This window comes from Rosenbergiella collisarenosi (genome assembly GCF_018494085.1).
In the GTDB taxonomy this organism is placed as follows: domain Bacteria; phylum Pseudomonadota; class Gammaproteobacteria; order Enterobacterales; family Enterobacteriaceae; genus Rosenbergiella; species Rosenbergiella collisarenosi.
In genome coordinates, this window is record NZ_JABBFP010000001.1 from 1 (window position 1) to 115,343 (window position 115,343).

Consider the following 115,343-nt stretch of genomic DNA (forward strand, 5'->3'; position numbering starts at 1 on the left):
GTAGGTGAAAGGACTTGCTCCTGGAGCTGAAACCAGTCGAAGATACCAGCTGGCTGCAACTGTTTATTAAAAACACAGCACTGTGCAAACACGAAAGTGGACGTATACGGTGTGACGCCTGCCCGGTGCTGGAAGGTTAATTGATGGGGTTATCCGTAAGGAGAAGCTCTTGATCGAAGCCCCAGTAAACGGCGGCCGTAACTATAACGGTCCTAAGGTAGCGAAATTCCTTGTCGGGTAAGTTCCGACCTGCACGAATGGCGTAATGATGGCCAGGCTGTCTCCACCCGAGACTCAGTGAAATTGAAATCGCTGTGAAGATGCAGTGTACCCGCGGCAAGACGGAAAGACCCCGTGAACCTTTACTATAGCTTGACACTGAACATTGAGCCTTGATGTGTAGGATAGGTGGGAGGCTTTGAAGCGTGGACGCTAGTCTGCGTGGAGCCAACCTTGAAATACCACCCTTTAATGTTTGATGTTCTAACGTAGACCCGTAATCCGGGTTGCGGACAGTGTCTGGTGGGTAGTTTGACTGGGGCGGTCTCCTCCCAAAGAGTAACGGAGGAGCACGAAGGTTAGCTAATCACGGTCGGACATCGTGAGGTTAGTGCAAAGGCATAAGCTAGCTTGACTGCGAGAGTGACAGTTCGAGCAGGTGCGAAAGCAGGTCTTAGTGATCCGGTGGTTCTGAATGGAAGGGCCATCGCTCAACGGATAAAAGGTACTCCGGGGATAACAGGCTGATACCGCCCAAGAGTTCATATCGACGGCGGTGTTTGGCACCTCGATGTCGGCTCATCACATCCTGGGGCTGAAGTAGGTCCCAAGGGTACGGCTGTTCGCCGTTTAAAGTGGTACGCGAGCTGGGTTTAGAACGTCGTGAGACAGTTCGGTCCCTATCTGCCGTGGGCGTTGGAGAATTGAGGGGGGTTGCTCCTAGTACGAGAGGACCGGAGTGAACGCACCACTGGTGTTCGGGTTGTCATGCCAATGGCATTGCCCGGTAGCTAAGTGCGGAAAAGATAAGTGCTGAAAGCATCTAAGCACGAAACTTGCCCCGAGATGAGTTCTCCCTGACCCCTTGAGGGTCCTGAAGGGACGTTGAAGACTACGACGTTGATAGGCTGGGTGTGTAAGTGCAGCGATGCATTGAGCTAACCAGTACTAATGACCCGTGAGGCTTAACCTTACAACGCCAGAGGCGTTTTGGATTGAGAGATTTATCAGCGCGTTGACAGATTATTAATACAGAATTTGCAGAAACGATGTGTTTTTATCGTAATCAAGGCGACGCCCAAGCGATGAGAAGGAGCATACAGAGGTATGTGACTGAACAGCGAGCGGGACGTTAACGCCGAGTACGTTAAAAAGACGCGTTTTAGCACAAAGAATTTGCCTGGCGGCACTAGCGCGGTGGTCCCACCTGACCCCATGCCGAACTCAGAAGTGAAACGCCGTAGCGCCGATGGTAGTGTGGGGTCTCCCCATGCGAGAGTAGGGAACTGCCAGGCATCCAAATAGACAAAAAGGCCATCCGTAAGGATGGCCTTTTTGCATTGGGAATTTTAGACAGATAATTAAAGAGAGACATTGGTCCACGTGCAGCCAATAGCCTTACCTGCATTGGCACATTTACCAGTATGTAATACGGGCTGATCTGGCGTCTTCTCTTTCTTCGCAGCGCAGCCAGCTAAAAGAAGCGCGCTCAATAAAAAAATTATTTTCTTCATCATCTCTTTCCTCATCGATATAGCGACTATTTTAGCATGTAAAATCCTTTATCTCTGCGAAACATCCCCGAATGGCTATACTGAATTTTTACGTTCATTTATAGCGAATCATTATGTCGAAACAAGCTAGGTTAACAGCCCTTACCACACCGCAACGCTACCCTTATAAGTCACCACAAATCCCTAGTTCGGCACGCTGGCCAAATGGAAAGGGGTTAGCTGTGTATATCGCGATGAACCTTGAGCATTTCGCGTTTGATTCCCAGGAGGGCGCTAAATTATCAGCTAATGCCAATTTCCCAGACGTCTTGAACTATAGCTGGCGAGACTATGGCAATCGGGTCGGAGGATGGCATCTAGCTGACTTATTCGAAACTCTGGCAATCCCCCCTGCGGTTATCGCGAATACTTCAATCTTAGATTATTGCCCCGAATTACTTGATCGGTGGTTGGCATTACCCGGTAGCGAACTCATCGGCCACGGCCATACAAATTCTCAACGTCAGGGAGAGTTGGCATTCGATGAGGAGGATAGATTAATAGGCACTTGCCAACAGCGCCTACAACAGTATCAGAATAAGACGGTGAGTGGCTGGCTATCACCTTGGATTTCTGAGAGCTTCTCTACCCCAGAGTTACTCGCTAAAAATAGGTTTCGTTACACCTTAAATTGGGCGCACGATGATATGCCAACCGCCTTCTTCACCGAAAATGGACCCTTAGTTTCGATCCCTTATCCGCAAGAAATTAACGATATACCAAGTATTATCCCCAATGGTGCAACGATCGATACCTTTTGCCAGATGATCGAATACCAATTCGAAGAGTTGCTGGCAAGAAGTGAACAGTCTCCGCAGGTTATGGGGATCGCGCTACATCCCTATATTGTTGGCCAACCCTTTCGCTTCTATCGATTGAAGAAGACACTCAAGGCGATACTCGATCGTAAGGATGAGTACTGGTTGACGACTCCAGGTGAGATAGCAAAACTCTATGGAGAGTAGAGTCTTTGTTTAAACAGGCAGGATAAATGGATTTCTCAGTAGAGTTTACTAAAAGGTAATGAGTTTTTGGAGCAAGCTAGAATTAATCCGTCACGTAACGGTGTTCTAGTTTGCTCACTGGACGTTAAATGATGACGTAGGCTAAGTCTTTATCTTATCGATCGGCGATTTTTTTGGCGCAGCTGAGGAATGAAAGTGGCGCCAATGTGGATCTTGAGCTGCACAGAGTAATTCGTAGTCGCCACGCGTATCTCCCCAGGCGCGTAAATGGTAATTTTCTAATGGGCCGTAGACTTTCTCCAAACGTGCCACTTTCTGTCCACATCTGCAGTTATTACCAGAAATTTTTCCCGTTAGTTTTCCATCAAGGACTTCCAATTGCGTACTGATCAGATTGATCCCCAGTTGATCGGCGAAGGGACGTAGTACGATTTCAGGAGAGGCTGAACAAAGGGTAACCGTTGCCCCAGCATTTAACTCGGCCGCCACGGCCAGTAGTCCTTTAGGACGCATCAGCTTCGTAAAATATTTTCGGCAGTAAGCCGCTGCTTTATCTTTCACCCATTGCTCATCAATATCTTTCATAAAGGTATGGATCAGGACTTCTTTTAACTCATCGCGTGTCAGTTTGCGACGCAAACAACGCAGAGTAGGAAAGACTAAATGTAACATTTTACGTGTGAAACGTCGGCGGCCGAAGGCAAAGCGTAGGAAGGGAATAAAACTATCGTGTCGCGTTAATGTCCCATCAAAATCGAAAACAGAGAGCGTCGGCGCGTCCCCAAGTAGCTTACCAGCCATAATTCCCATCCCACTAAAAGTCCATTGATATGGAGATAATAGCAGAACCCCGCTCAAGGTTGAATTAACTCACCTATCAAACGGTAATCAATGATGTGAAACGATTCAGCATTTTCTCTTCAATGCCACTAAACATTATGACTCAGATCACAATTTCCGCGGTGTTATTGGAGTGTTTTGTAAATGTTATTTAAGTTATAGCACTCTATTGATGGCACTCTTCCTTCCGGACGTTCTTCTATGATTGACGACATCGCTTTACAGCAGCTACATGAATGGTGCGAGGGCGACAAGCGCCGTCTTCTTGGTATTGTTGGATTACCAGGGGCAGGCAAGTCCACACTCACGGATTGGTTAATCCGTCACTTTGACGGCAAAGTCGCGGTGATCCCAATGGATGGGTTCCACCTTGCGAACAATCAATTGAAAGCGTTAAACCGATTACAGCGTAAAGGAGCTCCCGACACGTTTGATGTTCACGGTTACCAAGCATTATTAAGGCGTATTAGACATGCAGGGGCTAATGAAATCATCTACGCACCCTGTTTTCATCGTGACATCGAGGAATCGATCGCAGGAGAAATCGCTATCCACCCTGAAACACGGTTGGTTATTACCGAAGGGAATTATTTATTATCTCAGGATGCGGGCTGGGCTGATACCCCTGCCTTGCTAGATGAAACATGGTTTATTCATGTAGATGAAACACAACGGTTGGTACAACTTAAGCGTCGGCATGAAGAATTCGGTCGTTCTGAAAAAGAGGCCGAGCAGTGGATACTTTCTACAGATCAGCCCAATGCGGAGCTGATTAAGCTTACCGCTCATCGCGCAGATAAACAAATTACACTCAAACAAAAATGATAATGACAATATTAGGGAAACGCTATGGACAATACATTAGAACGGCCGCTTGATAAGCCAAACCCGGCTCTTGTCGTGTGGATTGCCGTAATTGCCGCACTGGGGGGACTACTGTTCGGCTACGATACCGGTGTAATAGGAGTGGCACTACTTGGCTTAGGTAAAGCTTTTGCCTTGGATGATACCGTTAAACAGTTAGTCACCGGCGCCATTATTTTTGGTGCGATCTTTGGCTGCTTGGGTACTGGTCCTTTTTCAGACCGACTTGGTCGCCGCAAGATGGTGATTTTCGTGGCGCTACTCTTCGCGGTAGGCTCGATAGCCTCTGCGATGTCGCCGAATGTCACCATGTTAATTCTCTCACGCTTCATACTCGGCCTATCAGCGGGGAGCTCAACGCAAATTATCCCGGTGTATATCGCTGAAGTTGCACCACCAAAGCATCGCGGTAAGATGGTCGTATTATTCCAATTCATGGTGGTATTCGGGATTACCGTCGCTTATGCCAGCGGATTCGTACTCGGTGATCACTGGCGCTGGATGTTTGGTTTAGGGGTTATTCCTGCACTGATATTATTAGCCGGAATGGTCTTCTTACCGGAAAGTCCACGTTGGTTGGTTATGCGTAAACGCGATAACGAAGCCCTTAAGATTTTAACTCGCGTGCGGGGTTCTCAGGCACTGGCGCAGCAAGAGATCGAAGAAATACACACTGTAGCTAATCAACCAGAAGGTAGCTGGCGTGATCTTGCGCAGCCGTGGATACGTCCCGCGGTAGTGGTTGGCGCTGCCATCGCTATGTTCTCGCAGATCACAGGTAACAATGCATTAATTTATTATGCTCCGACAATACTGACGCACGCAGGCTTTTCAAACCAAGCCGCCATTCTTGGTACCGGGCTTAGTACTCTATTAGTCGTCGTTATGACGGTCGTGGGGAGCATTTTGGTCGATAAGATTGGCCGTCGCCGTTATCTGTTATGGACAATTCCTGGGTCTATCGTCGCACTAGTGGTGATGGGGTACCTTTTCTTGGGAAATGGCCCGCAAAACCAATTCAGTCAAATAATGGTGGTTGTCTGCTTGGCGGCATACTTGATGCTAAACTGCGGCGGATTCGGAGTCTGTATCTGGCTGATTAACGCCGAAGTCTACCCTTTATTCGTTCGAGGCAAAGGGGCGAGTTTAGGTGCATTCAGTCATTGGATTTTCGATTTATTAGTCACTCTCACAACATTAAGCCTAGTGACGTGGTTAGGCGCCTCTTATACCTTCTGGCTCTATGCGGCGATCTCGGTCGGAGCGCTGGTGTTTATTATCTATCTTGTGCCTGAAACGAAAGGGAAAAGCTTGGAACAGATCGAGCAGGACCTGAAGAACAAAAAGTTTTACGCGTTTCAGAATAAGTGATTAAACAACTCACCTTCCTGGAGGGTGAGTTTTCCCGCCTCTCTTAAAATATAAAGGGGACACCTACCGCTTATTACCTAAGTTGTTTCCTCTATCCCAACACCCATCCTTTTTTCTTGGTATTTTATATATCGTCTGAAAATTTTCTCGTTCTATAACCCCGTTGGTAAGGTTCAATACGGCAATTTAGGGAACTCTATAAGGGAAGGACGATTATCACATCTGTTCTTACTTCCTGATTCCAGAAGCCTAATCGAGAGTGAGTGCGAATTTTAGGTAAGATATTTCGACACTAGATGTGTTGGTAGATAGTCTGGTTAGGGATTTAATCGAGATACTCTATGAAGTTTCATTTAAGAGAGAAAAAAATGATCCTCTAAATTAATTTACTTTTTTACCGATAAGCCCCGATAAACCCTATTATCAGTATTTAGGATTTTAAAAAAAAACGCCGCGTATGCGGCGTTTTTCTATAATCTTATTTAAACGTTACATTTACTGTAGCGGTGCTGCTAAAACTACCGATTGACGGGGAGGATGTTAGCCACTGTAAGTTGGCATTGTATGTCTTAGACACTATAGTCGTATCTTTGGTAATCGCTGAGGTAGTGAAGTCTGTAATTTGTCCGAACTTGATTTTTGAACTGGTGTTATCTTTAGGCGTGAGGTAGATACCAAGTCCAGGTTTTGTAGCGGGTATAATCATTGTATTGTCCGAACTGCTCACATCTGGACTACTAAAACTGATCACTAGGCTTTCCCCGGAGCAACCACCGCCAGCAATATTGGCGTTGACCGTAAAAGGTATTATGCGTTCTACCTTACCCGCAGAGGCATTAGTTGCAGGAATATTACCGAAGGCAACCGTGTTATTCCCCGTTCCAGCGATACTCACTGTTGGAGTACATTGAACAACTCGTATATTGCTGAAATTAGTAAGGTTAGCGACATAGTTACTATTTTGTGTCGAGGTATTGATCCCCAAAACCCCATCGACCTGGAAAACGCGTGCTGATGCAAGATTTGCGTAATTCGTAGGTGGCGTCCTTCCTGTTGCTTTTATATAAATAGAAAATGAGAAAGATGTTGTATTAGGCAACGCAACAAACTTACTAGAAACACATAGTCCTAAGATTGAATTAGTACAAGTCGTATACGTTCCTGGGCCTGTGCCAGCACCGAGATCAATGGATTGTGCTCTGTATTGTGTATTAACTGCATCGTAATCTTTTCCGTTGATCGTTACACCGATCGAAAGTGATGAGTCAATATTGCTCAGATCACCCCATGGATTCCAGTAGATATACGCATCTTCACCCATCGGGTGATTATCTGTATCCCAGCAAGTAAATGTTGAGGTGAAAGTTTCCGAACGCCAGAGTACTCTTCCCGCCACAAAGTCAGATTTAGCAAAGGCAACTGAGTTAATTGGAAAAGGTGCGAGTGTCGTACCGACGGGTGTTCTACTGGAAGCATTGCTTCCTTCACGACAGGATAGTGCGAAACTTTGTTGGCAGAAAATGATACTAGTCAACGAAAACAGAATTAACCAGCATAGTCTGCGTGTCCAGGAATTTGTATTCATTGTTATCAGCCTTTGTCTGGGTGGCATAGTAAAGTGAGCTCTTGATAACCCTCACCATCTTTCATCGGTGGTAGGTTGTCAGGAATTGATATTTGACATTGTTGATCAGCATTATCACCCCATTTCAGACGCAGCGTATCATCGCTTGAGATCCCTGACACGAACACAACCCCATCAGTCCCAACGGTACCACTGTTCACGCCCTTCTGATTTAAAACACTCGCGCCTAACTGAGGTTTGCTACCATCGGTCAGAGAGGCATGGATTAATAAGCTGTGTCCATAGTAGGTCTGGAAATTAGCTTGTACGATCGCACCATGAGTTGGCACTACCTGGAGGGTAGATTCTGGAATATCTAATCCAGGTCCAAGGTGCTCGGTACTCAGGCTAATTCCATTATAACGGTAAGGTGAAACGCTACTTACTACCGCGTACCCAGAATCGTTTATCTTGACGCCCGGTGAGTTTATGACGTTTGTACCGGCTGCATCTTTAGCTTTAACGAGCGCAAAAGTGTCTGACAAGGGTTGAGAAAGTAATACTCCACCAGAGTGTAATACAATGCCGCCACTTGCTGACAAAGAACCTTGTTGATAGTTATTACTATAACTATAGGATGCACTACCGTTACCAATGTTGCTGCGATAGGCGATATTAGCTGCAGAGTTTTGGTCACTCCCTTGGCTTTTACCGGTACTCACACCATAACTTAGGCGACTATCTTCTAACGATGTACCCGATACACCAGTATTATAGCTGTCGCCATTTAGTCTGGAATGAGCCAATTGTGTATTGATCATCGTTGTATTAGTATTGGTCGAATCTAGATTTAACGGAATAGATACTACAACATTGACTGAATTATCCGAATAGCCATATTGAGTTTTTGTTGTTTGCCAATAAATACCATAATTTATACGTCGCGACTGGCCATTATAACCTAGCTGAGCAGTACGGCTCGAACCAGAAGTATTCCAATAACGTTGCTGGCTACCATTAATATAGATGGAGCCATAGTCACCTAATGATTGATTAAGTGATACCTCCATTCTTTGCCGTTTATTGGAATATGTGGATGAAGTATAAGTAGAGTTGGTTTTTTGAGCCCAACTAGGTGTGCCATCATTAACTTTATTAGGGTCGGTATAATCGGCTTCATAATGTCCTTGCTTCCAATCACGCTGTTCATTGACCGCATCATTTAGGTCATAATATCCAGAAGTTGAATAGCGATATCCGGCAAGACGGAAATCAGTTCCATAGTTATTTAATGATTTTGAGTAAAGTAATCGATAACTTTGTCCTTGCTGTTTACTACCCGATGCTAGGTCAGTTACTGCATAAGTAGCATCGATGGATAAGGCACCTAAATTACCAAGACTCGTACCAACCCCCGCCACTGCAGAACGATAGTTATCCGCAACAATAGCCCCACCGTAGGGTGTCAGGTTATAACTTGTTCCACGGGATACGGTACCCTGAATAAAGTTAGGTGAGTATCCACTCAAGCCGTCATTATAACGACCAGCGGTGACTTGATAACTCCAAATTCCTTCCCGCAGCATATTTGCCACGGAAGCATAAGGGACTTCGAAGTGCGTCTCAGAACCGTCAGCTTCCGTAACGGTGACATAAAGTGTGCCACTGCTGTTAGGATAAACATCATGGATTGCAAAGGGCCCGGCCGAGACGTTAGTGGAATAGACCAGATAACCGTTTTGTTGAATAGAAACTCGGGCGTTTGAATGTGCGACACCACGTACCACAGGGGCATAGTTACGCATACTGTCAGGTAACATGTCTTCGACACTACTGATCTGGGCTCCCCTGAACTGAAAGCTGTCAAAAACGTTACTATTCGTTGAGCTTTGTCCGACCAGTAAGCGGCTTCTTAAAGAAATGATATCTGTTTCAGCCCAGCTAGCAATGTTAGTCCAGTGCGTACCAGTATAAGAGTTATGTGTCAGACTACCATTTTGACGCAGTCTGATAGAACCAATATTAATTCCATTGTTCAATGCCAGGTAACTATAGTTCTCTGTGGATGAATCACTATTAAATCGATACTTATTATGGCTGAAGTTATAGTTATAATTAATAAAGCCAGCATTAATGCCGTTATCCCATAAACGTTTCGGAACGGTTCCTTTGGGTGTGTTAATTAATTGAGTCTGTGGAATGGTTAACTCTATTTTTTGATTATTTACGTCAACGTCTAGTTGGCTATCAGGTATCGTAGTGTCAACACTGATACAATGGTTGCCAACTGCTGACTCGGGTAGCTTAATACCATACTGTGCTAACTGTTCAGCATCAAAACAAGGGACGATACTTTGTTTATTTGCTTTAATAAACGTAACTTGTAGATTATCTATTTTATGTTGATTCAAATAGATATCAAAAGGATAAGTACCAGGTTGAATAGTGTTACCGGATGCAACAGAGGAAACGGAACTAACGTTGCTAGCACCGTGAACAAAGCTCATATTAAAATCATCTGCATAAGAAATCTTGCAGCTTAGAATGGCCGATGTAGCGGCGACTAAAGATATTTTTTTTATATTGTTGGAATCCATAGTCGCAACTCTCCAGAATTAATTTAGCGGGTGATCTTTTATTTCTGTGACTCCGCCAAAGTCATTGATATAACCGTATGAAACTGTATTTGCGATATTACTAGAACCTAAATTAACAGTTTTTTCTCCATAAGGAGCGACCATATCGAGGTTAATATTTTTATTGCCAGCGTGTAATGTATTAAGTGAGATATACATTGGCCCATTGTTTTTGATATTTACTTGATTGCCAGACTTAACCCACTGCAGCTTCTCTGCCTGTTCGGCTAATGTGGTTTTCAATGAGTTCGGTCTATAAAAAAGTTTTAGTCTACTGTGTACCGCAACCTGCAGTACGTTTTCGTCTTTACTTGCTGGTGGTATTTCCTGAATGTTAATCCAAAACAGGCTTTCCTGATTATCTGGAAGAGATTTGCCAGAATAAATAAAACGTAACGAAGCCGATTTACCTGCACTTAACTTTAAAATGGGGGGGACAACTTGCATCGGTATGTTAGTTGTGCCCCCATTTTGATCTTCTAACCATGTTTGAACTAAATAGTCTGAATTACTTTGGTTCTGAATGGGTAAAGCAGCAGAACTATTGTTTGAATTATACACCACGCGAGTGGCCATCAGTTGAATCGCAGCTGAAGCATTATGTGAACAAACCGCTAATGCAATCAGTAAACTCATTTTTTTCATGTATACGATTTCCCAACAGCCACTCGGGCTGAGTATTATTTGTATTCTAAGTTAAAAGCAGTAGTGGCATTTGCTGTGCCAGCTGGAACACCAGTTTTAACAGCATAATAACGTGCTGCCAATGGGATGCTTATGTTACCAGAAACTGGAGTCTGGAAAGCTACAGCATCGGTTTGACCGGAAATATTATAATTAACATTACTATTTAAGTCAGTAATTTGAATGCCAAGAAAACCAGTAGTTGGTTGACCGGTGGTTAATGCTAACAAGGTCGGTTGACCAGTAACGGCGGTTCCATCAAAGCGAACTTTCACGGCGTTTGACGGGCAGCTTGTCAATTTTATGTTGAAGTTTTGAGGAGTGGTTACTGCTCCTGCAGTTGCCAGTGAAGATGATGCATAAGTACCCATCGGTACGTTAATAGTTGTGCCGCTATCGCCATTCACGGTACAGCCAGAAGCGATGATGTTACCTGTAAAATTCACGTTACCATCAGCAGCAAATACCTGTGAAGCCATACCTAAAGTCAGAACGCAAAGAGGTAGAATTATTTTTTTCATTTTGGCACCTATAATAGTCGGTTAGTAGAAATTGTCTTAAAACCCAGGGGGTGATCCCCGAGAAGAAGAACTGACTAACCAACCTAGGGTTGCTATCAGTCTTGACTTCCTGATACACATAATATGTCTAAGAATATTCCTAGTTAATTGGCTTTGGCTATTGATTAATGAATATTGATAGATAAATATTTTTGATATTTTGTAGGATATTTGATTAGGGGTTAAACCCAAGTTGATAAGAGTGAAAAGTCATTCTTGCTGAATAGTGGTTTGTAGAAAATATTTTGCTGGGCGTTGGTAGATAAAGGATATTAGCTATAAATCCTGGGGAGATAACAGCGCTTTCGCGGAAGTTTATTGGGTTCGGGGCCTTAGTCAGATTACATATCCATGTAAACCGTTACTCAGGTTCGCACTATTTTGGCTATAGATTAATGAGTCGAATATAAAATATTGGTAATACTTCTACTATCGTTGATGTTTATTAATAAGGCCTGATGAGGTATAAGTTATTGGACTATTATATTCAACTCTTAAAATTGGTAGGGCAGGTGCTCATCATATTACTATTTTGGCAGTCAACTGAGTACATGCTAGTTTAAGCGCACAGTAGGGATTTTATTAGGTTTTTCATCGACTAAGCCATTTTTTAACTAACACAAGAGTTTTTCATTAATTAGGTGATAAAATTTATTTTGCCAGTTTTTGCCCGACAATTAATACTATCTCATTAATACAATTTCTTGGGTGATAAATGGACTATTTATTATGAGGTAATTTAAACAGCAAGATACAACTCTCTAATTTTTAGCTAATTAATATCTTGTATATATCTATTTTGTTGCATCATTTAGTAATTTGATAAGTATAGAGTAATAGATTACAGCTAACTTAGCCTGTAATCTACGAAAGTTATAATTGCCGACTATTTTCCATGTTTACTATCAGAAGAGGTATTTTTCAATTTCTTCTGTTTTAACTTCTTCAGCAGACTCATTGCCTCAGCTTTATTCGCCACAGCAGGTCCTGACCCCGCAAGCGGTTTACGAGCCGTTTCACGTAAGGTATAGACCGTGATCAGACCGATAACCCCGGCAGCCATGAGGTAATAAGCAGGCATTAGAAGGTTGTGCGACGTGTCAACTAACCATGCGGTAATCAACGGCGTAGTGCCCCCGAATAGCGAGACTGAGATATTAAAGCCGATCGCTAATGCACTGTAGCGAATATCCGTGGCAAACAGTGCCGGTAAGGTAGCGGGCATGGTGCCACTGAAACAGGTATGGATCAGTCCTAGGATAATTAGCCCTAGGAAGACCAGCCACATGTTGCCAGAGCTGATCAACATCAGGCAAGGTACGGAGAACACGATTAAGCCAATCGCACCACCGGCAATGACTGGGCGACGGCCGAGCTTATCTGTCCAGTGCCCAGACATCAGCGTTAATGGCATCATGACAAACATCACAACCATTATGAGCAGCAGGCTACTTAATTCGCTCAATCCCAAAATACCGGTTAAGTAGCTCGGCATATAGGAGGTCAACATATAGTTAGAGACGTTAAATAATAATACAAGGCCGATACATTTAAGCATCTGCCCACGGTATTTGTTTAATAGTTGGAACAGTCCCAGGCGCGGTTTGCTGTGTTCCAATGCCTCTTGTTTTTCCATATGCTGTTGGAATGCCGGTGTTTCCTCTAGCTTTAACCGTACATATAGCCCAAAGATACCTAATGGTGCAGCAATGAAGAATGGGATCCGCCATCCCCAATCAAGCATCTGTTGAGGGGTAAACACCGAGGTCATGGCGGTTACAAGCGTTGCACCGATCAGGTAGCCACCGAGTGTCCCGAACTCCAAGAAGCTTCCCATAAAGCCACGGCGGTTATCCGTTGAATACTCGGCGATAAACGTCGCAGCCCCTCCATATTCGCCGCCGGTCGAGAAACCTTGTAGTAAACGAGCGGCTAAGAGTAGCAGCGGAGCGGCAATGCCTATGGATTGGTAGGAGGGGATCAGGCCGATACAGAAGGTCCCGATTGCCATCATAATCATGGTGATAGCCAAGACTTTTTGGCGACCAATTTTGTCGCCTAATGGGCCGAATACCAGTCCTCCAATAGGGCGAATGAGGAAGGCCGCGGCGAAAGCACCAAAAGTCGCGATAAGTTGCGCGGGGCCATTGGCGGCCGGGAAAAAGACTTTACCGATAGTCACTGCCAAGTAGCTGTATACGCCGAAATCGAACCATTCCATCGCATTACCTAGTGCTGCGGCACCGACGGCACGTTTAAGCATGTCATTATCGACGATCGTAATATCGTCTAAGGTGAGTTCTTTTTCTTTTTTTCGATTCCAAAAATGTTTTTTGGGTTTTTGTGGTGTTGGTTGTTCTATAGACATTGTGTCCCTCACGATGGAAATATAGAGCAATGTATAGCTTTCTTAGCCAGACATCCCGTCATAGTGGGAAAAGAAAGATATAAATAGCTTCCCCATGTTCTTAAGTTTAGGTCAATTTAGGATTAATACTGTAAACATGCTTTTGAGTGAAATTCAAGGAAAGCGCAGATAAAGTCTTATTTTCCCATGGAGTAATGAGAAACTGTCCTATTTAAGTTATTGATTATAAGTGCTTTTTATTGATTGAGCGGAGAGGTGTTTATTTTAAACTCGACTGATGGATAAAAAATAACCTACCGCAGTTTATTTATGTCATTGATTAGTAACGATAAAAATATTAAAAGAAATTATAATCTAGGGAAAGTAAGGGTTGGTAAAGAAGAGGGGGAGAGGGAGAAGAAAACCAACTTACCCGAAGGTAAGTTGGTAGAAAAATTAGAAATCGTAGAACACGGTTAACCAAGTGCTATCAGGCTCGTTATCCGTACTGGTCGCGATGGTTCTTTCGAGGTAGACGCTTAAGCCGTAACCAATCGTTGTGCCTGCACCCAGATAGACATGGTTCGCGTGGTAATCTTCTTTCCCTTTCAGGCGTAAGGAGTCCACCGCCACGTAAGGCTGGATAGATTTAAGGAATGGCTTATCGATGTTAAACGTATAGCCCGCGAACTCTTCTAAACCATAACCACTGCCCGCAAAGTAGTGAGAAACAGTATGATTACGAGTAGAAGGAACAAAGTCTTTATAGTAACTGGCGGTTGACGTTAAGTACCAGTTACCTGGCTGCCACGTTAACGCGGTACCAGAAACCTGTTGATTGTAACCCTTCTGAGTCGTGCTATTTTTTACGTTTGCTTCGGTACTACTATAAGCGGCTGCCCAAGAAAGAGTCGGTAGGATGGCATAATCGAAACCAAGGCCAGCACCGTGGTTACGACGGTAGGATCGACCCGTGCCGCTTCCATCGTCTTTCTGGTCTTCAGGTAACAGATAGTTTGCAGAAAGCGTGACTGGACCAAAGGTATTTTTATACATGATGCTGTTTTTCGGTTTATTTGCACCATCATAGTTACCATTGAAGCCAATACCGGTAGCGCCCGCATGACCATCGTTATCCCATACGTCACTCTTAATCCCGACGACGGAGTAATAAATGCCATACTGATGACCATAGGTCAGTGTTCCGTAACGGTCATCTTTGATCCCTGCATACAGTTGTCGTTGGACATCACGCAGTGTACCGGTCTCGTAGTTACCCTTCATTCCTAAGAAATGCGGGACGTTGAACCCCCACTCGTAGTAGCCGATAACGGAGGTATGGTCGGTTAATTTATAGTCTGCACGAAAGCGAACACGTGAGCCGCCATCGTGACCGCGTTTATTCGATTTATTAGCATCTGGGCCGTTGGTGAGTACCCATTCAGGACGGATGCTACCACCGACTTGCAAACTTAATGGAGCCAGTAACGAACTACTTTGTGGATTTTTATCCAAGATAGTAATTTCTGCGTGTGAAGGCGCGGCTATTGCCAGTGCTATCAAGCTGCCACTAAAGGCTAAAATTTTTTGTTTTTTCACCACTTCCTGTCTCCATAGCGATAATATATTCATAGAGTTAATCGTTAAACCACTCTTATCAGTACCGAAAATAAGGCGCTGACTCGGTTTTGTTGTTTTTCTACCGATTTAATTACGACTGACCCAATGAACATAACTTTATAACGGTAAATGATGCAACAACAATTTTTAGCATAAAGTGGTATTTTTATAGTAACCATATGAAATTAAAGATATTTAAATTTAAAGAAATGTAAAGCAATTATAAATATATGATGTTCGTCACGATTTGTAACGAAGCGCCTGTTATTAGAATTTTGTATAGATAGAGATTTTTGTCGTGAGAAATGATGCTTTAAATCGAATTACGCTTTAGGAAAGTTTAGTCGGCGAGGTAAAGACGAATGATATTGCAGGGGGATAGCGAGTGATCACAGTACCTACCTCCACCATGATTTAGCTACAATGGGGTAGGTGACCGTTAGGTGGCGATCAATTGGCGAGATCACCTTTTAATGCCGTACCTGCCATCAAGGCGCCGGCGTGGCACTCGTAATTATGCGGATCGGAATGCTCATTTCTTTTGTAAAAACTCACGATATTAATGACCGATGTTGCGCCGACCTTTTTCGCGGAGTCTTGAAAGGAGAGTAACGCGCTTTCTAATGCCCAATTACAGGCTTCCTCATCAGACTTATTGAAGGCATTGGTCTTCTTATTTGAGACGACTCCTGCCTGAATGACCTTTTTAGCGCTAGGAGTATTTCCTGCAAGATAGAATTTCACACTACCATCCAATTTATGCTCGTCTGTCATTGTTTTTACGACGGTATCGAAGGGGAGCATATGTACAGTATCACGAGCTTGACTCAGCGTGGGGAGTAGAGCACCAAGGCTGATCAATACAGCGATAAATGGTGATTTCATTATTTTTCCTTTTGTTTGGCTATTACCATGGTTTTCTCAGTACGGCATTGACCAGTGTTTCGTCACGCTGGCCAACAGGAGGAGGCGTTTTAAGTCGTAATCGCTCAAGGAGTCCAAAGTCTTTCGCTCGACTCCACCAGAGGTACGGATAAGAAACGTTGGTTTCATCGAAATGAAAGCCTTGTTGTTGTAACATTGATAAATACTCTTCTGCGCTTTTCTGAACATGCATCGGATGGCGGAAAAACCAGCGGATCACCCAAGTATCAATGTAATATTTCGTCGACTCTGCAAAAAGTAGATAGCCACCAGGCTTAATTACTCGGTAAAACTCTGCTAATGCAGAGTCTTGCTCAACAAGATGATGGAACGTTTGATGACAAAAAAGAATATCGATTGAATTATCGTCTAACGGGATTTTCGCACAATCCGCACCTATTAATTCTGCACAGATATTCTGTTTTTTTGCCTCTTTTTTACTTAACTCAAGGCTAATAGGATCAGCATCGATGCCGATAATTTTTTTCGGTTGGAGTGTTTTGGTGAGATATTTAAAACTTTTTCCTTGCCCACATCCAACATCGAGTAAAATAGCCCCCTTCGGTGGGGGTTCGGGAAATAAGCGTTTAAGGTCGTTAATTGCCACTCTCAATACATGATGTTGCCAAGTATGCGTTCTTAAAAAAGCGAATCCTATTTTCGTTTCTTCTACATAAGTCGGGCTATAGAATTTATTCATCATGAATACCGTGTTTATGAGGCTTGGCAAATATCAGCCAATAGATTCAATTTGTTTTCTGAGTCGCTTACAAAAGGATTGTTTTTATCCCAAGCATACCCCGCTAATATAGAACAGATCATGGCTTTAATGTGAGGGTCAGGATCTTGATAATAAACGACATCTTGGAAGCGTTGATTGTACCAATTTTCAACATAAGTACGAAAACAATTAATCCCAATCTTTAATTTTTCACTATATTCATTTTCCCAGTCAATATCGTGGCCGCTGAATTGCTGGTGGAGTAATTCAGCCGCTAGCGTCGCTGAATGCATAGCGATAGTTACGCCTGAGGAGAATACCGGGTCGAGAAATTCAGCGGCATTACCCAATAAGGCAAAGTACTCGCCATGTAGAGTTTTTACATTGGCTGAATAGCCGGCCAAGGTATTAATCGGTGTATCCCATTCGCTATCCTCGACTAAGGAGCTCAATGACGGGGTTTCATTGATCATTGTTTGTAAAAATATATCGCTGTCGAGCTGGGAATTAACGTAGAGGGATTCAGGTACGACAACCCCAATCGAACTCCTTCCTTCTGCAAAAGGAATTGTCCAAAACCAGATCTCAGGATTCGACGCGTGTGTCGTAATGAGTATTTTTTCGCGATCAAATGCTTTATCAGAAAAATAGTCTGTAATATGGGTAAACACGGCCCTGCGTGTGACGAGGGTACTAGGAACCTCTAAGTCCAGTAATCGCGGCAGGACACGACCATAACCGCTCGCATCAAGTACGAAATCTGCGTGAAATTGATATTGCTGTCCGTCCGCTTTACGTAGGGTAAGTTCAACGCCATTCTCAAAACGAATATCCTCGACCTGTTCGCCAAAACATAGATCAACACCCAAGCGAGCGACTTCGTCGGCGAGGAGTTTGTCGAATTTAGCTCTTTCTACTTGATAGGTAGAATCTTTCCCATCGGTGAAATTTTCGGCGAAATTAAACGTGGCATACCTATTATTATGCTGAAAAGCAGCGCCCGTTTTGACCTGAAAGTTAGCTTGTTCAATAACCCCGAGTAGTCCGGCATTGTCGAGGTCTTCTAAACAACTGCATAATAAACTCTCACCAATAGAAAAACGTGGGAAATACTGTTTTTCAAAAATAACCACATCGTGATTATTTTTCCTTAATAATGCTGCGGCGACCGTTCCTGAGGGGCCAGCACCAATTATTGCTACGGTTTTCCTCGCTACCATTAGGTTATTCCTCCTGAAATTTTCGTGCCAAGGCATCCATTTATAAAAAAACTATGGCCAACGCTTAATAACAAGCGACGTATTAATTCCCCCAAAGGCAAAGTTATTAGTTTGTAAATATTCGACATCTGCTGTTATTTCTTTACCCATGATGTAATTTAAATTACCGCACAGAGGGTCTGGATGGTGTAGGTTAAGCGTTGGCATCAGTCTCCCTGCGCGGATCATCTCAAGGCTCATCCAGGCTTCGAGGGCGCCACAAGCACCAAGGGTATGTCCGAAGTAACTCTTTAGTGATGAGATTGGCGGCTTATCCCCAAAGATCGCGGCGGTCGCCTGACTTTCTGCGATATCGCCACGTTCGGTAGCGGTACCGTGTGCGCAGATATAGCCAATCTCAGACGGTGGGAGTCCCGCCATCGTTAAAGATTGTTCAATACAGATCTGCATCGTTGCTTGTTGTGGCTGGGTGATATGCGCAGCATCACAATTCGTCGCAAAACTTACAATTTCACCATAGATTTTGGCTCCACGAGCGAGGGCATGATCGAGACGCTCAAGAATCAGTGTCCCAGCCCCTTCGCCAATAACCAGTCCGTCACGGTTTGAGTCGAAAGGAGCCGGTGAGGTCTGCGGCGCATCATTACGTTGGCTGGTGGCGAATAGCGTATCGAAGACCGCTGCTTCTGATGGACAGAGTTCCTCCGCTCCTCCCGCAATCATGACGGTTTGATAGCCATGTCTTATGGCCTCCCAAGCATAGCCGATGGCTTGGCTCCCCGATGTACAGGCGCTAGAGGTGGGAATAACACGCCCACGGATACCGAAAAACAACCCCGTATTAACCGCGGTAGTATGTGGCATCATTTGTACGTAGGTAGTGCCCGTAATATTGTTGGTATGCTTTTCAGTCAGCATCGTGGCAAATTCACTGACAGGACCAGTACTTCCTGTCGAAGAACCGTAAGCAATTCCCGTTTGCCCTTGGGTTAAAATCGGATCGTCTAAAAGACCTGCTTGTTCAAGTGCCAGTTCGGTTGCTCGGGTCGATAATAACGAGACTCTCCCCATGGAGCGGATACGCTTGCGGGTATAGTGCTCGGGCAATGAAAAGTCATCGATCGGCGCACCGAGATGCGTATGAAGGCCTTGATAGATTTGCCATTCAGGCATGATACGTACGGCATTACGACCACTGCGCATCGTCGTAGCTATTTCCTGCCAGTCTTGTCCGAATGCGGTAACTCCTTTCATCCCGGTGATAACGACACGATGCGTCATAGCATGCCCCCATTGATCGAGATGACTTGTCGCGTGACATAACCCGCGAGGTCGGAAAAGAGATAGCTAACTAGCCCGGCAACCTCTTCGGCTTGTCCTAGCCGCTTCATCGGTATTTGTTGCATAATTTCACTAACAATCGTCGCATCGTCAGGCACCATTCCGGTATCAATAAGCCCTGGCGCGACGCAGTTGACGGTAATTTTTCGCTTAGCCAGTTCGATGGCCAGCGCCTTTGTCGCACCAATAATTCCGGCTTTCGCCGCGCTATAATTGACTTGTCCTCTATTTCCCATTATTCCAGAAACAGACGATAAGGTGACAATTCTTCCCCCCTTACGGGCGGCAATCATACTCATCAGACAGGGGTGGATGACGTTATAAAAGCTATCTAAATTGGTCGATAAGACACTATCCCAATCCTCTTCGCTTAAGGCTGGAAAAGCTGCGTCACGCGTAATCCCCGCATTGTTAACGATGCCATAGAGTGGGCCATATTCATCTATATAGGTTTCTAACACTTCGCGACACTCATCCCGTTGACTAATATCAAATTGAATGAGTGTTGCAGTACCTCCTGCCTGCTGAATAGTCTCTAGGGTCTCTTCAGCGCCGCGTTTATCAGAATGGTAATGAACCAGTACATGAAAGTTATCTTGCGCCAATTTGCAGGCAATCGCCTGACCAATGCCTTTACTGGCACCGGTCACTAAGACTTGCTGTGTCATTGTGTTGTCTCTTCCTTAAAAAAATAGGCCAACTCATTATCGTTAGGTTGGTAGGTGTTAATACGCCCTTGTGCGACGCAGACGCCCTCAATAACGATATCGGCATCAAAACTCGCCATACGCCCATCTTGCATCAGCAAGGAGATTTGTATGTCTAGACAGTCGCCTAGATTAAAAAATGGGTGAGTCGTCGTAAGATTTCTCGCACCGAGGATCATTCCGAGAGCCGGCGCGCAGCCCTCGCGCTGCTGGGTATGCCACCCGTTCCAGACGCCTACCGTTTGAGCCATAAGTTCGAGGGCATACCATCCTGGTAGAGTCTTCTCCGGCGTGATGAACGGTGCTAATACACCTTGCAGGCTGACCCTGCTACGACAGGTTGCTTGCTCTGCGGACACGGCAACCACCTCTTCGAGTAAGATCATCGGTGCGCGATGAGGCAGATAGGCCCCGGGAGAAGAAAAGGGTGTCATGATACGGTTCCTATAATGAGACAAGTATTGTTACCGCCAAATGCGAAGGAGGTCGATAACAGCCTTGGCTGATTGAGGGGCTGACTGTTAAGAAGTAACCCGCAGGGTGTTAGCGTTTTATCTTGCGGGCAGTCCGTAAAGTCTTGATAAGGTAACGGGAGGTTACGTTCCAAGATTAATGCACAGAGGTTAGCTTCAATAATACTGGCAGACCCCAACGTATGGCCAGTAAGGTGCTTGGTCGAGCTACACGGCACAGTTTCCCCGAAAATATGCTGGATGACCGAGGACTCTACCTCATCATTGAGCGGGGTCGCTGTCCCATGTAGGTTGATATAACCGATATCTTGCGGGTCTAGTTTTGCGGCAGTCAGTGCCTGATTAATCGCCACCCCAGCACCTTTTCCTTCCGGGTGCGGGGCGGAGATATGGTAGGCATCTGTCGACTCGCCAAACCCGAGTAAGGCTATATTTCCGGGCTGACGGGTAAGGAGCATCAGTCCGGCGCCTTCACCGATAGTGATGCCTTGTCGAGACTCGGCAAATGGCTGGCAACGTTGTTTAGAGAGCGAAGCCAAGCTATCGAAACCATTAATCGGCATGCGACTTAGCGAGTCGGCTCCCCCAACAATTGCGGCATCTACTAGCCCTGCGTTGATTAAGCGTGCACCACTGATGATTGCTCGCCCGCTCGATGAGCACGCGGTGGAAATCGTATAGGCAGGGCCTTGCGTACCAAGATATTGACTCAGAAAACGTGCTGGATCGCCAAGTTCTTGCTGGGCGTAGTGCCAATGCTGATTATCTTTATTCTGGTGGCAATCATTCAGATAGCGGTCTCCCTCATCCAAACCAGAGGTACTCGTGCCTAGGATAACGGCAATGCGCGAGGACGGATATGTCGCGAGGATATCTGTAACCTGAGGCTTTATCTGTGCCAGTGCCGCAAGCAGTAAGCGATTATTACGCGATTGGTGGGCGACGAGTTGCGGCGGTATTGTGGGTAATTCGCCTGTGACGGTTCCCACGACGAGGGGTGACTTATCGGTTAACCATTGCGTACTCACTGTCATCCCGGGGGCATGAGCCATAGAGAGATTATGCGCAATGTCGTCCAAGTTATTGCCTAGTGCATTAACCATGCCGTATGCAGAGATAAAGATCATATTATTTATCTAAATAATTGATGGAAATTTGATAGTGAAATGCACGTTGCTCAAGACTGATAGGTAAACGTTGTGCATCGAATTGTTGATAGTGGACTTCCATAATTACCTGTCCCTTACTATCGGTCAGTTGTCGAGTATTTTCTACATCACGCAGCCGCCAGCCAGTAGGCAGGTTTGATTGCCAACGGGATACCGGGTAGAAACTGAGCATGACATCGGCGAGCACTTGGCTTGCAGGAGGAAGATGGGGCACGACTATCGACTGTTCGGTATGAATTCCCTTGTCATCATAGGTCAACATAAATAAGCGTATGCCAACCGGAGATAACCCCACCAACCGCAACTGCTGCTGATTCGCATCAAGCATGATCACCAGCGATTGCTGTTGGCCATTAAAACGTCCGGTTAGCATCTGTTGTGAGCGAATAGGCGTGTCGAGTGACGGGCGCGGCAGCGTCACTTTCGTGCCGGGCTTTAACCATGCGGTAGGTTGCGCGACTTGGGGTGTCTGGTGTTGGCAACCACCGAGTAGCAATAGCAAGCACAAACCAAATATATGCCTTAGTTTCATGATTTTTTCCTTTTGCGGCGAGAGGGCATTGCCAGAGGGGATAATAGCCAAGCGACAAGGATGCCGCTGCATAATACGGTCCCAAAACTACTAATGGCTTGCGTGGAGCTAAAGAGTAGCATCCCCAAGGTCAGCAGCGTCGTGACCAGTGCTAGTGTGATCGCTTGCAAGGAGATTACGGGTGTACCACGAGGATTACCGAAGAACAGGGTATAATTGATCCCAATACCGAGTACAAGATTCAGGGCGAGTATCGAGAATAGCGTGATAGGTTCTCCACGTAACGCCAGCGAGGCTAATCCACAGGTTAAAGAAAGAATAGAGGGCACTAAGGTCGTAAGCCCCTGTTTCCATCCTTGTCTAACCATCGCGCTGATGGCAATAACGATAAGCGCTACGATAATTAATCCAGAAATTAACTGCCGGTAGTGGCTGAATAAATCGTCGAAGCTTGCCTTCCTGTCTATCCAGACAATACCTGGTAACTGCGCGGCAATCGCGCTCATCTTCTGACTATCGATGACGCCAGAAACTGGCACTAAACTGGCTGTTGTCCCGTCTTTGAGTTGAAACCACAAGAGTCGCCATCCTTCACTTACCGGGCTATTCAACCATTCGTCCGGAGTGAGGGGCAGTAGAGAGGTATCGACTTGTGCGTCGCTAATTCCTATCGCTTTTAAGCGCTGTTCGATAAGCGGTGCGGCCTGTTTTATCAGTTGTTGATCCTTCGTTTGCTGCGCTAATGCATTGAGGGGTAATGCTCGCCACTGTCCTAATAGCCGCTGGTGCTGCGCTTGACGTAGAGCCGGGCGTAGCGCTGCTAACCTGTTGAGCATTATTTCTGGTGTTGCGCCATACACGACAAACCACTTCTGATCGCTCGACTGTTGGGTCATCGCAGCCATTGCTTTTTCTTGTGCAACGAGCGATGGCGGCAAGGTCTGTAACTGCGAAATATCGTCATCGACACGCAGCTGCGTTAATCCGATCGCCGAGAAGAGGGTTAGGGCGGTGGGGATACCGTAGCGTACCCACCGATTATGACGCCATAGTGTTATCCACTGGAGAAACCGAGTACTAAAGGGGAGGGTATGGGTCGGTAATCCGCGACTGAGCCAAGGATGCCAACAATAAACGGTTAGACACGATGCACTCAACCCGGCAATCGAAAAAGCCGCCATTTGCTGGATACCAGGAAAGGGAGCCAGTAGCATAATGCCATAGGCAATTACCGTCGTTGTTACCGCTAAAAGGAGTGTTCGACCTACTTTGGTGAGACTCTGCCAAGGCGTACTTTCCCTACCGAATACGCGGCGCTCGCACAAATAATAGAGGGAGTAATCTGCAGAAATCCCGATAATGCTCATACTCATCACTACAGTCATCAGATGTATTTCGTGCCAGATGGTGAGTACCACGACACCTCCCGCAAGGGCACCGATACTAATCGAGAGAACGGTTATAAATAACGGGCGAAGCGAACGGAATATCCAGAGGATCAGTAAGACCAGTCCAACGAGGGTCGTCGTTCCTAGGTGCTGCATATCCGACTTTGCTTGTTCGCTAGCATGGTCGCTATAAAATAACGTGCCACGCGTCAGTATTTTTGCCGAGGGGTTCTGTTTAATAAAATCTGCCGTGATACGGTTAATGTCTTCGACTAACCGATGATTTTCCGCCATGCCCCCTTGCGAACCGCCAATTTCACCATGTAAGAAGTACCATCTTTTCCCCTGAGCATCGCGAGCCGTTAACCATCCATCGCTGAGGGTCAGCGCGCTTCCAGCTTCCGCCAAATTAAGCTGGGCGCCGCGTATCAACATCAACGGGTCGTGACGAAGCTCTTGCCCGCTTACGCCAGAAAAGGTGCTATAGAGTTGGCTTAGTACCCACTGCACTTGCCGTTCACCGCCATTGGCTAAGCGTTGGCGGGTCAGTTCGTCAATATTACTATTTCGATATTTGACGAAAAAACCTCCCCATTGTTGCTGCTGGGCCGCAGTCATGGGCCCTTGTAAGCTGGCCAATTCCGGGATCTGTCGTAAGGTGACTAACCAGTTGTTCGCGAGGGGACGGTGGTGCGTATCTTCCCCAGCGATCATCCACACGACCTGGCGATCGAGACGATCGGTGAACGCCTGATAAATTTCCGCAGGGAGGTGCTGGCTAATGTTTACCGGGAGTAAGCTTAATACACTGTTATTGAGCCGACTTTCCGGGAGCAGTTTCCCCAGCGCGACGAGGAGTAGGAGGCATATCGCCAACCAATAACCGCCAAGATAACGAGGATTAGTGAGACTCAAAGTTAGCCTGCTCTGTCGCGGTTAATTCTGTAGGTGTACTACGCTGTTGGCTAAAGACGAGTCGTGTTGCGTCACCCTGTTTATCCAATAATGTCACCTGATCAATAAATTGCCCTCCTTGTAGCGTAATAGTGCTGAACAGCTTATCTAAGGGGGTGGTGGTCGGGGTTAACGAGAGCGTCCAGTGATCCTTTTCTAACGGGGTAAAGGTGAGCGAAAAATTATTATCGAGCGTGGCACGATCAGCCGTAAACAGCGCAGTTAATAAATGATTAAACTGGAACATTTGTGGATTCGATTGCGCGGTCATCACCTGTGGCGGTTGGTCTTGCATTTGTTGCAGCATACGATCTTGCTGTAACACCAAGCGCATGGCAAAGGGTGTTGTCTGCTGCCATAACAATCCTGAGGTACGCGAGATCACCATTTCACCGCTGGAGTTCAGCGTTTGCGGCATTCCCTTAATCGTCCGTTGCTGTTCGAAATGGGCACGAACTAAGGGATGAGAGGCGAGTGTCTGTTGTACCTGCTCCACCGTCGTAGCCTTTGCAAAAGGGAACACAACGAGAAAAATTGCCGCAAGCGGCCAGCGTAAAAGAGTCATGGCGTTACTCCAAGGCATTTGAAGAGGATAGCGGGACTCACATAACAAAGCGCTTTCGTATGCATGTCCACGGCGACCTGAATGGTATAGGCGCTCGTCGTACACTTGCCTGTCTCACTATCGAAAATCTTATAGTTTATTTTTAACCTGTTTTCATACTCTTCGAGCTCGGCGTGTACGATGAAGGCCTGCTCAAAGGTTAGAGGATGGCGATATTTGATCCGCGAGTCGACCACTGGCCAAGCATAGCCACTGTCGCGCATTTGCTGATAGCCGTAGTCGAATTGTCTGAGCAGTTTTTCCCTTGCGATTTCTAAATAACGGAAATAGTTGCCATGCCAAACTACCCCCATCATATCGACGTCGTGAAAAGCGACGGTTAGATGAACTTGTGTGAGCAAGCGCGGGTCATTATTCATGCGTAGTCTCCTTGGGATCGGTGGTAGGGAGATGCCAAAAGTCGAAAAAATTAAACCACTCTAAGGGCGCAAGCAGAGCGTAATGTTCGAGACGCTGTGCGTATTGGTCGACATAGTGTTGTAGCGCCTGTTCGCGTTGGCCGCGTGGTAACTCGATTTTATTGGCCAGCAGCTCTGCAAAGATGGTTAAGGTGTTATGCCGATGAATCGCAAACAGAGTAATAACGGGACAGCCTAATGCGGCGGTAAGAATAAAAGGCCCTTGCGGGAACGGCGCAGGGCGACCTAAGAACGGGCTCCACAGTACCCGAGGTTGACCTTGGCGATGGGGACTCACAGCAATTCTATCTCCGACGATCGCGACCCAGTCGCCTTGGGCGATTTTCTCGTCGATTAACATCGCCGTATCAGGCCCCATATCGGTAACCGGTAATAGATTGACCGCGGAGTTCGGCGCTACACTATCCATAATTTTTTTGAAATTTTGCGCGTGTTCATGGAAGACGATGGCATGAATAGTATGGCTACTGGCATGATTAGCTAAGGCTCGGCATGCCTCGATATTGCCGAGATGCGAGGCGAGGATAATGATCCCGCGATGGCGAAACTGTTCGAGACAGGCCTCACTGTTCTCAGCAAATATAATGTCGCGACCGAGCTGTTGTTCACCGCGCCAACACGCAATCCTTTCAAGGATCGTTTTCCCAAACATCATAAAATGCCGAAAAGGCGTTAATTTTTCATAAGCTTGAGTGTGCTTGTCTTTTAAGCGTTGTTCAACGTTGAAAATCCACTCTTTAGAGGCACGTCTCGCTTGATGCGCGCAAAGGAAGTAACAGCCGATAATGGGGTAGAGCAATGCTTCACTACAGCGTCTACCTAAGAGTTTATGGATAAATAAGATGCTCTTCATTCCCCACTTTCCCCGTAATTCTGGCGTCTTTGCCCAATGACTTTTATGGCGTTTAATCAACGATGGGATGCGTACCAACATGCCAAAGAAGAGTTGGGTATGCATCCACGATATGCGCAGGTTATCGCGCAGGGCATCGAAATGAGAGATACCATTTTCGGGGTAAGTGACATGAGTCGGAATGAAATAGCTATCATGGCCCAGCCAGTAAAGTCTGACCATTATTTCAGTATCAAAATCCATACGACGGCCAGGTTCTTTTTTCGCACAGACTCTTAGGACGGGGTTAATCGGATAGACTCTAAACCCACACATACTGTCTTTTATCGAGAACGAAAGTGTTTCGACCCACACCCAGAAATGGGTAATCCATCGTCCGTATAAGCGAGCTTTTGGAATAGAGCTGTCATAAATCGGTTGTCCTGAGATCACGCTATCAGGATGCTGGTCCGCGAGTGCGAGAAAGGCTGGAATATCTTCAAGGGTATGTTGGCCATCGGCATCTACTTGAATTACATGGCTAAACCCCAGTTGAGCCGCATAACGAATACCTGCGATGACGGCGACGCCTTTGCCTGAGTTCTGCTCCAGGCGTATCACCTCGACCCAAGGGGTCTGAGCGGTAATCAACGCGATCTGCTGTTGCGTTGCCGTGTCACTACCGTCGTCGACTACAATACAAGGGAGCTGTAACGGAGCCAGACGAGTGATGACGCTGGCCAAGAGCGCACCGTGATTGTAGCAGGGGATAAGTAGGCAAGGTCTTAGCCGATAGGACATAAGCGGATTTTTCCTTGGCTGATCGATTGGCGCTCTGCCTCGTCCTGCTGACGATAGTGCTCGAAGTGAAACGTCAAGAGGTGACTGTCAACGTGCCAATGCAGGGATAACTGAACACGAGTATCCGGCAGTAATGGCTTCTGGAATTTCACCTGTACCAGACTACTAAACTGATAGCCCACGGTTAAATAGTGCATGGCGTAGTGCATAACCCAGTCTATCTGCGCTACGGCGGGCAGAATGGGTTGAATAGGGAAGTGACCGTCAAACCAGGGTAGCTGGCCGTCAACCTCAAGGATCAACACCACCTTTTCGCTAGTGGTTGCTACGACGAGGGGGTTAATGGGTTTCAAAAAATAGCTCCTGTAAGCGGGATTCCTGGCGTTTATGTAGGGCGTCACAAGGGATGCTAGTGACTGAGCGCCAATAGCGAGGGATGGCGATATCCTCTAAATAAATGCCGAGGGTTTTACGCCAGAGACGCTCTGTGGCGATTCTATTTAGTCGCCATTGTTGCTCTTGCTCTGCACTCATCACGACGAGAGCCGCGATTCTTTTCCGGCCTCGTTGGGTAATGGCCATCACCGCGGCATCGATAATACCTTCTAGCGCGAGTACTTGGCGTTCGATTTCATCGAGAGAAATCCTCTTTTCTTCCAATTTGATTAACCGACTAAGGCGCCCCGCAAGGTGAAAACAATCATCGTCAACAAAGGTTAGCGCATCGCTTAATGCTAAGCCGGTCACCTCAGTAACCAAGGGCGATTTCAGTAGCCAGTGATCCTCAATAGGGGTAAAGCGAACGTCTGGCAGGCAGCGCCAAGGTCTCTCGATAGTTTCGCGATAGCGGTGTGCCATCACGCCGGTTTCTGTACTGCCATAGATTTCGTCAACTCCTACCCCTAACCAAGCGTTAATTTTTGTCGTGACAGGAAGATCCAATGGCCCACCAGCGGAAAGGACCAGCGAGGTTGGAGGAGGGGATAACGTTTCATCGATACGTTTTAAGAAGGCCGGACTCGTGATCAACGTATAACAGCGATTCGTCACATGAGCCGAAAATTCCTCCGGGAATATGACCCTTTTACGGTTAACCGGGATACCTAAGGAAAACGGTAGCCACACCGTGAAGGTCAATCCATAAAGATGGCATGGATTGACGGTCGTCAACAGACAACTGTCAGCAAGACGCGAATGAAGTAAGGGCGCGATAAGTCTGCTCTCATCGTCCATTTGCTGGAGGGTTTTCACCACTTTTTTAGGGTGCCCACTAGAGCCAGAGGTAAACAGTTCGATGGTCTGCTGCAGACTGAGGGCCGGTAAATCACCGGAGACGGGCTGAAGAGACTCGCGAGGTTGAAATACTTCGCCGTCGATATCCTGGTCAATAGTGTGCTCGCTTAATAACAGATCATAATGCTGCGACTCGATAGCGATTCGACTTAATTTAGTCTGGCTAAGCAGTACAGGAATTTTTTTGGCATAGAGGCAGGCGAGCAGTGAGATAACAAAACTGTAGTGGTCTTCAAAGTAAAGCGCGACACGCTTAGCAGATAGAGTAAGGAGATGATGGTGAAGTTCAACGACCTCTCCCCGTAGATCCTGCACAGAGATAAATTGATCCTTAAACCAAAATACGGGTACTGGGTTGCTAGAATCAGTGTCTAACCACTGTAGAATACTGCGAACCTGATAGCTCATCGCGCGACCCTTCGTCTGATTAGCCACTCACCCACGAGTAACAGCCCCATCAGCAGATAAGAGATTAATCCATTCCATAGCCCCCACCACGCCATGTTCCCGATATAAATGGTCGCGACTGAGAGTAGACCGTTAATAACGAAAAAAGCACACCACACTTTTGTCACCGACCGGGTATAGCGTATTGCTGACGGGGGGAGGTCGGGGCGGCTGATCCGTGCGAGCTGCTCAATGACCGGAGTACCACGGACGAGGGAGTGGCTAAAAAAAATCAACATCACACTGGTCATCGCTACCGGATACCACAGTAACCATTCATGGCGTTGGAATAAGACACTTATTGAGCAAAGCAGAATCGCCAATACGCTTCCCACTTTAATCACTTCGCGAAGTGGCCCGCCATCGGGGAGGAAAGCAATCAATCGGATAACCATCAAGCCAATTAATACGGGGGTTAACCAATGGATAGTATGCTTAATGACCCCGAACCAGATGAGCAATGGCCATAGCAAGACGACTAGGCTAAATAGGCTTTTACCGAGCTTACCGGCAGAGGACATGGACACTAAACCCCGTTCAGCTTTCGAGTAAGCGCTGAACTGCATCAACGACATCTTGCACCGTACGCACAGCTTTAAACTCTTCAGGCTTTATCTTTTTCCCGGTTTTCTTCTGTAAATGTACGATCATATCGACGGCATCAATACTATCTAAGCCTAAGTCTTCATATAAGCGGGCGGATGCGACGATATCCTGAGGTGGAATTTCGAAAAGTTCAGTTAATAGTTTTTTAACTTCTTGTTCAATCTCTTGATGTTGCATAGTTGAGTACTCGTTTTTTAGCGATGGTGAGCAGTAATAAAGGCTGCTAATGAGGCGATAGAATAAAAGTGTTGGCGAATTTCCTCATTCTCAGAAGAGAGACTGATACCGTATTTTTTCTTAATGGCCAGACCGAGTTCTAACGCATCGATCGAGTCGAGGCCTAACCCCTCGCCAAACAGGGGATCATCGGTCGCGATATCGTCAGGAGTGATCTCCTCAAGATTTAAGGTGTCAATCACGAGTTGTTTAAGTTCTAACTCTACAGGGGTCATGGGCTACTCTTAGATTAATGAGATGAATGAGTTAATTGTCGTTGTAGATATCGATTAAGTTGCCTCGCAACCACAGAAGGTTCGGCAGCATCGGCATTTTTAATAAAACTAGTAATATCAATAAGCTGGCCGATCCGAATAGTAAATGTCGGCTTACGGGCAGGGATACGATACCAAGGGCTCTGTTTATCCAGCATCCGCTCGTCACACTCGATATGAACGAGGCGAATATTGACCCGACACCGAACGGCAATATTAGCGGCGCCTCGTTGTAACTTCAGCGGCTCACCATAAACAGTGCGAGTACCCTCTGGAAAAATAATTAATGTTTCATTCTTCTCGAAACGGCGAGTACATTCCGGTAATAAAATATCAGACTGATTATTCACTAAGTAATCGGCGGCTCTGATAACACCTTTAACAAATATATTTTTTTTAAGAGAACTTTTGACAATACAATCGGTTGTTGGCATGACTGAGGCAAGAATAACGTAATCGATTAACGATGGATGGTTCGCGACGATAAGACAACGTTGATCCTGGGCTAATATCTCTTTTCCGATAATCTGACAATTAATTACTGACAAGTAACGTAGGGTATTTATAAAAAAATTAAAGCAATACGAAATACATCGCCTGGCGACTAAACGCTTCTTTTCAGGTTTAACAATAAACAAATTTAATAAAGGGAACCCTATTAAAGAGAGCAGTAATCCGCCTGCACCAAATAATACGAAACATAAGGCAGTCATCACTAAACGCCATGGCCTACTATTTAATAGAGTCTGCATCATGATCGCCTATCGAGACCAAGACCAACGGGTATATTGGCTTTCAATATCAATGTATTGCTGTTGACCTAACCAGTAGTGAAGTAATCGTAAACTCTGCGGAAGGCGCAACGAAGGCGGCTGTTCGTCTTTAAGGGGCCTCATTTGACAGTTTAGGTCTGTTCCCTTCTCTAGCAGCAAGGCACAGGCATAAGGCCAATGGGGGGAGGCATGAGGTAAATAAAACTCGGGTAGCTTTCCTTCGAAATCAACTAATAATATGCGAGTAAACCCATTTCCTAATAGCGCGACTGCCTCAATAATACCTTGTTGAAAAGAGTCTTCTCCCGCAGAGATTGAGGTAGAGCTCACCGGCGCATCAAGCATTATCGCTAACTGACCGACTGCGGAGTTGTGTACCGACATCGTGAAGTCGGTCGGCGATACGGCGTCTCCTGCAGCGAGGGCCGAGAGGATACGATGATTCCTTTCTAGTTCTCCATGACGACAGGTAAAAATGAAGGCATCAGGAGAGTGGCGGGTGGTAATATCTAACGCGCAGTCTAGGGCTAAGCGACTACCTGAGCTTAAGCGCCGAGCGGTGAGATTGCTAATGTTTTTTAGTTTTCCGTAGGGTGTGTCACCATCGATATTAAGGCCTCGATTGAGGGTGGTTTGCCAAGCCTCACGAGTTTCTAATCCGGGTGCCCTAGCACTCCAATCAGTGATCGTAATAGAAAAGTTCATCATCATCCTTGAAAACACGTTGCGGCTATTTTTAACTTTTAGTGCCTATTATCTCGTTTTAACGCATGATGTCTAGATTTCTTTGCAGTTATTTCACGCAAGAATAGATAAATTCTTGCGTGCGATTGACCCACTGTGATCAGTATTAGATTATCAACGGAATATTCTTATTGGTAATTAGATCGGCAAGTGTATACGGCCATTTACCCTTTAGCTTAAACGTTAGCAATAAATAAAAAATTCACGCTGATTAATGTGACAAATGATTATGTTATGCAGACTATTAATATTCACTTTCCCATATTGCTTGGCGAACACTAATCGGTCGAGATAATAGGCCAAGTGCATAAAATCTATCGGCAATAATTTGCTGTTCGCGAATAATATGCCTGTTCATTGTCTGCGTTTGATGGCTCCTCCTGGAGAGCGCTATCTCCAGCGCACCGGCATCTATAGCGAGCTCTTTCGATAATGCGCTGGCAGCATGCTGACGAGTGTTATCAATATATTTTCCTGTCGCCTTTAACGCATCAATCAGCAGGGGAAGAAGATCCGACGAGTGGCTAATAAATCCTTGGCGTGAAAGATAAAATTGATGGTTATTGACGCGGCCCTCTCCATTTTCGATACGTCTAAGCAGTCCGTCAAACTCAGCATGACTGAGAAGCGGGTCCCACATCATCCATGCCTCTGCCGAGAGATAATCACTCTGGGTCAACGGATATTTCGGCGGGGTATAAATGAGGCGAACGTCTGATAGGCTAAGCCCTGCCTCATCGAGTAGTTGTAAGAGTAGGTAATGGACGTTCGAGCCTTTATTAACGGCGATACGCTTACCGCGTAAGTCAGAAAGTGTTCGAATGGGACTAGTGTGCGGCACCATGAGGGCGACGCTACTTGGTGCAGCCGGCTCCCACGCGATATAGCGTAATTGATTATTTTCCGCTTGAGCAAATAGCGGGGGGACTTCACCCGTCGTACCAAAGTCAATCTCACCCTGAGATAACGCTTGGAGGAGTTGTGGTCCGGCTGGGAATTCGCTCCACAGCACGTTCACCCCTAGTGGTTGAAACTGACGTTCTAAATGGCGTTGTGCCTTGAGAATGCCAAGGTTACCAAATTTCTGGTAGCCGATGCGTAGCTCTCTCTCCCGTTCCGTACGGTGTTGCGTCTCCGCCGCTTTTGCTCCTGAGGTTGCGGCATTGCGTGGCTTTATTAAGCCTAGATGGCTCAACTGTGTACGTAGCGTATTTCGTGAGATGCCCAGTACTGCCGCCGCTTGGCTTTGATTCTGTCCAGTAAGATCGAAGGCTTCGCCGATTAACGCTTCAATAGTTCGTTGATACAAGTCTGGCTCTCCACGCTGTAGCTGCTCACGAATAAAAGCGGAGAAGACGCCTGCTTTTTCAGCCTTATCGGTATGTGCTGGGGGACGCAGCAGTAAATGTGTTGAGGATATCTCCAGATCATCGCACAGCAACACGGCATTATTAATGACATTATCGAGTTCACGGATATTCCCCGGCCACGCGTAATTCATTAGGTCGTGAAGCGCGTCTTGGGAGAAGACTTGGCTGGGCTTCCCATGGTGGCGGGTATAGCGGTGTAAAAAGTGTTGCGCAAGGACCGCGATATCTTGTGGTCGCTGGCGGAGAGGTTGCAAGTGTATAGGTGCAACATTAAGGCGATAATAGAGATCCTCACGGAATAGCCGAGAATGGATGGCTTGTCGTAAGTCAACATGCGTCGCCGCAATGACCCGTACATTAATCGGTATCGCCCGATAGGAGCCAACGCGGATCACCTCGCGTTGTTGAAGTACGCGTAAAAGCTTAACCTGTAAGCTTGGACTGAGCTCACCCACTTCATCGAGTAATAAGGTGCCTCCTTCAGCCGCCTCAAACCACCCACGGTGACGTTCCGCGGCACCCGTAAACGCGCCTTTTTCGTGGCCGAAAAGCTCGGACTCCGCCAAGCTCTGCGTGAGAGCCCCACAGTTTACCGCGAGGAAGGGTCGATGATGACGCGGGCTTTGACGATGTAGTGTACGCGCAATGGCCTCTTTCCCCGTACCAGTCTCACCGGTAATCAGCACTGTCGCCTCGCTCGGGGCGAGACGCATAATTGTCTGGTGTAATTGTTGAGACAGCGGGTCATCTAATGTTACGTAGTCGTCTTTCATTGTCTCTCCTCCTCGAATCTTACTCACTCTATGCCTCTGTGTATGGCAAAGCGAGAGGGATATTGTTGCGTTTGCAGCAACGAACAGGCGTTGCTGCGGCAAACGCAACAGTCTTGGTAAAACCAGTAAACGATAACCCATTGAAAATTATTAACTATTTTTTTTATACACTTGGCACAGTTCCTGCTCTACCTCTTATAACTCAATGGAATTTATGTATCTAAAAAATTCAGATAACGTTATATAGGAAAATGATAATGAGCGATAATCTCTCAGCCCCGCTTAATCTGTTTTGGTTCCTCCCTACCCATGGTGATGGGCGTTATCTGGGAACCACTCAGGGTGGGCGTCCGGTGGATCTTGCCTATCTTCAGCAAGTCGCGATCGCGGCAGATAACTTAGGCTTTTATGGCGTTCTAATTCCTACCGGTAAAAGCTGCGAAGATGCGTGGTTGGTCGCCTCTGCCTTGGCGCCAGTTACCAAAAAACTTCGCTACTTGGTTGCGGTACGTCCGGGTTTACAACCCCCCACTTTAGCCGCAAGGATGGCGGCAACCTTAGACCGTCTCTCGGAAGGTAGACTCCTGATCAATGTCGTCACCGGCGGTGATCCGGTAGAGAATAAAGGTGATGGTATCTTTCTCTCCCATGCGGAGCGTTACCGTGTGACGGATGAATTCCTCGATATCTATTCGCGGCTCTTGCAAGGCGACAAAGTGGATTATCAGGGCGAGCATCTGCATGTTGAAGGCGCTGAGATCCTCTTTCCTCCCGTACAACCAGGCGGGCCACCACTCTTTTTTGGCGGCTCGTCGGAGCCGGCTATCGATGTTGCCGCAAAACATATCGATACCTATTTGACGTGGGGCGAGCCTCCGGCAGCGGTTGCCGAGAAACTCGCTGTCGTCCGTGAACGTGCCCAACAGACGGGTAGGACCATTAATTATGGTATTCGTCTGCACGTTATCGTCCGGGAAACGGAGGAGGAAGCGTGGGCGGCGGCCGAAAAGCTTATCGCTCATGTTGATGACGATACCATCGCGGCGGCGCAGAAAATTTTTGCTCGCATGGACTCGACGGGCCAATCACGGATGAGTGCCCTACACAGCGGATCGCGCGACAATCTAGAAATCTCGCCTAATCTCTGGGCGGGCGTAGGCTTAGTACGCGGAGGGGCAGGCACGGCATTGGTTGGCAACCCAGAACAAGTCGCGGCGCGGATCCGAGAGTACCAAGCGTTAGGGATCGATAATTTTATTTTTTCAGGGTATCCACATCTTGAAGAGGCGCACCGTTTTGCGGAGCTGGTCATGCCGCTGTTACCCGGCGCGAAGCATCGCGACACCTCAATTAACACCGGGCCGTTTGGTGAAACGATCGGCGGTGATCGACGTCCGACTTCACAGGCTAAAGCTAATTCAGAGGTGACACCATGACAGACAACGTCCATAGCTCTCCCCTTAAGTTCGCTTATTGGGTACCGAATGTCTCCGGCGGATTAGTCATTAGCGATATCGAACAACGGACGTCGTGGGATTTTGACTATAACCGTAAGCTTGCACAAATAGCGGAAGAAGCCGGATTTGAGTATGCGCTGACACAGATCCGTTTTACCGCCGGTTATGGTGCAGAGAACCAACATGAATCCGTGAGTTTCTCACAAGGATTACTCGGCGCGACGCAGAAACTTAAAGTGATTGCCGCATTACTACCAGGGCCTTGGAATCCGACCCTCGCGGCTAAGCAGATCGCGACGATCAGTCATCTGACAGCAGGGAGGATCGCCGTCAATATCGTCAGTGGTTGGTTCCGTGGTGAATTTAAAGCGATTGGTGAGCCTTGGCTCGATCATGAAGAACGCTATTTGCGTTCGGAAGAGTTTATTCGCTGCTTACGAGGCATCTGGCAAGAAGAGCGCTTTACGTTTAATGGCGATTTCTACCGTTATCGAGATTATGTAATGAAGCCTAAGCCTGTGTTGCCGTACCCAGAAATTTTTCAGGGAGGGAGCTCGCGCGCGGCAAGAGACATGGCAGCACGTGTTTCAGATTGGTACTTCACTAATGGTAATGATCCGGAGAGTATTCGTCGGCAAGTTGAAGATATTCAGCTAAAAGCAGCCGATAACAATCATCGCGTGCGCATAGGGGTGAACGGCTTCGTGATCGCTCGCGATACCGAGGAGCAGGCGCAACAGGTACTGCGTGACATTATCGAGAACGCCAACCCTCATGCCGTTGAGGGGTTTGCCTCGGAAGTCAAGAATGCTGGAAATGCTTCACCGGAGAAGGATGGGAACTGGGCAACATCGACTTTCGAAGATCTCGTGCAGTACAACGACGGATTTAAGACCAATTTAATCGGTACCCCGCAACAGATTGCCGAGCGTATTGTTGCGCTGAAACGTACCGGCGTGGATCTACTCCTACTCGGTTTCTTACATTGCCAAGAAGAGGTTGAGTACTTTGGCCGTGAAGTCTTACCGCGTGTCAGGGAGCTTGAACGACAGGAGCAAGGCCATGACTAAACGGCAAATTGTCATCGTGGGGGGCGGATTTTCCGGGACGATGTTAGCGATTCAGTTACTCCGCAAGGGGGATGCGAACCTTGCCATCACTCTGATCGAACCGCGGGCGCAGCTTGCCGAAGGGGTGGCCTATAGTACTCAAGATCCGGCGCATCGTATCAATGTCCCGGCGGCGAAAATGCAACTCTCAGAGTCGGAGAAAGGAGACTTTGACCGTTGGTATCGTCAGCAACCGGCTTTTCTACAGGACAGTGCAGCGTTGTGGCAGGATGGCAGCGTCTATCCACAACGACGCCAATTTGCGGCATATCTGCGAGAGAAACTCGCTCATGCGCTAAACGGCGCAACGGCAACTTTTCGCCATGTTCAGGATTACGCGCAGGCCTATCAGCTAGGGCAGCTATTTACGCAGCAAGGACTTCGGATACCGGTTGATCAGTTGGTATTGGCAATTAGCCATCCTGCACCGCTGAAACCTGCTGTGTTTCAGGCACTCTCCACCGACTCAAACGTTATCCATAATCCTTGGCAGGATGAGAGCCTGTATACTCTCGAGAATAATGCTGAGGTAGCGATTATTGGAACGGGACTCACGATGGCAGATGTCATCGCCTCGTTAGTACGACAAGGCCACCGCGGGCCTATTCATGCAATATCACGGCGGGGACAATTACCGCGAGCCAACCTTAGCGGCCATTATGATGATTACTCACTGATCCCCGCCACACCGCTCCCTACAACGGTAAGAGGATGGCTTAAGCTCATTCGTGAAAACGTCAGCGTTGCGGCACGGCATCAGCGCCCTTGGCAGTTGGTACTGGACGATGTGCGGCGGCAAGCCCAGACTATTTGGCAGCAGCTTAGCCTCGTAGAGCAGCGGCGTTTTTATCGTCATTTGCGCCCATGGTGGGATGTTCATCGCTATCGCATCGCGCCGCAGGTGGCCGCCGTGCTCGGAGAATGCCTAGCCTCGGGTCAATTACAGATCAACGCTGGCCGCCTCATGAGCGCACAGCACATCTCTGGCAAGCTGGCGTTGACCCTTCGTCAGCGACAGGGTGGCAGTAAAACGCTGCTCGTCGATAAGGTGATCGTGACCACTGGGCCGGCTCATCAGCAACTGATCGCCAGCCAGCCCCTGCTTATCGACTTAGCGGCGCAAGCACGCATCACCGCCGACCCACTCGGCGTGGGGATCGCGGTTAACGCACATTCGCAGGCGCTTTCCCCGACTGGTACGGCTCACGACGATCTCTTTGTCGTAGGGCCTGCAGCACGAGGCCGCTTTGGCGAGTTGATGGGCTTGCCGCAAGTGGCGGAGCACGCAGAATTTATCGCTAACCAGCTCCTCGCGATACCGATTGACACGTTGAGAGAGCGATGTCCCCGCGAGTCGAATTGATCCCGTAGCCTGACCTTATTCCTTTATTGATTAACGACGAACGGCATCATGGATGCTGTCGAGGAGACTCTATGTCTGTAAAACGTGAAATTCGCTTTAATGCCTTCGATATGAACTGTGTTGGCCATCAATCCCCTGGACTGTGGGCGCATCCCCGTGACCGTTCTTGGCAATATAAAGAACTCTCCTACTGGACCGATCTGGCCAAACTCCTAGAGAAAGGTAAATTCGACGGCCTCTTTATTGCCGATGTATTGGGTGTATACGATGTATTGGATAACAGTAATGAGGCCGCGATAAGGCAGGCAACACAGGTACCGGTCAACGATCCCCTCGCTTTAATTACCCCAATGGCTATGGTTACCGAGCATTTAGGGTTTGGGTTAACGGCCTCTCTCTCCTTTGAACACCCTTATCCCTTCGCTCGACGCCTCTCTACGCTTGACCATCTTACGCAGGGGCGTATTGGCTGGAATATTGTCACCTCTTACCTTGAGAGTGGCGCCCGTAATATCGGGCACTCTGCGCAGACTGACCATGATGCACGTTACGATTATGCGGATGAATATCTACAGGTCGTCTATAAGCTCTGGGAAGGGAGCTGGGAAGAGGGGGCGGTATTACGGGATCGTCAGCGGCAGATCTTTAGCGATCCTAATAAGATCCACCCTATCAATCACCAAGGGCACTTTTTCCAAGTCCCCGGGATCCATCTCTGCGAGCCTTCACCGCAGCGTACCCCGGTTCTTTACCAAGCGGGAGCCTCAAGTCGAGGTAAACAATTTGCCGCAGAGCATGCGGAATGTGTTTTCGTCGCCTCCCCCTCAAAGGCTCTGCTTAAGAAAACCGTCGCAGACATTCGCCAACGTGCCGCCGCGGTCGGTCGAGACCCCTACAGTATTTTAATTTTTAATCTCCAAACGCTGATCGTCGATGAGACTGACCATAAAGCACAGGCGAAATGGCAGGAGTATAAGCAATACGTCAGTTACGAGGGAGCACTCGCGTTACTTTCCGGCTGGACAGGTATCGATTTTGGTCAGTACCAGCCAGACCAAGTATTAAAACATATTCACACTAATGCGATTCAATCTGCGGTAGAGACGTTTTCCAGCGCCGATCCGTCTCGACAATGGACCGTCCAGGGGCTTGCCGATTGGGTAGGGATTGGCGGTTTTGGGCCCTTACTCGTGGGAAGTCCACAAACCGTTGCCGACGAGTTACAAAGCTGGGTCGAAGAGACCGATGTGGACGGGTTCAATCTCGCTTATGCGGTGACGCACGAGACGTTTAGTGATGTGGTTGAATTATTGGTGCCGGAATTACAGAAACGGGGCGTCTATAAACAGGACTATCAGCCTGGAACGCTGCGCGAAAAGCTCTTTTCTAAGAGCCCGCGTCTTCAATCTCCACATCCTGCCGTAGGTTATCGTCGTCACACTGCATCAAGCCCTGTGACTGGGCAACAGGAGGTGACATGATTAGTGTTGAAAATCTCTCGAAAGAGTACCTCTCGGCTCAAGGCCAGCGGCATACCATCCTTGAGAATATCTCGTTGGATGTGCCTGCAGGTTCGATCACTGCCGTCGTCGGGCCGAGCGGTGCTGGAAAATCGACCTTAGCAAAATGTATTTCGTTACTCGAAAATCCGAGCCGAGGGCGGATTTTAGTCGACGGTATCGATTTATCGACGCTATCCGGTGAGGCGCTGCGACGTCAAAGGCGCTTGATCGGGTCAGTGTTCCAATCGGCCGCGCTATTACAGCGTAAAACCGTCTGGCAAAATATCGCTCTGCCATTACAGTGGCTGGGGGTCGTGCCACATCAAATAACCTCGCACGTCAATCAGCTCTTAGAGAGTGTCGGATTGACCCATAAGGCTAACGTCTACCCGGCGCAACTTTCTGGCGGCCAGCAGCAGCGGGTAGGAATTGCACGAGCCTTAGCGCTTAATCCTAAGGTACTTTTAGCCGACGAAGCGACCTCTGGCCTCGACCCGCAGACAACGCAGTCGATTATCGCGTTACTTAAGCGGCTTAGAGACGAATACCGTTTAGCAATCGTCGTGATCACTCACGAGATGGATGTGGTACGCCAAGCGGCCGATGCCGTCGCCTGCATTGAACAGGGTAAACTTATCCAGTTTGGGCGGGTAGAACAGCTGCTCAGCTCGCCGCACTCATTGTTAGCGAACCAGCTCTTCCCACTTACTCCTTTGCCTAGCACTAAGGCCATCGAAGTGAGCCTGCGTTATACCGCTAAGATGGTGACCTTTGATTGGGTCTCTAGACTGGCCCAGCAAGGCATTCTTATCGATATTCTGGCTGCTCACTTGGAAAATGTGGCTGGCTGCTTGGTGGGGCGTATGCGCATAGCCATATCACCATCAGCGGGTTTCGATATCGACCACTTTGTTCAACAACTTCACGCCTGGGGGCTGCATCTGGATCACCCGCTGCCGCTCTCAGTATTTCAGGAGGCAGGATGAAAGCACCCGATGTGATGAGCCAAGATACGCCTTGGCCAGATATTCATACCTTACTTATTCCTGCTTATCTTGAGACGTGGCTGATGGTCGCCATCGTCATGATTGCGGTATTGAGTGTGGGAGGATTATTGGGGATCATTCTTTTCAATACTTCCCGTTATGGCTTATTTCCAAAATCTAGCCTTTATCATCTGCTAAGCGGCGTAACAAATATCGGACGTTCACTCCCCTTTTTGGTGCTTATGGCCGCCATTATCCCACTGACGTTTTGGCTTACAGGAACGACGATAGGCATCCCCGCAGCGGTGATCCCGATGATCGTGGCAGGTATCCCTTTCTTTGCTCGTTTAGTTGAGAACGCATTACGCGAAGTTCCTACCGAGGTGACTTCTGTGGGTATCGTCTGCGGAGGATCGGCGTGGCAGATTATTGCTCACGCACAGCTCAGCGAGGCCCTGCCGGCGATCGTTGCCGCCGCGGTCGTTAATGTGATCGCCATGATCGAATACTCGGCGATAGCCGGGACGATCGGCGCAGGGGGGATCGGCTATCTTGCCGTCGTCTATGGTTATCAACGCTTTGATAACCACATTATGATCGCCACGATCGTGACGTTGGTGATCACCATTCAAGCCGTCCAGTTTATCGGCGATCGGTTAGTCGCAGCGTTACAACCAAAACACATAAGGGGTTGAACATGAACCACTCTGATTTCGAGTTACGTAAAAAGCGTCGCTGGCCGCTAGGGATCGCCATTCTTCTTATTGTTGTCGTTATCGCGATAGTGGCTCAACACGTTTTCTCCCAGCGCCGTGCCCCCGTGACGTTTAGTTCTCATCTGAGCGTACATTTCGAACCGGCGATGGCCGGTGAGCAGACTATTATCGATTACGTGGCACAGCATATTGCCCCAGATTACGGGATCTCGATTCAGTCAGTCGGGCTTGAAGATCCTGTACAGGCCGATCGGGCCGTTGCAAACGGGCAGTATGCCGCTACGGTTTATCAGCACCAGTGGTGGCTAAAGCAAGTCGTGGAGGCAAACCACTTCGCATTGACGGCTACAGAACCTTTATTTCAATGGGCCTTTGGGATCTATTCTGATCGCTATTCAACGATCGAACAATTACCGCAAGGGGCGACGATTGTGGTCCCTGATGATGGGGCTAATCAGGGACAAGCACTCTGGATGCTGCAACGCCTTGGGCTCATCCAATTGGCCACAAACATTGAACCGCGGAGCGCGAAGCTGAGCGATATTCGCGAGAACCCCCATCATTTTAGATTTAAAGAATTAAGCCTACTCACTATGCCAAGAGTACTTAACTCGGTAGATGCCGCCATCGGTTATGTTTCACAATTCGATGCCGGTAAGGTTGGGCGTGAGAAAGGAATACTTTTCCCTCCTGCGCCGAGGACCTTTGCCTCTCAGCTTGTCGTAGGGAGTGCCTATCTTAAGGACCCCGCGATCCAAAAGCTGATTCAAGCGTTTTCTGATAAGCGATTACAGCAGTGGTTAGCGACTACCGACGATCCCAAAGTTAAAGGGGTGTTAGTCCCAATTTCTCAGCAGTGATGCATAAATAGTCTTAATACAATGGGCGTAGGGAGGCTCAGGACTGCCTTCGCCATAATTTAATTAACTTATTGAATTTAATGAAATAGATATCTTTATTTTCTATTTTGCCGGTGATGAAAGACGTTCTATAACCGACGCATAACAAACTATCGATCATTGATTAAGAGGGTGCTATGAGTTCACTAAATATTGAGTCGGAGCCGTCAGTGGTTTCGCTCGCGACATCGACACCCATTCGCTCAGTTAGCGATGTGGCGCAGCTGATTAATACATCGAGTCAGAAGAGTCATTATGCTCGCTGGATCGTCTTTCTTGCTCTGGGGGGGTATTTTTAGATGCTTACGATCTCACCACGCTCTCTTACGGTATCGACGATGTGGTGCGGGAGTTCCATTTAACCCCGACCCTCACCGGGGTCGTGGCCTCGGCAATTATGGTCGGGACGATTATTGGTAATCTCCTAGGGGGCTGGCTAACGGATAAGTATGGGCGTTATTCGGTGTTTATGGCCGATATGCTGTTCTTTGTTGTCTCAGCGATTGCCGCAGGGTTAGCCCCTAACGTATGGGTGTTAATCGGCGCGCGGTTTTTGATGGGGATCGGTGTGGGGGTGGATCTGCCGGTGGCGATGGCGTATTTAGCCGAGTTTTCTAAGTTTACCGGTAAAGCCAATAAGGCTTCACGCGTCGCCTCGTGGTGCCCGATGTGGTATGCGGCCTCGACCGTCTGTTTTTTACTGATTTTTGGCCTCTATTTTCTGCTCCCCCCACAACACATCGATTGGCTATGGCGCGCGTCATTACTCTTTGGAGCCGTGCCCGCGTTGTTGATTATCGCAGTGCGTAGTCGTTTCATGAACGAATCCCCATTGTGGGCCGCTAACCAAGGCGATCTCAATGGAGCGGTGCGTATTCTAAAGAAATCTTATGGGATCGAGGCGCACAATGCCCTACCCGAGGAGGTGCAGAGCGTGCAGAAGCCGCCTAAGGTCAGTTACCGTGAACTGTTCAAAGCCCCTTACCGCCAACGTACGTTGGTCTCATCAGTCATGAATGTCTGTGTATCTTTTGAATATACGGCGATTGCTTTTTTTCTTCCTTCAATTCTCGCCCAGTTTTTGGGAGCGGGAGTGTTCGAGACAATTTCAGCCTCATTGGGGCTTAATGCCCTCTTTGCCTTGACGGGGGGATTGTTAGGGATGCGCTTAGCCTGGAAATTTGCAAGCCGGCATGTGGCGATAGCGGGATTCGCTCTACAGTTTATCGCGCTGACTATTCTTGCGATCACCGGGCACCCGACATCCACCATCGCGATCGTTGTAGCCATTCTGATGCTGGGGTTATGGTTATTTGCAGAAGGGTTTGGGCCTGGGGCACAGATTATGGTCTATCCCTCGTTATCGTATCCCACGCATATTCGGGCCACGGGGGTCGGTTTTAGTCGCGCACTCTCGGGCATCGGTAGTGCGTTAGCATTATTTATCTTACCCATATTACAGGCGAAGTTTGGCACCAATATGTTTTGGTTTGTCGCACTAAGCGCCGCGTTACCGATCATTTTCTTACTCATTATTCGCTTTGAGCCCACCGCACACGATATCGATTTTGAACCAGGAGTTTAATATGAGCCAGCACCCGTCGTTCCAACAGCTCGCCAACCAGTTCCGCCCTCTTTTCGCACAGATTGCGCAGGGGACGGTACAACGAGAACGAGATCGCGAGCTGCCGTACCAGCCCTTAGCCTGGTTGAAAGCGGCTAAATTCGGTACGTTGCGTATCCCCGTTGAACAAGGCGGATACGGCGTCTCGTTGCCGCAGCTGTTTATATTACTGACTGAGCTTGCAGAGGCCGATTCGAATCTGCCTCAAGCCTTACGCGCGCACTTTGCATTTGTGGAAGATTTGCTGAATCAGCCTGATACCGAACTTCGTCGACGTTGGTTTGCACGCTTTATCGATGGAGAGTTAGTCGGTAGCGGCTGGACAGAAGTCGGAGACGTGAAGGTTGGGGAGGTGATAACCAAAGTTACTCCTCAGAGCGACGGCTGGTGGCTTAACGGCGAAAAATTTTATAGCACCGGGGCGTTATATGCCGACTGGATCGATGTGTATGCGCAGCGGGAGGATGACGGCAGCGATGTGATTGCACTGGTGAATGTTCATCAATCTGGCGTCGAGCGAGAAGACGACTGGGACGGGTTCGGCCAGCGTTTGACCGGTAGTGGTACCACTCGCTTTATTCAAGCGAAGGTCGAGCAGGCGCATGTTTATCCTTTTAGTCAGCGCTTTCGTTACCAGACTGCCTTCTATCAGCAAGTGCTTCTCAGCGCCTTGGCGGGGATAAGCAAAGCACTGACGCGCGATGCGAGCGCGGCAGTCGCGGCTCGACAACGTGTCTATAGTCACGGTAATGCGAACTTGGTGAGGCACGATGCCCAAGTCCTGCAGGTGGTCGGCCAGCTTGCCAGCTGGTCCTACGCAGTAGAAGCGACGGTCGACCGCGCCTCACAAGCCCTTGAGTACGCGTTTACGGTGCACGATAGCGGCGATGAGGAACTTATTCAGCAAGCGAATATCGCAGCAGAGGTCGAGGTCGCTAAAGCTCAAGTTATCGCCACGGAATGGGTACTCCGTGGCGCGAGCGAACTCTTTAATGCGTTGGGGGCTTCCGATACGCGTCTCAGTAAGGCGCTCGATCGACATTGGCGTAATGCGCGTACGCTCTCTTCCCATAACCCAGTGATTTATAAGATTAGAAATATTGGCGATTGGCACGTTAACAAGAATACCCCTACCTTTATCTGGCAGATTGGTAAGGGCGGCGATTGACGGTGAGTTGCTTAATACTCTAATTCTTTAGCTGGACTACGGTGTGGTGTGATACGTCAGTATTTCACCGCGCCGCTCTCGATCACCGACCCTCTTTGCGTTCTAACACACTCATCTTTAATCGTTTTACCTCGACTCATCTCTTTTTATCGATACTTTTCAACAGTCGCTCGTAACAAAGACTACGATCCTCATTCTCGGTAGTAACACGCGTTTTCTTATGGCTGGCTGATCCGACGATTAATAATTATGCAAAGCGCACATATAGTTAATAAGGTTATAGTAACCTAGGTTATTATTATCTCAGTTAAACAAATTAATAAAATTAATCATTAAGGAGTTCCCCATGAAAAGCTTAAAAACATTAGCTATTGCTACCATCGCAACGCTCTCTTTAGCCTCATTCGGTAGTTTCGCGCAGAGCGTCTCAGTAACCGACTCTACGCTGGACGGCGCCGAATCTCAGATCGCTGCATTGGCTCATCAATCAGGTGGCCACTACAAAATCACCGGTGCAAGTTCGAATAATTTCGTACGCATGACCGCAGACATTAACGATGCCTCATCTCATGGCTTAAAAAATTAATCTAAGGCTACCCCTTCATTTAACGGATAGAGTCTTAGAGAATGCTACCTTACCGGAGTGTTAGAAGCTCCGGTGGTGACAAAATATACGCGTTATTACCTTTTCGATGTGCTTTTCTCCCCCCTAATTGCCTCTCTTTTGAAAACATTCCATTAAAATAAAAATTTAGGCTGCTTATTATGTAAAGTTACTATCATGAAAATCTTCACAGCTTTTTTCTAGAATATGATAACGAGCTTCTCACCAGTCTTATCCCATCACCATTGTCACAAATGCACAATAATGTGGGATAACAAAATAGTTGTAAAATGGACAAAATATTTATAAAAATGAAAAAGTGTAGTCTTTCTGGTTGAAAAGCATACTGGCCTTTTTTTTATTAAAATTCAGGGGTAAAGATTGAGCTGTAACGCACTCTAAGAGCCTTAAAGGAAATGTCCCTACCTAACATCAAATTCCCCATAGAAATAGCCATAGATATGGGGTGAAATTATAGTTTGATAAAGAAACATTAAAGTATGCTAAAGGCTTTATTGGGATTTGGTTATTTTTGTGACTTAAACTGTGAATAATCTTCAAGTTTCTAACCTCAGGAATGAAGCTAGCGGGGTATTTATATTTACTTTATCACTCATTCACATTTCACTTGACCAATCATTTGCAGATTACTTTGATATATCCAACAAAAGCATCTTGCGAATTCTGATTATGAAACACATGTTGGTTTTATCAACCAAAGGATATGAAGCTGTAAGATGGGTAATGACTCTAAATCATTAAATGATAAAAAGCTTAGGAGGCACTTTTCGGCTAACCATGTCCCGACTACTTTTAATAATCGCTATTACCATTCAGCGGTGAAGGTGGGGCGTGGTTTGAAAATTCAGGCGAATAACCGACTCATCCCTAAATAATGTAAAAAGGATGAGGCTAAGCAATATTGATATAATGTTCGCCAAGAATATAAATCTCAGAACCGGAATTTTTGTCGACTGGGCATCGATTCCTCTTAGAGTGAACAACACGCCCTGCCACGGCCAAGAAGCCGAGGCATTGGGATGTAATTATTAATCGTCGTATAGATAGAACTCACCTTTCATATATATTTGTGCATTTCTTTTTGTATATAGCTCAATACCGCCAGGTGTTTTTTGAACTCCAAAATCCGATACCCCTGAGAAATTTTTTATTCTAGTACTATCACCTTTATATAATTCTGATGCAATATTACCCTCGATATAACAGGCGTAGCTTAAGCATGCACCTCCAGAAACTGCCACTGAATTATGTATTTCTTTAGGCGTTAGATAAATTGTTGATATATCGCTAACGTCATCACCTTTACTTATTAACGCGACCTTGGGAAGGGTTATTGATTTTTTTAAATCTATAGCTGTCATTTTCACACCAGATTTGTTTTTTATTCCCATTTTCTCCCCTGCCAATACTCTTATTTCATCAATGTAACTGATAATTTCTTTTTTTTGATATAAATCTAATTTGCTTTCCTTTCCTGATAACCCTAAATCCTCTGATTTTATAATCACCATCGGAACGACAGCGTCGATGCAAGTTACATTTATATCTTTGATTTTATCAGTTTTATTTCCCGTTGGGAATAAAGAGCTGGTTAAACTAGCCTCTGGGTTTTTAAAGAAAATATCTACTTCAGGATATGAATTATGAATTCCAGGTATAATGCATACTTTGCTTACCCCCTCTTCTTTTGGGAGCGAGCAATAAATGAATTTTTTTGTGTTCGTGTTGTATATTTTTATTTTTTTATCAGTACTTACTTTATCGATAATGCCTAGATCATCTAAAACCAAAGGTATAGCTGTAGTCATATTACCGCAGTTAACATCCCATGATACTTTACTGCTACTATTTTCCAATTGGAGGAACGTGCTGTATACGGTCTTTTCCTCTTCATTGATATCGATAATAAATAACTTATTGCTAGTGCTTTTACCTTTGCCAATTCCTTCTATTTGTGTTTCATCATTTCTCTGATTTTCAGTTCTAGGAACTCCGAATATTTTCCTAGCTATATTTTCTATGCTTGACTTATCTTTAGGTAGGTCTTTTTTTTGTATTACTACTCCGGAGGAGGTTCCGCCTCTAACGTAATATAGATTTATATTTTTCATTTTCCAGCATCCTTCGATAATGGTTTAACTAAAGATTTTATGGCATCAACGTCATTTGAGTAAGAAAGCCCGAACACCCATTCTTTCTTGAAGGTATCTTTATGATAAGTAGAAAATATGTGGTCCCACAATGGAAAAATAAATGCATAGTTACTTTGATTATTTTTAATATCTATATCGTGATGCGGCTCATGGAATCCTGGTGTAGTAAATAGTAAGGATAATTTTTCCTCAATGCTAACAGGTATTTTAAATCTTGAGTGATGATATGTAGCGAATAGGAAGGATAGCAATGCATGTACAGCAATTGACTCTTGGCTTATACCAAATGCATATATAAATAATGAGTTTAAGATCGCGTGAAATAGTGCTTCTAAAAAATGAACTCTAAGTGATGTACTCACATCTAATATTTCATCCAGATGATGAATATCATGAAAGCGCCAGAAGAACTCTATCTCGTGGCTAATCCTGTGAAATATGTACCCGGATAGGTCAAGGATTACCACGCCTAACGGTATTGATATCCAGAATGATAAGTGCTGTATGAAGTCATTGCTATTTTTGGACGCTAAAATAAACAAAGGCACCATTATGAAGTAACTAATTGATTTTGTTGCTTAAAAATTCAAAAAATTAACTTTCCAGTGTTTGTTTTTTTTGCTTAAACTATCATTGTTTTTATGAAAATAAAATTCAATTATAAATAGTAATGTAAACCATGCTACTAACCAATGATCTGTAATGTAGTGCATTTTTACCTCGAGTTTTTATAATTTTTTAAATATTTTTTAGAAAAATAAAGTAGTTTTTTATTTCTTGTTTTTGAACTCTTTGTTATTTGTTTTTTGTTGCTTATTGTTTCAATTTATTTCTACTATCTTTTATTAACATTGTGCCCCTGATTTTTCCGTATTCCTTATAGATAGGAACGGGAAGGCTTTTTCTTGTTTATTTATCGGTTAAAGCGATATCAAAAAATGCCGTCGTTAGGATAGTGCTTAATTATCCCCTTAACTTGATGTAGGGGGATTGTTGCGCTGGAGGCGCTCGCCTCCCTTATTGAGGGCATGTACCATCGGCGAGGAAAAAAAGGGCAATAGAGGCTGAAGATTATCGAATACTACATAACGAGCGGGCTTAGTATTCACATTCTAAGGTGGGTCTTTATGAAGGGAAAGAGAGTGCGCTGATGTCAGCCTCCCCTATAAAAAAAGGCACCCTCCTTACAGAGAATGCCTTTCTTTTGAATCAGTTACGAATGAAGATTAGTTCATGCCGTATTTTTTCAATTTCTTACGCAGAGTACCACGGTTGATGCCCATCATCAGTGCTGCACGAGTCTGGTTACCACGGGTGTACTGCATTACCATGTCCAACAGGGGCTGTTCTACTTCAGCCAGGACCAGTTCATAGAGTTCATTAACATCTTGACCATTTAACTGTGAAAAATAATTTTTCAAAGCTTGTTTTACATTGTCACGCAATGGTTTTTGGGTGACTTGGTCTTGTGAGTTAACAGTTGAAACGGTCAGTACGTCAGAATTTACGCGTTGTTCGAACATAGTTCTTTAAGCTCTTTTTTTTCGTTTACGCCAGGTTTTCGAAGTATGCTTCCAACGCTTCCAGTTGTTCACTGGCATCCTCTATAGCGTTGAATGAGCGCCGAAACTGGTCATCAGGGGCATGTTCTTGTAAGTACCAAGAGACATGTTTGCGGGCAATACGGTATCCCTTGGCATGGCCATAAAAGCCGTGCAACTCCCGTATATGTCCGATTAGCATTGACTTCACCTCAACGAGTGGTTTCGGTGCAAGTAGCTCCCCTGTGTCCAGGTAATGCTGGATTTCCCGGAAGATCCATGGTCTTCCCTGAGCAGCACGGCCTATCATTAGGGCATCAGCCCCAGTGTAGTCCAGAACTGCTCTGGCTTTATGCGGGTCAGTGATGTCTCCATTCGCAATAACGGGAATAGAAACATTCTGCTTAACTGTCCGAATACTGTCGTATTCAGCTTCCCCATTAAACAGGCAGGCACGAGTCCGGCCATGAATGGTTAATGCTTGAATACCACAGCGCTCAGCCAATTGGGCAATTTCAACACAATTACGATTATCGGTATCCCAACCGGTACGAATTTTCAGCGTAACAGGGACATCTACACCATTTACCACTGCTCGCAGAATAGATTCCACGATAGTTGGGTGCTGGAGTAGGGCCGACCCCGCCATCTTACGATTCACTTTTTTTGCAGGACAGCCCATGTTGATATCGATAACTTGCGCGCCAGAATCGACATTGATTCTGGCAGCTGCCGCCATCTCGTCAGGATCACACCCTGCAATTTGTACCGAGCGAATACCTGGCTCATCACTATGCACCATACGTAGCCGAGATTTATCACTCGCCCACACCTGTGGGTTAGAAGACAGCATCTCTGAGACAGTTAATCCAGCACCATTTTCGTAACAAAGTGTACGAAAAGGACGATCAGTGATCCCGGCCATCGGCGCGGCAATCAGGCGATTTCGAAGCTGGTATTGTCCAATGCGCATAGGGTAGAAAGTGGCCTTAAATGTTCGCAAGGCGGCGTATATTACGCATTTTTTATGGAAGATGAAAGGCCAAACTTTGAACAATTTGTTTTAAAGCCCACTTTTGTTTGACTAGGTCCTAGGGTGAGGTGACTAATAGCTATTGTAAACAGTGACTTAGTTGATTATTTTGGCTTAAAACATTACTGATAAGGGGGGATCAAAGGCGTTAAAAAGTTTATCCCCCCGCATCATTTACGTCATTATTGCACGACCATTCTTCCATTCAACGGTTGTATTGGACGATTATTGGTCATACCCAGCAACGACTTAATACTTTCAAGCTGTTGAGCAGAGAGAGAAACACTCTCTTTCATCACTAGCCAACGAACCCCTTCGGTACAGGGTGGTGTGGTAAGCGAGCCACTAAATCGATAATAGTGAGTCGAGGCTGGAAAGAGTGACGCAATATCAATGGTTTTATCGAGAGGCTGCGTTTCATATTTACGCACTGGGGCTTGGTCGATAATCTGCTGTAACGCTGGGTTTTTATCACCTACTTCAAACATCACTGCCAATACCGCCAAGTTACCCTCAGCGTCGCTATGGACAAAATGAGCCTCTAAAGGGAAAGATTTTCCATTGATAGTATTCTCACTGGGCGCATGAAAGTGGAATTGTTTAAGTTTGAAGTTGATACCATCTAACGCGAAATTGTCTTCGTCATCTACGTTCAATTGTAGAGTATGACCATTGTTTACGATGGAGGTGGTATGGGTGCGGAAGTGAAGTGCTAGGGGAGGGAGTTTTGCATCAATGGTCCCTTTTATATCAATAGGGGATTGATAAGCACCCTCTTTACACATCTGGTATTCACTGCTGAGCGTCCCCCAGTTCTCTGGGGAATTGTTTCCTTCGTAGGACCATGGAATGGCATGGGCTGAGGGGGCGACTAAGGCGAAGGTAAAAAATAGGGGAAGAAATCCTTTCATGGGTGTTCCTGTCATATCGCAGCACCACTATTAGTGCCGCGATACTATAAGCACACACTGGGTAAGCTTATTGCTCGGTTAAGCAAAGAATATGTAAAGCTCTCGGCTTATTAAGGGTGATGACGCTTACCGGTAATACGACACCACTCTTCTTTCTCCGCGACCGGGTCTAACACGAAATGTTGTGCATAGGCTTCGCAAACACTTTCTGCTTGGCTCGCTAAGATACCGGATAAACCGAGTTCACCCCCGGCTACCGGTAGTACGCGGATTAACGGTGCTAGCTCGCGTAATGGCCCCGCGAGAATATTAGCCACTACCACATCCGCTTGCAGATTTTCCGGTTGCTCATGGGGTAAATAGAGCTCAAGTTTATCTGCAACGCCATTACGTTCAGCGTTATCGCGGCTGGCTTGAATGGCTTGCGGATCGATATCAATCCCGATGGCACGTGAAGCCCCTAATTTCAGGGCAGCGATCGCCAAGATCCCAGAGCCGCAGCCGAAATCGATCACGGTTTTTCCTTCAAGATCCAATCCATCTAACCACGTTAAGCACAGTGAGGTGGTTGGATGCGTTCCGGTGCCAAATGCTAATCCAGGATCGAGCATAACATTGACCGCATTCGCATCGGGCACATCGCGCCAGCTAGGACAAATCCACAGGCGCTCACCAAAGCGCATCGGGTGGAAGTTATCCATCCACTCTCGTTCCCAATCTTTATCTTCAATCTGTTCTATCTTGTGGTGGAAACCTTCGCCCAATAGGGGGTGAGCCGCCATCATTTCAACGATTGATGCCATATCGGTTTGTGCATCGAATAGACCGATAATATCGGTATCTCCCCAAAGACGCGTTTCTCCAGGTAGAGGCTCATAGACTGGGTTATCGTGGGTATCTTGGAAGGTGACCGAAACGGCTCCCGTTTCTTCCAATGCATCCGCGAGTTGTTCAGCATGGTTCCCTGAGGTATTGATCTTAATTTGAATCCAAGGCATAGCATATCCATTATTGATGAGAGTGGTCTGGCGTGACGCGCTGTCCAATTCTATTCGCGACAACAAAAGCGATGAAACTTGCGATCAACGCCGGGACGATAGGGTGTAAACCACACAGCCGCAGTGAAAAGCTCGCGAGGAGGCTATAAAGTACGGCACCGACTAACATGCTGCTTATTGCACCACAGGCATTTGCATTTCGCCAGTAGAGTCCGAGTACTAAGGGCCATAAGAATACGGCTTCTAAAGCCCCGAAGGCGAGTAAGTTTAACCAAATGATCATCTGTGGAGGGTGCCACGCGGCGATAATGACGGCGACCCCCAGCAGAAAAGTCGAACATACCGAGAGCCGACGAAGATGCTTATCTTCCGTAGCGCGTGCAGGACGTAAGCGTAAATAGAGATCTTTCACCAACGTTGCCGAGGCCTGTAACAGGTGCGCATTGATGTTTGACATCATTGCGGCCATTGGTGCGGCGAGAAAAATTCCAGCAGCGAAAGGAGGGAGTACTTTCATCATGAGTGTCGGGATAACTTGATCCGGCACGGTGAGCGTCGGCACAATGACCCGCCCTAAGGCACCGGCTAGATGCATTCCTAGCATCAAAACAGTCAGTAGTAGGGTGCCAATCAGAATCCCTCTATGCACGGAACGGCTGTCTTTATAAGAGATCGAGCGTATTGCAGTGTTGGGTAAGCCAAGCACACCAAAACAGACCAGTACCGTCAGAGAGATAACCAAGCTAGGTGTGACGATATTCCCTACACCAGAGAGCTCGATAAGTTGGGGGTTAATCTGCTTCAGCTGGCTGACAGCTGAAGCCGTACCGCCTGCTGCGTGGATCACCGCAAAGAGGAGTAGGAAGGTCCCCACCAACATGACCGCACCTTGTAGAACATCGTTTAAGACACTCGCGCGAAAACCTCCCAATGAGGTGTAGAGGGCGATGATGGCACCAAAGATTAATAGACCGTGGGTATAAGGGATACCGACAACGGTCTCCAGTAAGCGGGCTCCCCCGATAAACTGGACAGTCATTACGCCGATAAAGGCGAGTAATAGTGTAATGCTGGCGATCCATACAACCCATTGGCTACGGTAATGCGCATATAAAATGTCATTGAGGGTAATCGCCTGATAGCGTCTAGCGAGAATCGCGAATTTTTTCCCCAGTACCCCTAGAGAAAGCCATACCGTCGGCACTTGTGCCATCGCTATCATCACCCAGCCCAAACCATACTGATAGGCGGCACCAGGCCCGCCGATAAATGAGCTAGCACTGATATAGGCGGTTGTTAAGGTCATGGCCAGTAAAAAGCCACTCATCGTGCGTCCACCAAGAAAATATTCGGTGAGGAAAGGGCCTTGAGCGCGTTTTTGCTGCACCATCGCCACGACGGAGATCACTACGACGAGTAATAGATAGATGACTAGCGGAATAAGGACGTGTGTATTCATTGAATTAGTCCTCAAGCGGGAGATCTGCAAAGAGATAGCGAACCATTATCCAGCAGAGAAAGATAAAGAGTAGGGGTGCAAATAAACATGACCATTCAAACCAACGGGGAAAACCGAATACCCCTAATTTTTGCCCGCCGAAATAGGCTGTGCTTATCCAGACAGCAACCCAACAAAGGCTCAATAATAAGGACCAACGCGCCTCTTTATGCGCTTGTATAAAACGGGGATCCATTTACGCCCTCGCGATCAACCAAAGAAAAAGGCCGGTCAGACCGGCCTTGATAATACTGGGATTCTATATTTACGTCTCTTGCAGGCCGAGTTTTTTCTCTAAATAGTGGATATTGGTTCCACCTTTATCGAAATTCTCATCGTTCATAATGCGCAGCTGCAGATCGACGTTAGTTTTAATCCCGTCGATAATCAGTTCAGCGAGTGCATTTTTCATGCGAGCAATAGCTACCGCACGCGTTTCCCCATAAGTGATCAACTTACCAATCATGGAGTCGTAGTGAGGTGGGACAGTATAGCCAGAGTAGATATGCGATTCCCAGCGTACGCCAAAACCACCCGGAGAGTGGAAGCGGGTAATTTTACCAGGGCTTGGTAAAAAGGTATTCGCGTCTTCGGCATTGATACGGCATTCGATGGCGTGACCCGTTACTTCAACATCTTCTTGTTTGATGCTGAGTGGAAGCCCTGACGCGATACGTAATTGCTCTTTGATCAGGTCAACACCCGTAATCATTTCGGTCACCGGGTGCTCGACTTGGATACGGGTATTCATTTCGATGAAATAAAATTCGCCATTTTCAAAGAGGAATTCAAAGGTTCCTGCACCACGATAGTTAATATCGATACAGGCTTTGGCACAGCGATCGCCGATAAATTTACGCTGCTCAGGCGTAATACCTGGTGCTGGCGCTTCTTCTACTACCTTCTGGTGGCGACGTTGCATTGAACAGTCACGCTCTGCAAGGTAGATCGCTTGGCCTTGTCCATCGGCAAGCACTTGAATCTCGATATGACGTGGATTCTCAAGGTACTTCTCCATATAGACCATGTCATTGTTGAAGGCCGCTTTGGCTTCAGCACGGGTCATTTTAATGGAGGTTTCAAGATCCTTATCGCTACGCACGACGCGCATACCACGTCCACCGCCGCCGCCAGAGGCTTTGACAATGATTGGATAGCCGATGCGATTTGCGATTTGACGGTTCTTATCCATATCGTCGCCCAATGACCCATCGGATCCTGGTACGCATGGAACACCTGTCTTTTTCATCGCATTGATTGCTGAAACCTTGTCACCCATCAGACGAATCGTATCCGCTTTAGGACCGATAAATACAAAGCCTGAACGTTCAACTTGTTCAGCAAAGTCAGCATTTTCAGATAAAAAGCCATAACCTGGGTGAATAGCATCCGCGCCGGTGATTTCTGCTGCAGAGATCAGTGCAGGGATATTCAAGTAGCTTTTGACTGAAGGGGCTGGACCGATACAGACTGTCTCGTCAGCCATCAGTACGTGCTTTAGCTCACGGTCAGCAGTGGAATGGACTGCCACTGTCTTAATGCCGAGTTCTTTACAAGCACGTAAAATACGCAGTGCAATCTCACCGCGGTTTGCGATAACAATTTTTTCCAGCATAGGGACCTCGTTATTCGATGATGACCATTGGCTCGTCGAATTCCACTGGTTGACCGCTCTCGATAAGAATCGCTTTCACCACGCCAGCCTTATCCGCTTCGATTTGGTTCATCATCTTCATCGCTTCTACGATACAAAGAGTGTCACCAACGTTAACTTTCTGGCCAACTTCGATGTATGCCTTAGCGTCTGGGCTTGGCGTACGGTAGAAAGTACCGACCATTGGGGAGCGAACGATGTGTCCAGTTACTTCCGGCGCCGCAGCAGGGGCAGCAGCAGCTTCTGATGCAGCGGGTGCAACGGCAGATGCTAGAGCTGGGGCAGGCTGCATAGGGGCTGCATAGGCATGCTGCATCATCGGATAGCCGTTATTAGCCGGTGAACGACTGATACGTACTGACTCTTCACCTTCTGAAATTTCTAATTCAGAAATACCTGATTCTTCAACCAGCTCGATCAATTTTTTAATCTTACGAATATCCATGAGTGGGTTCCGTACTCTATATTAATTTGAATTTAACAGGCGTTTTACCGCTGTTTGTAAAGCCCAACGATATCCGTCAGCCCCAAGGCCACAGATCACGCCGGATGATATATCTGAAAGATATGAATGGTGACGGAAAGGCTCACGAGCATGCACATTAGAAAGGTGCACCTCGATAAAAGGAACGCTGACCGCTAAAAACGCATCACGAATGGCGATACTCGTGTGCGTAAAGGCACCAGGATTGATGATGATATAATCCGCCTTGCCGCGAGCAAGATGGATTTGATCGATCAATGCATACTCCGCATTGGACTGATAATGACTTAATTGCACATTCAAATCCTGAGCCTGATTTTGTAGCGATGACACGATATCCTCTAAGGTGTCATGACCATATTTTTCTGGCTCCCGGGTCCCCAACAAGTTAAGGTTTGGGCCGTTGAGGAGCAAAATGTGAAATTTATTAGCCATCTTGCGGGTATCTCCTGCGATAGTTAAGCACTGCGTAAAATACTCTGCCCGAAACTATTTGTCACTCGTTACGCCAAAAAAAAGCCGAATTTAACGTCATTTAGTCATTGAGTGGCGCAATTTTGGCGATTTTAGCGGCTAAAGAAGAGTAGTTTTTAGGTTAAAAGGAGTACGGATTGCCAATTAACGATGCACTAACGTGTGTTTTTAGTAAAGAATGTTCCGAAAAACCCCGCCTATTAATACTTCGATTGAATAACGCCTAGTGTTTAGTATCAATTTTATGTTGAATAATTACGCTAAAAGTTGAGCAAATATCACCAAATAAGGGTAGAATCCTCCAACGTTTGTCCTTCGTATCGCCTCTCGAACTGGCTCTGCTACGCTGAGGGTAAAAGAAATAAACGATAAGTGTTAGATTTTATTTCTTACTCCATTTGCGCAAAGTAATGATGGTTGGATAACGAACTGTTTTCTAAGGTATTTGTTAGGCGTTTATTGTTTGATGAGTACCGAGTGTCAATTAACTTAAAGTTTTCACCGAAGCGCCAGATTTTGCGCCTTGTCGCTGCTTCGAGTGGTTGGTAGAGTAGGTGGATTTTATTTCCGCCCCCAGCTTGCAGGATTACCCCTTAGTATGTTTAAAAAATTTCGTGGCATGTTTTCTAATGACCTGTCCATTGACTTGGGTACGGCCAATACCCTGATTTACGTAAAAGGCCAAGGCATCGTATTGAATGAGCCTTCCGTGGTAGCGATTCGTCAAGACAGGGCTGGGTCGCCAAAGAGCGTTGCAGCGGTGGGGCACGGGGCTAAGCAAATGCTCGGCCGCACGCCTAGCAACATCGCCGCGATCCGCCCAATGAAAGACGGTGTGATTGCCGACTTCTTTGTAACTGAAAAGATGCTGCAACACTTTATTAAACAGGTCCATAGCAATAGCTTTATGCGCCCTAGTCCACGTGTACTGGTCTGTGTACCGGTTGGTGCCACTCAAGTTGAACGTAAAGCGATCCGTGAATCGGCTCTGGGTGCAGGCGCACGTGAAGTCTTCCTGATCGAAGAACCTATGGCTGCAGCGATTGGTGCAGGGCTTCCTGTCTCTGAAGCAACCGGTTCGATGGTGGTGGATATTGGTGGCGGTACCACAGAGGTTGCTGTCATCTCATTGAATGGTGTCGTTTACTCTGCATCTGTACGTGTGGGCGGCGACCGTTTCGACGAAGCTATCATTAACTACGTTCGTCGTAACTATGGTGCGCTGATTGGTGAAGCGACCGCTGAGCGAATCAAACACGAAATTGGCTCCGCTTACCCTGGCGATGAAGTATTGGAAATCGAAGTACGCGGACGTAACCTTGCAGAGGGCGTACCCCGTGGCTTTACCCTTAATTCCAATGAAATTTTAGAGGCGCTACAAGAACCGTTAACCGGTATTGTGAGTGCGGTAATGGTCGCGCTGGAACAGTGTCCACCAGAACTTGCGTCTGATATCTCTGAGCGCGGTATGGTTCTTACCGGCGGTGGCGCGCTTCTGCGTAACCTCGATCGCCTATTGATTGAAGAAACCGGTATTCCTGTAGTGATTGCTGAAGACCCGTTAACGTGTGTAGCACGCGGTGGGGGTAAAGCACTGGAGATGATCGATATTCACGGCGGCGACCTCTTTAGCGAAGAGTAGTGGCTCACTCGCTGAATAAGGGGTTATGCACTACACTTTCTTCAGCAGAACGATCTTTCCGGCCTTGGGAGTGCACAAAAACGCGCTCCCTTGTTTTTTGTGAAAAACACGCAGGATTTTATGAAGCCGATTTTTAGCAGAGGCTCCTCTCTGCAGATACGCTTAGTTCTAGCTGTATTGGCGGCTATAGCAATCATCATAACCGATAGCCATGTTAACTCCTTCCGTGGAATTCGTGACTATCTCGATACCTCAGTTAGCCCATTCTACTTTATGGCTGATGGCCCTCGCCGTTTCCTTGATAATACCGCCGATGCGCTTACCTCTCGTCAAACTCTCGAACAAGAAAATGATGCGCTACAACGTGAGCTGCGATTAAAAAATAGTCAGCTACTGCTCTTAGGCCAATATCGACAAGAAAATGTGCGGCTGAGAGAATTGCTGGGCTCCCCTCTGCGCCAAGATGAACATAAAATGGTCACACAAGTGATCTCCGAGGCAACTGATCCCTATAGCCACCAGGTCGTTATCGATAAAGGTAGCCGCAGTGGCGTATACGAAGGCCAGCCGGTAATCAGCGATAAAGGTGTCGTCGGGCAAGTTATTGCCGTTGCGCAATTTTCCAGCCGGGTACTATTAATTTGTGATGGTTCTCATGCCTTGCCGGTGCAAGTTCTACGCAATGATCTCCGTGCAATCGCCACCGGCAATGGATGCACTGAAAATCTACAGCTCGAACATCTGACCGGTAATGCCGATGTGAAGGTGGGCGATGCGTTAGTGACGTCAGGCCTCGGGGGACGTTTCCCAGAGGGCTACCCTGTGGGTGTCGTGGCATCGGTTACCCCGGACACACAACGTGCAACAACGGTCATTGAGGTTCGTCCTGCCGCGGACTTGCAACGCTTACGCTATCTATTATTATTGTGGAACAATGATAATAAATCGGGCGTACCTGCGACGCCTCAAGAGGTGAATCAAGTGGCCAATGAACGTTTACAGCAGATGATGCCTCAGGTTCTGACGCCTGCGGCCGTCGCGCCAGCGTCAACCGCACCGACGACTACGCCTTCTCCGGCCCCACAATCCTCTGGAAGTGCGCCTGCATCCGGTAATCCGGTTGTCTCAGGAGGGCGTCCTTGAGTCGCTATCGTAGACAAGGCGGTTGGGTTATCTGGCTATCTTTTGTTATTGCACTAGTCTTACAGGTTATGCCATGGCCGGAGCAGTACTATATGTTTCGGCCATCGTGGCTATTATTACTTCTTCTGTACTGGATTTTAGCATTACCCCACCGCGTCAATATTGGTACAGGTTTTTTTGTCGGAGCGGTGTTGGACTTAGTATCAGGCTCGACGTTGGGTATCCGCGCGTTGACCTTTAGTATCGTTGCTTATTTGATTGTGTATCGCTTTCAACTGTTCCGTAATTTGGCACTTTGGCAGCAAGCCGGGGTCGTGGTGTTGTTCTCGTTGGTCAGCGATGTCATGGTATTTTGGATCCAGTTTATGGTGACAGATATTACTTTCCGTCCAGAAATTTTTATGGGCGCTCTGGTTGATGGATTACTCTGGCCTTGGCTATTTTTATTGATGCGTAAAATTCGTTATCAATTCTCTATTCAATAAGGCTCTATATGCTTCCGATTTACCTCGCCTCCGGCTCGCCTCGTCGCGCTGAGCTATTAACACAACTGGGTATACCTTTTACACGTTTGGTGACCAACGTTATAGAGCAAGCTCAGGTAGGGGAAGATCCGCAAGCTTATGTCATACGTCTCTCGCAAGATAAATCACAAGCAGGGGTTGAGATTGCCCCCGAAAACCGCCCTGTATTGGGCGCGGACACGATTGTGGTGGTCGATAATCTCGTCTTAGAGAAGCCGCATTCGCAAGCAGATGCCTTTACGATGTTACGTCGACTCTCTGGCCGCACACATCAGGTGATGACGGCCGTGACCGTGGCAAACCGTGAGATAAGTAAAACGATTTGTATTACGACTGACGTGACATTCTCCTCACTGACACCCGAACAAATCAACCGCTACATCGATACTCAAGAGCCGATGGATAAAGCAGGGGCTTATGGTATTCAGGGGCTAGGGGGAAATTTTGTTCGCCATATTCAAGGTAGTTACTCTGCCGTGGTCGGGCTACCGCTGGTAGAAACGTATGAGCTGCTAACCGACTTTCAACTTCATCGATAGCGACAAGGAGTATTAATGGCTGCTGAATTGCTGATTAATGTTACGCCTTCCGAGACGCGTGTTGCTTACCTCGATAATGGGATCCTGCAAGAAATTCATATTGAACGAGAAGCGAAACGTGGGATTGTCGGTAATATCTACAAAGGTCGCGTGAGCCGAGTGTTACCCGGCATGCAAGCGGCCTTTGTGGATATTGGCCTAGATAAATCAGCCTTCCTTCACGCTTCTGATATCGTGCCGCATACCGAGTGTGTCGCAGGAGAAGAGCAGAAAAAATTTCCTATTAAGAATATTTCAGAGTTAGTCCGCCCAGGACAAGACTTGATGGTACAAGTCGTCAAAGACCCGCTCGGAACTAAAGGCGCTCGGTTAACGACTGATATCACCTTACCTTCGCGTTATCTAGTATTTATGCCTGGTGCATCGCATGTTGGCGTATCGCAACGTATCGAAAGTGATGCAGAGAGAACCCGACTCAAACAGGCGGTGAGCCAATATTGTGATGAGCAAGGCGGCTTCATTATCCGTACTGCCGCAGAGGGGATCAGCGATAATGAGCTGGCACGAGATGCGGCATTTTTGAAGCGTTTGTGGGCGAAGGTCGAAAAGCGAAAAAAGCGTCACCAAACCCGGATTAAGCTTTATGGTGAAATCGCGTTAGCCGCTCGGGTATTACGTGATTTCGTCGAAGCCCCCCTAGATCATATTCGTATCGACTCTCGGGAAACTTACGAAAGGCTCGTAGAGTTTACGACAGAGTACGTTCCTGAGCTTACCGCAAAATTGGAACATTACAGCGCTAAGCAGCCAATTTTCGATCTGTTCGATGTCGAGAATGAAATCCAACGAGCGATGGATAGGAAAGTAACGCTTAAATCCGGAGGTTACTTAATCATCGACCAAACCGAAGCGATGACGACGGTGGATATTAATACCGGTGCGTTTGTGGGTCATCGTAACTTGGAAGAAACGATATTTAATACCAATATAGAGGCGACACAAGTGATTGCTCGCCAGCTACGGCTGCGAAATCTAGGCGGTATTATCATTATTGATTTTATTGATATGAATAATGAGGAACATCGTCGGCGAGTGTTGCATACTCTAGAGAGTGCGATGAGCAAGGATCGAGTAAAAAGTAGTATCAATGGCTTTTCATCCTTGGGGCTCGTCGAGATGACACGTAAGCGAACGCGTGAAAGCTTAGAGCATATCCTCTGCGGCAAATGCCCGGCTTGCCAAGGTAGAGGTACTATGAAAACGGCAGAAACGGTCTGCTATGAGATTATGCGGGAAATTGTACGAGTCCATCATAGTTATGACTCTGATAGTTACCTCGTCTATGCGTCTCCTAAAGTGTGTGAAACGTTGAAGAATGAAGAAGCTCATGCGTTAGCAGAGGTTGAGATTTTTGTAGGTAAGCAGGTCAAAGTACAAGTCGAGCCCCTTTATACCCAAGAGCAGTTTGACGTAGTACTCATGTAATAGTGAAGTTGATGGAGTATTGAGTGAGGGGACAGTGAGCAGGCTATCACAGTGGATATTACGGACCATTACCGCATTGATCGTGGTGGCTGCACTTCTCGTGACAGCACTGCGTCTGGCTATGCCTCATATGGACCGGTATCGTGAGCCATTACTGAATGCAGCATCAGCTGCGACGGGAGTCCAATTCTCGGCAGATAAACTGCAAGGTGACTGGAAGAATTTTGGGCCAACACTCGCGGTAGACAATTTTTCTGCACGACTTGCCGATGGCGGTCAGCTAAGTATTAAGAAGGTAACGTTAGCGCTCGATATCTGGCAATCTCTTCTTCATGCGAGTTTACAGTTTCGTGATCTGACATTTTGGCAGCTGCACTTCTCGATACAACAGTTCTCGCATAACGATAGCTCACCACACTCTGGATATGACAGTAATAAAGTCAAAAACCTCTTCTTGCAGCGCTTCGACCATTTCATCCTTCGTGAGAGTACTGTCGACTTTCCTTCCCCTTCAGGACAGCGTATCACGCTGAATATCCCAAGCCTTACGTGGTTCAATGAAGGGAAGTTACACCGCGCTGAGGGACTAGTGAACTTAAGCAGTTTTACCGGTCAGCACGGTACTGCACAGTTGCGTATTAACCTCCACGATAAGCAACAGTTCCTCGATAAAGGCACCATCTGGCTCAAAATAGACGATATTGATGCTAAGCCGTGGTTAGGGAACTGGATCGATAAAAATACAAATTTAAAGAAGGCGCATCTTAGTTTGATGGCCTGGCTCCATATTGCAGACGGTACACTTGCCTCGGGTGATGTCGTGATTAATCATGGCGATGCGCAGTGGCAGGAGAATGAGCAATCGGCCCATCAATTACAGTTAACTCAGTTATCGGCTGAGTTAACTCGGGTTAATAAAGGCTTCGTATTATCCATTCCGGATACCGGGATTTCGATTGATAAGATGCGTTGGCCGCGGGGTAGCGTTGCCGTTAACTGGCAGGCCGACGATAAACAGCCTTGGCTGCCTGCAGAGCATTCCGATGTTAGGGTGCGTGCTACGAATATAGAGCTTGCACGACTTACCCCTCTAGTTCCATTGTTGTCGCCATTACAGGACGATTATGCGAAGCTCTGGCTACAGGCGGCTCCGCACGGACGCCTGGCTACGCTTGCGATGGATATTCCTTTACAGGATGTTATGCAAACACGTATTGAGGCAAACTGGCAGGATCTTGGCTGGCGCGCAGTCCAACAGGTTCCAGCCGTTACCGGTTTTTCTGGGTGGGTAAGGGGCGGAGCACAGCAAGGCGAAACTAAGCTTGAGCTGGCACAGCAGACGCTTGCTTCACAGGGGCAGTTACAGGCCCCTCTCGAGCTACAACATTTTTCCGGTGGGTTCTCTTGGGATAGCGGCGATAAGCGTCTGGCGCTCTCAGGCGAAAATATCGACCTGAGGGCAAAATCTATTGCTGCGAAGGGCGACTTTACTTATCAACAGTCGGATCGGCAGCCAACAGATTTACAGATCTTAGCGGGTATCAATGCTTATGATGGTGCTGATGCATGGCGCTATTTCCCCATCAAAATCATGCCGAAAGGTTTAGTTCATTATTTGAGTAGCGCAATCCAGGGCGGAAAGGCGAATAATGCGACATTGGTTTTTGCGGGTAATCCTCATCAATTTCCTTTTACTCATAATGAAGGCACCTTCCAAGTTACGGTGCCGTTAACTCAGGCAACCTTTGCTTTCCAGCCAGGATGGCCAGCGCTGTCACCTCTTGATATCACGCTTAATTTTGTGAACAACGGCTTGTGGATGAGCACTCCTGCTATTCGCTTGGGCAACGTTCCAGTCACTCAAGTGACTGCTAATATCCCTGATTATCATAAGGAACAATTATTGATCGATGGCGATATCCGCGGGCAAGGAGAAGATATCCATCGTTATATGAAGCAAACTCCGCTAGCAAACAGTGTTGGCAGTGCTCTGGATGAGTTAAAGGTTAAAGGCGAGGTTTATGGCCACCTCGGTCTTACTATCCCTCTCGATGGTAAAGAGGTGATTGCCAAAGGTGATGTGAATTTACACAATAACCAGTTAACGATAGTACCGCTACAAACACAGATGAAAGGCGTTACGGGTCGTTTCACTTATAACAATGGTCGACTAGTCAGTTCTCCTATTTCTGCGCAGTGGTTTGGTCAACCGGTTGAAATGAGTTTCTCTACAGAAGAAAAAGCAGACCAGTTTGCTGTCAATGTTCAGGCGGGTGGCAATTGGGATCTTGAAAAAATAACGGCATTTCCTACAACGTTACGTCAGCAACTACAAGGGAAGCTTCCTTGGCGTAGTCAGGTAGCCATCGCACTGCCACATCACGGTGGGGCGCGTTACCACGTGCAATTAGTGAGTGATGGCGCGCGTGTGGCAGGGACGTTACCGGAAGCCTTGGGGATAGGGGCAACTTCTTTCCCTATCGACGTCACCGCAGAGGGCGACTTATCGACACTACAGGTAATGGGCGCCGTCGATCGCCAGCAGCGTTTTACGACGCAATGGGCGTTATCGCCGAAATTGGCCTTAGAAAAGGGGCAGTGGCTAAGTCATACCTCTGATCCTGCGGTACTCCCTCAGCAATCTCTTCTGGACGTCAGATTACCTGCAATAGACGGCGATAAGCTCTTGGACGTGATACAACGCGTTACGACCACTACATCTGCCTCGCCGCAGAAAAAAGTCATGCACAACGCGACATCACAAGGATGGCAGGCCGCGATTCCTTTTGCGCTCCCTGCTCGTTTACACGCCGAAACGCCGACCTTGACTTTCTCCGGGCAGCAATGGCGCAACCTGACTGCGAACGTCACGCAACTGCTTTCTCAACCCGCTATCTCGGTTGCAAGCGAGGAAGCTCGTGGCGACTTGCACATCCGCCAAGGACGTCCTTGGTTGCTGAACTTGGACTACTTGTATTACAACCCGCAGTTCCCTGCGACGCAGATTGCACAGCAAGCTTCCCAAAAAATAGCACAAGCCCCCATTGATTTTAGCCAGTGGCCAGCGCTTGACGCCACCTGTAACTCCTGTTGGTTTGCCGGACAGAATTTTGGACAAATAAAAGGTAAGTTCAGCGTGAATCAAAAAACGCTAACATTACGTGACGGTACTATCGATACTGGGCATAGCCGCCTATCGGTGATGGGGGAGTGGAATAATGTTGCAGGACAAGAGCGTACGGCGCTAAAAGGGCATCTACATACGGATAATCTTGCGGACGCAGCGCATTGGTTTGGGGTAGAGGTTCCAGTAAGCGATACCCCCTTACACCTAGGCTATGACCTGCACTGGCGAGATCTCCCTTGGCGACCCTCTATTCAGACGTTAAGTGGATTACTTACGCTGAACGCAGGAAAAGGGGCATTCCGCCATGTCGAAACGGGCGCCGCTGGCCAAGTCTTGCGCTTGTTAAGTATCGATGCGCTCCTGCGTAAAGTCAGCTTAGATTTCAGAGGCACCTTGGATAGCGGTTTCTATTACGATAGCATTACGGGAACAGCTTGGCTGGATAAAGGTATATTGCATACTGAAAATCTAAATATCGATGGTCTCGAAGCGGATATAGGTATGCGCGGAGAGGTTGATTTTACGCGCCGCCAGTTCGATTTATTGGCAACGGTTGCGCCCGAAATTTCAGTACCGGTGGGGGTTGCCGCGGCTTTCGCCATCAATCCGATTGTCGGAGCCTCTGTGGTTGTCGCAAGTAAGGTACTGTCCCCCATCTGGAGTAAAATATCGTTATTACGCTACAGTATCACCGGACCCATGGGTAAACCAGAGGTGAAGGAAGTCCTGCGTAAGTAATGACCGAATGACGTCGGCAGCAGAGTACTCGCTGCGGCTCTAATTAAAAGTGAGAATGTATGAAACTGAACTTGGTTAGCGAGCATTTACTGACTCAAAATACCCTTACGCACCAAGATCTTTCACGTGTGCTGAGCCAGCTTTCAGAGCGCCACTTAGATTATGGTGATCTCTACTTTCAATCCAGCATGCATGAGTCATGGGGACTTGAAGATAACATTATTAAAGAAGGGTCTTGGCATATCGACCAAGGCGTCGGTATCCGCGCTATTAGCGGTGAAAAGACCGGTTTTGCCTATGCTGACCAATTGACGCTAAAAGCGCTTGAGCAAAGTGCTAGCGCCGCACGCAGCATAGTCCAAGAACAAGGCGATGGTAGAATTCGGACTCTCGCTGCGGTGGAGCATAAGGCGTTATATGCAGCCGTCAACCCACTGGATAGTCTGACGCGTGAAGATAAAATTGCGCTACTCCACCGAGTGAATCGTGTTGCACGCGCTGCGGACCCACGAGTTCAAGAAGTTAGCGTTCACTTATCAGGCGTCTATGAAGAGGTCTTAGTCGCCGCGACAGACGGTACTTTAGCCGCAGATATTCGCCCGCTTGTTCGTTTATCTATCAGCGTACAAGTCGAAGACCAAGGTAAACGCGAGCATGGGTCGTGCGGCGGAGGTGGACGTACCGGTTACGAGTTTTTCCTACTCGATGAGCAAGGCGAAACTCGTTGTGGTGGCTGGGCAAAAGAAGCGGTAAGGATGGCGCTTGTTAATCTATCCGCGATTGCCGCGCCAGCAGGAACCCTCCCCGTTGTTCTAGGAGCAGGTTGGCCCGGTGTACTCTTGCACGAAGCCGTCGGTCATGGATTAGAAGGTGATTTTAATCGCCGTGGTACATCGATGTTTAGTGGTCAAAAGGGCGAGTTAGTTGCCTCTGAACTTTGTACCGTTGTGGACGATGGTACCCTAAATGGATTACGTGGCTCGATTGCGATCGATGATGAAGGGGTACCGGGTCAATACAATGTGTTGATAGAGAAGGGTATCTTAAAAGGATTTATTCAAGATAAACTCAATGCGCGGCTGATGGGGCTACCTCCTACGGGGAATGGACGTCGAGAATCTTATGCTCATCTCCCGATGCCAAGAATGACCAATACTTATATGTTGGCCGGTCACTCTACACCACAAGAGATTATTGAAAGCGTCGATTACGGGATCTACGCACCCAACTTTGGTGGGGGCCAAGTCGATATCACCTCAGGCAAATTTGTTTTCTCGACCTCAGAGGCTTATCTGATCGAGAAAGGGAAAATAACTTCGCCAGTGAAAGGCGCAACACTGATTGGCTCTGGTATTGAAGCCATGCAGCAAATCTCTATGGTAGGTAATGACCTTGCTCTAGATAAAGGTGTTGGCGTCTGTGGTAAAGAAGGGCAGAGCGTCCCTGTTGGGGTAGGACAACCCACACTAAAACTGGATCGCCTGACCGTCGGTGGCACGGCATAACACTCTAAGAGGTAGCCGTTCAGGCTACCTCTTACTTAGAAATAGTTCATAACGCGTCGCCATCTCTTTGAAGTATTCTGCGAGTAAAGCTAAGCAGATCTGCACTTTAAGCGGGAGCTTATCCTTTTCTGTATAAAGCGCATGGACGGGGCGTGGCTTCGAGCTGTATTCGGGAAGTAGGATCTGAATATTCCCCTGTTTTACCTCATCCATTACCCACATCATTGGCATATACGCAATGCCGGCACCCGACTTAAGCCAATGCACCAACGTTTGTGGATCGTTCGTGGCGAATCGTCCGCTAAGCGAGAGGTGAATGAGTTCACCATCGGGAGAAGTTAGCTCCATCTCATTATAAGGAGAGAGGGTGTATTCCAGCCAAGATAGTGCAGCAAGCTCGCTGTGATGAGTTGGGAGAGTTATCTGGCTGAGATACTCTTTACTGGCACAGATAACCATCGGCATTGCGCCAATCTGCCGTGAAAAAAGGGTGGAGTTTTCCAAATGACCGGTTCGTAACACCAGGTCTAACCCATGGGTGATTAAATCGGGGGTCGGATTGTCGGTCACAAGGTCAATCTGCAAGCCTGGATAGTCGGCTAACAAACGCATTGCGATGGGGGCGAGGACATTTTGAGCCATCGTCGTGCTGGAGCCGATACGTAATGTTCCTACTGGCGTATTATTAAATTCAAACAGTTGCTCATGAACCAATGTGGCCTCATTCAGCATACGTTGGCAACCTAAGTAATAAATTTTCCCGGCTTGTGTCATGCCAATACGTCGTGTACTACGGTTAAGAAGTTTGATGTTTAGCTCATCTTCTAAGCGAGAAATCGTTTGCGAAATCGATGAAACGCTTACCTGCATCTGCTGAGCCACGGCGGTAAATGATCCTAGCTCGACGACTTTGGCAAACACCGACATTCTTTTTAATCGTTCCATTATTAACTCTGAGTTAAAAGTGATTTAGTTCACAAAATATAGAAAACAATTGCTAAGACAAGTTACTATAACGCTATAAATAGAATTTTGTTTCTCTATTCTCCCGTTATAATCTTTATCTGTAGTGATGTGTTGTTTCGGTTTCAGCGGCTAATGATAGGGTCTTCATTGCCTTTCAACCAAATAAGTAACCATTATGGATCTTAAAGCTTTCCAGTGTCCTGTGCCGAGCGGCTCACTGGCCATTGTGTTAAAGGATTTTACATGAGTGTGCATCCAGTTTTGGTGATATTTGGGCTCTCATTTCCACCTATTTTCGTTGAGCTTATCTTATCTCTCATTGTGTTTTGGCTCGTGAAAAAAGTGCTCACGCCAACCGGAATCTACGATTTGGTCTGGCACCCCTCGTTAGTCAATACCGCCCTGTACTGCTGTGTGTTTTATCTCGTTTCGAGTTTAATAGTCTGAGGTTTCAGTGAAAACGTTAATAAAAAAAGTGGCTCGCTACGCGATTACCTTTGTATTGGTGATAATTGCAATTGTGATTGTTTTTCGTACATGGGTGTATTATACCGAATCCCCTTGGACGCGTGACGCAAAATTTTCTGCCGATGTCGTAGCGATAGCTCCAGATGTGACCGGTTTAATCACGCAGGTAAACGTTCACGATAATCAGTATGTTAAGCGCGGAGAGGTCTTATTCGAGATTGACCGCCCTCGTTTTAAAGAGGCGCTGGATGAGGCACAGGCCGATGTTGATTACTATCAAGCGGTGGTCGGTGAAAAACGTCGTGAGGCTGCGCGCCGTAATCAATTAAGTACTGTGGCTTTATCGCGAGAAGCGGTGGAACAAGCTAATAATGATCTACAGACAAGTGAGCATCAGTTGGCAAAAGCTTCCGCAGCGAGGGACTTAGCGCAATTGGATCTCGTTCGTGCAACGGTTAAAGCTCCCGCCGACGGATGGATCACCAACTTGAATGTATATGGTGGCGAGTTTATTAATCGTGGGTCGGTGGCCGTAGCCTTGGTCAAAGACCACACCTTTTACGTGACCGCTTACCTGGAAGAAACCAAGCTACATGCAGTTCGCCCTGGTCTGCGTGCAGAAATTACTCCACTAGGGAGTAATCTAAAACTCCGCGGAACGGTTGAAAGTGTGGCCGCAGGGGTGACTAACAGTAGCAGCAGTAACGATAGTAAAGGTATGGCAAGCGTCGACTCTAATCTTGAATGGGTGCGTTTAGCACAACGTGTTCCTGTACGTATCCATCTTGATGAGCAAGTTAGTAATCACTTCCCAGCAGGTACTACTGCAACGGTAATCATTACCGGTGAAAAAGACCGACTGGATCGTGAGCCTTCTCCACTAGAAAAGTTAACGAATCGATTACGTGAATTTGGGTAACGTGGAGGCGGTATGATTCAATTCTTACGCTTTCCAGTTAAATTAACTTTTGCTGTATTATTAGCGATGCTATTGGGTTTCTATTTTAATTTAGAAACCCCCCGTTGGGCAGTGATGACCGCGGGTATCGTGGCTGGTGGGCAAGCCTTTGCTGCCGGGGGGGACCCTTATTCTGGCGCATTACGCTACCGCGGTTTATTGCGGATTATTGGTACCTTTTTAGGCTGTATCGCGGCGCTAGCAATCGTCATGACGACCATTAGGGCACCAATGGTCATGTTATTCCTTAGTTGCCTGTGGGCGGGATTCTGCGTGTGGATCTCGTCGCTAGTGAAAGTAGATAACTCTTATGCCTTCGGTTTAGCTGGCTATACAGCCCTAATCATTATTATCTCAGCCAACGCTACCGGGTCTATGGAGCTGATGCCGCGATTAGCCGTTGAGCGGTGTAGTGAGATAGTGATCGGTATTCTATGTGCCATCCTCTCCGATATCTTCCTCTCCCCCCGTTCGATCAAACGAGTCATCGACCAAGAAGTTGACCAGTTACTGCTTGCTCAGTACCAGTTATTACAACTTTGCGTGGGGTTGGGCGAGAAAGAAGAGGTTGATAAAGCCTGGAGCGGACTGGTCGCTCGTAGCAGTGCATTTAGCGGTATGCGTAGCCAATTAAAGATGGAGTCTTCACACTGGCAAAACAGTAGTCGTCGTTTGAAGATGTTGAATACCCTATCGTTAACCATGATTACGCATGCGACCGAGACCTACTTGAATTTACAGGCTCATCCCGAATATCTCTCAAGTGCTTTTGTTGAGGTTATCGAGCAGAAGGTGGACTCGATTAGCGAGCTACGCAACAAGGTCCGTGAACTCCGTAAACTGTTTAACGAATACCCGGCGGAGTCTGTGCCGCTGGCACTTTCAACGTGGGTCAGCGCGGCGTCTGAGTACCTGCTGCTCTCCAAGGGAATACGCAGTAATGTCAAAGTGAACGGTACGGAAGAGGCTATTTTACGGCGTGAGGCGATCATTACGCCACGCTCTGCTGAAACGCATCATGCGATGATCAATGGCATCCGCACCTTTGTTGCCACTTTCTCGGGCGTGCTTTTTTGGCTGTATTCGGGGTGGAATGCAGGCAGCGGCTGTATGATCATGTTAGCGGTCGTGACTGCGCTAGCAATGCGGATCCCCAACCCACTGATGATGGCGAAAGACTTTCTGTATGGTATGACGGCGGCTTTTCCGCTCGGTTTACTCTACTACGCCTATCTCATGCCTAATACTCAACAGAGCATTTTTCTACTCTGCTTGATTATCGGGACGCTGGCTTTTGTCGCGGGAGTATTGATTCAACGGCGTCAAGTCGGCGCGTTGGGTGGGTTTATCGGTACTCTAAATGTTATTGTATTAAGTAATCCGATTAAATTCCCTATTGAGTCTTTTCTCGATAATGCGTTGGGGCAAATGATTGGCTGCTTCTTATCATTGATGGTGATATTGCTTATCCGCGATAAATCTAAGGCCAAGACGGGGCGTAAAATATTAAACCGGCTTATGTACGCGGCAGTGGCCTCGCTAACCACGAATCCTTCTCGGCGGAGAGAAAACCATTTACCGGCACTCTATCAGCAGCTCTTCATGTTATTAAACATGTTCCCAGGCGATCTGAACAAATACCGTTTAGCGTTAACGCTTATTATTAGCCAGCAGCGACTACGAAGTTTTGTTATTCCGCCGAACTCCGTTTTATCTGAGTTTCATCAGCGTCTACGGCTAACAGGAGACAAGGTGATCGCGGCGCATAGCGTAGAGAAGAAAGAGTATTATTACGAGCGTTTACTCAAGGAGTTAGGGACTTACGAGCAACTCCTTGAGGAGAATCATGCCTCGGTAGCGGTTAAAGAATCGGTCCATCGTTTAACCGACATTTTGACGCGTTATCAATCCACGATGATCAATATCTAACCGTATAATTACCGGCTGGCGCACGGCGTCAGCCGAGTACAAAGGCTATAATTCCTGTTCGAATAGAGTCAGTACAACGGTATGGAGTTTTTTAACCGTAAAGCCGCGTGAAGGCGTGATAAAGATGGTGTCATCGCCAGCAATGGTCCCTAGAATACCCTCTGATTTACCTAATGAATCAAGGAGGCGCGCAATAAGTTGCGCCGCGCCTGGACTGGTACGTATTACCACCAACGCATCGTTATAGTCGATGTCTGTGACTAAGTTTTTCAGCGGACTGCTAGTGGTTGGAACCCCTAACTCAGCGGGCAAACAATAGACCATCTCCATTTTTGCATTTCGTGTTCTGACAGCGCCAAACTTGGTGAGCATGCGGGAGACTTTAGATTGATTTATATTCTGAAAACCCTCTTCTTGTAACGCATGAACAATTTCGCTTTGCGAGCTAAATTTTTCTTCTTTAAGTAGTGCCTTAAAGGCCCGTACCAGATCGTCTTGCTTAGAAGGGGTTCGCATAATAAACCTTTGAAAGAGGGGGTAATGAGATTATTATGCATCTTGCTGCATTTTTATTCAATAATCTCTCTACGTTAAAAAAGAACTTATAGAGAATTAATCTTAATAAGCATCACTATCTACTTATTATATCCCATTATTACTTGGAGTAGGGGGAGATTATTGTGAATAAAAACCTGAATACCATAGGTCGTACTTAACAAAAAATTCCCCAATTCCTCCGTGAAACGACTCATTATTCAAAACTAAAACGACCGCTGGGAGAGGGGGATTAGTTACTATCTTGCGGAAACTCTTGGATGGTAACAGGTAAAAGTTTCTTCTGCCCTTGCCTCAATATTTGCACATCAATGACTGATCCAGGACGAATTTCAGCCACCTGATCCATGGTCTCTTGCGCAGAGACAGCGGGTTTATTATTAACGCTGAGTAGTAGATCATTAGGCTTAAGCCCGGCTAATTCGGCTGGCCCTGTAACTTTCGTAACGATAATTCCCTGTAACTTCTCATAGCTATTTGCCTGTTCGTGCATCGGGGGAATTTCTCTGCCAGTGATACCGATAAAACCACGGATAACGCGGCCATCACGAATAAGCTTATTCATGATTTTAATCGCTAAAGTGGTAGGGATAGCAAAACCGATCCCCTCAGGTGTTTCGCCATCATTGCTCTTATCGAAAGTGAGGGTATTGATACCCATCAACTCGCCCAATGAGTTGATCAATGCACCACCAGAGTTACCTTGATTGATTGAGGCGTCAGTCTGCAGAAAGTTCTGGCGACCCGATGAACTGAGGCCGACTCGACCTGTAGCGCTAATGATCCCTTGAGTAACGGTTTGGCCTAGGTTGTAAGGGTTACCGATCGCCATCACGACATCACCGATGTGTGGGTTACGGTGATCATTAATGGGAATAATCGGTAGACTTGGGGCAGAGATCTTCAAGACCGCCAGATCGGTCATCGCATCGGAACCGACGAGCGTGGCTTCATAAAAGCGGCCATCTTGTAACGCGACGATGATTTGATCAGCATTGCTGATGACATGGCGGTTGGTCAGGATGTAACCCCGCTGGTTCATAATGACACCGGAGCCTAAGGTGGTGAAATCTTTACGGCCTTGAGTTTGTGAATTGCGATTATAAACATTAACCACAGCCGGCGCGGCGCGGCGTACCCCCTGACTAAAACTAAATACCGATTCTTGCATGTTGGTAGGTGTTTCATTACTCGAAAACAGTGCTTCGCCACCACGCAAGTAATGCATGCCAGTAAGTAGGATAATAGCGACCACGAGGCCGATAAGCGCTGAGCGGAGTAATTTAAATAACATGCTAGTAACGTTACGAAGGGGGAGATAGGTGCAGGATAGCATGAGAAGGGTAGGTACGCACCTCTGTACCTACCCTAATTACGTCTAGCGAAGCAGTAAAAATAGATTATCTTTACCGCGCATAACACTCATTGCGATGACAGGTGGTTTGGTGGTTAGTATTTTATTCATGCCCTCGACCGACTCTACTCGCTGACGATTGATGGCAGTGATTACATCACCGGTGTGAAGTCCAATCTGCTGGGCTGGACTAGCGGGTGCAACGCTATCGACTTTAACGCCTTTTGCCTTATCCAGCGTCAGTCCATCACTAAATTGAGCGCCTTGTAAAGCAGGGTTATCTATAGTGATAGGGGTCGCATCCGGAGCGCCTTGCTCAAGAATGACGTCCACATTGATTGATTTGCCATCACGCAGAACGGTGAGCGTGACTTTATCGCCTGGCGCACTGGTACCCACTTTAACGCGCAGTTCAGCGAAGCTGGTAATCGGTTTGCCATTCAAACCGGTGATGATATCACCGGCTTTAATGCCGGCTTTGGCCGCGGCAGAGTTTGGCAGAACTTCCGCCACGAAAGCCCCACGTTGGACGTCAACGTGAAAAGCTTTAGCCATATCGGAAGACATCTCTGTCCCTTTGAGCCCAAGTTGTCCACGCGAAATCTTCCCGTTTTTGATCAGCTGATGTGCAAGGTTCATTGCCATATTGGAAGGGATAGCGAAACCTATACCAATATTACCGCCACTCGCGGCAAGAATAGCGGTATTAATCCCGACCAACTGCCCCTTCAAATTCACCAACGCGCCACCCGAATTACCACGGTTAATCGCGGCATCGGTTTGGATAAAGTTCTCTAGGCCTTCGATATTCAAGCCGCTACGACCTAAGGCCGAAATGATCCCTGAGGTGGCTGTCTGGCCTAATCCATAAGGATTACCGATCGCCACAGCAAAATCGCCGACTTGTAGCGCATCGGAGTCTGCAACATTGATTTGTACTAGATTTTTAGCATTTTTGACTTGAATAAGTGCGATATCGGTTTGGCTATCGTGACCGACTAATTTTGCAGGATATTCGTTTCCATCGCCCAACTGCACCGTAATTTTATCGGCACCATTCACAACGTGATTATTGGTGAGGATGTAGCCATTTTTAGCATCGATGATCACGCCCGAGCCCAATCCTTGAAAAGGCTGGGGTTGCTGCTGTTGAGGTGATTGACCAAGAAAACGTTTTAAGGGTTCAGGGATCTGTTGGTCTTGATCTTCCGTTGTCGTACCACTCACTTGCACGCTCACGACAGAGGGCAGCGTTTTTGCCAGCATAGGCGCCAGTGAGGGAAGCGGTTGATCACCTACTTGTGCAGGTAAGTTCGCATACGAGGCAGGTAGGTAGGTCAACCCTAAGCTTATACTCAGCGCTATTGCTAGCGCTAAGGGTGTACGATTCTTTTTCATCAATGACCCCGACGATTATTTATCAGTGGTAGAGCTTCTTAGTAGTCCTGACGATTTTTCAGAATAATCGCGAGGCATTTCCGCTAAGGTGTTTTCAGTTTCGCCATTTTTAGCTGTTTGCTGCCACACGAAAGGATTGCTTTGTGACGCTTGTTCAGGAAGCAGCTCTTTCGTCGTGCTCGACATATGTTGGTAGAGTTCTTGGTAATTCTGAGACATGTTTTCAAGTAATTCAGCGCTACGTACAAAGTGGCCGTTAAGCTCCTGTTTTAACTCTTTTAGTTCGTCTTTAGTTTTTTCTAATTCGTACTGTAATGCGTGTTGATCCCGCAGCTTACGGCTACCGAAACGCGTGAGGACTACCCCAATGATTGCACCAATAATTAATCCGATCAGCCCATATTCCCAGGTCATAATGACTCCCATAATATCCGTTGTGTTAAGGGGATGACGATAAACATTTACCCATTCTAAGTAAGATGCTAGTCGAAAATAGTTTACTTCACTATACCTGTTAATGCTCAGGATGTGGAATCCTGCATTAACCTGGCGTAATGTAGAGCAAATTTCAAGGTTGTGATTGTCGTCTTCGAATTTCTTAACGGTACCCACTATGCAAACCATTTCTCCACTGGCTCGTTACCAACAAGCCATCGAACAGGGCGATTACCAGCCTGATGCTGTGCAAAAAGCGGCGGTAACTCAACTCGATAGTATCCAAAAAGCGTTAATTGCACGTCAGCACACTGGCCCGACATCAGCGGATAAGAAAGGGTTCTTAGGACGCTTTTCTAAATTTTTTCAACGGACAGAGGCCGATGCAGCGCCTGTGCCGGGGTTGTATATGTGGGGGGGAGTAGGACGTGGTAAAACATGGATTATGGATATGTTCTACCAGTCAGTGCCTGGCGATCGTAAGCTACGGTTACACTTTCACCGTTTTATGTTGCGCGTTCATGAGGAGCTGAGCCAGCTACAAGGTCATAGTGACCCATTACTGATTATCGCTGAACGTTTTCGTGAGCAAACAGATCTGCTGTGTTTCGATGAGTTTTTCGTCTCGGATATTACCGATGCGATGTTGCTTGGCACATTGATGGAAGCCTTGTTCGAACGCGGGATTACTTTAGTGGCGACCTCAAATATTCCCCCTGATGAACTCTATCGTAATGGGTTACAGCGCCCGCGATTTTTACCCGCTATCGAACAAATAAAAACGCATTGCCAAGTGATGAACGTAGATGCAGGTGTCGATTATCGCTTGCGTGCGTTAACGGCTGCTCACCTATGGAAATCACCGATCAATGAGGATACCGATCAGGCGATTGCGGCTTTATTCAAAAATCTTTCTGGGAGTGATTTTGCACTAGCCCCTACACCGATACTTGCGATCAATCACCGGGAGATGAAAACCGAGCACGTCGCAGAAGGAGTATTAGCGATTCGGTTTAGCGTCCTGTGTGGGGAAAACCGAAGCCAGCATGACTATATTGCGCTTTCTCAGCAGTTTCACACCGTTTTGTTGCTGGATGTCCCACAGTTAACGAGTGCGAATGAAGATCAAGCACGTCGATTTCTTGCAATGGTAGATGAATTCTATGAAAGACATGTTAAACTCGTCGTTTCTGCGCAAGTCGTGTTGGAAGATATCTATCAAGGTAATCAATTGAAATTTGAATACCAACGCTGCTTATCTCGTCTTCAGGAGATGCAAAGCGAAGAATATTTGCGTCTTGCTCATTTGCCGTAAGGCAGAAATACACGTGGAGTTGCGAATTAATGATAAAAGAGGTCGATTTTTGATGTCGACTTCTTTATAATCTTGCGACCCCACGTTACAACAAATGGTTTTATTCCCAAAAACCTTTGTGTTCCGGTAGTTCTATCCGAAGGGGTAGGCTTACTGGCAAAATGGTCGTGTGAGCCTCAACCGTTAATAGCGTTTGGGATTTCACCAACGTGTAACTTATATTTGGGTAAGCTTTTAGATGAAAACTTTTACAGCTAAACCAGAAACCGTCAAACGCGACTGGTATGTTGTTGACGCAACTGACAAAACATTAGGTCGCTTAGCGACTGAACTGGCTCGTCGTCTGCGTGGTAAACATAAAGCGGAATTCACTCCGCACGTAGATACTGGTGATTACATCATCGTTCTTAACGCTGAGAAAGTTGCCGTAACTGGTAACAAACGTAGCGACAAGATCTACTATCGCCACACTGGTCACATCGGTGGTATCAAGCAAGCGACCTTTGAAGAAATGATTGCTCGTGCTCCTGAGCGTGTCATTGAAACCGCGGTAAAAGGCATGCTGCCGAAAGGCCCTCTGGGCCGTGCAATGTTCCGTAAACTGAAAGTTTACGCGGGCAACGAGCACAACCATGCGGCACAGCAACCGCAAGTTCTGGACATTTAATCGGGATCAATGGCAATGGCTGAAACTCAAAACTACGGCACAGGTCGCCGCAAAAGCTCTTCCGCACGCGTCTTTATTAAGCCGGGCAGCGGAAACATCGTAATCAACCAACGCTCTTTAGAGCAGTATTTCGGTCGTGAGACTGCACGCATGGTCGTGCGTCAACCTCTGGAACTGGTTGATTTGATTGGTAAAATGGATCTGTACATCACTGTTAAAGGTGGTGGTATTTCTGGTCAGGCAGGAGCGATCCGTCACGGTATCACTCGCGCTCTGATGGAATATGACGAATCTCTGCGTTCTGAACTACGTAAAGCGGGCTTTGTTACTCGTGATGCGCGTGAAGTTGAACGTAAGAAAGTCGGTCTGCGTAAAGCACGTCGTCGTCCACAGTTCTCTAAGCGTTAATTCATTGCTGCTCTGCAGCGATGTTTTTTCCAAGAAACCCGCTTCGGCGGGTTTTTTATTTGGAATGGAATACCGATTGCAGTGAAGTAATGATACGCAGCTAACGTCGATCCGCTCCTTTTCCTCGCAATACCTCATTAAATTAGCAAAGTTAGCAGCAAGATTGAAAGGTTACCCACAAAGCCTTCTATTTCTGGTAAACTATCGCGCAGTTTATGGTCTATTGTCTGCCATCTGTAGTCTAGATGGTTAATCGCAGCTCTTATTCGTATATGTGGAGGTTTTCATGGCTGTCGCTGCCAACAAACGTTCGGTAATGACACTGTTTTCTGGACCCACTGATATCTATAGCCACCAAGTACGTATTGTACTGGCTGAGAAAGGCGTGAGTGTAGAAATTGAACAGGTGGATAAGTCAAATCTTCCACAAGATCTGATCGATCTCAACCCGTATTGTACGGTCCCGACTCTGGTTGACCGTGAGCTGACGTTGTATCAGTCTCAAATCATTATGGAGTATTTGGATGAGCGTTTCCCCCATCCACCACTCATGCCGGTCTATCCTGTTGCGCGCGGCGAAAGTCGTTTAATGATGCATCGTATCGAACAAGACTGGTACAGCCTGCTGTTCCAAATTCAACAGGGCTCAGGTGACGAGGCAGATGCGGCACGTAAACAACTCCGTGAGCAGCTATTGGCTATTGCGCCTCTGTTTGCGCGTACCCCCTATTTCTTAAGTGAAGAGTTCAGCTTAGTCGATTGCTATCTTGCTCCACTATTGTGGCGTTTACCGTCTTTAGGTGTTGATTTATCAGGAACTGGCTCTAAAGATCTTAAAGGCTATATGAATCGTGTTTTTGAACGTGATTCATTCCTCGCTTCTCTGACTGAAGCTGAGCGTGAAATGCGTCTCTAATCGAGGCTTATATTTATGGATATGACGAATTTGACTGCACGCCGCCCGTACCTATTGCGTGCGTTCTACGATTGGTTATTAGATAACGAGCTAACGCCACATCTGGTCGTGGATATTAATCTACCGGGCGTGGAAGTTCCTTTAGAATTTGCGCGTGATGGACAAATCGTTCTTAATATCGCTCCTCGTGCAGTCGGGAACTTAGAACTTGGTAACGAATTTGTGAGTTTCAATGCGCGATTCGGGGGTGTTCCTCGCCAAGTTTTCGTTCCGTTGGCAGCCGTTATGGCTCTCTATGCACGTGAAAACGGCGCAGGGACTATGTTCGAGCCAGAACCTCAGTACGATGATATTGAGGTTGGCGCAGATAAAGCAACGTCTCATGAGCCGAAAATGTCGGTTGTCGAGGGTGACGGTGACGCTGAATCCTCGGATAGCGACGAGGGTGATGATGACACTCCGCCACCGAAAGGGGGGCGTCCTGCCCTACGAGTCGTTAAATAACGAAAAAAGAGCGCATAGGCGCTCTTTTTTATTCCCTCAGAGATAGAATTTAGACTTCTAGATAATCCAAGATCCCTTCAGCCGCTTTTCGACCTTCAGCGATGGCCGTCACCACCAGATCAGATCCCCTCACCGCATCACCCCCTGCAAATATCTTAGGATGACTCGTCTGAAAAGGTGTCTCTGCACTTTCTGGAGCGATGATCCGACCCGTTGTATCAAATTCGATGTTAAACTCATCTAACCAAGGCATACTGTGTGGGCGAAAACCAAAGGCAAGGATGACCGCATCAGCGGGGATGACATGCTCTGATCCCGCTACCGGTTGAGCTTGCCGACGTCCAGCTGCGTCGGCAGGGCCCATCTCTGTGCGTACCATTTTCACACCGGCAACTTTTCCACTACCATCAATCTCGATGCCTAAGGGCTGCAGGTTAAACTGAAAATCGACGCCTTCTTCTCGTGCATTTTTTACTTCGCGGCGAGAGCCTGGCATATTCGCCTCATCGCGTCGATAGGCACAGATGACGTTAGAGGCGCCTTGACGAATGGAGGTTCTCACGCAGTCCATCGCGGTATCTCCACCGCCAAGCACGACCACGCGTTTAGCATGCATATCGAGATAGGGTTGCTCTGCCAGCGCCTCAAAGCCCATCGTTTTACGAGTGTTGGCGATAAGGAAAGGTAACGCGTCATAAACCCCTTGAGCATCTTCGTTGCTCAAACCACCTCGCATCGACTGATAAGTCCCCACCCCAAGGAATACGGAGTCGTACTCATCGATAAGGCTCTGCATGGTGATATCTTGGCCGACTTCGACATTGAGGCGAAACTCCATGCCCATCCCTTCGAATAGTGCGCGGCGTTTAATCATGACCTCTTTCTCGAGTTTGAAAGACGGAATACCGAAAGTGAGTAGTCCACCAATCTCAGGATGGCGATCAAAGACGGTAACCTGTACGCCGTTACGGGTCAGCACATCCGCACAGGCTAAGCCGGCAGGTCCAGCACCGATCACTGCCACGCGCTTATTGACCGATTTAACCTGCGACATGTCCGGACGCCAACCCATCTCCATCGCTTTATCGTTGATATAGCGTTCGATATTACCGATCGTGACGGCACCGAAATCATTATTCAGCGTACAAGAACCTTCACACAGGCGATCTTGCGGACATACTCGGCCACAGACTTCGGGCAGACTGTTGGTCTGATGCGACAGTTCAGCCGCCTCAATAATTCGACCTTCATTAGCCAGTTTTAGCCAGTTGGGAATGTAGTTATGAACCGGACATTTCCACTCACAATAAGGGTTTCCGCAATCCAGACAACGATCGGCCTGCGCTTTGACTTGCCCTTCAGAGAAGGGCTCATAGATTTCAACAAATTCGATTTTACGGAGTTGCAGCGGCTTTTTTGGCGGGTCTACACGCTGTAAGTCAATAAATTGATAAACATTTTGGCTCATCTTAGCTCCTTACTGCGCCTGTACCCGAAGTTCTGCCGCTGACCGACTACGGTGGCCAAGTAATGCTTTTACATCACTAGACTTCGGTTTGATCAGCATAAATTTCTCAGCCCAATTCGACCAATGTGCGAGGATCTCCTCACCACGACTCGACTGTGTATATTGGACATGTTCAGTGATGAGTCCGCGTAGGTGCTCTTCATGGATAGGCAACGATGCGACATCCAACACCTCAACTAATTCACCGTTTACTCGCTTACGGAACTCACCGTCCTCATCAAGCACGTAAGCAAATCCGCCGGTCATTCCTGCGCCAAAGTTAACGCCAGTACGACCCATTACGCAGACAACGCCACCCGTCATGTACTCGCAGCCATTATCGCCGATCCCCTCTACGACGGTGATAGCTCCCGAGTTACGGACTGCAAAACGCTCTCCTGCACGACCAGCAGCGAAGAGTTTGCCGCCCGTCGCGCCATACAGGCAGGTGTTCCCTGCGATAGTCGCTTCATGGCTACGGAATGCTGACCCCATAGGTGGACGGATCGCGAGTAGACCGCCCGCCATGCCTTTCCCAACATAGTCGTTAGCATCGCCCGTCAGGAGCATCTCTAAGCCACCCGCGTTCCACACACCGAAACTTTGACCTGCAGTCCCATTGAGGTGAACTTGGACTGGGTCGCTTGCCAGACCTTGATCCCCATAACGCTTAGCAATCGCCCCGGATAACGTTGCCCCCACTGAGCGATCCGTATTTTTGACGTCAAAGTAGAAGTGTTTGCTCTGCTTCGCTTCAATGTAAGGCAGTGCTTGTTCCATCAGCTCTTTGTTAAGCGTTCCTTTATCAAAAGGAGGATTCGACTCTGTACAATACAATGCTTTACCTGGAACTGGTGTTGCGGTTTCGAGTAGCGATCCTAAGTTGAGTTTTTGTTGTTTCGCGGTAAAACCTTCTAAAGCCGTCAGTAGGTCGGTACGTCCTATTAGGTCGGTAAGACGACTCACTCCTAAAGAGGCCATGATTTCACGCGTTTCCCGGGCGATAAATTCAAAGTAGTTGGTCACTTTGAACGGCAGCCCATGGTAATGATTTTTACGTAATTTCTCGTCTTGGGTTGCTACGCCCGTTGCACAGTTATTAAGGTGGCAAATACGTAAGTATTTGCAGCCTAGCGCAACCATCGGGCCGGTGCCAAAGCCAAAGCTTTCGGCGCCGAGAATAGCGGCCTTGATGATATCTAATCCGGTCTTTAACCCACCATCGATTTGTAGGCGGATCTTGTGACGTAATCCGTTGGCAACCAGGGCCTGTTGAGTCTCGACTAGTCCAAGCTCCCAAGGGCAACCGGCATACTTTACCGATGTCAGCGGGCTAGCGCCGGTACCGCCATCGTAGCCTGCGACAGTAATTAAGTCGGCGTAAGCTTTTGCTACACCAGTGGCGATGGTTCCTACACCGGGTTCAGAGACCAATTTCACGGAGATTAGCGCACTAGGATTGACTTGTTTTAAGTCGAAAATAAGTTGTGCTAAGTCTTCTATCGAGTAGATATCGTGATGCGGAGGTGGCGAAATGAGCGTAACGCCGGGTACTGAATAGCGTAGACGCGCGATATAAGGCGTCACCTTATCGCCGGGTAACTGCCCACCCTCACCAGGTTTTGCACCTTGCGCAACTTTAATCTGAATCACGTCGGCATTAACCAGATAAGCTGGGGTTACACCAAAACGACCCGAAGCCACCTGTTTAATACGGGAAACTTTATTAGTTCCATAGCGCGCGGGATCTTCTCCGCCTTCACCAGAGTTAGAGAAACCACCAATACTATTCATTGCTTCTGCTAACGCTTCATGGGCCTCTGGGCTCAATGCGCCGATCGACATCGCTGCGGTATCGAAACGTTTAAAGAGTTCGCTAGCCGGTTCTACCTCATCAACATTGATAACCTCTCCTGTCGGATTTAAGGCCAATAGGTCGCGTAAGGTAGCGGTAGGGCGGTTATTAACATGCTGAGAATAATTGAGGTAATCGGCATAGTCTCCGCTTTCGACCGCGCGTTGTAGACTATTAACGATATCGGGGTTGTAGGCATGATATTCGCCACCATGGACGTACTTCAGCAGTCCACCTTGATCGAGAGGCTTACGTGCTAACCATGCGCGCTTGGCCAAGTTCACCAAGTCTTGTTCAAAATCGTCGAAATTGGCACCGCCGATCCGGCTGGTAACATTCTGGAAGCAGAGTGTGGTGATATCTGTGTGTAGCCCCACCGCTTCAAATAATTTGGAGCAGCGATAAGAAGCAACTGTCGATATTCCCATCTTAGACATGATTTTATATAAGCCCTTGTTGATACCATTCCGGTAGTTCAACATCGCTTTACGGTAATCATGATCGATAATGCCGCTATCGGCCATCTTAGCTAAGGTTTCATAGGCTAGCCACGGATAGATTGCCGTAGCGCCAAATCCTAGTAGTACGGCGAAATGATGAGGATCGCGGGCGGATGCCGTCTCAACAATAATATTGGCATCGCAACGCAGGTTTTTCTCTACTAACCGAGCTTGGACAGCACCGACGATCATTGGGGCAGGGACAGGAAGTCGATCTACCGCAATGTTTCTATCGGAAAGTACTAGTAGCACGGTTCCTGAACGAACCATTTCTTCAGCGCGATCGTTCAAACGATGAATGGCAGCTTCTAAGTTCTCCTCAGTAGGATTGAAAGTACAATCCAGGGTATCTGCCTGATAGTATTGGCTATCCAGTTGCGTTAACTGTGAGAAGTCTGAGTAAAGTAGGATTGGCGATTTAAAACTGACACGGTGCGCTTGACCCTCCGCTTCACAAAAGACGTTCATCTCTTGTCCAATACACGTCGCTAACGACATCACATGATTTTCACGTAATGGATCGATAGGGGGGTTGGTCACCTGTGCAAATTGCTGACGAAAATAATCATAGATAATGCGTGGTCGGCTACTTAATACGGCAAATGGCGTGTCATCGCCCATCGATCCAACGGCTTCTTGACCATTCTCGCCAAGCACACGGATAATCGTGTCGAGTTCTTCACTGCTATAGGCAAACTGTTTTTGCCAAGTGGCCAACTGTATATCATCAAGTTGACGGCTACCGACTTGGTCTTCAGGCAGTTCTTCAAAAGGTACTAGCCGTTTAACGTTCTTTTCCATCCAGGCTTTATAGGGATGGCGGATCTTGAGATCATTATCGGTTTCGGCTGAGTGAAGAATACGGCCGTTGCGCGTATCGATCACCATCAGTTCTCCTGGACCGACACGGCCTTTTTCAACCACTTCATCGGGTTGATAATCCCAGATCCCGACCTCTGAGGCACAGGTGATCAGTTTATCTTTGGTAATCACATAGCGCGCAGGCCGTAGGCCATTACGATCAAGGTTACAGGCAGCATAGCGGCCATCAGACATCACTATACCGGCAGGTCCATCCCAAGGCTCCATATGCATGGAGTTGAAATCGAAAAAGGCGCGTAGATCCGGATCCATATCAGGGTTATTTTGCCAAGCAGGTGGCACGAGTAAACGCATGGCACGCACTAAGTCCATACCACCGTTTAAAAAGAGCTCCAGCATATTATCCATGGAACTGGAGTCGGAGCCCGTTTCATTAACGAAAGGCGCGACGGTATGCAGATCGGGGATCAGTGGCGTATTGAATTTATAGGCGCGAGCTCTTGCCCATTGACGGTTACCCGCAATGGTATTGATTTCACCGTTATGCGCCATATAACGGAAAGGCTGAGCGAGTGGCCAGCGTGGTACAGTATTAGTCGAAAACCGCTGGTGGAATAGGCAGATAGAGGATTCAAGGCGCAAGTCAGCCAAATCAAGGTAGAAGCGCGGCAGGTCGGCAGGCATACATAAGCCTTTATAGATATTGACCTGATTAGACAGACTACAGATATAAAAATCACTATCCCCCAGCGCTTCAACCCGCTTTTCGATACGGCGGCGCGCCATGTAGAGGCGTCTTTCCATATCACGAGGACGCCAACCTGCGGGGGCGTTAATAAAAATTTGTTCAATTACTGGTAGTGAGGAAAGCGCGATTTCACCTAGAACGTCACGATTGATAGGAACCTCGCGCCACCCGACTACAGAAAGCGTTTCGCGTAACACTTCTTCTTCGATAATTTTGCGTGAAATAGCCGCTTCTTCAGGGTCATTACTTAGAAATAGCATCCCTACGCTGTAATTACGCGCCAGCTGCCAGCCTTGGGTTTCTGCTATATAACGAAAGAAGCGATCCGGCTTTTGTAGAAGAAGTCCGCACCCATCACCCGTTTTACCATCAGCCAGGATAGCACCACGGTGCTGCATTCGGGCTAAGCCGTGGATAGCGGTTCTAACGACTTTATGGCTGGGCTCGCCTTCTATATGAGCGATGAGCCCAAAGCCACAGTTATCCTTCTCGAAGGATTTATCATACAACATTGAGACAACCTCCACGGGCTCTGCGGCCCTTTTTCCAGCACTTTGCTACAGATAACGCTGCATGGGCTAGGGTAATGGTTAGGAGAGCTAATTCGCGCTAACCACTGCGGCGAATAAAGGGCGCCTACAGGGAACGTTAATTGCTGAAATTGAGCGGTGGTATTGCCTTCCGCACAGATAGCTACCAGTTAAATCCCAACTTATCGGGAAACATGAGCGAGGTCAAATTCGTAAGGTAACAAATGTTTCATTAGGTGTTTTTATGTATCACTATGATTTAAATGTATTTTTATCGTTATTTTGCTTATTTGCCTTGTTATGGTGCATCGCTATTATGTGAGCTGTATCACTATGGTGCAGGCTAAATATTTAGTCTCGGCGCTGGAATGTAGGTAAATACTAGTGTTTTATATTGCCTAATCGGCATTTTTTGATTTTTTTTACTATTTTAAGTCTAACGTGCTTTTTTAGTTTAGAGGGGAAGTTAATGCAATAACAAACGTCTATTATGAATTTAAATGCAAATGATTGGCATTTAAATTCACGCTCTAATCTTCTGCTCCCGTACTAATTTTACGCTATCATGTACGCTCCTCGATGATGGAGTGATTATGAAACATATCCGCCTTTTAGCGCAGTATTACGTTGATCTCATGGTCAAACTTGGCCTCGTTCGCTTTTCTCTACTTCTCGCCTCCGCCCTAGTGGTATTAGCGATGATTGTGCAAATGGCGGTAACACTTCTTCTTCATGGACATGTTGAATCAATAGACGTCGTACGTTCGATATTTTTTGGATTACTGATTACTCCTTGGGCAGTCTATTTTCTTTCCGTTGTGGTTGACCAACTGGAGGAATCTCGCCAGCGTTTGGCAAGATTAGTTGATAAGTTGGAAGAGATGCGTGATCGTGACCTGCAGCTTAATCAGCAGATGCAACAATCCATTACGCAATTGAATCAAGAGATTACCGAGCGTCGAAATGCTGAACAAGCCCGCGAGCGTGCCATTCTTAAGCTTGAGGAGGAGATGGAAGGGCGTATCCAAGCTCAAACCGAACTTGAGCAGCAGTCATCGTTCTTGCGTTCATTTTTAGATGCGTCTCCGGACTTAGTCTTTTATCGGAATATTGACCGCCAATTTTCAGGCTGTAACCGCGCGCTGGAACTTCTAACCGGTAAGAGCGAACAACAACTCATTGGCCTTACACCGCAAGATGTCTATGAGCCGGATGCTGCTGAGAAAATTCTTGAGACCGATGAAAAGGTATTCCGCCATAATATCGCGCTGACTTATGAGCAATGGCTGCATTACCCTGATGGGAAAAAATCCTGTTTCGAAGTCCGAAAGGTCCCCTATTATGATCGCATCGGTAAACGAAACGGTTTGATGGGCTTCGGTCGCGATATTACTGAACGTAAGCGTTATCAAGAAGCGTTAGAGAATGCCAGTCGTGATAAGACGACATTTATCTCCACGATCAGTCATGAGTTACGTACCCCACTAAATGGTATCGTCGGGCTGAGCCGCATCCTATTAGATACTCAGCTAGACCAAGACCAGCTAAATTATTTAAAAACTATTCATGTTTCGGCGATAACGTTAGGGAATATTTTTAACGACGTCATCGAGATGGATAAAATTGAGCGTCAGAACATCAAGCTTGATCGTCAGCCGATAAATTTTACAGATTTTATCGCCGATCTCGAAAATTTGGCTGGTTTGCTGGTTCAACCTAAAGGGTTGATTTTTACCATGCAGGCGGAAGAACCCTTACCACAAACCGTTCTGGCTGATGGTACTCGTCTACGGCAGATCTTATGGAACTTGATCAGTAATGCAGTTAAATTCACTAAGCAGGGTGAAATCTCGATACGAGTAAGTTATCAGGCTCAGCATCTTACTTTTGCAGTACAAGACTCAGGTATCGGTATTCCTCAATCTGAGCAGGATAAAATCTTTGCCATGTACTATCAGGTCGAAGACGAGCAGGGTGGAAAGCCTGCGACAGGGACAGGTATCGGTCTAGCCGTATCGGCCCGGATTGCTGAAGCGATGGAGGGAAGCATCCGTGTCGAAAGCGAGCCTCATCGAGGAGCATGCTTCACCCTAGACGTGTCTGCGCCAGAGATCCTTAGCGAACAGTCGGTCACTTTAGAGGAAGACGAGTGGTTATTACCTGCACTCCATATTCTTCTTGTCGAGGATATTGAACTGAATGTCGTGGTAGCGCGTTCTGTGCTCGAAAAGCTCGGCTGCTCAGTCGAGGTCGCGATGACTGGACAGCAAGCACTCGATCTCTTCGAACCTGATGAGTTTGATATGGTACTACTCGATATCCAGCTACCGGATATGACAGGGCTACAAGTGGCTAGCCAGCTTAAAGAACGCTTCACTGCTCAGCAACTCCCTCCCCTAATCGCCTTAACGGCGAATGTATTAAAAAATAAGAGTGAATATCTTAATGCTGGACTTGATGGTGTGCTCAGTAAACCGCTTTCTGTACCCGCTCTCACTGCAACGATAAAGCAATTCTGGGACCCTCAATCATCGCAAACCATCGAGCCCAACTTGTCATTGAGTCACGAATTATCTGAGAAGCTTGATACCGAGATGCTCGATCAGTACTTAACTTTAGTTGGCCCTTCACTGATCCACGATGGTCTAGCGATGTTTGAAAAAATGATGCCCGATTATTTAGAGGTATTAGACTCGAATATGCTGGCGAGAGATCAGCTCGAGATTGCTGAACAAGGTCATAAAATTAAGGGGGCGGCCGGGGCGATTGGCCTCAGACATCTACAAAAAATAGCTCAACAAATTCAATCCCCAGATCTACCAGCATGGTGGGATAATGTACAAGATTGGGTAGATGAACTGCATAGCAGTTGGAAAAAGGATGTCGACGTTTTAAAGGGATGGTTGGAAGGTCGTTCGTAGAGAAAAATTACCCCGGATAAACCGGGGTGCGCGAAGATTGCGCCAACACCAGGGAAAAAGAACCAAATAGCATAATAATTAGTCGTTATTGAGAGTAATCGCCTTGCTATTTAGTGGTATTGGGTACTTGCCTCTACTGTAACAAATAAATGGTACCGATTTCTATAAAACATTAAGATAAGTAATGCATTTAGATAAAAAAAGCTTAAGAAAATGTTTATCTACCCTCAAAAGAATAGTTAAATCCTCTTAATACCTAATAACCTTATATTATCAAGGGTTATATGAGGTAGGCAACTATTTTCACATGTTATCATCTTGTAGTTCCAACCTATTACCTTTCAAAACCCTAAGATCGATAGGTTTACCCATTGTGTTGTATGTTAAATAGACATAATCAACTAATGATCGTTTTATGAGACCAGAGGCCTCGCTCCTATTTATCTATGGCTATTACCGTTTATCACTATTATGTTGCCTATATGTTAATTTTAAGTGTATCAAACGATGGCCGTTATGGCGAATATTTAATTAATACTGTTCAACATTTACTCAGCAGGTAACGAGTCCTTATCGTTACGGCAAAATGAAACCGTTACCAGGCAGCGAAGGAAAAGGGTAACGCGCGAGTAATATCGCTTCTTAGCCCGAATCTTCTTATACTCACTGATGAAAATTGACGATAACAGGGCTGGGTCACCGTAACGAATGAAAATTAAACATAAAACCAGGTGGGGTGCGATTAAGAAGCGTATTGCTCATGGTCTCTTAGCCTGCATTGGACTATGGGTTGTCGTTGTCGTGCTGTGTACTTTTCTTCCGGTCCCTTTTTCAGCCGTAATGGCTGAGCGGCAAATTGGTGCATGGCTAACGGGTGATTTTACTTATCGTGCTCACTCCGATTGGGTCAGTATGGATCACATATCCCCTTGGATGCCATTGGCAGTGATTGCTTCTGAAGATCAACGGTTCACCGAACATTGGGGCATTGATTTCGGCGCGGTGAAAACGGTACTCACGCAACAGGGCGAGACTCATCTACGTGGAGCATCTACGTTATCGCAGCAAACGGCGAAAAATATGTTTTTGTGGGAGGGACGCAGTTGGGTGAGAAAGGCCGTGGAAGCAGGGATGACCCTGGGTATTGAAGCTATCTGGCGTAAGAAACGTATATTGACTATTTATCTAAATATTGCCGAATTCGGGCCTGGAATATTTGGCGTGGAAGCCGCTTCCCAAGCTTACTTTCACAAACCCGCGCGTCTACTCACTGAACGAGAAGCTGCGGCGCTCGCCGCAGTTTTACCTGCGCCATCACGTTTTAAGGTTCAAGCCCCCTCACGCTACATACAAATGAGGCAGCAATGGATTATACGTCAGATGCATCAGTTGGGTGGACAATCGTTCTTAGCGCAGCACCATCTATACTAAGCGCGTTTATTCTTCATCGAACCCTGAAGCGAAAAGCTCAATAACCGCTTGTAAGGCCTCTTTCTCTTGGGGGCCACTTGCTTCAACCTCAATTTTCCCACCCTTAGCCGAGTCCAGCATCAGCAGAGCGATAACGCTGTTCGCTTCTGCCTCGGTACCCGTCTCATTTCTTAACAAGACCTCTGCGTCGAAACTTTGTACCAATTCAAAGAGTTTCATTGCAGGACGAGCATGCATTCCTAGTTTGTTTTGTATTGAGACAGTTTGCTTAATGGCCATGATTTTTCTTTTCCAAAGTACGGTGCCGACGTTGTACATTTTTGCCACGAGAAACGAAGTAATCCGCGAGTTGCTCAGCGATATAGACCGAGCGATGTTTCCCACCGGTACAGCCAATGGCGACGGTGAGATAGCTACGATTATTCCTCTCCAGCATGGGAAGCCATAACTCTAGGTAGCTACGCGTCTGATAGATAAACTGGTGGACATCGGTGTGTCGCTCTAAAAACTGACAGACTGGGCGATCCAATCCTGTCAACGGACGAAGCTTTGCATCCCAATGTGGGTTAGGAAGAAATCGGACATCAAAAACATAATCTGCATCGACCGGTAGGCCATATTTAAACCCAAAGGATTCGAATACGATGGTGAGTTCTCGCTCAGGTTTACCCGAGAGACGCGTACGCAGCATCTCAGCCAGCTCATGAACTGACATCTCTGAGGTATCTACCACCAAGTCTGCGCGGGAGCGCAGAGGCTCTAGTAGCTCAGACTCTTGCTGAATTGCGTCTTCTAGGGAAAGATTCCGCGCGGTCAGAGGATGTAATCGTCGCGTATCACTATACCGGCGGATTAACGTCGTAGTATTGGCATCGAAGAAAAGAAGTTGAGGAGAAAACTCTAGATGAAGCCGGTCTAACACCGCATCAAAAAGTTGCGGAGAATCAGGCATATTTCTTATATCAATACTCACCGCTGCCGAAATCTCTCGTTTCGCTAAGTTAGCCGCAAGTTCCGGCAGCAGTTCTACGGGGAGGTTATCGACACAATAAAAACCCATATCCTCTAACGCGCGTAACGCAACGGATTTACCCGATCCAGAACGACCGCTGACGATCATCAGTGCCATGAATATTCTTCTCCTACAGCCCTTTTACGAGTAAATCTAGAAGAGGTGATTAAGGTTCTTCGTTCTCCGCATCACCCATTAAAATGTGATAAAGCGCCTCATCACTGTCTGCTTGGCGTAATTGTCGGCAAACGGCTTTATTAGCGAGTCGCTTAGCGATCAATGATAGCGTATGGCGATGAGTCTTAGACTGTCCAGCAGGGACGAGTAGTGCAAAAAGTAGGTCAACGGGTTGGTTATCTACAGCGTCAAAGGCAATAGGATGCTCAAGCTTAATGAATACACCGACCGAGCGGAGTGTATCTTGGTCTAGCTTACCGTGGGGAATAGCTATTCCTCCCCCGATACCGGTACTACCCATTTTTTCGCGATTAAGGATCGTTTCGAAAATCAGTTGGTGAGGTAGATTTAGCTGGCTTGCCGCGATTTCGCTAATTATTTCTAACGCCCGTTTTTTACTTTGGCAGTTTACATTATTGCGTGTGCAATCAAGCGTTAGCACATTACCTAATTCTAAGGGGAGATCGCTGTTCATAATATTCACTTGCTGATGGTTTGACGATGAGTCAACTCATACACTGTGGTTAAGGACGTTGATTAATTTGCCTGCATGGTAACAGAACCCCTAATACAGGCAAATATTTTACATGACTGATTTTACTATGCGCTTTTTATCACTCTTGCGCAATAACGCTACATTAATCGCTTACGTTGATTTGACGGGGGAATTGCCAAGGATTCTCGATACTTGGCAACGGTCCTACGGGCGACAAGAATACCTTGTTCAGACAAGAGCGTCGTCAGTCGGCTATCGCTCAAGGGCTTGGCGGCATTCTCTTCCGCAACAAAGCGTTTCACGAGGGCTCGAATAGCCGTCGAGGAGGCTTCACCGCCACTATCGGTATTAACATGACTTGAGAAGAAATACTTCAGCTCAAATATGCCTTTAGGGCTGTGTAAGAACTTCTGTGTAGTTACCCTAGAAATCGTCGATTCGTGCATCTCTATCGCCTCAGCGATATCCGCGAGGACCATCGGGCGCATATGTTCTTCACCCAACTCGAAGAACGCTTGTTGTTGTTCGACGATACAACGTGAGACTTTTAACAGGGTCTCATTACGACTTTCGACACTTTTTATTAGCCAGCGTGCTTCTTGCAAATGGCTACGAATAAATTGGTTGTCGCTTTCATTAACCGCACCGCCGCTCATCGAGGCATAGTGCTGGTTTATCCCTAAGCGAGGCAAGCTATCGGAGTTCAACTCAACTTCCCATGTTTTACCGATCTTTTTCACCAGCACATCAGGAATGACATAGTCGGATTCACCAGTATTCACTGATTGTCCAGGGCGCGGGTCGAGTGACTGAATGAGCGCCATTGCGGACTTAAGTACCGTCTCTTTTAGACGAGTTACTCGCATCAGCCCTCTAAAATCATGATTGGCTAACAGGCTGAGGTGCTCATTAATGATTGACCGCGCTTCAGCTAAGTAAGGGGTATCAGTCGCGAACTGTGATAGCTGCGTAAGGAGGCTTTCCTGAAGATCACGCGCGCCAACGCCGATCGGGTCAAAATGCTGAATACGTTTTAGTACCGCTTCGACCTCTTCAATATCGCACTCATCGTTACCTAAGCTTTCAAGGATATCGGTGAGTGGAACGGTTAAATACCCCGTAGTATCGATAGCGTCAATAATTGATGCGGCAATCGCACGGTCCGTCTCAGTAAAAGGAGTAAGGTCTGCTTGCCAAGACAGATAGTCTTGTAATGACTGTGTTGTCTCACCTTGGTAAATCGGGAGTTCATCATGATGATAGTCGCTCCCTGTACCGGAAGGCGTGCCCGCTGTATAAATAGAGTCCCATTCGGTATCGAGGGGGAGTTCAGCCGGCATATCATTTTGTTCTAAGGCTTCGCGGGTATCGAGCGAAGCGCTTTCCGGAGCATCTATTGTATCAACTTCGCTAAGAGAGTCAGTTTGCTCAAGTAATGGATTGCTCTCTAGGGCAAGTTGCAGCTCCTGTTGTAGCTCAAGAGTAGAGAGCTGCAGCAAGCGAATGGCCTGCTGCAACTGAGGTGTCATCGCCAGCTGCTGGCTGAGTCTGAATTGCAGACTTTGTTTCATCATCGTAGACCCAATTGCCAGAAATTTATAAAACAGCCTGAGACTACAGTCGGAATTCCTCTCCTAGATAAACCCGTTTAACTTGCTCATCGTTCAGAATCGCTTCTGGAGTACCGTGAGCAATTAGTTGTCCTTGGCTAACTATATAGGCGCGTTCACACACCGCGAGGGTTTCCCGCACGTTATGATCTGTGATTAAGACACCTAGGCCACTATCGCGTAAATGTTCGATAATCTTTTTTATATCAATCACCGATATCGGGTCAACACCTGCAAAGGGTTCGTCCAATAAAATAAATTTAGGATTAGCTGCCAATGCACGGGCGATCTCTACGCGGCGGCGCTCTCCGCCCGATAGCGACTGACCTAAGCTTTTGCGAAGATGCTCAATGTGAAACTCTTTAAGCAGTTCGTCAGCGCGGGCTTTACGCTGTTCATTATTCAGGTCATCACGAATTTGTAAGACGGCCATCAAGTTATCGTAGACGCTCAATCGTCTAAAAATGGACGCTTCCTGGGGAAGATAACCGATCCCTCTGCGCGCGCGGGCATGTAGAGGGAGTAAGCTAATATCTTCGTCATCGATGATAATACGGCCAGCATCGCGTTGAACAATCCCGACAACCATGTAGAAAGTGGTCGTCTTTCCCGCTCCATTAGGCCCCAAAAGGCCCACGATTTCGCCAGATTTTACATCAAGGCTTACGTCGCCTACCACTTGTCTGCCTTTGTAGGACTTCGCTAAGTTTTTTGCCGTTAACGTTGCCATAGGGCTTATTGACCTCTGGTTTTAGGGGTAGAGGACTTTTTGTCATCCTGTAATTGTGACGGGATTAATACCGTTGTCACGCGTTTTGATTGGCCTTGGCTATAGGCCTGCATTTTTTGTGCTTTGACTAGGTAGGTAATACGGTCGCCATTAATATTGCTATCAAGCTGTTGCACATGGGCATTACCTGTTAATTGGACCGAGTCTGCCGCGAGATCATAATGCAGCTTGGTGGCATTCCCTTTTACCGGTTTACCGTTGTCTTGCATTTGGTAGAAGGTAGCAGGGTTACCGTAGGCATCAACCAGTGTTTTTTTACTATCGCCGCCTGGACGCGTGACGACAACTTTATCAGCCTGAATCTTAATCGTCCCCTGAGTGATGATGACATTCCCGGTGAAGGTCGCAACGTTCCCATCCATATCCAGTGACTGATTAATAGAGTTAATGTGTACAGGTTGATCTGAATCGCCCGTTACCGCTAAAGCAGGAAGACTCAGCGCGAGTAAACTTCCCGCGAGAAGTAGATGTTGTGTAGATTTATTTTTGAATTTCATAAGAAGTATTTACCTTTTCAAGCAACTCGGCTGTTTTAGCGCGTAAATTACCGCGTAGTTTCATTCCGTTAGACTCAAATCCAATGCCTTGTAGATTCACGCTGTCGTTGGACGTGACATCTTGGCTGACTAAATTTACCTGCGCAGCATCGGTTGTGAGGCGTTGTAAGCGCGAGTCTGAGAGTTGAGATTGTATGACAACATGCCCATAAAGATAGAGCATTCTGTCCTGTGTCAATTTTGCTTTATCAGCAGTTAGTACCCACGTCGCACGCTTAGTTTCGTCATACGTCGTTAAAACGGGTTGTGTAAACCACGTCAACTGCTGCGCGTCGTAGTACTCGACTTGCTGTGAGACCAGCCGATAGGCGAGAGCGCCTTGCGGGTTGTAGACAACCGTCTTTGATGTCTCACTCGTATAAGTCGGTGATTGGTTATTCGCTGCCGCCGATGAGCGTTGATTATCTGATGAGGAGATATTCCAGCCGATCAGCGCTAACACAATAACCGCGAGCAGACCTAGTATCCATTTACGCGTGTTACTCATATTGATAACCCTTCGGCTTGTTCAAATTTGTTTTGTGCCATAAGGATAATATCACAAAGTTCTCGCACTGCGCCCCGTCCACCCGCAATACCTGTGGTGTAGTGTGCTCTCTGCTGAATTAGCGGGTGCGCATCGGCGACGGCAACACTTAGTCCAACTAGTTTCATGACGGGCCAGTCGATCAGGTCATCGCCAATATAGGCAACTTCCGAGGGATGGCACTGTAAATCGTCGAGTAACTGCTGATAGGCAATCACTTTATTCGATTGCCCTTGATATAAATACTGTATACCGAGCGTTGCACAACGATCCTCGAGTAGTTTTGCCTTACGTCCAGTGATGATGGCAACATCAATATCGCTCGTTAATAGACAGCGAATACCGTATCCATCTCGAACATTGAAGGCTTTGAGTTCCTCACCGGAATTCCCTTGATAGACATTACCATCGGACATAACACCATCGACATCACAGATGAGCAGTTTAATATTTGCCGCGCGTTGCATGATATCGGTGGCAATTGGGCCGTAACATGAGTCAAAGTGGCTTTCTACGTTCATTAAGTTGTGAGTCCTGTTTATACGACGCCAGCACGAAGCATATCGTGCAAGTGTACAACACCAGTCAATTTTCCCTGCTCCTCAACGAGTAAAGAGGTAATGTTTTTTTGCTGCATAATATTTAGCGCGTCTACCGCTAGCATCTGTGCAAAGACGCGGATGCCCCCACGTGTCATCACTTGAGCGATAGGTGTAGTTTGTAGATCGATACTCAAGTCGATCACTCGACGTAAATCGCCGTCGGTAAAAATACCGATAATTTCATTCTGAGTATTGGTAATGACGGTCATCCCCATTTTTTTACGCGTTATTTCAAACAGCGCATCGCGCAGCGAAGCGTGTTCAGAAACATTAGGAACTTCATCGCCAGAATGCATGATATCGCTCACATGCAGCAGAAGTTTTCTTCCTAAAGCGCCACCTGGATGAGAGAGGGCGAAGTCCTCTTGCGTAAATCCTCTCGCTTCCAATAATGCTACCGCTAGCGCATCACCCATTACCAGTGTTGCCGTCGTACTACTCGTTGGCGCGAGGCCCAGAGGACAAGCTTCGAAAGGAACCTGAATACAAAGGTGTACTTGTGCGGCACACGCCATAGTACTTTCAGGTCGTCCAGTCATAGAAATTAAGGGAATATTCAAGCGCTTGATTACAGGGATCAACGCAAGGATTTCCTGTGATTCGCCACTATTCGAGATCGCGATAACAATATCGTTCTTACTGATCATGCCTAAATCGCCATGACTTGCTTCACCGGGATGAACAAAGAAAGCAGGCGTACCTGTACTCGCAAAGGTTGCGGCAATTTTTCTACCAATATGGCCAGACTTTCCCATTCCCATCACCACGACCTTTCCTAGGCAGCGGTATATCATGTTGCACGCCGTCGTAAAGTCTTGGTTAATAAATTTTTCAAGTTGTTCTAAACATTCTCGTTCAATACGCAATACTTTTTTGCCTGCATCAACAAAGTTGATGTTCTCGTTTTCAGGCTGAAAATGCATAGTATTATCCTTAGCTTGTCATATCTAGCTTTAGCGGGCAGCAGAGCCAAAGTGCCCAGCCTAAAAATCCAGTAAGCAATATTATCCCCATAATACGCCCATTAACCTTATTTTGTTTAAGGCAGAGTAAAGTTAATAGTGAGCTTGAGATAAATACTAGCCAAAAATCATAATTAAAGGCTTTTTCGGAAATAGCCCCCGGATTAAAAATAGCGGGTATGCCCAAAACGATGGCTAAATTATAGATCTGCGCACCGACTAAATTTCCTATTGCTAAGTGCTGTTGTCCTCGCGTCATCCCTACGACAACGGTAGCTAATTCAGGTAAACTAGTCCCAATTGATAAAAAAAGGAGTCCGATAACGCGTTGACTCAGTCCTAAAAAATTTGCGACTACCAAGGCATTATCTACAATCATATGCGTGGCAACAGGCAGTAGAATTAGCGCTACCCCTAACCATAGTAATGCTACGGCAAAGGAGATGTGCTGATCGGGCAATGCAGAAAGCTGCTCTTGAGTGAGCTGGTCTGGTACTGTCGATGAGGTGTGCTGGGTGAGACGAAACATACCATAGAGATAGAGTGTGGCGACAAACAATAAGGCTAGCCCATCCCAAACGGTTAATTGATGGTTGATGAGCGCAAGGCCAGCAAGTACCGTCACCAAGAGCATCAAGGGTAATTCATGTCTTAACAGTGCTGAATGAAGCGAGAGGGGACGTAAAACGAGTGCAATGCCTAAGATCAGCAAGACATTGATGATATTCGACCCTAGCGCAAGTCCGACCGCTAACTCTCGTAATCCCTGCTGCGAAGCTGAAAAAGACAGGATAATCTCTGGCAGCGAAGTGCCTAGCCCTATAATAACCCCCCCGATAACGAGCGGTGATATTCCCAGCATTCGACTTAATACCGCAGCAGAAAATACTAAACGATCACTGCCATAGGCGAGTAAAAATAAGCCAACGATGAACAGCATGGCTGAGAGTAACATCTATATTCCTTGGTTAGCGCAAAAAACGGGGAGATTAGGGTGTCTAAGGCCTACAATTTTGGGAATTTTGACGATACTTAGCTAAAAAGTAAATTTTAAGCCGTAATTAATTAAAAAATTTTTTCTCCTTTCGGTAGAATTCCGTCATCTGGCTACTATTCCAGCCTGACTTACCACACTCCATGCAATGAGGTTGATATGGTTCAGACGCAGACTCCTTTAGTGGATGTTCGAAATATGTCGTTCAAGCGGGGAAAACGTACCATTTTCGATAATGTCTCGCTGACAGTCCCACAAGGTAAAGTAACCGCGATTATGGGGCCTTCAGGTATCGGTAAGACCACCTTGCTGCGATTGATTGGTGGGCAACTCACGCCGGATTCTGGGCAAATACTGTTCCATGGGCAGAACATTCCAACTTTATCTCGCAGCAAGCTGTATCAAGCTCGAAAAAAAATGAGCATGCTCTTTCAATCTGGGGCGTTATTTACGGATTTGACGGTTTACGATAATGTCGCGTGGCCGCTGCGTGAACATATGCAGTTACCCCCAGAGCTATTGCATACTACCGTAATGATGAAACTGGAAGCTGTAGGGTTACGTGGCGCTGAAAACTTAATGCCTGCTGAATTATCCGGGGGGATGGCGCGTCGCGTTGCTTTAGCTAGGGCTATCGCCTTAGAACCTGATTTGATCATGTTCGACGAGCCTTTTGTTGGACAGGATCCGATCACGATGAGCGTCTTGGTTAAACTCATCGATGAGCTTAATCGCGCGCTAGGCGTAACCTGTATTGTTGTATCGCACGATGTGCCAGAAGTACTGAGTATTGCCGACTATGCTTACATTGTGGCAGGTGAGCGTATTATCGCACAAGGAACGCCTGCTGACTTACAGGTAAATAGCGATCCGCAGGTACGGCAATTTATTGACGGAGAAGCTGATGGACCTGTCCCCTTTCGCTATCCTGCTGGGGACTATCTGACCGATTTAGTGGGGACGAGGAGTGCTTAAACAATGGTTTTAACTACGCTGACGAGGTTTGGGCGTTGGGGGATCGCGCGCTACCAATCGTTAGGTCGCGCTGGGCTTATGCTATTTCACGCGGTGATCGGAAAACCCGAGCCGCTACGGCAAGGCCGCCTACTTTTACAGCAACTTTACAGCTTAGGCGTCTTATCATTACTCATCATTCTAGTATCAGGTGTTTTTATTGGCATGGTGCTCGGGTTGCAAGGCTACATGGTTCTGAAAACCTATGGCGCTGAAACGAGTCTAGGGATGGTCGTAGCGCTCTCGCTACTGCGTGAACTGGGCCCGGTCGTTACCGCATTACTTTTTGCGGGACGAGCCGGATCTGCGCTGACAGCCGAAGTTGGATTGATGAGAGCGACTGAACAATTGTCCAGTATGGAGATGATGGCAGTAGACCCGCTACGTAGGGTCATAGCACCTCGGTTCTGGGCCGGTGTTATTAGCATGCCTCTCCTTTCTATTATGTTTACCGCCGTCGGTATTTTAGGTGGCGCTTTGGTCGGCGTGTTGTGGAAAGGTATCGACGCAGGTTTTTTCTGGGGAGCGATGCAAAGTAGCGTCGACTTCCAGACTGACTTGATAAACTGTGTGATCAAAAGTTTTATTTTCGCGATTACCGTTACATGGATAGCCCTGTTTAATGGTTTCGACGCCACGCCGACGTCTGAAGGGATAAGTCGTGCGACGACGCGAACCGTTGTTCACGCCTCACTAGCAGTCCTCGGTTTAGATTTTGTGCTGACCGCACTGATGTTTGGGAATTAACGTTATGCAAAACAAAAAAAGTGAAGTATGGGTAGGGTTGTTTTTATTATTAGCCATACTTGCGGGTCTCTTTCTCTGCTTACGCGTCGCTAATCCGACGGCTTGGCATAATGCTCCTACCTGGACGTTAAGTGCTGAGTTCGACAATATCGGCGGCTTGAAGGCGGGATCACCGGTGAAGATTGGCGGCGTCGTCATCGGTCGAGTTACTCATATCTCGCTAGATGATCAAAACTTAACGCCAAAGGTGATGCTCGCTATCAATGATCAGTATCTCAATAAGATACCTGATAGTAGTAGTTTGGCGATCCGCACCCAAGGTTTACTTGGCGAGCAATATCTCGCGCTAAACTTAGGCTTTAGCGACCCTGAACTTGGGACGAGCATGCTACAAAATGGCGGTAAGATCACCGATACCAAGTCCGCAATGGTATTAGAAGATCTGATTGGTCAGTTCTTATATAAAAGTAATGACAGTAAAGCGTCTGGTGACGATACATCAGATAGCACCGCCCCCCAACCGACACCTGTCGCTCACTAAGAGGAAATACGATGTCTAAATCACTACTTCTTGCAGGCGTACTGGCCGTGGTGCCAATGACAATTGGATCTGTTTATGCTGCAGCACCTATGGAAGGGCAAGTGGATCAAACCAATCCTTATACGTTGATGAATCAAGCGGCTGAAAAAACGTTCAGTCGGCTGAAGAACGAGCAGCCAAAGATCAAACAAAACCCTAATTACTTACGTGAAGTAGTTCGTCAAGAACTGCTCCCCTACGTGCAAATTAAGTATGCAGGTGCCTTAGTACTCGGACGCTACTACAGCCAAGCGACTCCCGCACAGAAAGAGGCTTATTTTAACGCTTTTGGTGATTATTTAGCCCAAGCTTACGGTCAGGCCTTAGCGCTCTATCATGGTCAGACATACCAAATTCAACCGGCACAAGCCGTTGGCGATGCGAAAATGCTCGCGATTCGCGTATCGATTATCGACCCTGATGGCCGTCCACCTGTACGTTTAGATTTCCAATGGCGTAAGAACACGCAAACGGGTAAATGGCAAGCCTACGATATGGTCGCCGAAGGGATCAGTATGATCACGACTAAGCAGAATGAGTGGGCCGACCTATTGCGAACCAAAGGTATCGATGGGCTAACTGCGCAGTTGAAAGTCTATGCCAACCAACCCATCACTTTGGGACAAGGTGCTAAATGAGTCAGGCACTGCGCTGGCAATGTGAGGAGGGCGTGCTCTCCTTACAGGGTGAATTAGTGCACAACTCATTATCAGAGTTGTGGCAACAGCGCCGGCAGGCCCTGAGTGGAGTGAAGATTATCGATGTATCAAGACTGTCTCGGGTGGATTCAGCGGGACTGGCTCTACTCGTGCATTTTTCTACCTCGTCTGCAGACCAAGAGGTCGTTGCCTTGCAAGGAGTGATACCTGCGTTGCACTCGCTCATTATGCTTTACAACCTATCAGACGTTTTGTCCTATCAGGTTGGCGTGTAAATAAATAAATTTGGCTGATAGATTCAGGAGCTTTCCTTGTTTATGATCAGGGCAAATTGGACTAAGATAACCGCCCTAAATTTAGGAGTAGGAAAGGCTAATGGAATCCCATGAAATCAAAGCAGTGCTTGAACAAGCATTAGCGTTAGACGAAGTGCATGTCACAGGCGATGGAAGTCATTTCCAAGTTATCGCCATCGGCGAAATGTTTGCTGAACTTAGCCGCGTAAAGAAACAACAGAGCGTTTATGCGCCGCTGATGCAGTATATTGCTGATAACCGCATCCATGCGGTATCAATTAAAGCGTACACCCCCACTGAATGGGCGCGTGATCGTAAATTAAATGGCTTCTAGAATAGGGTGAAGGCAAACTAATCGCCTCATCGTCTGACATATTGAGTGTTAATTGAGAACCGTATCAATGGATAAATTTCGAGTACAGGGGCCTTCACGCCTGAGCGGTGAAGTCACTATTTCTGGCGCAAAAAATGCGGCGCTACCAATTCTTTTTTCCGCTTTGCTTGCTGAGGAACCTGTAACCATCCAAAACGTTCCTGAGTTACGCGACATCGATACTACGATGAAATTATTGACTCAGTTAGGGGCCAAAGTTGAGCGTAAAAATGGTGCGGTTCTGGTCGACGCGAGTCAGGTTGATATTTTTTGCGCACCTTATGAATTAGTCAAAACCATGCGCGCTTCTATTTGGGCGCTAGGCCCTCTAGTTGCGCGTTTTGGGCGCGGTGAAGTCTCCCTACCAGGTGGCTGTGCGATCGGCGCTCGACCGGTTGACCTGCATATCACAGGATTAGAGCAGCTCGGTGCGCAGATCAAACTGGAAGAAGGCTATGTCAAGGCGACAGTTGACGGTCGTTTACAAGGCGCGCACATTGTTATGGACAAGGTGAGTGTTGGCGCAACGGTGACGATTATGAGCGCGGCGACTGTGGCTCAAGGAACGACCATCATTGAGAACGCTGCCCGTGAGCCAGAAATCGTAGATACTGCTGAGTTTTTGAATACCTTAGGAGCAAAAATTACCGGCGCTGGTACGGATAAGATCACGATCGTAGGAGTAGAACGCTTAGGGGGTGGAACTTACACCGTCGTTGCCGATCGTATCGAAGCGGGAACTTTCTTAGTTGCTGCAGCTATATCGGGCGGTAACATCCTGTGTAAAAAGGCACGCCCGGACACTATGGATGCGGTATTAGCGAAATTACGTGATGCCGGTGCGACAGTCGAAACGGGTGAAGACTGGATCAAATTGGATATGCATGGGCGTAGGCCTAAAGCGGTGAATATCCGTACTGCCCCTCATCCAGGCTTTCCTACAGATATGCAGGCGCAATTCACGCTACTCAACCTTGTTGCTGAAGGAACGGGGATCATTACGGAAACTATTTTCGAAAACCGTTTTATGCATATCCCTGAACTTATTCGTATGGGCGCCCATGCTGAAATCGAAAGTAATACTGCGATTTGCTATGGTGTTGAGAAGCTCTCTGCAGCCCAAGTTATGGCTACCGATTTACGGGCCTCGGCAAGTCTAGTCCTTGCGGGCTGTATCGCGGAAGGCACCACCTATGTTGAGCGTATTTATCATATCGATCGTGGTTACGAGCATATTGAAGATAAGCTGCGTGGGTTAGGTGCTACGATAGACCGTGTGCCGGGTGAGAACGAATAAAAGAGCACGAAAAGAAACAGCCCCGAACCTATACGGTATCGGGGCTTTTTTTTAACTGTCAGAGCGAGGGGCGGGGGGCGATTCGCTATGCTTTTTCTTTCTTTTTGTCCGGATTAGCTGTGATCTATCCAATAATTCATGCGTAATTGGGTCGTAATACCGACTAGGCCATATCTCAGCGGGATGAATATTGATCGCTTGCGCAATGAGCAATTCGCCTTTTGGCCAAGGCCGCGAAAGTGCATTAGCAAGAGTTGATGAACTAAGACCCGAGTTCCTAGACACCGCTGCGAGCGACGTTCCTTTCTTACGCAATGCTGCGATAATATCGGCACTATGCCAGTCGTTTTTTAACCTTTCCATGTCTTTCTCCATGCTATTTGAATTATCCTTTTAATTCTGACGCTATAGAAATATATAGCAGAAAATTACCTAAAGTTTCCATATAAATATGACTAGTTTGTTTTTAGATGCAGGATATACCGCAAATATACTGCAATTAATGCAACTCATTAGAGTTCCTATTAATTCCAAAAAGAGGATTTATTACGACGCTAACAGAGAATAATAAGGAAAGTTAAGAGCGCCTCTGCTATGTTCAGAGATTGAGCGATGGGCGGGGCAAGTAAAACGAGTCGTATAACCTACGGGAGTTAATGAATGATCAATAATATCTATTGTATTGGACGTAATTATGCCGAACATGCGCAGGAGCTTGGCAACCGTGTTGAGGACGACCCTGTCGTATTTAGTAAACCGAATAGCTCGTTAATTACCGGCAGTATCATTCACTTACCGACATTTTCTCAAGACGTACACTACGAAACTGAGTTAGTTGTTAGGATCTCCGCCCCTGCATTCAAGATCGATGTCGATCGTGCGGAGGATCACTACGATGCTATCGCCGTGGGGTTAGATCTGACGGCACGCGACCTGCAGTCGGACCTAAAAAATAGAAGGTTGCCCTGGTTACTCGCCAAGGGCTTCAAAGACTCGTGCTATGTAAGCGAGTTTTATCTTAAAGAGACGTTACTGCAGCCGATCCATTTTGCGTTATCGATCAATGGAAGCAATGTGCAAGCCGGCAATAGTGAGGAGATGGTCTTTAGTATTCCTCAAATAATCGCGTTCATCAGCCAATATATTGCCTTGGAACCCGGAGATATTATTTTTACTGGGACTCCGAAGGGAGTAGGGAAGCTAGAGGTTGGCGATCAACTGACGCTATCACTTGAGGGTACAAACTTGGCAGAGCTACAAGTCGAGTAGACTTGTAGCCTATTCTACTTATCGATCGCGCTGTACCGACATATGCGCCAAAGCTTCAAGCGCCTCTCGCCATGGGGTGACGGGTAAAATTGCGAGTGCTTGGATAGCTTTATCAGCCTCTTCTTCAGCCTTCTGCTGTGTCCATGCGAGGGAACCACACTCATTCATGGTGGTCAGGACTTGATCGAGTAAGTGACGACCATTACCTTCCTCGATCGCACGACGGATCATCGCCGCTTGTTCTGGAGTTCCGTTGCGCATAGCGTGGAGCAGAGGCAATGTCGGCTTTCCTTCGCTGAGATCGTCGCCGACATTTTTACCTAACGCTTCGTTATCGGCACTGTAGTCGAGAAGGTCATCGATCAGCTGAAAAGCCGTACCAATGTAACGACCGTAATCTTTTAGCGCTTGCTCTTCTGCAGGGGAAGCCTCCGATAAAATCGCTGAGGTTTGCGCGGCTGCTTCAAAAAGACGAGCGGTTTTACTGTATATGACGCGTAAGTAATTCTCTTCAGTAATATCGGGATCGTTACAGTTCATCAACTGCAGCACTTCACCTTCAGAGATCACATTCACCGCTTCAGACATTAACTCAAGGATCCTCAAGGATCCGAGCTGGGTCATCATCTGAAAGGCGCGTGTATAGATAAAATCGCCGACCAACACGCTGGCGGCATTACCAAAGGCCGCATTGGCTGTTGCCTTACCGCGGCGCATATCCGACTCGTCTACGACATCGTCGTGCAACAGCGTAGCCGTATGGATAAATTCGATCAACGCCGCGTTGAGAATGTGCTGTTCGCCTTGATAACCTAATGCACGAGCAGCAAGTACCGCAATCATGGGTCGAATTCGTTTACCGCCACCGCTAACGATGTAATGGCCTAGCTGACTGATGAGTACTACATCTGAATCAAGCTGCTTGAGAATATTTTGATTTACCGCTGCCATATCCTGGGCGGTAAGTTCTGTTATCTGCTCTAAATTCATACAATTAGTCAGTTTATCTCTGTGAGCCATCTTTACCGGCATGTCATGTAAAAGTCGCGGGATTTCTACTGGTGTCCAGAACCCCGTTGGATAGTTAGTGTAACACTTCGATCGCGCGTTAATTTATCAATAATGATCACTAAGAATAAACTTATTGTACTAGAAATTTCGCATTGCGAAACCTTGGAGCATGACTTGGCTTTTTTTTCTGCAATACCTGAAAAGTTCACTTGTCTTCTGGAGGATAGTTGCGTAGAATTCGCGCCCTATGTGAATATTTTATCGCGCCGCCTATTTAACCTAAAAGGCTAGCGCAGAAGCGGAGTTTATATGTACGCGGTTTTCCAAAGTGGTGGTAAACAACACCGAGTAAGCGAAGGTCAGACTGTTCGCTTGGAAAAATTAGACATTGCAACGGGTGAAACTGTTCAGTTTGACCAAGTTCTAATGATTGCTAATGGCGAAGAAGTGACTATTGGTGCACCGTTGGTTTCTGGTGGTGTTATCAAAGCTGAAGTCGTAGCTCATGGTCGTGGCGAGAAAATTAAAATTGTTAAGTTTCGTCGTCGTAAACACCATCGTAAGCAGCAAGGCCACCGTCAGTGGTTTACTGATGTGAAAATTACTGGCATCAGCGCTTAAGAGGAGATTTAACAAATGGCACACAAGAAAGCTGGTGGTTCGACTCGTAACGGTCGTGACTCAAATGCTAAACGTCTTGGCGTTAAACGCTTTGGCGGAGAAACTGTATTAGCGGGTAGCATCATTGTTCGTCAACGCGGAACTAAATTCCACGCGGGTAACAATGTTGGCTGTGGTCGTGACCACACTCTGTTTGCAACCGCAACAGGTCAAATTAAATTCGAAGTTAAAGGTCCAGAAAACCGTAAATACGTCAGCATTGTTGCTGAGTAATCGGTTCTCTCTACAGGCTATCCTGTAGGACTAACGAATTAAAGCCCCGCAGCTTTGCGGGGCTTTTTACATTCTGCTGTAAAAGATCGTCGAATTGACGAAAGAATCCTTGTTTGATCACCCATGCCTATTCACTATTAATGAGATCAAACATTACGATCCGCTGCCGGTCAGCTGACATGACCCTGGCGGACCCGCCGACCTGATTCTGGACGGCGTATGCATGACGGAGAGAAAAAATGAAATTTGTTGATGAAGCAACAATCCTTGTCGTTGCGGGTGATGGCGGAAATGGCTGTATCAGCTTTCGCCGTGAAAAATATATCCCTAGAGGTGGCCCTGACGGCGGTGATGGTGGTGATGGCGGCGATGTTTTCCTGGTGGCCGATGAGAACCTTAACACGCTAATCGATTACCGCTTTGAAAAAGCTTTCCGTGCCGAACGTGGTCAAAATGGCCAGAGCCGTGACTGTACCGGTAAACGTGGCAAAGATATAACGGTAAAAGTCCCGATGGGAACGCGTGTCATCGATCAGGGCACTGGCGAAACGCTGGGTGATATGACGGTACATGGACAAACGCTGATGGTCGCTAAAGGCGGCTGGCATGGTTTGGGGAATACCCGCTTCAAGTCATCCGTTAACCGTACACCGCGCCAAAAAACGAATGGTACGCCAGGGGAAGAGCGCGATATCCAGCTTGAGCTCATGCTGTTAGCTGATGTCGGTATGCTCGGCTTACCTAATGCCGGTAAATCAACGTTCATCCGTGCAGTCTCTGCAGCAAAGCCTAAAGTGGCAGATTATCCCTTTACCACACTGGTGCCTAGCCTAGGTGTGGTTCGTATGGATAACGAACAGAGCTTCGTGGTCGCCGATATCCCAGGATTGATCGAGGGAGCGGCTGATGGCGCAGGTCTGGGGATCCGTTTCCTTAAACACCTTGAGCGTTGCCGTGTCTTACTGCATCTTATCGATCTTGCTCCGATCGACGAAAGCAACCCGATCGATAATGCACGTATTATTTTGGGCGAACTCGAGAAATACAGCGACAAGCTTTATCAAAAACCGCGCTGGCTAGTGTTTAATAAGGTTGATCTGCTCGATCAAGAAGAAGCGGCGAGTCGTGCAAAACAGATCGCTGATGATCTGGGTTGGGAAGGTGATTACTACCTGATTTCAGCAGCGAGTCAGCAAGGGGTCAAGGATCTTTGCTGGGATGTAATGAAGTTTATTAATACTCAGCCTAAAGAAGAAGCTAAGGCAGAGAAAGCCGCTGAGAAAGTCGAATTCATGTGGGATGATTACCACCGTGAAACCCTTGAAGAGCATGCCATCGAAGAAGAAGACGATGAAGACTGGGATGACTGGGACGACGAAGACGAAGAAGGCGTTGAAATAATCTACCAACGCTAATCCTATCGAAACGGGGCAATAGCGTTGCCCCGTTTTTGCGTTAACCTAATACTGTCACCGTGAGCCGAGCGCTACAGCAAAGCTTGCCACGTAGATTATGAATCTCTATCTGCCACACTTGTATCTGCCCACCGAGATGTAGAGGCTGGCAAACTGCTGTGACCTTACCACTCGCCACTGCACGATGATGGCTGGCATTTACCTCGATCCCGACCACATTCTGTTCGTCTCGGCAGGTCATCCAACTGGCCATTGAGCCCATTGATTCCGCAAGTACTACACTTGCCCCACCGTGTAATAGACCGAAAGGCTGACAAGTCCGACTATCCACTGGCATTTCGGCTTCGAGATAGGTAGGGTGAACTGCGGTAAAGACAATCCCGAGATGCTCAATGAGGCAGTTTTTCCCCATCGCATTCAGGGCATCAATATCGACTGTTTTTTTCCAAATCGTCTGCATAAGCTACGCGCCTAAGGTTGCCCCACCATCGATAACGATATCTTGTAAGACAATGTGGCTTGCCAGATCCGAGGCAAGGAAAAGGATCGCATTGGTAATTTCCCGAGGTTGAGCAATCTTCTTCAAGGGGATACCCAGTTTGAATTGTTCCGGGAAACCATTAATCATTTCCTGCTCTGCCTCGGGGGTATGCCATAAACTCCGCTGCATCGCCGTATCCGTGGACCCTGGAGAGACGATATTACACCGCACACCATACGGGGCCATTTCTAGGCCAACCGTCTGGCAGAGACTACGCAGAGCGGCTTTCGATGCACCATAAGCCGACATACCGAGACGTGGAGCATGTGCTGAGTTTGAGGCAACAGTGACGATTGATCCGAATCCTTGCTGGCGAAAAAGAGGCAAGGTCTGGGAGAATAAGTTAAAGGCTCCGCCCGCATTGACGTTTAGACAGGCTTGCCAATCATCAAAACTGAGCTCATCGGTTGCACCGATACGCAGGATCCCAGCAGCGTTAACTAATACATCTAAATGCGGTTGTTGCACGAGCTGCATCTGACATACTTCCGCCACTTGGTGAGGGTCAGACACATCCATGACTAAGCAGCTAAAGGGGTAATGATCGCCGGTGAATTGCTGATCAAAACCGATAACGTGGGCGCCTGCTTGGTGGAACGCGCAGGCAGTATCATAACCAATGCCTTGGCCGGCACCGGTTACCCAAACATATTTATCTTGAAAATCGGTATTCATAATGGGTTAGTGATTCCCTGAAAGTAGCGTCCACCAGGCGTCGAACGTCGGAGTTTTAGCTAAGGTAACGAAATCCATAGTGGGGATCGCCTGACGCCAGCGTGACGCTAGCGCCATCATCCGTACTGAATCTAAGCCGTAATCAATAAGGTTTTCATCATCTTCCGGAATATCGTCATCTTCAAGCAGAGGTAAAATCGCTTCGCGCAGCGCCTGCTTAGAAGAGGGGAGTAATAATAGGTCTTGTGTCATCACGACCTTACCGCTACGACCAGCGGTATAGGTGAGCGCCATCATGTGTTCATCACGACTGAAGTCGGCTAAGGCATCGGCAACCATAAACGGCTTGATATCGCGCATAAAGGCATCGGTGGCGGTAGTCAGACAACCGATATGTGCATAAACGCCCGTAATAATCAGCTGATCACGACCCATCGTACGTAGCTGCTGTTCTAGATCCGAGCGTTGAAAAGCACTGTAACGCCATTTTGTTAACACGATGTCGTGCTCATCGGGGGTTAAGTCGGCCGTGACTTTTTGCTGCTCTGGATGGCGATTTAACCCCGGCCCCCACATGTCGTTCAGCAATGCACGGTCGGCATCGCTTTGTTCGTTGGGTTGTGCGGTATAGAAGACTGGGATGCCCAAGGCTTTACACTGTTTACGCAGCGCTGCGATATTAGCCACGACGGTCTTAACGAATTCGCTCTCTTCTCCCCAGAAATTAAGGAAGTAGTTCTGCATATCGTGGATCAGTAATGCTGCCCGCTGAGGTTCGAATGTCCAATTGACTTTATTATTGGGTAATTCTTCTATTGTGGGTAAGGCATAAGCCGTTAATTTAGGGATACTCATTACAACTCCAAAATCGGGACAGTAGAAAAAGGATTAAGCATTTTGCTTATTATCTTCAACAAGTTGCTGACGTAATAGTTTTTTATCCACTTTACCGACAGGGGTAAGCGGTAGTACCTCAGTGAAGATAAATCTGTCGGGTAACTTAAACTCAGCAATGCCTTGCTCACGCAAATGGCGGCGTAATTGGACCGCTTTAATCGTCTGTTTCGCGACGACAAAAGCACAGCTTTTTTCACCCAATAACTCGTCATTCATGGAGACGAGTGCCGCGTGGATGATATCCGGGTGGCGCTGTAGTAGGTTTTCAATCTCTTCCGCAGCGATTTTCTCACCGCCCCGATTAATTTGATCCTTTTCGCGTCCCTCTACCGTGATATAGCCTTGCTCATTAATCGCGATGAGATCGCCGGAACAATAAAAACCGTCTTGGTCAAAGCAGGCGGCATTATGCTCAGGGCTATTGTAATAGCCACGAAACGTGTAAGGACCTCGGGTCATTAGGCGACCGGTAGTATTGGGCGGTAGCGGATTGCCTTCTTCGTCAGCCACCCAGACCTCGTCGTCGGGAGAGATCGGGCAGCCTTGCGTGGTAAGGATGGTCTGCCGATCATCATCAAGACGCGTATAGTTGACTAACCCCTCGGCCATCCCGAACACTTGTTGTAATTGGCAGCCGATCTCATCAGGAATACGCGCGGCCAGACTTTCGCTGAGCTTGGCGCCGCCCACCTGCAGTAAACGCAGTGAGCTGAGTTGCTGTACACAGTTCCATTCTTGTATCGCCTGTAACCAGAGGCTGACGGCGGGCGGAACCAGCGCCGTCACCGTGATACGGTGATGCTCAATTAAGCCGAAACAGGTCGTCGGGCTTGGATCTGGGGCGAGTACACTCACTCCTCCTGCATAGAGAACGCCTAAGATGCCGGGCGAGCTCATAGGATAATTATGGGCAATTGGTAGCGCGCAAAGATAGCGAGTATTCTCGGAAAACTCACAGATGTCGACACTACCAATAATGCTGTAGTAGTAGTCGTTATGAGTACGTGGAATTAATTTCGGTGTCCCAGTACTTCCGCCGGATAGCTGAAAGAAGGCGACGTGGTCAGCAGCACTCGGTGTCGGCGTAAAGCCCTCACAGGCTTGCGTGTAGAGAGACTGTAATCCACACTCATTTTCGTGCGGATGGTGCCAAATTGTATGTTGTAATTCCGGATGCCGTGCGATTAACTCGTCATAGAAACGGTTGTCGCTAAAGATTGGATGTTGGCGATCCGCAATTAAGAAGCGTGGCTTAATCTGTGCCGCGTAGGCGGTTAGCTCACTCTGTTGATGGCTGAACAGTGCGTTAACTGGCGCAACACCCAGCTTTAGTAGTGCGAAGAAGACGATATAAAACTCACAACAGTTACCCAATTGGATTAACGCCGTGTCGCCTGCCTGTGCGCCGCGTGCTTGTAATTGAGCAGCAAGTTGATCGCTATACTGAGCTAACTGGCGATAGCTGAGGGTTTGTTCCTGGTCGATAATCGCAGGCCGGTTACTTTCGCGATGTCGCTCGCTGATATCGGTAAGAGGTAGGTCTCGCCAATACCCTTTTTCACGGTAGCGTGTGGCCAGCTCTGCAGGCCAAGGCGTAAAAGAAATACTCATGAGTCATTACCTAAATTATTGTAAACCAAAAGCGTGAAGCATAGTGCTAAGCTTCGTCCCGGTTTCCTGCCATTCCGCAAGAGGATCCGATGCAGGAACAATACCGGCACCCGCAAATAGCGTAACTTCCCGTTGTGCGAGCTGCGCACAACGGATTGTCACCACCCATTCGCCATTACCCTCATCGTCACACCATCCAACCATACCCCCAAAAAGATTACGCGAGAAGGGCTCTAATTGTTGAATAAGTCGACAAGCTAGCTGATGCGGATAACCGCTTAAGGCAGGGGTAGGGTGTAGCAACCCCGCAAGCTGTAGGGCATTTTCTTGGCCGTTATCGACGCTACCCTGAATCATCGTAGCAAGGTGCCACAGTTGAGAGGTCGTGACCAGTTCTGGACTTTGCGGGACGTCTAATTGTTTAACGATTGGCGCTAACACTTGGGCCATCGCATCGATCACTAATTGATGCTCATGGCGATCTTTCGTCGAGGCCAGTAAACGCTCGCCTACCTTGTAGTCGTCAGCGCTTACCGCTTGGCGCTTCGCTGATCCTGCTAGTGGGCGCGAGCTAAACAGGCTTTTTTGCTTGCGTAGGAGTAGCTCAGGGCTCGCTCCGGTTAATACTTCGTGGTTGGCAAGCGGCACATGGAAGTGATAGTTATCCGGGTTTTGCGCCATGATCCGGCTCATCAATACCGTACTATCGATGTTCTCTTGAGTGTGCAAAGTGAGTAGTCGCGAGAGAACAACTTTATCTAATTCTCCGCGTTTCATCGCCGCCACGGCGTCACTGACCATCGACATGAATTGTGACTGGTCGGGATAAGCACGTTGCTCAGTGACTTTGGCAAGCGTCGCCGATTGATAAGGCATTAATTCCGCAATAAGTTGCTCACGTCCGGTTTCGGTAACGTGTTGAGGAATAAATAAAGCCGTCGGCTGCTGCGAATCAAAAGGGATCGCCCCAACTAGCCGAGGATTTTTTATCCCAGCCGCTCGTGCAAGACGAAACTGTTCACTCAGCGTTTGTTGAAAGGAGTGTTGGCTCCCTTCGCTGTCGAGTAAAGGTTGCGAAATTCGCTTGAAGCAGCCGTCTGTGATCAGGCTGGTTTGCGGGGAGGTAAACAGAAAACGTTCGTTTAATGCGCTCTGTTGCTGAATTTTACGGTTTAGAATATTTTCAACGGCAGTGATTTCGACCATAATAGCACCATTAAATGATAAGATAATTAATAATGATTATCATTTGAATTTTGGCGGTAAGCTACGCTTAACTCCCTTACCTGTCAACTGATGAAGCCGGCTTACCGATAACTTCTGATTTAGACGTCAAGATTACGCACTCGATGCACATAAAGGAAAGCGATTATGACCCGAAGCTCAAGACTACTAACTCTCTTATTAGTGAGTGTGTTGTTACCTTTCGCGGGGTTCAGCCAAGCTGCGGGGTGGCCAAGGCAAGTGGTGACCGATAATGGCACGGTCACTCTGAAGAGTGCGCCTAAAAGAATAGTTTCCACTAGTGTAACCCTAACAGGATCCTTGTTGGCGATCGGGGCGCCAGTCATTGCTAGTGGAGCAGGGGTGCCGAATAGTCGCTTTACCGATAGCCAAGGTTTCTTTAGCCAATGGGGAAAGGTTGCCCAACAAAAACACGTTCAGCGCTTATATATCGGCGAAGCTAATGCTGAAATGGTCGCGGCGCAGGCTCCCGACTTAATCGTAGTGAGTGCAACGGGACATGACAGCGCGCTGCGTCTGGTGAATCAGCTTTCCAGTATTGCACCGGTGATCGTGATTAACTACGACAATAAGAGTTGGCAGCAAGTCGTTACTCAACTGGGTCAGGCCACGGGACACGAAGGTCAAGCTCAAACGATTATTCACCAATTTGACCAGCGCGTTGCTGAGCTGAAGCCGAAACTCCACTTACCGCCGCAACCGGTTTCCGCCTTTGTCTGGAATGGTGGCGGTAAGGAAGTCAACCTGTGGACCGCTGATTCAGCACAGGGAAAACTGCTTGAGCAACTCGGCTTTACGCTCGCACCTACCCCTGTGCAACTCGCGACTAGTCATAGTATGGGCCAGCGCAAAGATATTGTTCAGCTGTCCGGGGAGAAGATGAGTGACGGTCTGAGTGGTAAGAGTTGGCTGATGTTCGTCGCCGATGCGAATACCGCTAAACAAGTAGCCAGCGATCGCTTTTTACAACAAGCGCCAGCCGTGAAGCAAGGGCATGTTTACCCACTGGGTAATGATAACTTCCGTTTGGACTATTATAGTGCGGGCGATACCTTGGCAGTGCTCGAAAAGCTTTTTGTTCAGTAAGGTGAAAAGCCTTCACTTTTCTGCGTACTGTAGACCGGTTAGCCTTTTCTTCGTACTACTCCTTAGTTTATTCGGGTTAGTCACGGCGAGTTTACTGATCGGAGCAAAACCTATCTCTCTGTCAGAAAGCTGGTCGAGCCTCTCACTGTGGCAAACTTGCCATAGTGAGAATTGCGATATCATTCGATTCTCTCGACTTCCTCGTACGCTGGCCGGTCTAGTGGCAGGTTGTGCGCTCGGCCTCGCAGGCGCGCTTATGCAATCCCTTACCCGTAATCCACTTGCCGACCCAGGCCTGTTAGGCGTGAACGCAGGCGCGAGTTTCGTTACTGTGTTGGGGTTAAGCCTATGGGGCGTACTGACCTTCTGGCAAAGCTTTTTTCTCGCTTTTCTCGGCGCACTTCTCGCGGCAGTTACGGTGGCGATCGCCGGTGCTGGCCGAGGAGGGCGTTTAAATCCGATACGGCTAACGCTAGCTGGCGTGTCCTTAGCTGCTATCTTGGAGGGATTGACCAGCGGTATATCACTGCTCAATCCAGATATTTACGATCACCTGCGCTTTTGGCAAACCGGGTCATTAGATGTGCGACAGCTTAGTGTTTTTACTCTATTAGGACCTATCGTCTTGATAGGGGCGATAATAACCCTTGGATTGAGCCGTTCGCTGAATGCGCTCAGCATGGGTGAGGATTTGGCTCGAACTCTAGGTACGCGAGTGGGGCGAGTACAGTTGCTTGGGCTCTTTCTTATTGCGCTGTTAGCGGCCTGCGCGACCGCCTTGACTGGACCGATTGCGTTCCTTGGCCTTGTCGCCCCGCATTTGGCGCGGGGAGTATTCGGTAGTGATCATCGCTATTTATTACCCGGAACAATTATCATCACACCCGCGGTATTAATTTTGGCAGATATTATTGGCCGTAGCGTTGCGCCGGGAGAGATTAGGGTATCGATTATCACAGCCTTGATTGGTGCGCCAGTATTGATTGGGTTAGTCCGCTACCGGATAGGTCGGGAGGGGTGATGAAAAGACGGCCGCTCCTTATTTTTTGCCTATTACTCGCTGCAGTCGGGAGTCTGATGATCTGCGCGCTCTGTCGAGGTGCGCTTCCTCTTTCGCTGAACGATCTCTGGCAGCTACTGATTGGCAAGGGGCCAGCAGGATTACGACTCGTCGTCATTGATTGGCGCTTACCACGAGTGCTGGTTGCGCTAGTATGTGGGGCGGCCTTAGGGATCAGTGGAGCGATTTTTCAATCTATCCTACGTAACCCGCTGGGCAGCCCAGATGTCTTGGGGCTGAATGCCGGCGCCTTCTCTGGAGTCTTGGTGGTGATGCTGCTGTGGCCCACTAACCTTTTCGCGATGACATTGGCCTCCCTACTTAGCGCAATACTCACCGGCGCGACGATTTATCTCTTGGCATGGCGTCAGGGGATAACGCCCTATCGCTTGATTCTTATCGGTATTGGTATCCGCGCTCTCTTGATGTCTTTTAATGGTTGGGTGATGACTTCAACCTCGTTGAGTACGGCAATCAGCGCCGGACTGTGGAGTGCAGGCTCTCTAAATGGGATGAATTGGCAAAGTTTATCGCTAGTCTTTCCCTGCGTGGTCATCGCATTAATCGTTGTGGCGAGTTTCGCGAAACGTATGGGATTACTTGAGATGGGGGATGACTTGGCTTGTGCACTCGGTGTCCGTCCCGAACGTACCCGCTTAGGATTATTACTGTTGGCGGTCATATTAACCGCTGTCCCTACGGCAATCATAGGTCCGGTCTCGTTTATCGCACTCGTCGCTCCGCAAATCGCACGTCGATTAACATATAGCCCGACCGGTGTTTTATGGAATACGGCGTTATGTGGCAGTCTGTTATTGCTGGCAGCAGATTATCTTGCGCAGCACGCTTTTCTCCCTTATCAACTTCCTGTTGGCGTAATTACCGTCAGTGTGGGGGGGATCTACCTGCTGTCACTATTAGTTAGAGAGGCAAGACGCTCATGAATCCAATCACTTCCCGTCTTGCAGCCAAGGATCTTACTTTGGCGTATGACAAGAAAACTATCGTGGATAATCTATCGGTGACTATCCCTGATGGAGAGTTCACGGTCATTATCGGCCCAAACGCCTGCGGTAAGTCGACGCTCCTCAAGGCATTAAGCCGAGTCATTCCCCCTACGGCGGGTCAGGTTATCCTTGATGGCAAGGCGATTCACCGCTGCCCGGCAAAAGAGGTCGCGCGACAACTGGGGCTGCTGCCACAGAATAGCCATACCCCCACGGGGATCACCGTCGCTGATCTCGTTGGACGTGGCCGCTATCCGCATCAATCGTTATTCGGCGGGTGGCGTCATGAAGATAGCCAAGCCGTAGCTGAGGCAATGGCTGCTACGAATATCGCGCATTTAGCGGATCGCCATGTTGAGCAGCTTTCCGGCGGACAGCGTCAACGCGTCTGGATTGCAATGGTGTTGGCACAACAAACACCGTTACTGCTTTTAGACGAGCCGACGACATGGTTAGATATTACCCATCAAATTGAATTGATGGAACTCCTACGAGAGTTGAATCAGCAGCATGGACGTACTCTGGTGGTTGTCTTGCACGAACTCAATCAGGCCTGTCGCTATGCAAGTCATCTGATCGCGATGCGTGAAGGGGCGATCCTTGCCCAAGGTAAGCCTAGTGAGATTATTACCGCCGAATTGATTGAAGAAGTGTACGGATTGAAAGCGGTGATTATCGCCGACCCCGTGGCGGGCACCCCCATGATTGTTCCAGTGGGAAGGTGAGGAGGCCTGTCGCCTCCTCTTATATTAAGAACGCAGACGCAGTAAGCGGCGGTTAATCTCGGGTCCGATAGTCTCAAACATCTGTGGTGAGATAATCTCGACATGCGCACAATCGATAGGCACGATATCCAAACTGCGAATAAATGGCGCCCAAGCCTGCTGTGCACTGAGTCCCGGTTGTTGTGTCTTCAACGCGGAGAATAGCGTCGCCTTACCGACTGTCTTACGGCTGCGAGCCGTGGTGAGTAATCGTACTGAGTGAGCGTAGTTCGCCTCGACGCTATCGAAAAGCTGAGATAATTCC

108 protein-coding genes, 2 rRNA genes and 1 pseudogene (1 of these 111 running past the window's edge) are annotated in these 115,343 nt (G+C 47.4%); 47 read left to right on the forward strand and 64 right to left on the reverse strand.

Annotation, left to right across the window (positions count from 1 at the left end; genetic code table 11):
* Both HGT70_RS00005 and rrf read left to right on the forward strand, forming a co-directional pair.
* Positions 1-1,192: ribosomal RNA gene (locus HGT70_RS00005) — 23S ribosomal RNA — on the forward strand; the annotation flags it as partial.
* Between the two features lie 206 nt (positions 1,193-1,398).
* Positions 1,399-1,514 (forward strand): 5S ribosomal RNA (gene rrf, locus HGT70_RS00010).
* A gap of 66 nt (positions 1,515-1,580) precedes the next feature.
* Here rrf and HGT70_RS00015 read toward each other — a convergent pair.
* Positions 1,581-1,736: a hypothetical protein gene (locus HGT70_RS00015; protein WP_157725205.1), complete on the reverse strand. Its 156-nt coding sequence runs from the start codon at positions 1,734-1,736 to the stop codon at positions 1,581-1,583.
* 110 nt (positions 1,737-1,846) lie between these two features.
* Between HGT70_RS00015 and HGT70_RS00020 the strand changes: the two genes are divergently transcribed.
* The gene (locus tag HGT70_RS00020; protein ID WP_214194558.1) at positions 1,847-2,737 is read left to right on the forward strand and encodes a polysaccharide deacetylase family protein; all 891 of its coding nucleotides are present in this window, start codon (positions 1,847-1,849) and stop codon (positions 2,735-2,737) included.
* 141 nt (positions 2,738-2,878) lie between these two features.
* On the opposite strand, the gene HGT70_RS00025 is transcribed toward HGT70_RS00020, so the two are convergent.
* Entirely contained in the window at positions 2,879-3,547 is a 669-nt protein-coding gene (locus HGT70_RS00025; protein ID WP_071433429.1) for an HAD family hydrolase, read from the reverse strand.
* Between the two features lie 231 nt (positions 3,548-3,778).
* On the opposite strand from HGT70_RS00025, the gene HGT70_RS00030 reads away from it, so the two are divergent.
* Both HGT70_RS00030 and HGT70_RS00035 read left to right on the forward strand, forming a co-directional pair.
* A complete protein-coding gene (locus tag HGT70_RS00030) occupies positions 3,779-4,402 on the forward strand; it encodes a nucleoside/nucleotide kinase family protein (protein ID WP_071433431.1) in 624 nt (207 codons plus the stop codon).
* A gap of 24 nt (positions 4,403-4,426) precedes the next feature.
* The gene (locus tag HGT70_RS00035; protein WP_214194559.1) at positions 4,427-5,812 is read left to right on the forward strand and encodes a sugar porter family MFS transporter; all 1,386 of its coding nucleotides are present in this window, start codon (positions 4,427-4,429) and stop codon (positions 5,810-5,812) included.
* Between the two features lie 478 nt (positions 5,813-6,290).
* Here the strand turns inward: HGT70_RS00035 and HGT70_RS00040 are convergent, their stop codons facing one another.
* From HGT70_RS00040 to HGT70_RS00165, 26 genes are all read right to left on the reverse strand, one after another.
* A complete protein-coding gene (locus HGT70_RS00040; RefSeq protein ID WP_071433435.1) occupies positions 6,291-7,397 on the reverse strand; it encodes a fimbrial protein in 1,107 nt (368 codons plus the stop codon).
* A gap of 5 nt (positions 7,398-7,402) precedes the next feature.
* Positions 7,403-9,973 (reverse strand): fimbria/pilus outer membrane usher protein, encoded by a 2,571-nt coding sequence (locus tag HGT70_RS00045; protein ID WP_214194560.1) that lies wholly within the window; start codon positions 9,971-9,973, stop codon positions 7,403-7,405.
* An 18-nt stretch (positions 9,974-9,991) separates the two neighbouring features.
* Positions 9,992-10,657 (reverse strand): fimbrial biogenesis chaperone, encoded by a 666-nt coding sequence (locus HGT70_RS00050; protein WP_214194561.1) that lies wholly within the window; start codon positions 10,655-10,657, stop codon positions 9,992-9,994.
* 35 nt (positions 10,658-10,692) lie between these two features.
* The gene (locus tag HGT70_RS00055) at positions 10,693-11,217 is read right to left on the reverse strand and encodes a fimbrial protein (protein ID WP_071433439.1); all 525 of its coding nucleotides are present in this window, start codon (positions 11,215-11,217) and stop codon (positions 10,693-10,695) included.
* Between the two features lie 925 nt (positions 11,218-12,142).
* Positions 12,143-13,624 (reverse strand): glycine betaine/L-proline transporter ProP, encoded by a 1,482-nt coding sequence (proP, locus tag HGT70_RS00060; RefSeq protein WP_214194562.1) that lies wholly within the window; start codon positions 13,622-13,624, stop codon positions 12,143-12,145.
* A gap of 435 nt (positions 13,625-14,059) precedes the next feature.
* Positions 14,060-15,202: a porin gene (locus tag HGT70_RS00065; protein ID WP_422047380.1), complete on the reverse strand. Its 1,143-nt coding sequence runs from the start codon at positions 15,200-15,202 to the stop codon at positions 14,060-14,062.
* A 471-nt stretch (positions 15,203-15,673) separates the two neighbouring features.
* On the reverse strand, positions 15,674-16,108 hold the full coding sequence (locus tag HGT70_RS00070; RefSeq protein ID WP_071433446.1) for an excinuclease: 435 nt from the start codon (positions 16,106-16,108) through the stop codon (positions 15,674-15,676).
* A 22-nt stretch (positions 16,109-16,130) separates the two neighbouring features.
* Positions 16,131-16,850, reverse strand: coding sequence for a class I SAM-dependent methyltransferase (locus HGT70_RS00075; protein ID WP_071433448.1), 720 nt, complete (start codon positions 16,848-16,850; stop codon positions 16,131-16,133).
* An 11-nt stretch (positions 16,851-16,861) separates the two neighbouring features.
* On the reverse strand, positions 16,862-18,088 hold the full coding sequence (locus tag HGT70_RS00080) for an NAD(P)/FAD-dependent oxidoreductase (protein WP_214194563.1): 1,227 nt from the start codon (positions 18,086-18,088) through the stop codon (positions 16,862-16,864).
* 51 nt (positions 18,089-18,139) lie between these two features.
* Positions 18,140-19,369: a beta-ketoacyl-ACP synthase gene (locus HGT70_RS00085; RefSeq protein ID WP_214194564.1), complete on the reverse strand. Its 1,230-nt coding sequence runs from the start codon at positions 19,367-19,369 to the stop codon at positions 18,140-18,142.
* Entirely contained in the window at positions 19,366-20,097 is a 732-nt protein-coding gene (locus tag HGT70_RS00090; protein ID WP_071433454.1) for a 3-ketoacyl-ACP reductase FabG2, read from the reverse strand. Before HGT70_RS00090 ends, HGT70_RS00085 begins: the two co-directional genes overlap by 4 nt.
* Positions 20,094-20,570, reverse strand: a complete 477-nt coding sequence (locus HGT70_RS00095) for a hotdog family protein (RefSeq protein ID WP_071433456.1) — start codon at positions 20,568-20,570, stop codon at positions 20,094-20,096. Before HGT70_RS00095 ends, HGT70_RS00090 begins: the two co-directional genes overlap by 4 nt.
* Positions 20,567-21,736 carry a beta-ketoacyl-[acyl-carrier-protein] synthase family protein gene (locus HGT70_RS00100; RefSeq protein WP_214194565.1) on the reverse strand — a complete coding sequence of 390 codons (1,170 nt, stop codon included), beginning with the start codon at positions 21,734-21,736 and terminating at the stop codon, positions 20,567-20,569. Before HGT70_RS00100 ends, HGT70_RS00095 begins: the two co-directional genes overlap by 4 nt.
* Position 21,737: 1 nt before the next feature.
* Positions 21,738-22,310, reverse strand: coding sequence for a DUF3261 domain-containing protein (locus HGT70_RS00105; protein WP_214194566.1), 573 nt, complete (start codon positions 22,308-22,310; stop codon positions 21,738-21,740).
* On the reverse strand, positions 22,307-24,613 hold the full coding sequence (locus HGT70_RS00110) for an MMPL family transporter (RefSeq protein ID WP_214194567.1): 2,307 nt from the start codon (positions 24,611-24,613) through the stop codon (positions 22,307-22,309). The genes HGT70_RS00105 and HGT70_RS00110 overlap by 4 nt, the downstream gene beginning before the upstream one ends.
* Positions 24,600-25,217 carry a LolA family protein gene (locus HGT70_RS00115; RefSeq protein ID WP_214194568.1) on the reverse strand — a complete coding sequence of 206 codons (618 nt, stop codon included), beginning with the start codon at positions 25,215-25,217 and terminating at the stop codon, positions 24,600-24,602. Before HGT70_RS00115 ends, HGT70_RS00110 begins: the two co-directional genes overlap by 14 nt.
* Complete coding sequence (locus HGT70_RS00120; protein ID WP_071433467.1) at positions 25,214-25,636, reverse strand: acyl-CoA thioesterase; 423 nt, start codon at positions 25,634-25,636, stop codon at positions 25,214-25,216. Before HGT70_RS00120 ends, HGT70_RS00115 begins: the two co-directional genes overlap by 4 nt.
* Positions 25,629-27,329 (reverse strand): glycosyltransferase family 2 protein, encoded by a 1,701-nt coding sequence (locus HGT70_RS00125; protein WP_214194569.1) that lies wholly within the window; start codon positions 27,327-27,329, stop codon positions 25,629-25,631. Before HGT70_RS00125 ends, HGT70_RS00120 begins: the two co-directional genes overlap by 8 nt.
* A complete protein-coding gene (locus HGT70_RS00130) occupies positions 27,314-27,682 on the reverse strand; it encodes an ApeI family dehydratase (protein WP_214194570.1) in 369 nt (122 codons plus the stop codon). Before HGT70_RS00130 ends, HGT70_RS00125 begins: the two co-directional genes overlap by 16 nt.
* A complete protein-coding gene (locus HGT70_RS00135) occupies positions 27,669-29,030 on the reverse strand; it encodes an AMP-binding protein (protein ID WP_214194571.1) in 1,362 nt (453 codons plus the stop codon). Before HGT70_RS00135 ends, HGT70_RS00130 begins: the two co-directional genes overlap by 14 nt.
* Complete coding sequence (locus HGT70_RS00140) at positions 29,027-29,644, reverse strand: COG4648 family protein (RefSeq protein WP_198363433.1); 618 nt, start codon at positions 29,642-29,644, stop codon at positions 29,027-29,029. Before HGT70_RS00140 ends, HGT70_RS00135 begins: the two co-directional genes overlap by 4 nt.
* The gene (locus tag HGT70_RS00145) at positions 29,607-29,852 is read right to left on the reverse strand and encodes an acyl carrier protein (protein ID WP_071433477.1); all 246 of its coding nucleotides are present in this window, start codon (positions 29,850-29,852) and stop codon (positions 29,607-29,609) included. Before HGT70_RS00145 ends, HGT70_RS00140 begins: the two co-directional genes overlap by 38 nt.
* A gap of 17 nt (positions 29,853-29,869) precedes the next feature.
* Complete coding sequence (locus tag HGT70_RS00150) at positions 29,870-30,127, reverse strand: phosphopantetheine-binding protein (protein WP_071433479.1); 258 nt, start codon at positions 30,125-30,127, stop codon at positions 29,870-29,872.
* Between the two features lie 14 nt (positions 30,128-30,141).
* Positions 30,142-30,918 (reverse strand): lysophospholipid acyltransferase family protein, encoded by a 777-nt coding sequence (locus HGT70_RS00155; RefSeq protein ID WP_071433481.1) that lies wholly within the window; start codon positions 30,916-30,918, stop codon positions 30,142-30,144.
* Between the two features lie 9 nt (positions 30,919-30,927).
* Positions 30,928-31,644 (reverse strand): beta-ketoacyl synthase chain length factor, encoded by a 717-nt coding sequence (locus HGT70_RS00160; RefSeq protein WP_214194572.1) that lies wholly within the window; start codon positions 31,642-31,644, stop codon positions 30,928-30,930.
* Positions 31,645-31,927: 283 nt separating this feature from the next.
* Positions 31,928-33,826: a sigma 54-interacting transcriptional regulator gene (locus tag HGT70_RS00165; protein WP_214194573.1), complete on the reverse strand. Its 1,899-nt coding sequence runs from the start codon at positions 33,824-33,826 to the stop codon at positions 31,928-31,930.
* 257 nt (positions 33,827-34,083) lie between these two features.
* On the opposite strand from HGT70_RS00165, the gene ssuD reads away from it, so the two are divergent.
* The 10 genes and pseudogenes from ssuD (at position 34,084) to HGT70_RS00215 (ending at position 45,236) form a co-directional block, all read left to right on the forward strand.
* On the forward strand, positions 34,084-35,262 hold the full coding sequence (gene ssuD, locus HGT70_RS00170; RefSeq protein WP_214194574.1) for an FMNH2-dependent alkanesulfonate monooxygenase: 1,179 nt from the start codon (positions 34,084-34,086) through the stop codon (positions 35,260-35,262).
* Entirely contained in the window at positions 35,259-36,353 is a 1,095-nt protein-coding gene (gene sfnG / locus HGT70_RS00175) for a dimethylsulfone monooxygenase SfnG (RefSeq protein WP_214194575.1), read from the forward strand. The genes ssuD and sfnG overlap by 4 nt, the downstream gene beginning before the upstream one ends.
* Complete coding sequence (locus tag HGT70_RS00180) at positions 36,346-37,755, forward strand: FAD/NAD(P)-binding protein (RefSeq protein WP_214194576.1); 1,410 nt, start codon at positions 36,346-36,348, stop codon at positions 37,753-37,755. Before sfnG ends, HGT70_RS00180 begins: the two co-directional genes overlap by 8 nt.
* Before the next feature lie 71 nt (positions 37,756-37,826).
* A complete protein-coding gene (locus HGT70_RS00185; RefSeq protein WP_071433493.1) occupies positions 37,827-39,236 on the forward strand; it encodes an LLM class flavin-dependent oxidoreductase in 1,410 nt (469 codons plus the stop codon).
* Positions 39,233-40,243, forward strand: coding sequence for a methionine ABC transporter ATP-binding protein (locus tag HGT70_RS00190; RefSeq protein ID WP_214194577.1), 1,011 nt, complete (start codon positions 39,233-39,235; stop codon positions 40,241-40,243). Before HGT70_RS00185 ends, HGT70_RS00190 begins: the two co-directional genes overlap by 4 nt.
* Positions 40,240-40,938, forward strand: a complete 699-nt coding sequence (locus HGT70_RS00195) for a methionine ABC transporter permease (RefSeq protein ID WP_071433497.1) — start codon at positions 40,240-40,242, stop codon at positions 40,936-40,938. The genes HGT70_RS00190 and HGT70_RS00195 overlap by 4 nt, the downstream gene beginning before the upstream one ends.
* Positions 40,939-40,940: 2 nt before the next feature.
* Positions 40,941-41,819, forward strand: coding sequence for a MetQ/NlpA family ABC transporter substrate-binding protein (locus HGT70_RS00200; RefSeq protein WP_071433499.1), 879 nt, complete (start codon positions 40,941-40,943; stop codon positions 41,817-41,819).
* Positions 41,820-41,995: 176 nt separating this feature from the next.
* Positions 41,996-43,443, forward strand: a pseudogene (locus HGT70_RS00205) (MFS transporter).
* Between the two features lies 1 nt (position 43,444).
* On the forward strand, positions 43,445-44,650 hold the full coding sequence (locus tag HGT70_RS00210) for an acyl-CoA dehydrogenase family protein (RefSeq protein ID WP_214194578.1): 1,206 nt from the start codon (positions 43,445-43,447) through the stop codon (positions 44,648-44,650).
* Between the two features lie 346 nt (positions 44,651-44,996).
* Complete coding sequence (locus tag HGT70_RS00215) at positions 44,997-45,236, forward strand: DUF1471 domain-containing protein (protein ID WP_071433505.1); 240 nt, start codon at positions 44,997-44,999, stop codon at positions 45,234-45,236.
* A 1,067-nt stretch (positions 45,237-46,303) separates the two neighbouring features.
* Here the strand turns inward: HGT70_RS00215 and HGT70_RS00220 are convergent.
* From HGT70_RS00220 to aroQ, 11 genes are all read right to left on the reverse strand, one after another.
* A complete protein-coding gene (locus tag HGT70_RS00220; RefSeq protein WP_214194579.1) occupies positions 46,304-47,386 on the reverse strand; it encodes a PrpF domain-containing protein in 1,083 nt (360 codons plus the stop codon).
* Positions 47,383-47,979 carry a sterol desaturase family protein gene (locus HGT70_RS00225; RefSeq protein WP_244968783.1) on the reverse strand — a complete coding sequence of 199 codons (597 nt, stop codon included), beginning with the start codon at positions 47,977-47,979 and terminating at the stop codon, positions 47,383-47,385. Before HGT70_RS00225 ends, HGT70_RS00220 begins: the two co-directional genes overlap by 4 nt.
* A gap of 675 nt (positions 47,980-48,654) precedes the next feature.
* Positions 48,655-48,951 (reverse strand): DNA-binding transcriptional regulator Fis, encoded by a 297-nt coding sequence (gene fis, locus HGT70_RS00230; protein ID WP_048912826.1) that lies wholly within the window; start codon positions 48,949-48,951, stop codon positions 48,655-48,657.
* Between the two features lie 25 nt (positions 48,952-48,976).
* Positions 48,977-49,942, reverse strand: coding sequence for a tRNA dihydrouridine synthase DusB (gene dusB, locus HGT70_RS00235; protein WP_071433511.1), 966 nt, complete (start codon positions 49,940-49,942; stop codon positions 48,977-48,979).
* 242 nt (positions 49,943-50,184) lie between these two features.
* On the reverse strand, positions 50,185-50,913 hold the full coding sequence (locus tag HGT70_RS00240) for a carbonic anhydrase (RefSeq protein WP_071433513.1): 729 nt from the start codon (positions 50,911-50,913) through the stop codon (positions 50,185-50,187).
* Positions 50,914-51,023: 110 nt separating this feature from the next.
* Positions 51,024-51,911 carry a 50S ribosomal protein L11 methyltransferase gene (gene prmA / locus HGT70_RS00245; RefSeq protein WP_214194581.1) on the reverse strand — a complete coding sequence of 296 codons (888 nt, stop codon included), beginning with the start codon at positions 51,909-51,911 and terminating at the stop codon, positions 51,024-51,026.
* A gap of 10 nt (positions 51,912-51,921) precedes the next feature.
* Positions 51,922-53,370 carry a sodium/pantothenate symporter gene (gene panF / locus HGT70_RS00250; protein ID WP_214194582.1) on the reverse strand — a complete coding sequence of 483 codons (1,449 nt, stop codon included), beginning with the start codon at positions 53,368-53,370 and terminating at the stop codon, positions 51,922-51,924.
* 4 nt (positions 53,371-53,374) lie between these two features.
* Entirely contained in the window at positions 53,375-53,605 is a 231-nt protein-coding gene (locus HGT70_RS00255) for a DUF997 family protein (RefSeq protein WP_214194583.1), read from the reverse strand.
* 69 nt (positions 53,606-53,674) lie between these two features.
* Complete coding sequence (accC, locus tag HGT70_RS00260) at positions 53,675-55,024, reverse strand: acetyl-CoA carboxylase biotin carboxylase subunit (RefSeq protein ID WP_214194584.1); 1,350 nt, start codon at positions 55,022-55,024, stop codon at positions 53,675-53,677.
* A 10-nt stretch (positions 55,025-55,034) separates the two neighbouring features.
* Positions 55,035-55,508 (reverse strand): acetyl-CoA carboxylase biotin carboxyl carrier protein, encoded by a 474-nt coding sequence (gene accB, locus HGT70_RS00265; RefSeq protein ID WP_214194585.1) that lies wholly within the window; start codon positions 55,506-55,508, stop codon positions 55,035-55,037.
* 21 nt (positions 55,509-55,529) lie between these two features.
* The gene (gene aroQ / locus HGT70_RS00270) at positions 55,530-55,982 is read right to left on the reverse strand and encodes a type II 3-dehydroquinate dehydratase (protein ID WP_071433526.1); all 453 of its coding nucleotides are present in this window, start codon (positions 55,980-55,982) and stop codon (positions 55,530-55,532) included.
* A gap of 637 nt (positions 55,983-56,619) precedes the next feature.
* Between aroQ and mreB the strand changes: the two genes are divergently transcribed.
* From mreB to tldD, 7 genes are all read left to right on the forward strand, one after another.
* Entirely contained in the window at positions 56,620-57,663 is a 1,044-nt protein-coding gene (gene mreB, locus HGT70_RS00275; RefSeq protein ID WP_071433528.1) for a rod shape-determining protein MreB, read from the forward strand.
* Between the two features lie 120 nt (positions 57,664-57,783).
* A complete protein-coding gene (gene mreC / locus HGT70_RS00280) occupies positions 57,784-58,806 on the forward strand; it encodes a rod shape-determining protein MreC (protein ID WP_071433530.1) in 1,023 nt (340 codons plus the stop codon).
* A complete protein-coding gene (mreD, locus tag HGT70_RS00285) occupies positions 58,803-59,291 on the forward strand; it encodes a rod shape-determining protein MreD (protein ID WP_071433532.1) in 489 nt (162 codons plus the stop codon). The genes mreC and mreD overlap by 4 nt, the downstream gene beginning before the upstream one ends.
* A gap of 8 nt (positions 59,292-59,299) precedes the next feature.
* Complete coding sequence (locus HGT70_RS00290) at positions 59,300-59,869, forward strand: Maf family protein (protein WP_071433534.1); 570 nt, start codon at positions 59,300-59,302, stop codon at positions 59,867-59,869.
* Positions 59,870-59,884: 15 nt separating this feature from the next.
* Positions 59,885-61,354 carry a ribonuclease G gene (rng, locus tag HGT70_RS00295; protein WP_071433536.1) on the forward strand — a complete coding sequence of 490 codons (1,470 nt, stop codon included), beginning with the start codon at positions 59,885-59,887 and terminating at the stop codon, positions 61,352-61,354.
* A 34-nt stretch (positions 61,355-61,388) separates the two neighbouring features.
* Positions 61,389-65,219 (forward strand): AsmA2 domain-containing protein YhdP, encoded by a 3,831-nt coding sequence (gene yhdP / locus HGT70_RS00300; protein WP_214194586.1) that lies wholly within the window; start codon positions 61,389-61,391, stop codon positions 65,217-65,219.
* Between the two features lie 59 nt (positions 65,220-65,278).
* Positions 65,279-66,724, forward strand: a complete 1,446-nt coding sequence (gene tldD, locus HGT70_RS00305; protein ID WP_214194587.1) for a metalloprotease TldD — start codon at positions 65,279-65,281, stop codon at positions 66,722-66,724.
* A gap of 24 nt (positions 66,725-66,748) precedes the next feature.
* On the opposite strand, the gene aaeR is transcribed toward tldD, so the two are convergent.
* Positions 66,749-67,669 carry an HTH-type transcriptional activator AaeR gene (gene aaeR, locus HGT70_RS00310; RefSeq protein ID WP_071433542.1) on the reverse strand — a complete coding sequence of 307 codons (921 nt, stop codon included), beginning with the start codon at positions 67,667-67,669 and terminating at the stop codon, positions 66,749-66,751.
* A 264-nt stretch (positions 67,670-67,933) separates the two neighbouring features.
* On the opposite strand from aaeR, the gene aaeX reads away from it, so the two are divergent.
* From aaeX to aaeB, 3 genes are read left to right on the forward strand one after another with little or no spacing between them, the layout of a single operon-like run.
* The gene (aaeX, locus tag HGT70_RS00315; protein ID WP_071433544.1) at positions 67,934-68,137 is read left to right on the forward strand and encodes a p-hydroxybenzoic acid efflux pump operon protein AaeX; all 204 of its coding nucleotides are present in this window, start codon (positions 67,934-67,936) and stop codon (positions 68,135-68,137) included.
* A 7-nt stretch (positions 68,138-68,144) separates the two neighbouring features.
* A complete protein-coding gene (aaeA, locus tag HGT70_RS00320) occupies positions 68,145-69,077 on the forward strand; it encodes a p-hydroxybenzoic acid efflux pump subunit AaeA (RefSeq protein WP_071433546.1) in 933 nt (310 codons plus the stop codon).
* Positions 69,078-69,089: 12 nt separating this feature from the next.
* Entirely contained in the window at positions 69,090-71,045 is a 1,956-nt protein-coding gene (aaeB, locus tag HGT70_RS00325; RefSeq protein WP_214194588.1) for a p-hydroxybenzoic acid efflux pump subunit AaeB, read from the forward strand.
* 45 nt (positions 71,046-71,090) lie between these two features.
* Here the strand turns inward: aaeB and argR are convergent, their stop codons facing one another.
* The 4 genes from argR to zapG all read right to left on the reverse strand — a co-directional run bounded on the left by argR (position 71,091) and on the right by zapG (position 74,766).
* A complete protein-coding gene (gene argR, locus HGT70_RS00330; protein ID WP_071433550.1) occupies positions 71,091-71,561 on the reverse strand; it encodes a transcriptional regulator ArgR in 471 nt (156 codons plus the stop codon).
* Between the two features lie 271 nt (positions 71,562-71,832).
* Complete coding sequence (gene degS / locus HGT70_RS00335) at positions 71,833-72,894, reverse strand: outer membrane-stress sensor serine endopeptidase DegS (RefSeq protein WP_214194589.1); 1,062 nt, start codon at positions 72,892-72,894, stop codon at positions 71,833-71,835.
* An 84-nt stretch (positions 72,895-72,978) separates the two neighbouring features.
* Positions 72,979-74,352, reverse strand: coding sequence for a Do family serine endopeptidase (locus HGT70_RS00340; RefSeq protein ID WP_214194590.1), 1,374 nt, complete (start codon positions 74,350-74,352; stop codon positions 72,979-72,981).
* Positions 74,353-74,367: 15 nt separating this feature from the next.
* The gene (gene zapG / locus HGT70_RS00345; RefSeq protein ID WP_071435205.1) at positions 74,368-74,766 is read right to left on the reverse strand and encodes a Z-ring associated protein ZapG; all 399 of its coding nucleotides are present in this window, start codon (positions 74,764-74,766) and stop codon (positions 74,368-74,370) included.
* A 199-nt stretch (positions 74,767-74,965) separates the two neighbouring features.
* On the opposite strand from zapG, the gene zapE reads away from it, so the two are divergent.
* The 5 genes from zapE to sspB all read left to right on the forward strand — a co-directional run bounded on the left by zapE (position 74,966) and on the right by sspB (position 78,597).
* Positions 74,966-76,102, forward strand: coding sequence for a cell division protein ZapE (zapE, locus tag HGT70_RS00350; protein ID WP_071433556.1), 1,137 nt, complete (start codon positions 74,966-74,968; stop codon positions 76,100-76,102).
* Between the two features lie 238 nt (positions 76,103-76,340).
* Complete coding sequence (rplM, locus tag HGT70_RS00355; protein WP_071433558.1) at positions 76,341-76,769, forward strand: 50S ribosomal protein L13; 429 nt, start codon at positions 76,341-76,343, stop codon at positions 76,767-76,769.
* 15 nt (positions 76,770-76,784) lie between these two features.
* A complete protein-coding gene (rpsI, locus tag HGT70_RS00360) occupies positions 76,785-77,177 on the forward strand; it encodes a 30S ribosomal protein S9 (RefSeq protein WP_071433560.1) in 393 nt (130 codons plus the stop codon).
* A gap of 286 nt (positions 77,178-77,463) precedes the next feature.
* Entirely contained in the window at positions 77,464-78,093 is a 630-nt protein-coding gene (sspA, locus tag HGT70_RS00365) for a stringent starvation protein SspA (RefSeq protein WP_071433562.1), read from the forward strand.
* A 15-nt stretch (positions 78,094-78,108) separates the two neighbouring features.
* Entirely contained in the window at positions 78,109-78,597 is a 489-nt protein-coding gene (sspB, locus tag HGT70_RS00370; RefSeq protein WP_071433564.1) for a ClpXP protease specificity-enhancing factor, read from the forward strand.
* A gap of 49 nt (positions 78,598-78,646) precedes the next feature.
* Here the strand turns inward: sspB and HGT70_RS00375 are convergent, their stop codons facing one another.
* Together HGT70_RS00375 and gltB are read right to left on the reverse strand one after the other, a co-directional pair.
* Positions 78,647-80,065, reverse strand: a complete 1,419-nt coding sequence (locus HGT70_RS00375) for an FAD-dependent oxidoreductase (RefSeq protein WP_214194591.1) — start codon at positions 80,063-80,065, stop codon at positions 78,647-78,649.
* A gap of 9 nt (positions 80,066-80,074) precedes the next feature.
* Positions 80,075-84,541, reverse strand: coding sequence for a glutamate synthase large subunit (gene gltB, locus HGT70_RS00380; protein ID WP_214194592.1), 4,467 nt, complete (start codon positions 84,539-84,541; stop codon positions 80,075-80,077).
* A 611-nt stretch (positions 84,542-85,152) separates the two neighbouring features.
* Between gltB and arcB the strand changes: the two genes are divergently transcribed.
* Together arcB and mtgA are read left to right on the forward strand one after the other, a co-directional pair.
* Positions 85,153-87,480, forward strand: coding sequence for an aerobic respiration two-component sensor histidine kinase ArcB (gene arcB, locus HGT70_RS00385; RefSeq protein ID WP_214194593.1), 2,328 nt, complete (start codon positions 85,153-85,155; stop codon positions 87,478-87,480).
* Between the two features lie 708 nt (positions 87,481-88,188).
* A complete protein-coding gene (gene mtgA, locus HGT70_RS00390; protein WP_214194594.1) occupies positions 88,189-88,911 on the forward strand; it encodes a monofunctional biosynthetic peptidoglycan transglycosylase in 723 nt (240 codons plus the stop codon).
* Between the two features lie 6 nt (positions 88,912-88,917).
* Here mtgA and npr read toward each other — a convergent pair whose 3' ends face one another.
* From npr to HGT70_RS00440, 10 genes are all read right to left on the reverse strand, one after another.
* Complete coding sequence (gene npr / locus HGT70_RS00395; protein WP_071433573.1) at positions 88,918-89,190, reverse strand: PTS phosphocarrier protein NPr; 273 nt, start codon at positions 89,188-89,190, stop codon at positions 88,918-88,920.
* Complete coding sequence (rapZ, locus tag HGT70_RS00400) at positions 89,180-90,040, reverse strand: RNase adapter RapZ (RefSeq protein WP_214194595.1); 861 nt, start codon at positions 90,038-90,040, stop codon at positions 89,180-89,182. Before rapZ ends, npr begins: the two co-directional genes overlap by 11 nt.
* A gap of 49 nt (positions 90,041-90,089) precedes the next feature.
* Positions 90,090-90,575 (reverse strand): PTS IIA-like nitrogen regulatory protein PtsN, encoded by a 486-nt coding sequence (gene ptsN, locus HGT70_RS00405; RefSeq protein ID WP_198363434.1) that lies wholly within the window; start codon positions 90,573-90,575, stop codon positions 90,090-90,092.
* A 158-nt stretch (positions 90,576-90,733) separates the two neighbouring features.
* On the reverse strand, positions 90,734-92,167 hold the full coding sequence (gene rpoN / locus HGT70_RS00410; protein ID WP_214194805.1) for an RNA polymerase factor sigma-54: 1,434 nt from the start codon (positions 92,165-92,167) through the stop codon (positions 90,734-90,736).
* Between the two features lie 43 nt (positions 92,168-92,210).
* Positions 92,211-92,936 (reverse strand): LPS export ABC transporter ATP-binding protein, encoded by a 726-nt coding sequence (gene lptB, locus HGT70_RS00415; protein ID WP_071433577.1) that lies wholly within the window; start codon positions 92,934-92,936, stop codon positions 92,211-92,213.
* A 5-nt stretch (positions 92,937-92,941) separates the two neighbouring features.
* Positions 92,942-93,493, reverse strand: coding sequence for a lipopolysaccharide ABC transporter substrate-binding protein LptA (gene lptA / locus HGT70_RS00420; RefSeq protein WP_214194596.1), 552 nt, complete (start codon positions 93,491-93,493; stop codon positions 92,942-92,944).
* Entirely contained in the window at positions 93,477-94,040 is a 564-nt protein-coding gene (gene lptC, locus HGT70_RS00425) for an LPS export ABC transporter periplasmic protein LptC (RefSeq protein WP_071433581.1), read from the reverse strand. The genes lptA and lptC overlap by 17 nt, the downstream gene beginning before the upstream one ends.
* Positions 94,037-94,600: a 3-deoxy-manno-octulosonate-8-phosphatase KdsC gene (kdsC, locus tag HGT70_RS00430; RefSeq protein ID WP_071433583.1), complete on the reverse strand. Its 564-nt coding sequence runs from the start codon at positions 94,598-94,600 to the stop codon at positions 94,037-94,039. Before kdsC ends, lptC begins: the two co-directional genes overlap by 4 nt.
* Positions 94,601-94,617: 17 nt before the next feature.
* Positions 94,618-95,604, reverse strand: a complete 987-nt coding sequence (kdsD, locus tag HGT70_RS00435) for an arabinose-5-phosphate isomerase KdsD (RefSeq protein WP_214194597.1) — start codon at positions 95,602-95,604, stop codon at positions 94,618-94,620.
* A 10-nt stretch (positions 95,605-95,614) separates the two neighbouring features.
* The gene (locus HGT70_RS00440; RefSeq protein WP_214194598.1) at positions 95,615-96,598 is read right to left on the reverse strand and encodes a calcium/sodium antiporter; all 984 of its coding nucleotides are present in this window, start codon (positions 96,596-96,598) and stop codon (positions 95,615-95,617) included.
* A gap of 198 nt (positions 96,599-96,796) precedes the next feature.
* Between HGT70_RS00440 and mlaF the strand changes: the two genes are divergently transcribed.
* From mlaF to murA, 7 genes are all read left to right on the forward strand, one after another.
* Positions 96,797-97,612, forward strand: a complete 816-nt coding sequence (gene mlaF, locus HGT70_RS00445) for a phospholipid ABC transporter ATP-binding protein MlaF (RefSeq protein WP_071433589.1) — start codon at positions 96,797-96,799, stop codon at positions 97,610-97,612.
* 3 nt (positions 97,613-97,615) lie between these two features.
* Positions 97,616-98,398, forward strand: a complete 783-nt coding sequence (mlaE, locus tag HGT70_RS00450) for a lipid asymmetry maintenance ABC transporter permease subunit MlaE (RefSeq protein ID WP_214194599.1) — start codon at positions 97,616-97,618, stop codon at positions 98,396-98,398.
* Between the two features lie 4 nt (positions 98,399-98,402).
* The gene (mlaD, locus tag HGT70_RS00455) at positions 98,403-98,939 is read left to right on the forward strand and encodes an outer membrane lipid asymmetry maintenance protein MlaD (RefSeq protein WP_071433593.1); all 537 of its coding nucleotides are present in this window, start codon (positions 98,403-98,405) and stop codon (positions 98,937-98,939) included.
* A gap of 11 nt (positions 98,940-98,950) precedes the next feature.
* Positions 98,951-99,616 (forward strand): phospholipid-binding protein MlaC, encoded by a 666-nt coding sequence (gene mlaC, locus HGT70_RS00460; RefSeq protein ID WP_214194600.1) that lies wholly within the window; start codon positions 98,951-98,953, stop codon positions 99,614-99,616.
* Positions 99,613-99,912, forward strand: coding sequence for a lipid asymmetry maintenance protein MlaB (gene mlaB / locus HGT70_RS00465; protein ID WP_214194601.1), 300 nt, complete (start codon positions 99,613-99,615; stop codon positions 99,910-99,912). Before mlaC ends, mlaB begins: the two co-directional genes overlap by 4 nt.
* 100 nt (positions 99,913-100,012) lie before the next feature.
* Positions 100,013-100,267, forward strand: a complete 255-nt coding sequence (gene ibaG / locus HGT70_RS00470; protein ID WP_071433598.1) for a BolA family iron metabolism protein IbaG — start codon at positions 100,013-100,015, stop codon at positions 100,265-100,267.
* Between the two features lie 67 nt (positions 100,268-100,334).
* Entirely contained in the window at positions 100,335-101,603 is a 1,269-nt protein-coding gene (gene murA, locus HGT70_RS00475; protein ID WP_071433600.1) for a UDP-N-acetylglucosamine 1-carboxyvinyltransferase, read from the forward strand.
* Positions 101,604-101,654: 51 nt separating this feature from the next.
* Here the strand turns inward: murA and HGT70_RS00480 are convergent, their stop codons facing one another.
* Positions 101,655-101,966: a helix-turn-helix domain-containing protein gene (locus HGT70_RS00480; protein ID WP_214194602.1), complete on the reverse strand. Its 312-nt coding sequence runs from the start codon at positions 101,964-101,966 to the stop codon at positions 101,655-101,657.
* 297 nt (positions 101,967-102,263) lie between these two features.
* Here HGT70_RS00480 and HGT70_RS00485 point away from each other — a divergent pair, with 297 nt between their 5' ends.
* Complete coding sequence (locus HGT70_RS00485) at positions 102,264-102,872, forward strand: fumarylacetoacetate hydrolase family protein (RefSeq protein ID WP_214194603.1); 609 nt, start codon at positions 102,264-102,266, stop codon at positions 102,870-102,872.
* Between the two features lie 18 nt (positions 102,873-102,890).
* Here the strand turns inward: HGT70_RS00485 and ispB are convergent, their stop codons facing one another.
* The gene (ispB, locus tag HGT70_RS00490; RefSeq protein WP_214194604.1) at positions 102,891-103,862 is read right to left on the reverse strand and encodes an octaprenyl diphosphate synthase; all 972 of its coding nucleotides are present in this window, start codon (positions 103,860-103,862) and stop codon (positions 102,891-102,893) included.
* 330 nt (positions 103,863-104,192) lie between these two features.
* Here ispB and rplU point away from each other — a divergent pair, with 330 nt between their 5' ends.
* The 3 genes from rplU to cgtA all read left to right on the forward strand — a co-directional run bounded on the left by rplU (position 104,193) and on the right by cgtA (position 106,192).
* Entirely contained in the window at positions 104,193-104,504 is a 312-nt protein-coding gene (rplU, locus tag HGT70_RS00495; protein WP_048911376.1) for a 50S ribosomal protein L21, read from the forward strand.
* Between the two features lie 15 nt (positions 104,505-104,519).
* Positions 104,520-104,777 carry a 50S ribosomal protein L27 gene (gene rpmA, locus HGT70_RS00500; protein WP_048911377.1) on the forward strand — a complete coding sequence of 86 codons (258 nt, stop codon included), beginning with the start codon at positions 104,520-104,522 and terminating at the stop codon, positions 104,775-104,777.
* Positions 104,778-105,016: 239 nt separating this feature from the next.
* A complete protein-coding gene (gene cgtA / locus HGT70_RS00505; protein WP_071433606.1) occupies positions 105,017-106,192 on the forward strand; it encodes an Obg family GTPase CgtA in 1,176 nt (391 codons plus the stop codon).
* Between the two features lie 40 nt (positions 106,193-106,232).
* Here cgtA and HGT70_RS00510 read toward each other — a convergent pair whose 3' ends face one another.
* The 5 genes from HGT70_RS00510 to HGT70_RS00530 are packed head-to-tail and all read right to left on the reverse strand — an operon-like array spanning position 106,233 to position 111,122.
* Complete coding sequence (locus tag HGT70_RS00510) at positions 106,233-106,652, reverse strand: hotdog fold thioesterase (RefSeq protein WP_214194605.1); 420 nt, start codon at positions 106,650-106,652, stop codon at positions 106,233-106,235.
* A 3-nt stretch (positions 106,653-106,655) separates the two neighbouring features.
* A complete protein-coding gene (dhbA, locus tag HGT70_RS00515; RefSeq protein ID WP_071433610.1) occupies positions 106,656-107,408 on the reverse strand; it encodes a 2,3-dihydro-2,3-dihydroxybenzoate dehydrogenase in 753 nt (250 codons plus the stop codon).
* A gap of 6 nt (positions 107,409-107,414) precedes the next feature.
* Positions 107,415-108,263, reverse strand: a complete 849-nt coding sequence (locus HGT70_RS00520; RefSeq protein ID WP_214194606.1) for an isochorismatase family protein — start codon at positions 108,261-108,263, stop codon at positions 107,415-107,417.
* A 33-nt stretch (positions 108,264-108,296) separates the two neighbouring features.
* A complete protein-coding gene (locus tag HGT70_RS00525) occupies positions 108,297-109,916 on the reverse strand; it encodes a (2,3-dihydroxybenzoyl)adenylate synthase (RefSeq protein WP_214194607.1) in 1,620 nt (539 codons plus the stop codon).
* A gap of 15 nt (positions 109,917-109,931) precedes the next feature.
* Positions 109,932-111,122, reverse strand: a complete 1,191-nt coding sequence (locus HGT70_RS00530) for an isochorismate synthase (protein ID WP_071433616.1) — start codon at positions 111,120-111,122, stop codon at positions 109,932-109,934.
* Between the two features lie 165 nt (positions 111,123-111,287).
* On the opposite strand from HGT70_RS00530, the gene fepB reads away from it, so the two are divergent.
* Genes fepB through HGT70_RS00550 form a run of 4 tightly spaced genes read left to right on the forward strand, consistent with a single transcriptional unit; the run spans position 111,288 to position 115,039 of the window.
* Positions 111,288-112,247, forward strand: coding sequence for a Fe2+-enterobactin ABC transporter substrate-binding protein (fepB, locus tag HGT70_RS00535; protein WP_071433618.1), 960 nt, complete (start codon positions 111,288-111,290; stop codon positions 112,245-112,247).
* A 1-nt stretch (position 112,248) separates the two neighbouring features.
* The gene (locus HGT70_RS00540; RefSeq protein ID WP_241569490.1) at positions 112,249-113,268 is read left to right on the forward strand and encodes an iron chelate uptake ABC transporter family permease subunit; all 1,020 of its coding nucleotides are present in this window, start codon (positions 112,249-112,251) and stop codon (positions 113,266-113,268) included.
* The gene (locus HGT70_RS00545; protein ID WP_071433622.1) at positions 113,268-114,251 is read left to right on the forward strand and encodes a FecCD family ABC transporter permease; all 984 of its coding nucleotides are present in this window, start codon (positions 113,268-113,270) and stop codon (positions 114,249-114,251) included. Before HGT70_RS00540 ends, HGT70_RS00545 begins: the two co-directional genes overlap by 1 nt.
* Positions 114,248-115,039, forward strand: a complete 792-nt coding sequence (locus HGT70_RS00550; protein WP_214194608.1) for an ABC transporter ATP-binding protein — start codon at positions 114,248-114,250, stop codon at positions 115,037-115,039. Before HGT70_RS00545 ends, HGT70_RS00550 begins: the two co-directional genes overlap by 4 nt.
* A 24-nt stretch (positions 115,040-115,063) precedes the next feature.
* On the opposite strand, the gene HGT70_RS00555 is transcribed toward HGT70_RS00550, so the two are convergent.
* A protein-coding gene (locus HGT70_RS00555; protein WP_214194609.1) for a non-ribosomal peptide synthetase crosses the window boundary here: on the reverse strand, positions 115,064-115,343 show its final stretch. Its footprint extends 3,674 nt past the window's final position; the window shows 280 of its 3,954 coding nt (coding positions 3,675-3,954); its start codon lies off the right edge, out of view; the stop codon is at positions 115,064-115,066.

Coding starts and splice junctions, on each gene's coding strand:
- HGT70_RS00015 (WP_157725205.1), bottom strand. CDS start 1,736: ATGATGAAGAAAATAATTTTTTTATTGAGCGCGCTTCTTTTAGCTGGC.
- HGT70_RS00020 (WP_214194558.1), top strand. CDS start 1,847: ATGTCGAAACAAGCTAGGTTAACAGCCCTTACCACACCGCAACGCTAC.
- HGT70_RS00025 (WP_071433429.1), bottom strand. CDS start 3,547: ATGGGAATTATGGCTGGTAAGCTACTTGGGGACGCGCCGACGCTCTCT.
- HGT70_RS00030 (WP_071433431.1), top strand. CDS start 3,779: ATGATTGACGACATCGCTTTACAGCAGCTACATGAATGGTGCGAGGGC.
- HGT70_RS00035 (WP_214194559.1), top strand. CDS start 4,427: ATGGACAATACATTAGAACGGCCGCTTGATAAGCCAAACCCGGCTCTT.
- HGT70_RS00040 (WP_071433435.1), bottom strand. CDS start 7,397: ATGAATACAAATTCCTGGACACGCAGACTATGCTGGTTAATTCTGTTT.
- HGT70_RS00045 (WP_214194560.1), bottom strand. CDS start 9,973: ATGGATTCCAACAATATAAAAAAAATATCTTTAGTCGCCGCTACATCG.
- HGT70_RS00050 (WP_214194561.1), bottom strand. CDS start 10,657: ATGAAAAAAATGAGTTTACTGATTGCATTAGCGGTTTGTTCACATAAT.
- HGT70_RS00055 (WP_071433439.1), bottom strand. CDS start 11,217: ATGAAAAAAATAATTCTACCTCTTTGCGTTCTGACTTTAGGTATGGCT.
- proP (WP_214194562.1), bottom strand. CDS start 13,624: ATGTCTATAGAACAACCAACACCACAAAAACCCAAAAAACATTTTTGG.
- HGT70_RS00070 (WP_071433446.1), bottom strand. CDS start 16,108: ATGAAATCACCATTTATCGCTGTATTGATCAGCCTTGGTGCTCTACTC.
- HGT70_RS00075 (WP_071433448.1), bottom strand. CDS start 16,850: ATGATGAATAAATTCTATAGCCCGACTTATGTAGAAGAAACGAAAATA.
- HGT70_RS00080 (WP_214194563.1), bottom strand. CDS start 18,088: ATGGTAGCGAGGAAAACCGTAGCAATAATTGGTGCTGGCCCCTCAGGA.
- HGT70_RS00085 (WP_214194564.1), bottom strand. CDS start 19,369: ATGACGCATCGTGTCGTTATCACCGGGATGAAAGGAGTTACCGCATTC.
- HGT70_RS00090 (WP_071433454.1), bottom strand. CDS start 20,097: ATGACACAGCAAGTCTTAGTGACCGGTGCCAGTAAAGGCATTGGTCAG.
- HGT70_RS00095 (WP_071433456.1), bottom strand. CDS start 20,570: ATGACACCCTTTTCTTCTCCCGGGGCCTATCTGCCTCATCGCGCACCG.
- HGT70_RS00100 (WP_214194565.1), bottom strand. CDS start 21,736: ATGATCTTTATCTCTGCATACGGCATGGTTAATGCACTAGGCAATAAC.
- HGT70_RS00105 (WP_214194566.1), bottom strand. CDS start 22,310: ATGAAACTAAGGCATATATTTGGTTTGTGCTTGCTATTGCTACTCGGT.
- HGT70_RS00115 (WP_214194568.1), bottom strand. CDS start 25,217: ATGACTCTTTTACGCTGGCCGCTTGCGGCAATTTTTCTCGTTGTGTTC.
- HGT70_RS00120 (WP_071433467.1), bottom strand. CDS start 25,636: ATGAATAATGACCCGCGCTTGCTCACACAAGTTCATCTAACCGTCGCT.
- HGT70_RS00125 (WP_214194569.1), bottom strand. CDS start 27,329: ATGTCCTATCGGCTAAGACCTTGCCTACTTATCCCCTGCTACAATCAC.
- HGT70_RS00135 (WP_214194571.1), bottom strand. CDS start 29,030: ATGAGCTATCAGGTTCGCAGTATTCTACAGTGGTTAGACACTGATTCT.
- HGT70_RS00140 (WP_198363433.1), bottom strand. CDS start 29,644: ATGTCGTTGATGCAGTTCAGCGCTTACTCGAAAGCTGAACGGGGTTTA.
- HGT70_RS00145 (WP_071433477.1), bottom strand. CDS start 29,852: ATGCAACATCAAGAGATTGAACAAGAAGTTAAAAAACTATTAACTGAA.
- HGT70_RS00150 (WP_071433479.1), bottom strand. CDS start 30,127: ATGACCCCTGTAGAGTTAGAACTTAAACAACTCGTGATTGACACCTTA.
- HGT70_RS00155 (WP_071433481.1), bottom strand. CDS start 30,918: ATGCAGACTCTATTAAATAGTAGGCCATGGCGTTTAGTGATGACTGCC.
- HGT70_RS00160 (WP_214194572.1), bottom strand. CDS start 31,644: ATGAACTTTTCTATTACGATCACTGATTGGAGTGCTAGGGCACCCGGA.
- HGT70_RS00165 (WP_214194573.1), bottom strand. CDS start 33,826: ATGAAAGACGACTACGTAACATTAGATGACCCGCTGTCTCAACAATTA.
- ssuD (WP_214194574.1), top strand. CDS start 34,084: ATGAGCGATAATCTCTCAGCCCCGCTTAATCTGTTTTGGTTCCTCCCT.
- sfnG (WP_214194575.1), top strand. CDS start 35,259: ATGACAGACAACGTCCATAGCTCTCCCCTTAAGTTCGCTTATTGGGTA.
- HGT70_RS00180 (WP_214194576.1), top strand. CDS start 36,346: ATGACTAAACGGCAAATTGTCATCGTGGGGGGCGGATTTTCCGGGACG.
- HGT70_RS00185 (WP_071433493.1), top strand. CDS start 37,827: ATGTCTGTAAAACGTGAAATTCGCTTTAATGCCTTCGATATGAACTGT.
- HGT70_RS00190 (WP_214194577.1), top strand. CDS start 39,233: ATGATTAGTGTTGAAAATCTCTCGAAAGAGTACCTCTCGGCTCAAGGC.
- HGT70_RS00195 (WP_071433497.1), top strand. CDS start 40,240: ATGAAAGCACCCGATGTGATGAGCCAAGATACGCCTTGGCCAGATATT.
- HGT70_RS00200 (WP_071433499.1), top strand. CDS start 40,941: ATGAACCACTCTGATTTCGAGTTACGTAAAAAGCGTCGCTGGCCGCTA.
- HGT70_RS00210 (WP_214194578.1), top strand. CDS start 43,445: ATGAGCCAGCACCCGTCGTTCCAACAGCTCGCCAACCAGTTCCGCCCT.
- HGT70_RS00215 (WP_071433505.1), top strand. CDS start 44,997: ATGAAAAGCTTAAAAACATTAGCTATTGCTACCATCGCAACGCTCTCT.
- HGT70_RS00220 (WP_214194579.1), bottom strand. CDS start 47,386: ATGAAAAATATAAATCTATATTACGTTAGAGGCGGAACCTCCTCCGGA.
- HGT70_RS00225 (WP_244968783.1), bottom strand. CDS start 47,979: ATGGTGCCTTTGTTTATTTTAGCGTCCAAAAATAGCAATGACTTCATA.
- fis (WP_048912826.1), bottom strand. CDS start 48,951: ATGTTCGAACAACGCGTAAATTCTGACGTACTGACCGTTTCAACTGTT.
- dusB (WP_071433511.1), bottom strand. CDS start 49,942: ATGCGCATTGGACAATACCAGCTTCGAAATCGCCTGATTGCCGCGCCG.
- HGT70_RS00240 (WP_071433513.1), bottom strand. CDS start 50,913: ATGAAAGGATTTCTTCCCCTATTTTTTACCTTCGCCTTAGTCGCCCCC.
- prmA (WP_214194581.1), bottom strand. CDS start 51,911: ATGCCTTGGATTCAAATTAAGATCAATACCTCAGGGAACCATGCTGAA.
- panF (WP_214194582.1), bottom strand. CDS start 53,370: ATGAATACACACGTCCTTATTCCGCTAGTCATCTATCTATTACTCGTC.
- HGT70_RS00255 (WP_214194583.1), bottom strand. CDS start 53,605: ATGGATCCCCGTTTTATACAAGCGCATAAAGAGGCGCGTTGGTCCTTA.
- accC (WP_214194584.1), bottom strand. CDS start 55,024: ATGCTGGAAAAAATTGTTATCGCAAACCGCGGTGAGATTGCACTGCGT.
- accB (WP_214194585.1), bottom strand. CDS start 55,508: ATGGATATTCGTAAGATTAAAAAATTGATCGAGCTGGTTGAAGAATCA.
- aroQ (WP_071433526.1), bottom strand. CDS start 55,982: ATGGCTAATAAATTTCACATTTTGCTCCTCAACGGCCCAAACCTTAAC.
- mreB (WP_071433528.1), top strand. CDS start 56,620: ATGTTTAAAAAATTTCGTGGCATGTTTTCTAATGACCTGTCCATTGAC.
- mreC (WP_071433530.1), top strand. CDS start 57,784: ATGAAGCCGATTTTTAGCAGAGGCTCCTCTCTGCAGATACGCTTAGTT.
- HGT70_RS00290 (WP_071433534.1), top strand. CDS start 59,300: ATGCTTCCGATTTACCTCGCCTCCGGCTCGCCTCGTCGCGCTGAGCTA.
- rng (WP_071433536.1), top strand. CDS start 59,885: ATGGCTGCTGAATTGCTGATTAATGTTACGCCTTCCGAGACGCGTGTT.
- tldD (WP_214194587.1), top strand. CDS start 65,279: ATGAAACTGAACTTGGTTAGCGAGCATTTACTGACTCAAAATACCCTT.
- aaeR (WP_071433542.1), bottom strand. CDS start 67,669: ATGGAACGATTAAAAAGAATGTCGGTGTTTGCCAAAGTCGTCGAGCTA.
- aaeX (WP_071433544.1), top strand. CDS start 67,934: ATGAGTGTGCATCCAGTTTTGGTGATATTTGGGCTCTCATTTCCACCT.
- aaeB (WP_214194588.1), top strand. CDS start 69,090: ATGATTCAATTCTTACGCTTTCCAGTTAAATTAACTTTTGCTGTATTA.
- argR (WP_071433550.1), bottom strand. CDS start 71,561: ATGCGAACCCCTTCTAAGCAAGACGATCTGGTACGGGCCTTTAAGGCA.
- degS (WP_214194589.1), bottom strand. CDS start 72,894: ATGTTATTTAAATTACTCCGCTCAGCGCTTATCGGCCTCGTGGTCGCT.
- HGT70_RS00340 (WP_214194590.1), bottom strand. CDS start 74,352: ATGAAAAAGAATCGTACACCCTTAGCGCTAGCAATAGCGCTGAGTATA.
- zapG (WP_071435205.1), bottom strand. CDS start 74,766: ATGACCTGGGAATATGGGCTGATCGGATTAATTATTGGTGCAATCATT.
- zapE (WP_071433556.1), top strand. CDS start 74,966: ATGCAAACCATTTCTCCACTGGCTCGTTACCAACAAGCCATCGAACAG.
- rplM (WP_071433558.1), top strand. CDS start 76,341: ATGAAAACTTTTACAGCTAAACCAGAAACCGTCAAACGCGACTGGTAT.
- rpsI (WP_071433560.1), top strand. CDS start 76,785: ATGGCTGAAACTCAAAACTACGGCACAGGTCGCCGCAAAAGCTCTTCC.
- sspA (WP_071433562.1), top strand. CDS start 77,464: ATGGCTGTCGCTGCCAACAAACGTTCGGTAATGACACTGTTTTCTGGA.
- sspB (WP_071433564.1), top strand. CDS start 78,109: ATGGATATGACGAATTTGACTGCACGCCGCCCGTACCTATTGCGTGCG.
- HGT70_RS00375 (WP_214194591.1), bottom strand. CDS start 80,065: ATGAGCCAAAATGTTTATCAATTTATTGACTTACAGCGTGTAGACCCG.
- gltB (WP_214194592.1), bottom strand. CDS start 84,541: ATGTTGTATGATAAATCCTTCGAGAAGGATAACTGTGGCTTTGGGCTC.
- arcB (WP_214194593.1), top strand. CDS start 85,153: ATGAAACATATCCGCCTTTTAGCGCAGTATTACGTTGATCTCATGGTC.
- mtgA (WP_214194594.1), top strand. CDS start 88,189: ATGAAAATTAAACATAAAACCAGGTGGGGTGCGATTAAGAAGCGTATT.
- npr (WP_071433573.1), bottom strand. CDS start 89,190: ATGGCCATTAAGCAAACTGTCTCAATACAAAACAAACTAGGAATGCAT.
- rapZ (WP_214194595.1), bottom strand. CDS start 90,040: ATGGCACTGATGATCGTCAGCGGTCGTTCTGGATCGGGTAAATCCGTT.
- ptsN (WP_198363434.1), bottom strand. CDS start 90,575: ATGAACAGCGATCTCCCCTTAGAATTAGGTAATGTGCTAACGCTTGAT.
- rpoN (WP_214194805.1), bottom strand. CDS start 92,167: ATGAAACAAAGTCTGCAATTCAGACTCAGCCAGCAGCTGGCGATGACA.
- lptB (WP_071433577.1), bottom strand. CDS start 92,936: ATGGCAACGTTAACGGCAAAAAACTTAGCGAAGTCCTACAAAGGCAGA.
- lptA (WP_214194596.1), bottom strand. CDS start 93,493: ATGAAATTCAAAAATAAATCTACACAACATCTACTTCTCGCGGGAAGT.
- lptC (WP_071433581.1), bottom strand. CDS start 94,040: ATGAGTAACACGCGTAAATGGATACTAGGTCTGCTCGCGGTTATTGTG.
- kdsC (WP_071433583.1), bottom strand. CDS start 94,600: ATGAACGTAGAAAGCCACTTTGACTCATGTTACGGCCCAATTGCCACC.
- kdsD (WP_214194597.1), bottom strand. CDS start 95,604: ATGCATTTTCAGCCTGAAAACGAGAACATCAACTTTGTTGATGCAGGC.
- HGT70_RS00440 (WP_214194598.1), bottom strand. CDS start 96,598: ATGTTACTCTCAGCCATGCTGTTCATCGTTGGCTTATTTTTACTCGCC.
- mlaF (WP_071433589.1), top strand. CDS start 96,797: ATGGTTCAGACGCAGACTCCTTTAGTGGATGTTCGAAATATGTCGTTC.
- mlaE (WP_214194599.1), top strand. CDS start 97,616: ATGGTTTTAACTACGCTGACGAGGTTTGGGCGTTGGGGGATCGCGCGC.
- mlaD (WP_071433593.1), top strand. CDS start 98,403: ATGCAAAACAAAAAAAGTGAAGTATGGGTAGGGTTGTTTTTATTATTA.
- mlaC (WP_214194600.1), top strand. CDS start 98,951: ATGTCTAAATCACTACTTCTTGCAGGCGTACTGGCCGTGGTGCCAATG.
- mlaB (WP_214194601.1), top strand. CDS start 99,613: ATGAGTCAGGCACTGCGCTGGCAATGTGAGGAGGGCGTGCTCTCCTTA.
- ibaG (WP_071433598.1), top strand. CDS start 100,013: ATGGAATCCCATGAAATCAAAGCAGTGCTTGAACAAGCATTAGCGTTA.
- murA (WP_071433600.1), top strand. CDS start 100,335: ATGGATAAATTTCGAGTACAGGGGCCTTCACGCCTGAGCGGTGAAGTC.
- HGT70_RS00480 (WP_214194602.1), bottom strand. CDS start 101,966: ATGGAAAGGTTAAAAAACGACTGGCATAGTGCCGATATTATCGCAGCA.
- HGT70_RS00485 (WP_214194603.1), top strand. CDS start 102,264: ATGATCAATAATATCTATTGTATTGGACGTAATTATGCCGAACATGCG.
- ispB (WP_214194604.1), bottom strand. CDS start 103,862: ATGAATTTAGAGCAGATAACAGAACTTACCGCCCAGGATATGGCAGCG.
- rplU (WP_048911376.1), top strand. CDS start 104,193: ATGTACGCGGTTTTCCAAAGTGGTGGTAAACAACACCGAGTAAGCGAA.
- rpmA (WP_048911377.1), top strand. CDS start 104,520: ATGGCACACAAGAAAGCTGGTGGTTCGACTCGTAACGGTCGTGACTCA.
- cgtA (WP_071433606.1), top strand. CDS start 105,017: ATGAAATTTGTTGATGAAGCAACAATCCTTGTCGTTGCGGGTGATGGC.
- HGT70_RS00510 (WP_214194605.1), bottom strand. CDS start 106,652: ATGCAGACGATTTGGAAAAAAACAGTCGATATTGATGCCCTGAATGCG.
- dhbA (WP_071433610.1), bottom strand. CDS start 107,408: ATGAATACCGATTTTCAAGATAAATATGTTTGGGTAACCGGTGCCGGC.
- HGT70_RS00520 (WP_214194606.1), bottom strand. CDS start 108,263: ATGAGTATCCCTAAATTAACGGCTTATGCCTTACCCACAATAGAAGAA.
- HGT70_RS00525 (WP_214194607.1), bottom strand. CDS start 109,916: ATGAGTATTTCTTTTACGCCTTGGCCTGCAGAGCTGGCCACACGCTAC.
- HGT70_RS00530 (WP_071433616.1), bottom strand. CDS start 111,122: ATGGTCGAAATCACTGCCGTTGAAAATATTCTAAACCGTAAAATTCAG.
- fepB (WP_071433618.1), top strand. CDS start 111,288: ATGACCCGAAGCTCAAGACTACTAACTCTCTTATTAGTGAGTGTGTTG.
- HGT70_RS00545 (WP_071433622.1), top strand. CDS start 113,268: ATGAAAAGACGGCCGCTCCTTATTTTTTGCCTATTACTCGCTGCAGTC.
- HGT70_RS00550 (WP_214194608.1), top strand. CDS start 114,248: ATGAATCCAATCACTTCCCGTCTTGCAGCCAAGGATCTTACTTTGGCG.